A 115,343-nucleotide genomic window follows, 5' to 3' on the forward strand; every position below is an offset into this window, starting at 1 on the left:
TGGTACGGGAGAAAAATTTTCATCTCTAGAGCAAGTCGGGTATGGGCTTGATGGTGCGGTAGAATCGACAACTTCAGGATCTACAGGTCTTTGTGGATATGATGGGATGGATGAAGATAGGAGCAATTCTTCTAAGTCAGGTTTAGGATTAGATGGGTTTAATGCAGGAAAAAAATCACGAAACAAAACTGCAACTTACCGCGGCCCAGGAACTCCTGAGTTTGATGAAATGAAAGCCCAGGAAGCCGCTTTAAAAAATGATGTTTGTGTAGGGGCAGCAATAGGTGCGGCAACTGTCGCAGATAATCTTGTGTCAAAAAATTCTGCGGATGATACCGTGTACAATCAAAAAGAAGATACTAGACCAACTAAGGCTGATCATGATGAAATAGCAAAGCAGGTAGAAGAAGGCCAGGCAAAGAAGGAAAGTAATTATGTGTTTCCTTCATTAGATTTATTAAATAGACCTAAGCCCAACACTAACATGATGAGTGGAAATCAACTTGAAGAACGCGCTCGTTTATTGGAGCAGACCCTAAATGATTTTAATGTAGAAGCAAAAGTTCTCAATGTCACACAAGGAGCATCTGTTACAAGGTATGAGGTTCAACCAGCTACAGGCGTTAAGGTTAGCAAGATAACAGGTCTTGCAGATGATATAGCGCTGAATATGCGGGCTAAGAGCATTCGAATAGAGGCACCAATCCCCGGTAAGGCTGCTGTTGGAATAGAAGTCGAGAATGAAAAGGCTGCGCCAGTACTTATCAGAGAGCTTATTGAATCTAATGAGTTTAAGCATGCAAAGTCAAAGATTAGCTTCGTGGTTGGAAAAGATGTTTCGGGAAGGAATATCATTGCCGATCTTCATAGTATGCCTCACATGCTCATTGCTGGTGCAACTGGTTCTGGTAAGAGTGTGTGTATAAACACCATAATTACAAGTTTCCTTTACAAAGCTTCACCCGATGAAGTTAAACTAGTTCTTATCGACCCTAAGGTAGTTGAACTAGGTAACTATAATGGTATACCACATATGCTAATACCAGTTGTTACTGATCCAAAAAAAGCAGCTGCGGCGCTTAACTGGGCAGTAAACGAGATGCAGCAGCGTTATAATAAATTTGCCGAGCTTGGGGCTAAGGATTTAGCATCATATAATCATTCTGTTTCTAGTTCTGGAGATGAAGATAAAGTTATGCCACAGATTGTTATTGTTATAGATGAGCTTGCCGATTTAATGATGGCAGCGTCATCTCAGGTTGAAGAAGCTATATGTAGACTTGCGCAGAAAGCTAGAGCGGCTGGTATGCATCTCATTGTAGCTACTCAGAGACCATCTGTTGATGTTGTGACTGGTCTAATCAAGGCAAATATTCCTTCAAGAATTGCATTTAGCGTATCATCGCAGTTTGACTCGCGTACAATTATAGATACTGCAGGTGCTGAAAAACTTCTCGGTAAGGGTGACATGCTCTTTTCACCAGTTGAGGCTAATAAGCCTATCAGGATTCAGGGACCTTATATATCAGAGTCAGAGAGTGCTTCTGTAATTAACTTTGTAAAATCGCAGAGTGAGACAGAGTACCGAGAAGATGTGATTCAAAGCATCGAAGTAGCAGACAAGCCAATTGCACAGGATTCGGCAGCAGATGAACTAACTGAAGATGCGATAGAGTTTATTTTAAAGCAAAAGCAAGCATCGGTTTCCATGCTACAGAGAAGATTTAGAATTGGTTATAATCGTGCAGCTCGTATAATCGATGAGATAGAAGATATGGGCATAATTGGTCCGTCTGATGGTTCAAGACCTAGACAAGTCCTAATGACAGAGGAGGAGTATTATGGGCCAACTGACCAGACGACTTTTGAAAGTGGAACCCCAAATGACGATATAGAGCATAAGAACGATGAAGTGGTAAATATAACGGAGATTTTTAATGACAAATACGAATAAGACGTTCTATATTGACACATTGGGGTGTGCAAAGAACGACTACGATTCGCAGGTTTTGGCGGCTGAACTAATGAATAGAGGATGTACGCTTTCAGATTCACCTGAATCGGCGGATATCCTGATTATTAATACTTGTGGTTTTATTGAATCAGCAAAGACTGAGTCAATTGAACATATATTCAGCATGGCTGCTATTAAAGGGGAGACAAAGAAGCTTGTGGTCACTGGCTGTCTTTCAGAGCGCTACCATGAAGAGCTTGTAAAAGAGATTCCTGAAGTTGATATTTTCGCAGGTGTTAATGACTATGATGAACTTCCTGATCTACTGCTATCAGATGACGAAATTATGGCAGATAGTGTTAAGGGAAAAGTTGGTAGAGTTCTTCCGTACAAGGAGAGGGTTCTTCCAAAGAATTCGTATTCTGGTGTTATAAAAATTGCCGAAGGCTGCAATAATACATGTGCGTTTTGCGCTATACCTAAAATTCGCGGACCATATCGAAGTAAAAAAATTGAGGATGTCGTTAGAGAAGCGGAAGTTATGGCTGAGAGAGGCATTAAAGAGATAACCATTATTGCGCAGGATACCTCTTATTACGGTAAAGATCTCTATGGGAAAGCTATGCTGCCAAAACTTTTAGAGGAACTATGCCGTATAGAGGGTATCAATTGGATTAGAATCATGTATGTTTACGATGACGGGATTACGGATGACCTCATCAGTACAATTGCTGCAAATGAAAAAATTTGCAACTATCTCGATATTCCAATCCAGCATATTTCAGACAATGTGCTGAGTAGAATGAGGAGAAACTCAACAGGGGACTCCATTAAGGATACATTCAAAAAATTGCGTGATAATATTCCTGAAGTGCACATTAGAACTACTTTGCTTGTCGGATTTCCGGGAGAGAGTGAAGAAGATTTTGATGAACTTATAGAATTTGTCAAAGAGGCTAAGATCGATAGATTAGGTGTATTTGCTTTTTCAGATGAAGAGGGTACCTTATCACACAGACTAGATGGAAAGTTACCAGAAGACGTAAAAGAAAATCGCAGAAATATCATAATGGAGCTACAGGTTGGGATAAGTGAGGAGCTTAATCAAAATAAAATAGGAAAGATTTTTGAGGTTATGGTTGACGAAGTTCAGTCCGAGAGTGAATACATAGGTAGAACAAGGTATGACGCACAAGAGATAGACAATGAGGTTAACTTTAATGGTAAGCTCGCGCATAAGCCAGGGGATATTGTACAGGTTAAGATTACAGAAGCCTACGAGTATGATCTCGTAGGTGAGGAGGTTTAGATGAATTTACCCAATAAACTTACAGTTGGCAGAATGATTGCGGTTCCGTTTTTTGTCGCCGCATTTATGATGCAATATTACATGGTAGCATTTATTATATTTATTGTTGCCTCATTAACTGACCTATTGGACGGGAAAATTGCTAGAGCAAGAGGACTTGTTACTAACTTTGGTAAGATAATGGATCCTTTAGCGGATAAAATATTGGTATATTCGGCGCTCTGCCTTTTAATAGGTGAAGGAACAATTCCGGCATGGTCACTTATTGTTATATTAGCTAGAGAATTTGCAGTAAGTGGGATGAGAACAGTTGCAGCCTCAGAAGGGAGAGTAGTTGCCGCTGGCATGAGCGGTAAGATTAAGACAGTTCTTCAGATGGTCGCAGTCCCTACACTAATTCTTGCACTTACGTTTGATTCAGTATACTTGCTGATGACGATAGGAATGACGCTTTTCTGGGCATCATTGGTAGCGACAATTTATTCGGGGTGCGAGTATATAATCAAAAATAAAGATGTCTTCTCTATGTAAATTTCGTGCAATACATACTGTAAAATGTTTGGATTTATAATATCAAAATAAAAATTTAATATATTAAACTTGCTCGGGGTACTAAGGTACGCCGAGTAATTGCGTAGTGGGGGAATAAGGGGGATTTAACATGAACGTTTCGATAATAGCGGTTGGAACCGAATTACTTTTTGGCCAGACTGTAAATACAAATGCAACATATATTTCAAATCAATTAAATTTAATGGGATTTAATGTCATGTATCACCATGTAGTAGGTGATAATCCTGGAAGGTTAAAAGCGTTAATTAAGTCTACCTTTGTTGAAAGCAATATGATTATATGCACAGGTGGACTAGGACCAACTCAGGATGATCTTACCAAGGAAATAGTTGCAGAGGCTATAGGTGTAGATCTGTATTTTGATGAGAGGTGCTATAGGGAAGTAAAGTCATATTTTGATGATAGAAATCGTATTATGGCTGAAAATAATCGCAAGCAAGCATATATTCCCGTAGGCGCGGAAGTATTTCATAATGAAGCTGGAACGGCACCCGCTTTTGGCATTGAAAAGAACGGAAAATGTGCAATTTGTCTACCCGGTCCACCACGTGAGATGAAATGGTTATTTGAAAACTGCGTTATAGACTATTTAAAACGATTTTCAAGTAAGCAAATGTATTATAGGGTAATCAGAACTATTGGGATAGGTGAATCTGACCTTGAAACTAAGCTTCTGCCAGTTATTGATAATCAAGACGATCCTACAATTGCGACATATGCAAAAGAAGGTGAGTGCACTCTACGTGTAGCGTCACAGCATGAGTCGATTACAGATGCTAAATTAGCTGTGGATAATATGATACGTGAAATTGATAAAATAATTGGAGAATATATATATAGTTATAATGATGAGGAACTTGCCGAAGTTGTCGTTAGACAGCTTAGAGAGAATAACCTAAAATTATCATCTGCAGAATCATGCACAGGTGGCAAGTTCGCATCTTGTATAACTGATGTGCCAGGCGCATCTAATGTTTTCTCACACGGATTTGTTACATATAGTGAGGATGCAAAAGTTGGAGTTCTAGAGGTGGACAGACAGATTATTGAAAAATGCTCTGTGGTAAGTTCTGAAGTTGCGATTTTAATGGCAAAAGGAGCACAAAAGTCTTCAGATAGTGATATTGCCGTTTCTATAACAGGATATGCTGGACCAGAAGCTGATGCAGGACGTGAAAATGGGAATGCCTTTATTGGATACTCATGTGGTAATAAGCTTGGTAATAAGAGTGGATTTATCGAGATTAATACCAAGAGAAACGACAGAAAATGGAACCGTAATTTTTTCAAACTCAGGATGCTTTTAGTTGTTTATAAAATCATTAATGGTTCAATTTAAGTATTCAATATAACAGAGATATAAAATCATTAAATTAGCAGTAGGCGATACAAAAATCGTATTTAAAATCTAATGCATTTGCAAAATGTATAAAAGTGTGAAAATTTACTGAAAAAGTGGTTTTGTTTTTGATTTATATTCATATTTAATTTGACCGTTATCGTGTACAGAATATATAATCTTGACAAATGAGAGAAGATTTTATACAATGCGAACAGATGTTCGAATATATAGGAGGGGCTATGGCAGTTAAGTCAAGTAAAGACAAGAGTATAATCGGTAATGTTAGTGATAAAGAAAAGGCTCTTGAACATGCTTTAGATGAGATTCAGAAGGCATTCGGCAAAGGTGCAGTCATGAAGCTTGGAGATGAAGGGCTTCATAATAACATTGAAGGAATTTCTACTGGGTCTATATCTCTAGATGTTGCTACTGGTATTGGTGGTGTCCCACGTGGACGTATTGTTGAGATTTACGGACCTGAATCTTCAGGAAAGACCACTCTTACATTGCACTGTATCGCAGAAGCACAGAAGGCTGGCGGTAAGGCAGCTTTTATCGATGCTGAACATGCTCTGGATCCTGTTTATGCAAAGAATTTAGGTGTAGATGTAGATGACCTTCTAGTATCGCAGCCTGATACAGGAGAGCAGGCGCTTGAGATTTGCGATATGCTTGCAAGAAGTGGAGCTATTGATCTTATAGTAATTGATTCTGTAGCTGCACTAGTTCCTAAAGCAGAAATTCAAGGCGATATGGGTGACTCGCATGTTGGTCTTCAGGCAAGACTCATGTCACAAGCTCTGAGGAAGATTGCCGGAACCGTCAACAAGACTAATACATGTGTTATTTTTATCAATCAGCTTCGTGAGAAAATTGGGATTATGTTTGGTAATCCAGAGACAACTACAGGAGGAAGAGCATTAAAGTTCTATGCCAGTATGCGACTTGATGTAAGACGTGCTGATTCTATCAAGCGTGGTGATGAGACAATTGGTAATAGAACCAAAGTTAAAATTGTAAAAAATAAAGTAGCGCCCCCATTCAAAATAGCGGAATTCGATATAATGTATGGAGAAGGAATTTCTATTGCAGGAGATGTACTAGATACTGCGACCGCTATGAAATTTATTGATAAAGCCGGTTCATGGTATAGCTATGAAGGTGAAAGAATAGGTCAAGGTCGTGAAAATGTAAAAGAATTCCTCATATCCCATCCGGAAATCCTTGAAAATCTAAAGGCTAAAATTATGGATGCAATTCATGGGAGTGATGAAGAAGAGGTTAAGGTTGATGAAGATGGAGTTGTGATCTAATAATTATGATATAACATGTTCTAGGATTTGACATAAGTCCTAGAATATGTTATATTCAGACGGTTAGCCGCACAGGATGGGTTTTTAAGCGTAGCACCCGCAATTCTGGCGAGTCTGGTTTGAGGAGGAATTAATATGTACGCAATTATTAAGACAGGCGGTAAGCAGTATAGAGTACAGGAAAATGATGTACTAAAGGTTGAGAAGCTTAGCGCTGCAGTAGGAGAGACAGTTATCTTTGATGAGGTTGTAGCTGTTGGAGGAGACAAACTTCAGGTAGGCACACCACTTGTTGAGGGTTGTGCAGTTCAGGCTGAAGTGCTTGAGCAGGGTAAGAATGAAAAGGTTATTATCTTCAAGTACAAGGCGAAGAAGGACTACAGAAGAAAGAATGGCCATAGACAGCCATACACTCTTGTTAAGGTTACAAGTATTGGCGCAACAGCTAAGAAGGCAGCTCCAGCTAAGGCTACAGAGAAGGCAGAGAAGTCTGAGGTAAAGGCTTCGCTATCTATGAAGAAGGAAGAGCTTCTAGAAATCGCTAAGAATCTCGGAGTTGAAGTTCCTTCAAAGGCTACTAAGGCTGATATTCTTGCAGCAATTGAATCTAAGTAATTAAGAATTTCAATATAGGAGGTGACTAGTCATGTCAAGTAAAAAAGGAGTAGGTAGTTCCAAGAACGGTCGTGATTCCGAGTCCAAACGCTTGGGACTTAAGATAGGTGCGGGACAGTATGTAAGTGCTGGTAGCATTCTCGTTAGACAGAGAGGAACAAAGTTCCACCCTGGTAACAATGTTGGTATCGGTGGAGATGACACTCTATTTGCAAAGATTGATGGAAACGTTAAGTTTGAGAGATTTGACAAGAAGAGAAAGCAGATCAGCGTATATAGCGAAGAAGCTTAAACTTATTGACCCCTTATTTAAGGGGTCATTTTTAATATATTGGAGAAATAAATGTTTGTAGATAGAGCTGAAATAATCATTACATCTGGAAAAGGCGGAGATGGAGCCGTAACATTTAGAAGAGAGCCTTACGTTCCAGAAGGTGGTCCAGATGGTGGTGACGGTGGTGATGGAGGTAGTATCGTATTTATTGCCGACAATAACCTTCGCACACTTATGGATTTTAAGTATAAGCGTAAATATGAAGCTGAAAACGGTCAGAATGGTATGCGACGTAAGAAATACGGTAAGCGTGGAGAGGATTTAGAGATAAGGGTTCCTGTAGGGACGATGATTATTGATAAAGAATCAGGACTTCTGATGAAGGATATGGCGCATAGCGGTGATAAACTTGTAGCAGCAAAAGGTGGAAAAGGTGGAAAAGGCAATGTTCATTTCAAGAACTCCATTAGGCAAGCGCCTAATTTTGCTGAGGCTGGAGGTTTGCCTAAAGTTAGAACCGTAATTCTAGAACTTAAACTAATAGCTGATGTTGGACTCGTTGGTTTTCCTAATGTTGGAAAATCAACGCTGCTTTCTGTTTCTACATGTGCTAAACCTAAGGTTGCTAATTATCACTTCACGACTATAGATCCAAATCTTGGTGTAGTTGACCTATATGACAAAAGCTTTGTAATGGCAGATATTGCTGGTATTATAGAAGGGGCACATGAAGGAATGGGTCTCGGGATTAAATTCCTTAAGCATATTGAGCGTACAAAAGTTCTTATTCATGTAGTGGATGTTTCTGGTAGTGAAGGAAGAGACCCGATAGATGATTATAATAAGATAATTGATGAGCTTAGAAAGTACGATGAGAAGCTACTTAAAAAACCAATGATTGTAGCTGCAAATAAGATAGATGCTGCTTGTGATGAGGAAAAGCTCGCAGAGTTTATTGAATTTATTGAGAGCGAAGGCAAAAAGGTATTTAAGATATCCGCTGCGACCAAACAGGGCGTACAAGAACTTCTCAATGTTACAATTAATGAGCTAGATAACTATGTAGAAAAAGAAGATGATAAAAATATTGAATACTTTGACTTCGAGAAAGATGAACTCGATGAAGACTTTAAGAAACTTAAGGCCTATAGAGCCTTTGATGGCGCTTTTGTGCTAGAAGGTAAGCAGCTTTCTAAGATTTTTAGGTCTACCAATTTTACAGATACTGGTTCCATGCGATATCTGTATAAATTTATTGTGGATAGGGGCGGAATTAAGATGCTTAAGAAGATAGGTTTAAAAGAAGGGGATACAGTTAGAATCGAAGACTATGAGTTTGAATACTATGATGACTAGGGTGTTAAGTAATTAAACTTTTTATATCTGAATTTTCATGTGGTAAAGATTATATACATACACTATATGATGTGGTTAAAAAATTACTAACAATAATAGGTGAATCCATAATTGCATTATTTGCAGTGTGTATTCACCTTTTTTGTGTTTAAAATATATATAAAAAATATATATTTTTGCACGTTGGAACTATAAGAGATTTAATAGCATTGATTTATCTGGCTTCTAACTATATAAAATAATTACAATTGGTATATAATTATAATGAGATGACTTTTTAAAAGACTGTTGCAAAATATTTTTCTAAATTGTATTATCTATGTAGTTGAATCTACCCCCGGAAGGGGTAATATATGAAAAAAACAAATAATATTCTGTTAAATCGTTTTATTGATTGTATTAAATTCCAATTTGCAAATGATAGAAAACTTAAATATAAGGTTGCAATGATTATTATTATCCTTATTGGGGCTATAGGGATACATATGAAATCTAGCAATGCCGATACTATTAGGCTTGATAAGACTGAAAAAGTCAAAGAAAAAGAGCATTCACAAACTTCAGATGAGTTTTACATTGATATAAGTGGTGCGGTTAATTCACCAGGAGTCTATAAGGTAAAGAAAAAAACGAGAGTTTTCGAACTTATTGAAAAAGCTGGTGGATTAAAAACTGATGCAAATCTAGATGCCTTTAATCAAGCAGAGTTTGTTAAAGATGGTCAGAAAATAGTTATACCGAGCAATGAAGGTGGAGATATAAATAGGGAAATTGATGATAAAACGAACAATGATGGTGGAATGATTAATATCAATTTAGCAGATAAGTCAAGGCTAATGAGCCTCCCAGGTGTGGGCGATGCAATCGCACAGAGGATTATTGATTATCGAAAGGACCATAGGTTTTCAAAAGTTGAAGATTTGAAGCAGGTAAAGGGTATTGGAGACGCTACATTTGAAAAATTAAAAAATATGATTACTGTTTAATGCTTAAGTGTGGGTATTAATAATAATGAAAGAAGGAATGATTATTATGAATGACAAGCATAGTCCGATGAAAAATTTTTATTCTATTAAAAATAATGAGTCTATTTTATATAGCGCAGAAGATGCGTTATCAATAGTGTTTGCCACTTGTTTGAATCATGATTGTGAAGTTAGCAGATGCACATCTTATAATTATTTCAGAGATATCAAATTAAGAATTCTATATGCTGAAATTAAAAAGGTAATAAAATATATGGATGAAGGAGATCACGATCTAAGTCAATTAATAGATGATCATGTATTGAGAAGTGCATTTGCCGGTTCTGTTTTTATGAAGGATGGAATGGGAGCAAGCTATTTAATAGAAGCAGTCATAATATGCAAACAGCTGCTTATGCGTCAAAGCATTATTGTTGCCGGAGAAATATATCGACAAGTTGCAGAGAGATTTCATGTATCTCCTGAGGCAGTAGAAAAAGCTATTAGGTGCTTTACAAAAGAATTGTGGATGATTTGTAAAAACAAAACTGGTTGTACAGCTGTCTATAATTTTGTGTTTCCAAGTTTAAATTCGTCGCCTACAAATAAAGAAACCATAGTTTTCATGGCTATTAAAATGCTCGAAATACAGAAACTATTAGAGTCTACAACTATATAAAGTACAATCTTTAGAACCTTTAATTTCGTTGAACGCACTATTGAATCGTGATAAACTATAAACATTATATTAATTGTTCAACTTGCTATTAGTATACGAAAGTAAGGGTATGTAAGTATGAGTAGAGTAAAGAGGGTTAAAAAGACTATGGATGGCAACACGGCTGCGGCGCATGTTGCTTATGCTTTTTCTGAAGTTTCAGCAATTTACCCAATAACACCATCTTCTGTTATGGCTGAGGTAATCGATAAATGGGCTTCTGAAGGGAGAAAAAACTTATTTGGAGAGAAGGTTCGTGTTGTAGAGATGCAATCTGAGGGCGGAGCTGCCGGGGCTGTTCACGGTTCGCTTAATGCGGGATCTTTGACTAGCACCTATACAGCATCTCAGGGACTTCTTCTGATGATTCCTAATATGTATAAAATTGCAGGAGAACGCTTACCTGGGGTTTTCCATGTGGCTGCTAGAGCAGTATCAACACATGCACTTTCTATTTTTGGAGATCATTCTGATGTTATGGCTGCAAGGGCGACTGGTGTAGGTATGATTGCTGCAAATAGTCCACAGGAGGTTATGGATTTGGCTGCAGTATCGCACTTAGCTTCGATTAAGGCTAGCCTGCCTATCGTGCATTTTTTTGATGGTTTTAGGACAAGCCATGAACAGCAAAAGATTGAAGTATGGGACTATGAAACGCTTGATTCGATGCTTGATCACGCTGCTGTAGATAGGTTCAAGAAGCATGCCAATAATCCATGTCATCCACATCTAATGGGTTCTGCAGAACAGCCTGAGACATTTTTCCAGCACAATGAAGCTAGGAATGTATTTTATGCCGAATCTGTAGATATAATTAAAAGTGTAATGGATCAGGTCAATGAGAGTATTGGAACTGATTACAAACCTTTTAACTATTATGGTGCAAAAGATGCAACTGATGTAATTATTGCCATGGGCTCTGTCTGTGAAACTGCAGCTGAGGTAGTTGACTATCTAAATGAAAGTGGCAGAAAAGTTGGCTTAATAAAAGTTAGGCTATTTAGGCCGTTCTCTAGTAAGTATTTGTTACAGGAGATTCCTAGAACTGTGAAAAATATCGCAGTTCTCGATAGGACTAAGGAGCCTGGTTCAAATGGAGAACCACTTTACCTCGATGTTATATCTGCGCTTGCAGATTCGGATGATTTAAATCCCAGATTAACAAGAGGTCGCTATGGACTTGGATCTAAAGATACTCAGCCTGGTGATATTATCGCTGTTTATGACAATATGGCATCTGATAAGCCTAAAAAGGAATTCACTATATCTATCATCGACGATGTTACAAATCTTTCTCTAGAAAGAACTTCCAACCCAATTGTTTCTGCGAAGGGGACAGTCGCATGTAAATTCTGGGGACTTGGTGCAGATGGAACTGTTGGTGCTAATAAGAATAGCGTTAAGATTATCGGAGACCATACTGATAAGTATGTCCAGGCATATTTCCAGTATGATTCAAAGAAATCTGGTGGCGTAACTATCTCCCATCTTAGGTTTGGGGATGAACCTATCAGATCAACTTATTATGTAAATTCAGCAGATTTCATAGCTTGTCACAGTGCAGCATATATGCATAAGTATGACATTGTTCAAGATGTTAATCCGGGTGGTAAATTCCTTCTGAATTGCAGCTGGACAGATGAAGAGCTAGAAACACATCTTCCTGATGTAGCAAAGAAATACATTGCTGAGAATAATATTGAATTTTACACTTGTGATGCAGTTAAACTTGCCAATCAGGTAGGGCTCGGCTCAAGAAGAACTAATACGGTACTACAGGCAGCTTTCTTTAAGATTGCTAATGTAATGCCTATTGAAGCAGCTATTGAATACATGAAATCTGCCATCAAGAAGAGCTACATGAATAAGGGTGAAGATGTTGTAAATATGAACTGTAATGCTGTAGACGCTGGGGTTACGCATGTTCACAAAGTCGTGGTTCCTGAGAGATGGAAGGATGTAAAAGTTTCAGAGAATAAGGAACAGCTTCAGTCAGAAAGACCAGATCTTAAAAAATATCTAAATGATATTTTGACAACTGATGCAGCAATGAAAGGTGATGAAATTTCGACATCTAAATTCTTAGATGTTGCTGATGGAATGATTCCTGCAGGAACCGCAGCATACGAAAAGCGTGGAATCGCCATAGATGTTCCTCTATGGATTGCTGATAATTGTATTCAATGTAACATGTGTGCATATTCTTGCCCTCATGGAGTTATTAGAGCGTTTGCATTAAGTAATGCTGATGCAAATGCATCGCAGGCAAACACGTTAAAATCAAAAGCTAATCCAGAGCATAGGTTTATGATTTCTATATCTACAGTTAACTGTACAGGCTGTGGATCATGTGTTCAGGTCTGCCCAGCTAAGGAGAAAGCCCTTAAAATGATCCCTTATGAAGATGAGAGATCATCGGATCAACAGAGGGTATTCGATTATGCTAATGACCATACAGATGAGGATGTATTAGATGGAAATGTAGATACGCCTCGTAACGTGAACTTTATTAAGCCACTACTTGAATTCTCAGGTGCTTGTCCAGGTTGTGGTGAAACGCCATATGCTAGACTTGTAACACAGCTATTCGGTGATAGAATGTTTATAGCGAATGCGACAGGCTGTTCATCAATTTGGGGTGGTAGTGCACCAAGTACCCCTTACACGATAAACCACGAAGGAAGAGGTCCAGCTTGGTCAAATTCATTATTTGAAGATAATGCTGAGTTTGGTCTTGGAATGGCGGTTTCGATGAATACTCGCCGTAAAGAAATGAAATCTGCTGTTAAGAGACTAGCAGATAAGAATGAATTTTGCGTTGCAGCAATAGACTGGCTCGATGCAATGGAAGATAGTCACAAGGCTGAAATTGCTGCTAAAAAGCTAATAGAAGTTTGCAAAGGCAGTGATGATATTGATGCTAAATTTGTTACAAAAAATGCTGATCTTCTTCCAAAGCCTTCTATATGGATATTTGGTGGTGATGGATGGGCTTATGATATCGGATACGGTGGTCTTGACCATGTAATTGCTTCTGGCGAAAATGTAAATATTCTGGTATTTGATACTGAAGTTTACTCAAACACTGGAGGGCAGGCTTCTAAGTCTACTCCGACGGGAGCTATAGCACAGTTTGCCGCTTCGGGTAAAGCTGTAGGTAAGAAGAATCTTGCGGAATTTGCAATGGCATATGGTTATGTATATGTTGCACAAGTTGCAATGGGTGCTAACCCTACACAGACATTGACTGCTTTGAAAGAAGCTGAAGCATATGACGGTCCTTCCATTGTAATTGCTTACTCTCCTTGTATTAACCATGGTATTAGAGCAGGAATGAACTGTTCGATGAACGAGATGAAAAAAGCTGTTCAGTCTGGATATTGGAACCTCTTCAGATTTGATCCAAGAAAGGCAAACGAAGGTGATGGTAATCCGTTCACGCTTGATAGCAAGAAACCAACTCTTGAGTATAAAGAGTTCTTAGATGGAGAAGTTCGATACAGAGCATTAGAGCAATCAAATCCAGAAAGAGCAAAGAAGCTATTTGAAGAAGCAGCTAAACAAGCTGCAGCAAGATATGAAGAGCTTGTAAAACGAAGCAAGAGATTTAAATAAATAGTTTTAAACAAATGGCATGTCATACTCGCTGTGCGGGTATGGCATGTTTATCTAATTAGAAAAATAGGAGGAAGGTATTATAATGATAAAAGAGAAAATCAATAGAATTAATGAGCTTGCAAGAAAAAGCAAAAGTGAAGGTTTAACAGTCGAGGAAACGTTGGAACAAGCAGAGCTTCGCAAGGAGTTTTTAGCTGATATTAAAAAAGATGTAAAAAGTCAACTCGAAAGCATAGAAATTGTTGATTAATTATAATTCTTAATGCTCTAATTGCTTGTGAATATCGATTTTTCAGTATAAAATATAAGCATTGTATATAAAGGGAGATTTTTTTTAAATGGAAAAACTTGGTCTTAATGAAATAAGAGATTTATTTCGCGATTTTTTTATTAGTAAGGATCACTATGCAGCAGGAAGTGCATCTTTGATTCCCCAAAATGATAAAAGCTTGCTTATTATTAATTCAGGTATGGCGCCATTAAAGGCATATTTTGCAGGAGTGGAGACACCACCATCTAAACGAATGACGACTTGCCAGAAATGTATAAGGACTGGAGATATCGATAATGTAGGGAAGACTTCACGTCATGGTACTTTTTTTGAGATGCTTGGAAACTTCAGCTTTGGAGATTATTTTAAGGAAGAGTCGTTGACGTGGGGATGGGAGTTTATTACCGAACATCTGAATATGCCTAAAGACAAACTTTGGGCGACTATATATCAGGATGATGATGAAGCATATGACATTTGGATAAAACTTGGCATGCCTGCTGAAAGAATAGTAAGGCTTGGGAAAGAAGATAACTTCTGGGAGATCGGACTTGGACCATGTGGACCTTGTTCCGAGATTTACTATGATAGAGGTGAAGCATATGGATGTGGTGCTCCAGATTGTAAACCAGGTTGTGAATGTGACAGATATATAGAATTCTGGAATCACGTATTTTCACAGTTTTCGAAGGAAGAAGATGGATCATATTCAAATTTAGCACACCCAAATATTGATACGGGTATGGGTTTAGAAAGACTGGCTTGTATTATGCAGGATGTCGATTCTATATTTGATATAGACACCATTAGAAAGATTCTTGACTCAGTTGCACAGATGGCAGGAGTTGACTATCAAGCTGGAAATGAACAGAATGATATAAGTTTAAGAATTATTACTGATCATTTGCGCTCTATGGTATTTATGATCGCAGATGGGATTATGCCAAGCAACGAAGGAAGAGGATATGTTTTAAGGCGTCTTATCAGAAGAGCTGCTAGGCATGGGCGACTTCTTGGGATTGAAGAAAAGAATTTTCTCGCCAAACTCATGGATTCTGTAGTAGAGGTTTCAGGCGTAGCCTACCCTGAATTAGTTGATAAGCATGACTACATAAAGAAGCTTATAGCTATAGAGGAAGAACAATTCGCAAAGACCATGGATAATGGTATAGGAATTCTCGAAGAATATATTGCAAAACTTGATAAAACGGATAAGATGGTATTAGACGGTGCAGATGCATTCAAGTTATATGATACATACGGATTTCCTATAGAGATGACTGAGGAAATTTTGGCTGAGCGAGGTATTACAGTTGATATGGAAGGGTTCAAGAATAATATGAACCACCAAAAGGAGCTTGCTCGTCAAGGTCAGAAATCCACAGAAGATGTAGCTTGGAAAGATGCAGCTGATTACGATAAATTGCCGAAAAGTAAATTCCTTGGCTATACGGATTTTGAGTCTGACGCCAAAGTTTTATACGTAAACAGTGATGGGAATAAAAATCTCCTTATTTTCGACAGAACTCCTTTCTATGCTACAGGTGGAGGTCAGCTACATGATACCGGTGTTATTATCGTAGCTAATAGAAAATATCACGTAAACGATGTAACAAAGGAAAATGATATATTTCTACATTTCGTTGATGAATCGGTTGATAATATAAATGTCGGGGATCTTGCGGAGTTAAAGGTTGATGCAGCCAATAGAAATAGAACCGCTAGGGGGCACAGTGCAACACACATCCTCCAGCAAGCTCTTAAGGATATTCTCGGAGAGCATGTATCCCAGGCCGGCTCTTATGTGGATAACCATTATCTTAGATTTGATTTTAATCACTTCGATGCTATGACTCTGGAACAGATTAAAAAGGTCGAAGATATTGTTAATGACAAGATTGATGCATTCCTTCCTGTTGTGATGCAGGAAATGCCAATTGAGGAAGCTCAGAAAATGGGAGCTACAGCTATCTTTGGTGAAAAGTATGGTGAAATTGTCCGCGTTGTAAGCATGGGAGACTACAGTGTTGAATTCTGTGGTGGAACACATATTGATAATACTGGCAAAATTGGTGCATTCAAAATTATTTCTGAAGCAGGTATTGCATCTGGTATTAGAAGAATTGAAGCGATTACTGGAACTCAAGTTATCGGTTACACTGAAGATAAAGAGTCTGTAATTTCAAGTATTTGTGCAACACTTAAGTCTAATGCTAGCGACCTTGAAAAGAAGGCAGCCCAGCTGGTTGCTGATAACAAAGAGCTCGAAAAGACAATTAAGTCCCTTAAGGCTGATGAAATCGCAGGTTCGCTCGATGAAGTTATCTCATCTGGTATTGATATTAATGGCATTAGACTAATAACAAAGAGATTTGATAACACTGATGTTACTCAGCTTAGAGAGATGGCAGACGCTATAAAGTCCAGAGAAAACAAATCTATATTCGTAGCTGCGTCTGTTAATGAAGGTAAGATTGCAATTCTCGTTTCTGTAAGTGATGAGCTTGTAAGCGAAGGTTTCCACGCAGGCAAACTCGTTAAGGAGATTGCTCAGGTTGCTGGCGGTAATGGAGGCGGAAAAGCTGGAATGGCGCAGGCTGGAGCAAAGGATGAACGCAAATTAAAGGAAGCTCTAAAATTAGCAGAGACTCTAGTTGCAAATAAATAAGTTAGATAGCTAATAGGTGAGTTCATTTTTAAAATTACCTATTAGCGCTAAATATATCTCGCTACATTCTATAAAATAGGAGGAAGATATGAGCAAGGATACAATTTTGTTTGAAAGTGCAAAGATCAAACAGATTTCCAACAAAGAAGCGATGCACCAGATTTATTCATCTCTTCAGGAGAGAGGGTACAATGCAATCGATCAGATGGTTGGATACTTAACATCTGGAGATCCATCTTATATAACAAGCCACAATGACGCGAGAAACCTCATTCTCAAGATTGATAGAGATGAGTTACTCGAGGAAATTCTAAAGTCCTATCTAGAGCTTGACAAGTAGGTTTTATCTTAAATGAGAAAAATAGGACTTGATGTCGGTGAAAAGACTATAGGAGTTGCTGTAAGTGATTTACTAGATATTACAGCCCAGGGAGTCACAACGATTGAGCGTGTTGGTATTAGAAAAGATACTACCAAGGTGCTTGATTTAGTGCGCGAATATGAGTGCGATACAGTTGTCGTTGGACTTCCTCTAAGCCTTGATGGTACCGATAGCGTACAGACACAAAAGGTACGTGACTTCCGCACTATGTTTGAAAATAAGTTAAGAAGCTCTGGACTTGCTCATGTAAAAATCGAATGGCAGGACGAGAGATTTACGACGAAGTTGGCGGAAAATATCCTTATTGCAGGTGATGTTAAGAGAAACGACCGCAAGAAGGTTATTGATAAGCAGGCAGCAATTTTAATATTACAGAGTTATTTAGACAAGGTGAGCAATGAATAAGACACACATTTATGAACTTAGTTTTCTCGCTTCTAATGACTATTGGGGCAGGGGCATCCTTATTGGAAGAACATCAAATAAGATTGCCGTTGCCTATTTTATAATGGGAAGAAGCGAAAATAGTTGTAATAGAATCTTTTATCAAGAAGATGATAGAGTAGCAATTGCACCTTATGATAAGGATGCAGAAATTGATCCAACCTTAATTATCTACTATCCAATTAAGACCCACGGTAAGAATTTGATTGTAACTAATGGAGACCAAACGGATACAGTTGAGGAGTTTCTAAGCAAAGGCCTTACATTTGAGGACGCTTTGAGAACTAGATGTTTCGAACCTGACGCCCCTCATTTTACACCGAGAATTAGTGGAATTTTGAACCTGGTTGATGGTTCATATAAGATGAGCATTCTTAAAGACTCTGATGGACAGGGGACAGACTGCCACAGGTATTTTTATGAATATCCTTTGCGTTCTAACCACGCTCACTTTATTCATACATACGAAGGCAACGATTCACCACTTCCAACATTTGAGGGAGAACCTAAGCTTGTAAGAATTCCAGACTGTTTTGAGGAGTTTAGCAAAACAATTTGGAATAGCCTCAACGAAGACAATAAAATTTCTCTATGCACTATGATGATCAATACGGATACTCTAGACAGAGAAGTTAAGATTTTTAACAAGAGAATGGGGGATTAATGGAAAACAATAGATTGCAGTATATGTCGCCACTATCTTCTCGATATGCGAGCAAGGAGATGAAGTATATTTTCTCCGAAAAAAAGAAATTTACTACTTGGCATGAGCTATGGATTGCTTTAGCAAAGGCAGAGAAAGAACTTGGACTTGATATCACTGATGAACAGATCCAGGAAATGATTGATAACAAGGATATAGTTGATTTTGAGACAGCCGAAGCTAGGGAAAAGGAAGTTCGTCATGACGTAATGAGTCATGTATATGCATTTGGAAAGCATTGCCCTAAAGCTGAAGCTATCATTCACTTAGGAGCAACCTCTTGCTATGTCGGTGATAATACAGATGTTATCCTAATGAAAGAGGCTCTCGAGCTTATAATAGAAAAGACTGTTCAGGTTCTAGTAAATTTAAAGAAATTCTCTAGAGAATATAAGGAGATGCCTTGCCTAGGATATACACATTTACAGCCTGCACAGCTTACTACTGTTGGTAAGAGGACTTCTTTATGGATGTATGAACTCTCACTGGACGTGGTTGAGCTTGAAAGAAGGTTGAATGATCTCAAGATGCTTGGTTCAAAGGGTACAACAGGTACTCAGGCAAGCTTTATGGACCTCTTCAACAACGATGAGTCTAAGGTAAAGAGGCTTGATGAGATTATTGCAAAAGAATTCGGAGTATCTGGTTGTGTTCCGGTATCTGGACAGACGTATTCTCGTAAAGTAGACGCTAATATATTATCGTCGCTTTCTGGAGTTGCACAGAGTGCTTCTAAGTTCTCAAACGACCTTAGAATACTTCAGTCATTTGGAGAGATGGAAGAGCCTTTTGAAAAGAATCAAATCGGGTCTTCTGCTATGCCATACAAGAGAAATCCAATGAGATCAGAGCGTATTACATCTCTTGCTAGATATGTAATCGTTGACTCACTAAACCCCGCAATTACTGCTGCAACGCAGTGGTTTGAGAGAACATTAGATGACTCTGCAAATAAGAGAATTTCCGTTCCTGAAGCTTTTTTAGCACTAGATGGTATTCTTAACCTGTATATCAATATAACAAGTGATATGGTGGTATATCCTAAGGTTATAAACGCCCGCACTATGGAAAAGCTTCCATTCATAGCAACTGAGAATATAATGATGGAAGCTGTTAAGAAGGGTGGAAATAGGCAAGAGTTACATGAACAGATAAGAGTTCATTCTCATGAGGCTACGCTAAGAGTTAAGAGAGATGGACTTAATAATGATCTCGTCGATAGAATTGCTGCCGATAAGACATTTGGACTTTCTAAAGAAGAGATTCTATCAGCTATGGATCCAATTCTATATGTTGGAAGAAGCCCATCTCAGGTTGAAGAATTGATTACTGAGGTTATTGATCCAATTATCGAACGTCATCCTCAGAAAAATATCGAGACAGAAATTAATCTTTAAGATTACTTTGTAAATATTTATAAATAATATGAAAAATGATTAGAGGCTAATTTATGGCCTCTTATCTAGCTTATGTGAGAAAGAAATTTTGCACAATTGCAAGTGGGAAAAGAAATGAACAAAATCGAATTAAAATACGGATGTAACCCAAATCAAAAGCCAGCTTCTGTTTATATGGAGGACGGGTCAGAATTGCCTTTTGAGGTTTTAAATGGCAAACCTGGATATATTAACCTTCTAGATGCTTTAAATGGATGGCAGCTAGTAAGTGAGATAAAGGAGGCGACTGGTAAAGCTGCAGCAGCTTCTTTTAAGCATGTAAGTCCTTCGTCTGCTGCTGTTGGAAGAGTTATGAGCGATAAGCTTAAAAAAACTTGTTTTGTAGATGATATCGCTGGCCTAGATGAATCTCCGATTGCAACAGCATATGCGAGGGCTCGTGGGACCGACCGTATGTCATCATTTGGTGATTTCATTTCTTTGAGTGATACATGCGACGAAACATGTGCGAAGCTAATTAAGAGAGAAGTTTCCGATGGTGTAATTGCTCCAGATTTTACTGACGCAGCACTAGAGGTATTGAAGCAGAAGAAAAATGGAAATTATCTGATTCTCAAAGTGAATGAGAATTTCAGAGCACCTGAAGTTGAGACAAAGCAGGTATTTGGAGTTACTTTTGAACAGAAGCACAATGATATAAAGATAGACAAGACTTGTCTTAATGAAGTAGTGACTGAAATCAAGGATATTCCAGAAGATGCTAAGGATGATTTGGTAATTGCTCTAATAACACTTAAGTATACACAGTCAAATTCTGTTGCATATGCAGCAGATGGTCAGACAGTTGGAGTAGGAGCTGGTCAGCAGTCGAGAGTTCACTGCACTCGTCTTGCTGGCTCAAAGGCTGATAATTGGCATCTCAGACAGTCTGAAAAGGTACTCAATCTACCTTTTAAGGAAGGGACAAAGAGACCAAACAAGGATAACTTTATAGATAGATATATAGCTATGGAGGATACGCCTGAAGCTAGAGGGGATTTTGACTGGAAGGAATTATTCTCGGAGAAGCCTGAAGTTTTTACAGTTGAAGAAAAAAGACAGATTCTTGATGCGATTACAGGCGTATCAGTAGCATCAGATGCATTCTTTCCATTTAGCGATAATATCGACAGAGCTCATGTAAGTGGTGTTTCGTATATTGCTCAGCCTGGAGGCTCGACCCGCGATGATCTAGTTATTGATTCTTGTAACAAGTATGGGATAGCAATGGTATTTACAGGCTTCAGACTGTTCCATCACTAAGTTTCCTCGTTTTAATACTAAATTTGTTGATTTGAATGATTAAAGAAAAAGCACTTGTTACGCTAAAGAATGATATAGAGGTAGAATATCCGTTTTCAGATGATTTACCCACGATCTTTTACCGTATAAATTGAATATTATAGAAATAAAGAGAAAGTGCTTCGTAAAACGTAATATAATGAAATAGAATCACCGAGAAGTCTCGGAGAAAGGAAAATCCAGATTTTTATCAGGTAACTGGAATATACGCGTGTTATGAACGACCTTCAAATAGATTATTTTATGGCCGTAGCTACTAATTCGAGCTTTACCAAGACATCGGAAGAACTCTTTGTATCTCAGCCTGCAATTTCCAAGCAAATTGCACTTCTAGAAAGAGAGCTAGGGGTTAAGCTATTCATTAGAAATAACAGGAGAACAGAACTTACAGAGGCTGGAAAGAGATATTTTGATTTTTTTAGTCGATATAAGACTGAAATGGGCAATATTAAGCACGAAGTATCCGAATTAGATGGCATTACTGCTCAGACAATAACCATCGGAATACTTGAAGGGTGGGATTTTGCATCATGGCTTACGAATGTTATAAAAAAGTATAGAGATTCACATGGTTATGTAGATATATTGATTAATTATGTCGGTGCCAAGGAAGTATCAACGCTGCTCCTTACAGATGAGATTGACATTGCAATCTCTCTGAAAAACACTTTTGATACTTTTGCAGAGATTGAATCACATAATATACTCGAAGCCAGAAAGAAACTCGTATACAACAAGCAAAATACGTTGGCTATGAAAGAAAATCTCAGTCCAGCAGATTTTGCTAATGAAAAATTTTTTGCTCCCTGGAGTATCATGGATGATACAGTTACAAAGAGCATTAACATGTATATGCAGCCGTATGGTATCAGGCCAAATATTCAGTTCGTAAATAATTTCGAATCGATGATTAACTGTGTAAGATATAACCTTGGTGTTGCAATTTGCGATGGATTTACAGGATATCTCAATGATAAAAATTTACAATCAATTGATTTACAGGAAAAAGAATTTATCTGTGCTGGAATGATTAAGAATAGCACTAATGACGAGGTTAGGGAATTATATGACCTGATTCTATCTTGTTCAGTTGATTCATAACAACGCGGTTATGCAGAGCATACCTAATATTCAATTATACAAAGAGACCTTGTTTGTTTAAAATATAGACAAACAAGGTCGTTTTGATTTTAACGATTTTGAGCTATGGATTGTTTTTATTATGGATGGAGGGTATTACAATGCCAAAGAGTAAGAAACTAACTGCAGTATATGCACTCATTATGGATTTACCACTCAGCATCGTTGTTACTATGGTAGCACTTGCACTAGGTGGTAATCTGACAATGGAAAGATTTATTCCGAGCTTCTGCTTAGCTTATGTACTTACATTTTTTATTAATTTTCTGCCTGTTGGTATGATAGGTTTTAAATTCGCAAGTAAGTATGCAGAAGATAATACATTCAAGTTTGGACTTCTTGCAAATGTTGCTGGCTTTATACCATGTTATATTCCAACACTAATTATAGCGATGATATGGTATCCCGTAGCAGACAAGGCTTCAAGAGCAATTTGTCATGAATAAATAGGAGGTGTTAGTATGAATAGACCAGAATTCTATCCAGTCAGAAGTCTAATATACGTCGATCTTGCCCATGAGGATTATAGGATAAAGCTTGAGAATTGGTTATACAGATACCATATTCCAGATAGTATTTCGCAATTTGGACCGTATGTGTCAAAGTATGCATTTTATCAGGCTCTTCCAACACCTCCAGGTGGTGAAAGATTTGGTACTGTAAGAATGCAGATGACAGAGCACTACTGGCTAGCAAATCCAAATGATATTAGAAATTTCGTACATCATAAGGCACTGACAGAGTATTTTCCTAAGGATGTACTAATATGGCAAAATAATATGCCTGATGAGGGGAACTCTCATAAAATTAATAAATCCGAAGAGGTTAATTTTGAAGGTGATGATGCGAGAGCTACAAAAGGGAGCGAAGAATTAGGTACAGTTCCATTTATATTTGCATTTATTCCGGTATGGTGGGAAGAAGACTTTAAGGGTGAAGGCAGAACTGTTGAAGATGGACCAAACTATAGATGGCAGTTTATGGTTCATTACCCTGAGGGGGTTACTCTTGAAGAAGGAGATAAGTGGCTTAAGGAAGAATTCTTACCAGCCTATACAGAACAGGATGAAGTAATAAGATGTTTATCTAGCAAGATAATAAAAGAAATAAATGGCTGTGATTTTGATCGTGTTGTTGAAATGTGGTTCCCATGTCAGTCCGCGTGGGTAGCAGCGACAGAAAAGGCTGCTAAAATAGTAAGAAAGCCATCTTGGGGAGAAACTACGGATTTCCCATATCTCAAAAAGTCATATGGAATCTCGGGAATTTTCTTATCAGATATAGCAAGATCAGATAATATGACTGGTTATCATGGTTATATTACAATGAGGTAAGAACGGAAATAATATGAGTAAAAGGGAAAACCTAAATCGCGACAGTGGCAAGGGTAAGTATAAAGAGGTGCTTACCCTTGCTCTCTTAGTTGGAATTCTTCCTCCAACATGGGCTTTAATAAGCCCATATATAGGAGTGCACGTTGGACCAATAGCTCTTATTGCTGCTGGCATATATGGTGCAAATGGGAATAAATTCGAAGACTCTTTTAAAATAGCAGCTGGATATATCGCTGGAGAAATATGGTCATTAATTACCACAGTCCTGATGCAAAAAACGTCTTTTAATGCGAATCTTACACTTTGGTTTACTTTATTTATACTAGGATTTATTGCAGTAATAATATCTGCAAAATTTCCCAGGTATGTATATCTGCCAAGTTTCCTAGCAGGATGGGCGATAGCGATGCTATCGATGAATCTAGATGAAACAACTTCATTAATTAGGATGACAATTGAAATCGGAGTAGCGATGATTGTGGGTGTATATTACGTTGGAGCTTTGATAGATAAGATACACAAGATAGTAAATAATAGATAGAGATACCAAGTGTAATTTTTAGTCCATGATGACTATGAGATGCTTCGAAATATATTAAATGTTTCTGTAATTGATATGTTGCGAATGATAAGGAAACTACCTGAACAATTTAGTTTAGGTAGTTTTTTATAAACAAAATAATTAAAAAAGATAGAAATATATGTAAAGAAAATAAATGCATTATCATAGTGAAGCAAATAAGTATCGATGGGGAAATGAATCTAATGAGATATAACTATTCCTAAAATCATAATTTTGGGAATAGTTATGAAACAAGAAATATGGCTGCCTTGATGGCAGCCTCGTAAATGGAGCTTTATGTATTTGACAACAAGTGATATAACACTGTACCAATACCTATGTAATAATAAGGGATATATACTCTGTATTCGAATACCTTCCATAACATGGAGGTGTCATATATCCTTATCTCATAAAAAAACGTCTCTAAGGCGAAATTTCGGTCTCACTTTTTTTATGACTCTACTGGAATTAAAATAGTATCTCCTGGCTTTACATCAGAAGCAGATATACCGTTAAGTTCGCATATCTTATTAACTGTGGTGCGAGGATCAACATATTTACCACTATACTTATTAGCAATAGACCAAAGTGTATCGTTCTGTTGAACTTCAACTTGTCTATATGTATCTGAAGTACCAGCTTCAGTTGTAGCGAAACCTAGTAAACTGTACACGAGCATAGTCATGCTTAATACTGTTACTAGGACAAATATAAAAAATCTAACTGGTGAAACAATTTTGTATTTCTTTTTCATAATGATTACCTCCGTATATATGATACTAGCAGCTTATAGCTATGGTATTAATTATCTCTGAATTAAAAAGAACAGATGTTCTGTTTGTGATGTTCATAGTATAACCCCTTCTATATTCAAAGTCAATAAGAAAAAGAACAAATGTTTGAAAAAATAAAAAAAGATGCTGAAAGTTAGTCTTTACAACATCTTAAGGATGATAAGTTATTCGAAATAATAATAGATTTTACTTGCTTTATTGCTTGGAAAGATATGTATGTTAGATATTATGTGAGCATTAGACTTTTATGCTGTTATATCTGCAAAAGACGCATTGATAAACTTAGCTAGTTTTTCTCCATTAATTATTATCTGTGCGCCCCTCTTTCCTGCCGATATATATATCTGATCATACAGTATTGCAGTTTCATCAATGAAGGTCGGGAAAAGTTTTTTCATGCCTATTGGAGAGCAGCCACCTCTAACATAGCCTGTTAGCGGAAGTAGCTCTTTTACATGAATCATCTCTATTTTCTTGACACCTGCTGCAGATGCTGCTTTTTTAAGATTTAACTCAGATGCAACCGGAATTACAAATACGAAATATTCTCCAGTATTTGAATGGGTTACCAATGTTTTGAAAATTTCTTCCTCAGATATTCCTAGTGCTGCAGCAACGTGTTCTCCAGAGAGATCAGATTCATCATAATCATACTCACTGATATCATGGTAAATACCAGCGCTATCTAGCTGCCTCATCGCATTAGTTTTTTCAATCTTTTCTTTTTTAGCCATAATCGAAACCTCTTAATTATCTTCCGAATCTTCATATGAGTCAATAAATTTAAGTAATACGTCACGTTTTATATAGCATACCAGCAAAATAATGATGCTAGCAATAATCAGCAAAGCAATACCAAGATAATTTCTATGTGCTAAAAATGTTCCGAATAGCAAGCTTTCAAGAACTCCCGGAGATCTTCCAAGTATCGATAGAAATATAAATGGTCTTAGTTTAATATTTGAAATACCAGCAATATAGCTGGTGAAGTCTTTTGGAACACCAGGTATTAAATACAGGAGAAATATTATCACATAAGCACGTCTACTATTTAGTTTTCTCACATATGATTTAACTTTTTCTTCGCCAAATATAATATGAAGAGCGTCTCTACCAAGAAATTTTGCAAGGTAGTAAGTGATAACTGTTCCAATGAAAGCTCCTACTAGTGAAATTAAGAAACCACCTAGTATCCCGTATAAGTAACTTGATGCGAACTGTATTGGTTGACCTGGTATGATACAGATGACGATTTGGATAACTTGCAGGAATATTAGAGGTATAAATGCAAACCCTTTAAAATCATCAAGTTTATTTTGTATATTTGACAAATAAGCCTTATTAAACAACGTATCTTTATATAAGAGATATAGCACGAGTGGAACAATAATTAATATAGCAAAAAGCAAAAATAGCTTACCAAAGGCGATTAACCGTTTAGAAATAGAGATATTACATGTATTAGCATGTGCCTCTTGTTTTAAATCAGTTATTGCAGCTTTCGCTGTACATTCAATCTTATATTCTGTTTTCTCCTTGTGCTTTGTTGACATCTATTAAGCCTCTGTTCACTAGCTCCTGCAAGCTTTTTATGATACCGAATCTAGCATGTTCATAAGTAAGACCGCCTTGATAGTAAGCAATATAAGGCTCTCTGAGTGGAGCATCAGCACTTAATTCAATGGAAGAACCTTGTACAAAGGCACCAGCTGCCATAATCACTTGGTCATCATAACCAGGCATATCCCATGGAATTGGGGTAACGTATGCATCGATTGGTGCAGCAGACTGAATTGCCTGAATAAAGGCTATCGCTAAGTCAGGATCCCTGAATTTAATTGCCTCGACTATGTCGCTTCTCTCTGAAGAAACTGGCGGGCAAACCTCATATCCCAGCATATCGTAAACAGTACCGCATAACATAGCTCCTTTTAGCGCTGCATTTACAATCTTAGGAGCAAGGAAAATTCCTTGAAGAACAGAACGATTTTGTCCAAAGGTTAATCCGCATTCTGAACCAATGCCTGGACACGTGAGGCGATATGAGATTATCTCTATTAGATCTTTTCTTCCGCAGATATATCCACCAGAAAGCGCTAGCCCACCACCTGGATTCTTGATAAGAGAACCTGCAATTACATCCACACCAAAATCAGTCGGCTCCTCTGCACTTACGAATTCACCATAGCAATTATCTACCATAACTATGATATCTGGGCGAATTTTGTGTATAAGATCAGTGACTTTGCGGATACTGTCCAAGGTTATCGCTGGTCGCCAGTCGTACCCTGTTGAACGCTGCATTGCAACTACACGTGTATTCTCGTGGAGTGAATTTTTTATTGCTTCTAAATTAACATCCAAGTTATCATTTAACTCAACTTCGCTGTACTCTATGCCATAATCCGTCAAAGTTCCCATATAATCATGGTCATTAATACCGATGACTGTCTGTAAGGTATCATATGGTCGACCTGTCACGTAAATTAGTTCTTCACCTGGTTTTAGTATGCCAAAAAGCGTCGTAGAGAGCGCATGTGTTCCGTTGACGATATTTGGTCTTACAAGAGCTGCCTCTGTATTGAAGATGCTAGCATACACTTTTTCAACGGCTTCACGACCTACATCGTCATATCCATATCCGGTGTTCCATGCAAAGTGTGAATCGCTGATTTTATTATCTTGAAATGCACCTAGAACTTTGAGCTGGTTAATAGCACATATATCCTCTAGTTCAGTAAATTGTTTTTTCAGCTGTTCCTCTGCCCTATTTACTAAGTCTAGAACAGCGGGCTTTATACCAAAATTCTTTATGAGATGCTCATTATAGCTAGTCATTAATCGTTGTCCTTTCTCTCTATCTCCCACTCCATATCTTTCACCAAATCTCGCTTTACATTCATCTTATGTGAAGCATAAAGCTGAGTCGTTGTTACTTGCTCGTGATCAAGCAGAGCCTGTACATCATAGATGGAGTTTCCGCGCCCTATGAGACTAGTTGCCGCTGTTGCACGTAGCTTGTGCGGGCTATAACCGTTGTGTTTTGTCGTGTTTAGCGCGATTGCAGTATATTTTTTTACCAGCTCTCTTATCGACCTTGAGGTCATACGTCTTCCTTGCAAAGATAGAAATAACGCATCCTCGTCAGCTTCCGTTTCTTCAGCAATCGATGAACGTTCGTTGTTGATATAACCCTGAACAGTCATTTGTACTGACTGATTAATCGGCATGCTTGATTCTTTACCTCTTTTGCGATAAATGATAAATTCGCCACGAGAGAAGTTAAATGAAGAAATGTTGAGCTGCTGAAGCTCTGAAAGTCTAAGCCCATACGTTAAGAAAAGCATCAGAATCGCTTTGTCACGAAGCTTCGTCTTCTCCCAGTACTTGCGCTCATGTGGAGTCATGTTTGAACCAGTGCTTACTGCGTCAAGCATAATCATTACCTCATCGTCCTGAAGTGCCTTTATCTCGCGTTCACCAGGTTTCGGAACTTTTATTGGATCAAATCCATCAGTTATGTTGTTTTCAATGAATCCATCGCGATAAAGATGTTTAAACATGACTGATAGAGATGATTTCTTACGTGCGAGCGTCTTGTTGTTGTTCTCATAAACGATTATCTTATCACCATCATCTACAGTGTACTTGCGGCAGAAATCGATAAAGAGATTTACATCCATAGATGTTATCTCGCGGATTTCTTCAAGCTTTATATCTTTGGCAACTTCAGCATCTGTGAGAGAAGTATTGCTTATAAGATAATCGAAGAAAAATCGAATATCTTGCAGATATGCAAGCCTAGACATAGGAAGAACATTTCCTTTTAGATATACAAAATATGAACGCAAAAAACTAGGTAGTTCGCGTTCAATTGCCTCACATTGCATATATATTTCGTTTTCCTTTTCAATCACATTATCTGGTTTGTCAGATTTATTGTGGATTTTAAGCCGCTTTGCCTCGCTGGTAGCGGCTCCAATCGTTCTTTTGATAGCCATGGTTCCAATTATTTACTAGCCTCTAAAATTTCATCAACTACATTTCCAACCATCTGTCCCTTCTGAATCTCGACCCAGTGGGCGTTTTCGTAGCGCTTAAACCACGTCAACTGACGTTTTGCATAGTGGCGAGTATTCGTTTTAATGTTATTTACAGCTTCTTCTAGTGTAGCTTTACCGTCAAGATATGATAGGAGTTCTTTGTATCCAATACCTTTCATCGCAGGTGTTTCGCTATTATATCCTATAGACAGAAGATGTTTAACCTCTTTGAGTAAGCCCTCTTCCATCAGCTTATCTACACGTCTATTTATACGAGTATAAAGCCATTCACGTTCCATATTAACTATATTAATCTTGAAATCGTACTTATTGTTAGGTTCAAGCTTATCCATTGATTCCAATTTTGAGCCTAGCTCGTAAGCTTCGATTGCCCTGATGATCTTTCTTATGTTATTAGGGTGGATTCTTGCAGCAGCATCAGGATCTACTGCCGATAGAAGTTCAAATAGATATTCCTTACCTCTTATCTCTGCAAGGTGCTCTAGCTCTTCTCGACGCTTTAGGTTAATAGGCTTAGCTGCAAATGACATCTTGTATATAAGCGAATTTAGATATAGTCCCGTTCCACCGACAACTATTGGGGTGTTACCGCGTACTAATATTTCATCTATCTTCTCAAATGCGAGTTCCTGATACTGCGCCACTGTTATATCGTCGGCTGGATCAACGAAACCATAGAGATGATGTGGAATAGCTTTCATATCTTTTTGAGAAGGCTTAGCACTTCCTATATCCATGTACTTATAAAGCTGGACAGAATCGCAGTTTACAATTTCCCCCTTAACTCTCTTAGCGAGATAAAGTGCAACAATGCTCTTTCCAGCGGCAGTCGGACCGCCTATTATATAAACTTTCTTATTACCTATGGTCATAACAATTTCCCTTCTGTATATAGTTAGCGCTTAAATGCGCGTGAAATTTCGGATAGAGTAAACCTGATGAATGTAGGTCTTCCATGAGGACAGCTGAATGGATTGACGCAGTTCTTCAATTGCTCGAGTAGTTCCTCAATCTCCATAATGCTGAGCTTATTATTTCCCTTTACAGCAGCTTTGCACGAACGCATGATAAGTTTATCGACAACGGTCGTATTTCCTCTATCGGATCTTGATTCTGGATCTTCTATGTATGTGTGAAGAAAAAGCTCTGCTTCACCTCTGTCCATGTAGGTTGGAATCCCTCTAACGATAAAAGTGTTATTTCCAAAATCATCGATATCGAAACCAAGCTTGATAAGATCATCCATCCAGAATCTTTCAGCACCGTATATATCACTCGATGTCTCAAGAGAAAAAGGCATAAGCATCGGTTGCGATACGTGTTCTGAGTCATTGTACATATTGATAAAACGCTCATACATTATACGCTCATGTGCAGCATGTTGATCAACTAGATATGCCACATCATTTGACTGCATGATAATATAGGTGTCAAATAGGTATCCCTTATATACTAATGATTCAAAATCAAATGCTTTTGCGGCAGGCGCTTTAAGTTGAATTTGCTTTTTTATTATAACATTATCTTTGTCAATATCATTGATTTTTAATTTTTGATTTACAATATCAAAACTATCTTTCTGCTGTGTATCATCTAAAAAAATCTCTTTAGAATCATAGTTATCTCCAGAGGAAGTATGTTTATTAGAATCATAGGATTCATCATTATCTGATACTCGTGTTTTCGATTCCAAATAAGTCTTGATATCAAGCTGAGCGCTTGTATCTTCATTCTTATCGGTAAAAGAAGTATGAGTGTCTGATGCTCCAGATGTGTTTGTCCCTGAAGAGGCTTTGTCATTCACGGCCGAAGATGAAAATATATCAGAACTACATTCGGATCTAAGGCCCATTGCTGAAGGAATTGTATTCTCTGAATTAATTACACGTTTAATAGCATTTTCAATATCTTTGACTATATCATTTTCCTGCAGGAATTTTATTTCTTTCTTGTTGGGATGTATATTAACATCTATAGTTTCTGGGTTAACTTCGAGAAACAAGATGCAAATCGGATAACCGGAGAATACTCTATCTCCATATCCTTTTGTAATACCCTTTTCGATAGTAGAGCTGCTGATATATCTGCCATTAACGAAGAAAATCTGTCCTCTTTTATTACTCTTTGTACTTCCTGGATCTGAGATAAATCCATGAACATAATCACCATTAATTTCTATTAATTCGCGGTAAGATGGATATATAGACTGAATAGTAGTTAGTATATCTCCAGTACCAGGTGTTGCAATAACTGTCTGTTTGTTGTTGATAAGTCTGAAAGCAATGTTCGAATAATAGATGGCCAACTTCTGAATCATATCAATGATTACAGTAGCTTCAGCAGCATCGCTCTTCATGAATTTTCGCCTAGCCGGAGTATTGTAAAATACGTCCTCAACCACCATGGTGGTTCCGGTATTCATGCCTGTTTTCTCTAAGCCTACAGTGGTTCCACCCTGCATTTTAAGCTTAGTGCCAAGTTCGGAATCTGCTGTCTTTGTATAAACTGTAAGTCTTGAGATAGCAGTAATGCTAGCTAATGCTTCACCTCTGAAGCCAAGGGTATTTATGTGATCTAGATCACTTAGTTTTGAAATCTTACCTGTTGCGTGTCTTTCAAATGCTAGCTCAACTTCATCGGTAGCTATTCCTGAACCATTATCGGTTACTCTGATGTATGATTTACCACCATTCTTGATTTCGATTACTATCTGTGAGGAGTCGGCGTCAATAGAGTTCTCGATTAGCTCTTTGACAATTGAAAGCGGGCGTTCAATAACCTCACCTGCAGCTATTTTATCAGCGATAAACTCATCAAGGATTCTTATCATCGTTACTCCTACCTAATCTAATTTTTCCTGAATTTCTTTTAGTATTAACATAGCTTCCATCGGTGTGATGTTATCAAGATTTATATCTTTGATTTCATCTATAACTTCGTCGTACTCTTTCTCTTCTTCTGCAATGACGTTCTGACCGAAGAATGATATTTGATCACTCGATAATGGCGATGTATTAGATCCAGCCTCAAGTTCCCTAAGCTTTGAAGCAGCTTTTTTGCGAATTTCAGATGGGATTCCGGCAATCTTTGCAACATGAATACCATAACTCTTACTAGCTGGTTGCTCCGTTATCTTATGTAAAAATACTATATCGCTGCCCTGCTCACTTACGGAGACAGAGAGATTCTTTACGTTTGCGTACTTGCTTTCGAGCACCGTTAACTCGTGATAGTGAGTAGCGAACATGGTCCGAATACAGTTTCCTGGTTTTGACAAATATTCTATAGTAGCCCATGCAATTGAAAGACCATCGAAAGTACTCGTACCCCTGCCAATTTCATCGAGTATGATAAGACTACGCTCTGTTGCATTTCTAAGGATATTCGCAAGCTCGCTCATCTCTATGTAGAAAGTAGATTGCCCATGAGATAAATTATCGGATGCACCTATTCGGGTGAACACTCTATCTACTGCACCAATATGTGCATGTTCACAAGGAACAAACGATCCGATTTGTGCCATCAGCACTATTATTGCAGTTTGGCGCATATAAGTAGATTTACCAGACATATTAGGACCTGTAATAATCAGCATGCTGCGTGATACCGTATCAAGTAGCGTGCTATTTGATACGAATAGTCCTTCTCCTATCATCTGTTCTACTGCCGGGTGACGACCTTCCTTAATATCTATGACATTTGAATTATCGACAATAGGCTTTACGTAACCATATCTTGAGGCCACATCGGCAAGAGAAGTTAACACATCGAGAAGTGCTACGGAAGCAGATGCCATTTGAAGTCTCGCAAAATAAGGCTCAATAGAAGATCTAATCTCTTTAAAAATCTCATATTCTATATTATTAATTTTAGCCTCCGCTGATAAGACAAGACTCTCCTTCTCCTTTAGCTCAGGTGTTATATATCTTTCGTTATTAACTAGTGTTTGTTTTCTTATATAGTCATCCGGAACAAGCGGAAGATTAGATTTACTAATATCAATATAGTATCCAAATACTTTATTGAATCCAACTTTCAGGTTCTTAATACCTGTACGCTCTTTTTCTCTAGTTTCAAGACCTGTAATCCACTCCTTTGCATCTTTGATTGATAATTTTAGATTATCAAGTTCTTCAGAGTAACCAGGTTTAATTAGTTCTCCATCCGTGATCGTAAATGGTGGCTCTTCAACGATAGAACTCTCGATAAGATTCTCTAGTTCGGAAAAATCATCAAGAGATGAATAGATCTCATTTAGTAGAGACGTATTGATATTAAGGAGCTCTTCCTTTATTGACGGGAGCTCTCTGAGAGTAGTCTTAAGTGCTATTAGATCTTTGCCATTAGCTCTCATGCTAGCTATTCTAGCTGTTAGACGCTCAAAATCATATACATGCTTGAGTGATGATACTATATTCGCCCTATTAAGTGGCAAATCAACTAGTGCTTCAACAGCATCTAACCTTTTATTGATTGAATCGCTATCCTTGAGAGGTTCTTTAATAAATCTTCTGATAAGTCTCCCACCCATCGCGGTATGAGTCTTATCTAAAACGTCAAGTAAAGATCCCTTTTGGCTCTGATTATATTGTGTTTCTAGCAGCTCAAGATTTCGCATAGTTGCTCTATCTAGAATCATGCTTAGACCAGGTTCCTTTAAAATTAAATGGTTAATCTGTGGAGACGCATGCTTTTCAGTTTCCATCAGATACAGGAGAAGCGCTCCGGAAGCAATCGTAACCTCTCTTTTATCCTGTATGTCAAGAGGTATGAGTGAAGTTACTTCAAATTGTGACATCAGCATATCTTCACAAGATGAATATTTGAAATAAGATTCATCTATAGAGTTTATATAAGTATGAGGTGATGCCTTGGAATATTTATCGATAAAGTCTGAAGAGGTTTCATCAAAGTAAATAATTTCCTTTGGGGCTATTCTTGAAAGTTCTGAGATTAACTGCTCGTTTTCATGATTTTCGCGGACTTCAAGTGCTGTAAACTCTCCGGTGGTAATATCGGTGTATGCTATTCCACTTGTTTTTTTAGTAATGTATACAGAGGCTAAGTATAAGTTGTCCTTAGCATTTGTAGACTCATCTATATCAATTGTTCCGGGGGTAATTATTCTGATTACTTCTCTCTTTACAATGCCTTTTGCCTCTTTTGGGTCTTCTACCTGTTCACAAATTGCAACTTTGTATCCTTTCGCTACGAGTTTAGAGATATATGAATTTGCAGCATGGAAAGGGACACCACACATAGGTGCCCTCTCTTCAAGACCGCAATTCCTGCCAGTTAACGTTAGTTCCAATTCACGTGATGTTGTCAGAGCATCGTCAAAGAAAAGCTCGTAAAAGTCTCCTAGTCTATACATTAGTAGGCAGTCTTTGTACTGTTCTTTTATGTCGAAATATTGTTTCATCATCGGTGAAAGACCCATGATTTCCCCCTTTTTCATGTTAACAATCGAGCTCCCTGTGAGCTATATTTACAATCTCCTGAGGTAAGACTTTCTCGGACGGTTCAGTCTTCTTAAGATATAGTAGATATTCAATATTACCTTTAGTCCCCTTGACAGGAGAATAATCTAATCCATGTGGATATAGACCATTGACTGCAGCATATCCGATGACCTTATCTATAACCTCGACGTGAACTTTCTTATCACGCACGATACCTTTCTTTCCTACCTGTGCCCTACCTGCTTCAAACTGAGGCTTAATGAGACACATAATTGATCCAGTATCTTTGAGAAGTTCAGCTGCTACTGGAAACATATGCCTCAAAGAAATAAATGAAACATCGATGGAGATAAAATCTATTGGCTCTTCGATAAGACTTGTATCGAGATAACGAATATTTGTTTTCTCCATGTTGATTACTCGTGGATTAACACGAAGCTTATAGTCGAGCTGACCATAACCTACATCTAGGGCATAGACCTTCAATGCACCGTTCATGAGCATACAGTCTGTAAATCCACCTGTTGAAGCCCCCATATCGACAGTGTAAAATCCTTCGAGATTAATATCAAACGATTCTATAGCCTTCTCTAGTTTAAGACCACCACGGCTAACATATTTAAGGAGCTTATCCTTTACGTTAAATTCGCTATTTACATCGAATTTCTGACCAGACTTAGTCTCAACAACACCATCAACGGTAACAAGTCCAGCCATGATTGTACGTTTTGCATTATCACGTGATGAAGCAAGCCCCATATTTACAAGTATGACATCAAGCCTTTCTTTCAAAGTATTCAGTTGCTCCTTTCACTATGTCATTAGACGTGATTCCGCATTCGATTCGAAGCTGATCCACAGAACCTTGTTCGATGAACTTGTTTGGAACACCCAACGTAATTAACCCATAATTATTTCCTGCCTCAATTGCTTTAGCAGCAAATAATTCTCCAAATCCTCCGCGAATAACGTTATCCTCTATGGTAATTACAAGCTTAGTATCTATTTTAGCAAGGTCTTCTTCAAATGGACTAACGACACATACGTTTGTAACACCAACATTGTAACCCATTACCATTAGTTCCCGTGCAGCTTCAAGTGTGGTATCAAGCATATTTCCAACTGCAAATATTGTAATATCAGAGCCTTCGGAAAGCTTAATATTTTTACCCACAAAGGCTTTTAGCTTGAGATGATCGAATTTGGATGTACCACGAGGATACCGGATAGCAACTGGAGAACTCATGTCATTTATAGCATACTCAAGCATCTCTTCTAACTGGGTTCCATCTGCTGGTGCGAACACGGTCATATTAGGGATACTTGAAAGGTAACTAAGGTCGAAAATACCATGATGAGTTTCACCGTCTGCACCGACAAGTCCAGCTCTATCAACGCCAAATACAACATGCTGATTCTGGATACAGACATCTTCAATAATTTGGTCATAAGCTCTCTGTAAAAATGATGAATATATAGGTACAACTGGAATCATGCCTGCTTTTGCAAGTCCTGCGGCAAATAGTACAGCATGTTGTTCAGCTATACCGACATCAAAGAAACGATTTGGAAGCTCATCATAAAATGGACCTAGCCCTGTAGCAGTTCCCATAGCTGCTGTAATAGCAACTATTCGTTTATCTTCTTTTGCTAACTCTAGTAACTTATTACCAAATACTTCTGAGAATGAAACCTCACCCGACGGGCTATTCGACGATAATAAATTACCGTCATCAATACTGAATGGGCCGACTCCGTGGAATTTTCTAGGAAATTTTTCAGACCATGAATAGCCCTTTCCTTTTGTTGTAATTACATGAACAAGAGTTGGTCCATCGACTGCGTTTGCTGCATTAAATGCTTCTATGAGCTTAGGGATGTCATATCCATCAATAGGACCAATATACTTAATTCCCAGTTCCTCGAAAAGTATTCCTTGTTGATCGAGCACAGAAAGCTTAATCCGCGATTTTGTACGGCTTATTCCGTTAGAAATAGATTTTCCTATAAGCGGAACTCTATCTAATGATGTTCGAACGGATTTTTTTACATTTATGTAACTAGAAGAACTACGAAGCCGTTGCAAATGCTTTGATATAGCTCCCACGTTGTGTGCGATAGACATACCGTTATCATTCAGTATTATTCGTACCCTAAGCCTGTTAGAACCGATGTTATTTAAAGCTTCATAAACCAATCCACCGGTCATGGCGCCATCTCCTATTAGAGCAACTACTTCGTTGTCATCTCCTCTTAAGTTACGAGCCACAGCATAGCCAGCTGCCGCACCAAGTGAAGTACTGCTGTGACCAGTATCGTAAGCGTCATGCACGCTTTCATATGCCTTTGGAAAACCGCTTAGCCCTTTAAACTTACGCAGTTTATCAAATTGATCAGCTCTACCGGTAAGTATTTTATGGACATAAGTTTGATGACCGACATCATAGATCATTTTGTCATTTGGGCTGTTATAAACTCTATGCATGGCAACAGTAAGCTCAACTACACCGAGATTTGATGCAAGATGTCCACCTGTCTTAGAGACTTTCTGAATCAAAAATTCCCTAATGTCATTACATAATTGCTCGAGTTGATTCTCGTCAGCTGATTTTATAATAGATATCAGATCTTCATGTTCAAGATCGTATTTCATTATGCTCTCCTCTGTTCCAGCTTAAGAGCTAGATCCGTAAAGAATTTTTTATCTGGTGCTTCAAATCTTTCGATTGATTCGATAGCTGTGACTGTAAGCCTGTGAAGCTCTTGGCGAGCTTGCTCTATACCATTAACTATGGCAAAGTTTGCTTTCTCCTGTTGAGAGTCCTTTCCAGGTGTCTTACCGAGGTCTTCTGCGGAACCTATCATATCTAGAATATCATCTGATATCTGGAAAGCTTTACCGATGCATCTAGCATAAACGGTGAATGCATCAACGATTTCCTTTTCAGCTCCGCCGATGCCTAGTCCGGCGATGATGGGTGCGCTGATAAGAGCCCCTGTCTTATTCTCCTCAATAAAGTCAACGAACTCATGTGAGCAGTCTTTATTGTTATTTTTCACATCAACAACTTGGCCGGTAATCATTCCATTGACACCTGCGGCCTTTGCAATTGCAAGTCCTGCGTAACAGTGCCTCTTAAGCTTGGAAGGATTATCAAAGTGATAAGTAAAATCCTTGAACATGAGTTCCATAGCAGTATTTAAAAGTGCATCACCGCCTAGGATCGCGATATCTTCGCCAAATACTTTATGGTTAGTTGGATTACCACGACGTAAGTCATCATCATCCATCGCAGGTAAATCATCGTGAATGAGTGAATACGTATGAATATATTCAATAGCACATGCATATGGAAGAGCTTCATATATATCCCCTCCTGCAAAATCACATGCGGCCAATAGCATCACTGGACGTAGTCGTTTACCTCCGCCCATAACACTATATTTCATAGAATCAAAAAGAATTTTAGCTTTAGTATCAATCTTAGGAATGTAATCGAGCAAATGCTTTTCGATAATCGCTTTATATTCGTCGTAACTATACATGTTGGTCTCTAATTTTCTTCCTTAGTGTACACTTCGATTTTTTGTTCTGCCTCATCGAGCATCTTGTTGCATAGTTTCGCATCCTTCATTCCTTCATCGAATAATTTCAAAGACTCATCAATCGAAGTTGTCTGTTTTGTAATATTAGATGCAGCATCTACCAAGCCTTGGTATGCTTCCATAAAGGTTTTATCTATATTCTTTTTCATATCACACCTCTTTATTTTGCGTTTTAGACGTAGTTTTAGCTTCAAATGATCCATCGGCCATAACTACTCTATAAGTCTCATCTAAATCGATATTTGATACCTCTGAAACTATATAATTGTCTTTAATAACTAGCGCGTAACCCTTGCTGAGAATATTAGTCGGATTATTCTCTCTAAGTGTTATAACCGCTTTGTCGACATTAAGTTTCATCTCGCGAATTTTACTGCTCATAACGTGATTGAGATGATCTCTTTGAATTTTGATGTTGTTACGTTCCATCTTAATTTTATATGCGATGGATTGTTTTAACTCCTGCTCACTTTTATCGATTTGTTCTCTAAGTTCGAATGTATTGATAGCCGCCATATTAGCTGCTGCCGTTGGTGTCTCAGCTCTAGCATCGGCAACCCAGTCAGATATTGATACATCTGATTCATGACCAACTGCACTTATGATTGGAATCTCTGACGCGAATATCGCTCTTGCAACGCCTTCATCGTTAAATGCTGCTAAATCCTCCGCTGATCCACCGCCACGACCTACAATGAGTACATCTATATGCTTTCCTGATTCATTAACTAAATTTGCAGATTCAATGCTTTTTATAATGCTTGCAGGTGATCCTATTCCTTGAACGAGCGTCGGAAAGATAATTATATCAGCATAATTATTCTTAGTTGTGATTATCTTCTTAATATCTTCAATAGCTGCACCAGTATCTGACGTGACAACGCCTATTCTTCTAGCAAGTCTTGGAATTGGCTTCTTGTGTTCTCTGGCGAATAAGCCTTCTGACTCGAGTAACTTTTTTACGCGATTATACTCCTTCGCAAGATCCCCTTCACCAAAACTCTCAACCATGCGGATAGAAAAAGAATAGTTACCACCACGAGCATATGCGCTTATATCACCTAGCACTACTATTTTACTACCATTCTGAATAAGAGTTGTGTCGATTCTCGAAATATTATTCCTCCATATTACTGCACGAAGTACACTGTTTTCGTCTTTCAGAGAGAAGTACATATGACCACCACTCATGGATATGCCTGAGACTTCACCTATTAAGGGTAAATTCTTGAGGTTAAGGTCGCTATTGAGTTTTTTCGACACATATTCATTAAATTGTGTTATTGAAAATGGATTCATTTAATGCTTTTCCTCCGAGAAGAGCTATGCCTACTGCGTTATCGCCAGATAGCTCTGGGTTACCAAAATTTATCGTGAAAGAACTATTCTCGTGCATGAGTTCTCTTATCTTTATTCTAAAATACGTGCTCGATGCAACGCCTCCAGCCATATAAATTTTTTTGACGTCATACTTATCTGCTAGGTATTTTGATACATCAAAGAGAAGTGTTGATACTCTTTCCATAAGCTCGACAGCAACTTCTGTTCCAGATAATTCTATAGCCTTTAAAACCTGATACTCAGTACCCGACAAGTTAAACCAACCATCATCATTCTTAATCTTTGTTAGATGTTTTGAACCGTTATATCCAGAGTTTAAGGCGAGTTGATCAATGTATTTACCTGCTGGAAAATCGTAACCTAGTTTTACTCCTGTTCTATCTAGTAGTTTACCGACACTTATGTCCTTTGTTCCGCCAACTATTTCAAACTCATAATGAATGCCATCAATAGATGCAAGAAGGGCTTCTGTTGTACCTCCACTGAGATGAATGAATATTGCTTTTTCATCTGATGAGCCTGTATAAAAAGATTTTAGAACTGCAGCAACGTGCCCCTCCTGGTGAGAAAATGTATAAAGTGGTACAGCCAGACTGCTGCTTAGAATTTTAGCAGCATTATATCCTGCCATAAATACGGGCATGTATGAACCTTCAACTCGTCTTGGGGCATCAGAAACGGAAATGCAACAAATATTCCTTATATCAACTGCAGAAAGCGCCTCCTCAATAAATGAAGGCAGAACATTTACTTGCTTAAAGAAAGCAATAGACTGTCTCAGTCCAAGCGTACCGTGTTCAACCTCCAAGAATTCAGATTTTTCAAATATTATATTGTTATGCTCATCGGTAATCGCTACCGACGTTTTATAATTAGATGTATCTATGCCTAGACAATACCTATTGCTCATTTAACTCCCTGTTAATCTTACCAAGCACTGAATTTATAAATGCGTAAGATCTTTCATCTCCATAAGTCTTACCTAGTTCAACAGCTTCATTGATAGATACATTAGCTGGAATTGAATCTACATATAGAATCTCAGCAAGTGCAGTTCTTAATATAGCGAGATCAGCTTTAGGAAGTCTGTTTATATCCCAGTTATCGATATTCTTAGAAATAAGCTTATCTATTTCACCGATATGATCTCTAATAGAGCTTAGTGTTTCTAATGCCTGCTTTTGTTTTAGCGCTTTCTCTGCCTCTTCGACACAGGTGAGTTGCTCGTAATCGAAATTATCAGTTAAATCCATTTGATAAACGAACTGCATTATGTTTTCTCTAATTGTTCTTCTATCCATTAATCATTCTCCTGGTCGATTCCTTCTACACTTATATTTACAGCATCTACTTTTAGTCCAGTAAATTCTTCAATTGCAGTTTTAACTGCACTTTGAATTTCATAAGATAACTGAGGAATGTTGTAACCATAATACACTATAATATGCAGGTTGATAGAGATATTGTCGCCATTCCGACTGATTCGTACACCGTTCATGCCACTATCGCGGCCAAATATATTTTTTGAAAAACTATCAGAAATACTTGAAATCATTTTGCTTACGCCCTTGATCTTGTGTATTTCATCTGTAATATATCCAACAATAACCTGATCATCTATCGTGATATTACCATTGCTAGTATTGAAGTTACTCATCTAAATTATCGTCCTTCTTGGTATTATTATCATTCTCATCTATTGTAATGCGAATCTTTTCGATACGTCTATCCTTAACCTCCAAAATCTGGAAAGTAACATTACCATATTTTATAGGCTTATAAGTGGAGTTCTCTTTAGGAATCTCACCGATATAATCAATTATAAATCCTCCCACAGTTTCACTGTTTTCAGATTCAAGATTAATACCTATCTCTTCATCAAGATCATCAAGATATACGTTCCCATCAACGATGTACTCTGATTCTGAAACCTTTTCTATGATTCTATCCTCATCGTCAAATTCGTCATCGATATCTCCAACTATCTGTTCGATAATATCTTCAATCGATACGATTCCGCTAAAACCCCCATACTCGTCGATTAATATAGCAATATGTTGTTTTGTCTTTTGCAGTTCTACAAAAAGGGAGTCGATATTCTTGGTTTCTGGTACCAAATAAGGTTCTCGCATTATCTCTCTAATATTAATATTGTCAAAACCCGAAGAAGCACCTTTTAGCAAATAATCCTTAACTAAGAGAAGCCCTATTATGTTGTCAGTATCGCCATCACATATTGGTATGCGTGAGTGACGAAGTTCCATAAGTTCTTCGAAATACTCTTCTTTGTCATCCTGTAGGTCAATCATAAAAACATCGGTTCTTGGCGTCATAATCTCATATGCAAGCAAATCATCGAATTCGAATATACTATCAATCATTCGACGACCTTCCTCTTTGAGATCACCGCTTTCCTGACCCTTATCGAGCATTGACCTTACATGATCCTCAGAAAACTGCGCATCATCAACATCAATATCTTTTCTCATCACGAGAAGAAGTAAATTGGCAACGCCTAAACATAGCTTTGTGATAGGAAATAGCGCAATACATATAAATCGCTGCATTTTAATTAATCTTAGAGCATATGAATCAGAAGATTGTGCGGCGAGTTTCTTTGGGAGAATATCAGCTATCGCAAAATAAATAGTTGCAAAGATGATATTTGCTATAAGTGGAAGAAACCTATACGTACTGAGTCTACTGTAAAAGCCAAAATTAAAAATAATTATGACAATTATTGCCATCGAATACATAAAAATCCTGTCTGGATATTGGTATTTTGATGGTTTCTTTATGAAATTGTGGATGAGCTCCACACTCTTGTTGTTGGGTTCATCTTCTAAAATTTCGTTTAGTTTATTTCTATCTACACAATCAAGTGCATATAACGAAGCAGAAACTAGTCCGTTTAAGATTAGAATTGCGAAAACTATAAGTACATATGTGGTCCAACTAACGGGGTCAGATGACATGATTTTCTCCTTGTAAAATTTAATTAGTATGAATACGCGATATTCTACTTTTAAAACTCTTTTTTCTTTCTAAGTATAAAATCAGAGGAATATACTTTACTAAGTTTAACTTTAATAATCTGCTGAGGATGAGGTGCTGATTCAATAGGATTATTATCTTCATCATACATCTCTCTAACTATTTCATCAGTGTATTCTGTACGAGGTCCAAATACTTCAATGTCATCGCCAACACAGAATTTATTGCGCTGCTCGACAATAGTTAGACCGCTATCAGGCTCATTGCCTCTTACAACACCAATAAACGAGTATTCGCGAGTATAATCGCTACTAGAGTAGTTCTGTCCGCTGCTATCAGGCTTAGAATAATAGAAACCATGATAGAATTCTCTATGACTTGCTTTGCAAAGCTCTTTATACCATTTATCTTGAAATTTATAGTTATCAGGATCCTCAAGGCATGCATCTAGTGCAGCTCTATATGCATAAACAACGGTTGCTACATAAAATGGGCTCTTCATACGTCCTTCGATTTTCAGTGAATAAATTCCAGCATCTATTAAATCAGGGAGTTTATCAAGCATGCATAAATCACGTGAATTCATGATATAGCTGCCACGATCGTCTTCCTCAACTGGATAGTATTCCCCTGGTCTCTTCTCTTCGACTAGTGAGTATTTCCATCTACATGGATGTGTGCATGAACCTCTGTTAGCATCTCTACCAACCATAAAATTGCTAAGCAAACATCTACCTGAGTAAGACATGCACATAGCTCCATGAACGAATGCTTCTATTTCAGTATCAGGGGGAAGAACTTTCCTCATTTCTCTAAGCTCTTCAAGGCTCATCTCTCTGGCAGCAACGATTCTTTTTGCGCCCATCTGGTCAACCCAAAATGCTGCAGTCATATAGTTGGTAGTATTCGCCTGTGTACTGATATGAATCTCTGCATCAGGGATTATACCTTTTACTATGGTCATGACACCCGGATCTGAGACGAGGAATGCATCAATAGGTATGTCCTTTATCTTTTCGAGATATTCCTTCAGTGGAAAAATATCATCATTGTGCGGATAAATATTGATGGTCATATATCCTTTTGCATCGTGTTCATGGATAAAGTCCATCGCCTCTTTAATTTCATTTATAGATAAATTTCCTGCTCCGGCACGAAGACTGAACAGTTCGCCTCCAAAATAAACTGCATCAGCACCGTATATAATAGCTATTTTAAGCTTCTCAATATCGCCAGCTGGAGCAAGTAGCTCAATTTTCTTCTTAGTCATTCAGTTTAATTATAGCAAGACCATCTCCACAGCTTAACAAAGAAATGGTCAAGTCCTTTCTACCCTTTAAATACTCTAAAAACTCTTTCATTCTCTTGACACTTGTCCTGTGTCTACGTCCAGGATCTATTGTTGAACCCGTTAAATAACCATGAATCAATATATTGTCACATATGATTGTTGCACCTGGTTTTGCTAATTTCTCAGCTCTGTCAAAGAACTCACGATAATGACTCTTAGCGGCATCTATAAAAATAAGATCGAATCGGGATTCTAGTGAATCATTTTTAATCAAAGAATCTAGTATGCCGTTTGCATCACCGAATTTCAAGTCAATTAGGCTTTCAAAACCAAGGGATTTTACATTAGAAACCGCATAATCATACATATGAGGGGATCTCTCTATCGTTGTGATATGTGCCCCCTCACAAGCAGTTGCAAAATAACACGCTGAATATCCGTAAGCCGTTCCGAGCTCAAGGATATGATCTGGCTTCGCTATCTTCAAAAAAGTATTTAAATAACTTTCTGTTTCACGTAGTATCAGCGGTACGTTGTCATCCTCACAAAATAATCTAAGCTTTCCTAAATTTTCAGATATTGGTGAGTAAAATGAGTCTAAGAGATTAACGATTTTTTCGTCAGTTATACTCATTATTTGTTCTTCTCCGCTAAAGCTTTTGAATATGCTTCTTTATCTTTTAAGAACTTATTATAGTCCTTACTAAAGTTATGCGTTCCATCTAGCTTCTCACTTACAACATAGTACAAGTAATCGGTGCTCTCAGGATAAAGAGCAGCTTTAATAGAAGCCTTTCCAGGTGAACAGATAGGTCCAGGTGGCAGACCCTGATTAGTATATGTATTGTATGGTGAATCAATCTTAGTATCGGCAATTGAAAGATTCTCTTTAGGTTTCCCTAGTGCGTACTGAATAGTCGCATCAATTTGAAGAGGCATGCCAGCTTTTATTCTGTTATAAATAACACTTGCAATTTTAGCTCTGTCACCATCATATTGGGATTCTCGCTCGATTAGAGAAGCGATAATGATTATTTCATTTTCACTCAGATTAAGTTGTTTGGCACGTTTCTTATACTTCTTGGTAAATACCTTATCATATTGATTTAGCATTGTAGTAATAACCTGAGTTTCATCAGCATCCAAGTCTACCGCATAAGTGTCTGGATAGAGGTAGCCTTCAAGATGATTTTCACCTGACTGAGCTCCCTTAAGAAAAGAAAATTTGCTAAAATCACCATGCTTAGCTACTTCAAGGAACTTGTCTTTATTGACAATTCCCTCTTTGTCTAATTTAGTAGCGGTCTGCTCAATAGTATATCCCTCAGGGATTGTAAAAGTCTTTGTACTTGAAACGCCCTTAACGATAGTCTGTGCTATATCACTAGACCTCATGCTAGGAGAAATAGAAAAGCTTCCAGCCTTGTATTTGCCATCATAGCGCCAAATCTTTGATACCAGCTTATATTTAGATACGCTACTGATGACCCCTTTTTTGTAAAGCTCTTTCGCAATATCGTCAGTTGATGAACCTTCTTTAATCTTAACGACTACAAATGTGTTATCAGCTCTATCTTTTGGCTTGTTAATTATAAGAAGTGATGCACTTAAAGCGATAAGGATAAGCAATAGAGCGATAAGAATGCCTAAAGCTTTCTTTACTGATTTCTTCATATTACCTCCTACAACTAGGAATATTGTTAGCCAATATCGATTCAAATTGAAATTAGCTAACAATCTTGTTACACAATATTTAAATAAATAATTAAGATAAAAGTTATACTACTTAGCTCTTCCTAAGTATTCTCCACCATCTCTTGTATCTATCTGTATAACCTCTCCCTCTTCGATGAAGATTGGAACCTGAATTACAGCACCTGTTTCAACGGTAGCAGCCTTAGTAACATTTGTTGCTGTATCTCCCTTAATGCCAGGCTCAGTTTCGATAACTTTGAGATCTACGAAGTTTGGAGCTTCAACAGCAAAAGCATTTCCCTGATAGAACTTAATAGTAGCAGTATCATTTTCTCTAATAAACTTTACAGCATCTTCAACGAGATCTGCACTTAGAGGGACCTGATCGAATGTTTCCTGATCCATGAAGTAATAGAGCTCTCCGTCGTTATATAGATACTGCATGGTCTTTGTTTCGATGTGTGCCTTTGGGAACTTATCGTTAGGGTTAAACGCTTCTTCTCTAGTAGCACCTGTAAGGATATTTCTATACTTAGTCCTTACGAAAGCTGCGCCCTTACCGGGCTTTACATGCTGAAAGTCAAGAACAACATGCGGTTCTCCGTTCATCTCAAAAGTTACACCTTTTCTGAAATCTCCTGCACTAATCATACTTATTCTCTCTTTCTGTGATATTAAATTAAAAATTATTATCTTATCATTACAAACGTATATTAACTATATTATATCAAATATCAAAATTAAATATTAATTTTAATAACATCTGAAAGAATTTCATATACGTCTTTCATCATTATAGCAAATCTCGCCTCTGCTTGCATATATTCAGCTGCTTTAGGGTTAGAGGACATCATTGCATACATAGATTGCATCTGTGCCATAGATTCCTGTCCTACTTCTTCTCCACTTAGCTGTTTTGCTTGAATTTCAATCTGACGCTTTTGAATGTCGTTAATCATCTGATTAAGAGTTGGATCTTGTTCAACCTCTTTGCGAAGCTTATCATAATCTATAAATTCATTGCTTGCTTTAATAGCAGAAGCAAGTTCATGAGCACTAGAATAAACATTCATTTGAAATACCTCCTCAAAATTAAGCAAATGTTTATATGTCTAAAATCACTGGCAGAATAACTGGACTTCTGCGAGTTTTCTTGTAGATGAATCCCCTCATATCGTCTTTGATGATACTCTTAAGGGCATTTACATCATCTAATCCGATGTTATTCCATTTGTCAATAGACTCATACACAATTTCAGTTGCTTCGTTGATGAGAGGCATATTCTCTTTTACGTAGATAAATCCACGAGTTATAAGCTCTGGCCTGGAGGCAAGCAGACCTGAATTGCTGTCAATTGAAACGGCAATAACTATAAGGCCCGACTCGGATAACTGTTTCCTGTCGCGCAATACTACATTGCCAACGTCACCAACTCCATAACCATCAACGAGTACATCTTCTGCTGGTGCTGCCTCTGGTTCAACTTTTGCCTGCTTACCAGTTATGCGAAGCGCATCTCCATTGTTCATGACGAAGATATTGCCTCTATCCATTCCAAGCGATTCAGCAAGCCGCGCATGTTCGCGTAGGTGACGGTACTCACCATGTGCAGGAATAAAGAATCTAGGTCTAACAAGTGAATGTATAAGTTTTAATTCCTCTTTGCAGGCATGTCCTGAAACATGTATATCGACAAAGTCTGATAAGAATACATTAACTTTTTTCTCGTAAAGCTTATTAACTATATTGGTTACTGCCTTTGCATTGCCAGGAATTGGCGATGACGAGAAGACGACAGTATCTCCGGCTTTTAATTTAACTGCTCTATGCGAGTCATTTGCCATTCTTGTCAGTGCGGACATAGGTTCCCCCTGACTTCCAGTGGTAATAATTGTGATATTTGCATCTGGAATATTTCCAATTTTCCTTATATCTACAAAAGCAGATTCTGGAAGGTTGAGATATCCAAGTTCTCTTGCAAGAGTTACTACATTTTCCATCGAACGACCAGATATTGCAATCTTACGCCCATACTTTATCGAAGCCTCCATGAAGTACTTGATTCTATATATGTTAGAGGAAAATGTTGCTATAATTAAACGCTTCTCCGTCTTTGCAAAAATCTCGTTCATAGAATCCACAACAACTCGCTCTGATGGAGTATATCCTGGTCTTAAAACATTTGTACTATCGCAGAGAAGAACATCTACGCCTTCTTGTCCAAGTTGGGCAAACTTTGCAAGATCGATTCTCTTGCCATCTAGTGGAGAGTAGTCAATCTTAAAGTCACCAGTGTGAACAAGATGACCTCCGGGACACTTTATCGAATAAGCCATTGAATCTGCAATACTATGATTAGTATGAATCGCTTCAACTCTAAAAGCACCAATATTGAAGATATCACCAGCTTCAATAACGTGTTCTTCCATTGATAAGCCATGTTCTTTGAGCTTATTTCGTATAAGACCCATAGAGAGTGGAGGTGCGTATACAGGAACATTTATCACCTTAAGAAGGAATGGTACGCCACCGATATGATCTTCGTGACCATGCGTTATGATAAGTCCCTTAATTTTTTCCTTATTTTCCTTAAGATATGTGAAATCAGGAATCACGACGTCTATACCAAACATCTCATCTTCAGGAAACGAAAATCCACAGTCGATTATAAGAATATCATTTTTATATTCAATGAGAGTAATATTCTTCCCAATTTCCTTGAGACCACCTAAAGGCATAATCCTCATAGTTTCAAGCGGTGCTTTAGGTCGCTTCCTTTGATTATTATTTTGGTTATTCGAAGAATGATTTTTACCTTGCAAATTTTTGCTACTCTTTCCAAGATTTTTATTTTGGCTAGTATTTATCTTTGTGTCAGTGTTCTTCGTATTATTGTTTCTTGAGGTAATATTATCGTTGCTAAACCTATTGTTTCTTTTTTGAGTTCTATTTGTAGAGTGTTTATTTTGCCTATTGTTAATAGATGTTTTTACCCCTTTAGCTCTAGAACGAGAATTATCACTTACCTTAAATTTGCTATTACGTGGCGATGATTCACCGCCACGATTATTATCAATCTTATTTCTTGTTCCTGATAAATTTGAACTATCTGATTTCTGGAACTTTTTACTATTTCTGTTTTCTATTCCCATATTCATACCCGAAGATTACTTAACAACGAAGTTTACTAGTTTGCCTGGAATTACAATAGCTTTTACGATATTTAAATCGCCTATAGATTCCTGAACCTTCTCACTGTTTTTTGCAGCTTCTTCGAGCATTTCCTTTGATGAATCCTTTGACATTGTGAGCTTATCCTTCAATTTACCATTCACTTGAACGATAATCTCTACATCATCAAGAACCAATGCTGACTCATCAAATTCTGGCCATAGTGCACTATATATACGCGATCCCTCGCCTAATTCCGACCAAAGCTCTTCGCATATATGAGGAGTGAATGGACTTAGAACTAAAATCGTACTCTTAATAGCCTTGTTGAGAAGAGGCATATTAACATTTTTAAGCTGCTTATACTTGTAAAGTTCATTAACTAGTTCCATTATCGAGCTAATTGCAGTATTGAAGCTGAATCTACCGCCAACATCATCTGATACTTTCTTAATAGTTTTATTTAATTGATAGTTGAGAGCTTTGTCTTCAGGAGTAACTGCAACTACATCACCAGAAACTGCATCAATATCTCTGATATCTGTTACATAATCATATACAAGTCTGTAAACTCTATTAAGGAATCTATAGCTTCCTTCTACGCCGGCGTCTGACCAATCGAGCTCCTTTTCTGGTGGTGCAGCAAATAGTATGAATAATCTAGCAGTATCTGCCCCATATTTCTTCTGAATTTCCTCAGGGCTAACTACGTTGCCGAGTGACTTACTCATTTTAGCTCCATCCTTAATAACCATACCTTGAGTAAGAAGATTCTGGAATGGCTCTCTAGCTGAAACAAAGCCAAGATCTGCTAGTACCTTCTGGAAAAATCTTGAGTAGAGAAGATGAAGAATTGCGTGTTCAACTCCTCCGATATACTGGTCAACATTCATCCAATAGTCGACTTTATCTCGGTCAAATGGCTTTTTGCCATTGTGAGGATCGCAGTACCTTAAAAAATACCACGATGAATCCACAAACGTATCCATAGTATCAATCTCTCGTCTAGCTGGCTTTCCACAGCAAGGACAAGTTGTATCAATAAAAGTTGAACTAGTAGCTATTGGTGATTCGCCCTTACCTGTAAATTCGATATCAGTAGGAAGCTTTACTGGAAGATTCTCTTCTTTTTCAGGTATCCAGCCACATTCATCACAATAAACCATCGGTATAGGGCATCCCCAGTACCTCTGCCTTGAAATTAGCCAGTCCCTTAGCTTAAAGTTAATTGACTTCTTTCCGATTCCTTTTTGTTCAATATAATCAATAACCTTAGGAATTGATTTAAGATTATCTAGACCATTGAATTCACCTGAATTGATTAATTTACCTTCTGCAGGAGCAGCCTCTTTGAGGTCGTATAAATCAACTTCAGGGTCATTGACGTCTACTACTGGAACAATTTCTAGGCCAAATTTCTTTGCAAACTCAAAGTCCCTCTGATCATGGGCAGGAACCGCCATTACAGCTCCAGTTCCGTAGTCCATAAGTACGTAATCTGAAATGTAAATAGGAATCTTCTTGCCAGTAAACGGATTTATACAGTAACGCCCTATGAACACACCGGTTTTCTCCTTTGTAAGTGAAACTCTCTCAATTTCGCTCTTATGTGCACATTCTGCAATGTATTCATTTGTTGCTTTTTCGTATTCGGTTCCTAGAGTTAACTCCTTAACATAAGGATGCTCTGGAGCCATGACCATAAATGTTACACCGTAAACAGTATCACATCTCGTCGTATATACATTTAGAGCATTATCTGTTCCATCTATCTGAAATCTGATTTCAGCTCCTGTCGATTTACCAATCCAATTCTTTTGCATAAGCTTAACTTTATTTGGCCAACCATCAAGCTTGTCAAGATCTTCAAGCAATGCATCAGCATAATCAGTAATCTTTAAATACCATTGAGATAGATGCTTTTTTGTTACTGGTGTATGACAACGCTCACAAGCCCCTTCAACTACCTGCTCATTAGCGAGAACTGTCTTGCATGAAGGACACCAATTTACAGGATTCTCCTTCTTATAAGCGAGTCCTTTCTTCTGAAATTGAATAAATAACCACTGCATCCAGCGATAATAATCCTCTTTGCAGGTTGCAACTTCTCTATCCCAGTCATAGCTAAATCCAAGTGCAGATAGCTGTTTACGCATCTCGGCAATGTTGTTATCAGTCCAAATCGCAGGATGAATACCGTTCTTTATAGCTGCATTTTCCGCAGGAAGCCCAAACGAATCCCAGCCCATTGGATGAAGTACATTAAAGCCCTTCATTTTCTTAAATCTTGCAATAGCATCTCCAATAGAATAGTTACGCACATGTCCCATATGGAGCTTACCCGATGGATATGGGAACATCTCGAGTGTATAGTATTTTTCTTTGGTATTGTCATCACTTGTTTTAAAAGCCTGTTCATCAGACCAAATTTTTTGCCACTTTGATTCTATTTCGCCGAAATTGTATTTTTCGTTCATAATCGTGCCCTTTCTTTTATTTTTCAATGAATACTATTTCGCAATCACTCCAAATCTTATCAAGAGTGTATTTGTCTCTAGTCTCTGCCGTAAATAGATTTATAATTATATCCCCGTAGTCTGCGAGAATCCATCCGGAACCTTGAATCCCTTCAACGTTTTTCTGCTCAAGTCCTAGCTCTGCTGCCTTCCCTTCTGTGAAGTCAAGAAGTGCACTAAGCTGCCTGTCAGAACCTGCGGTTGCATTGATGAAAAAATCTGCAAATGAGGATTTTTCAGCAATATTAATAACTGTAATATCACGAGCTTTTTTCTCGGATAAAACCTTAGCTATTTCAATTGCGTTACTTTGCATTGTCATAATTAACCCTTCCTTTCGGTAATTTTATCAAGAATGAAACGTTTCGCTTCGTATGTATCATCGTCTACTGAAATTCCTCGTCTACCTAGCAATTCGATGCTGTAATCGATTATCTCAAGACAAGCCGTATCTAGATCTTTTTTTGCAAGCTCCCTAAGCTCCGCTACCTCTGGATATGTCCTATTAACCTCAATAGCATCAGCTACATATACAATTTCTTCAAGCATACTCATCCCATAACGACCTGCGGTATGAGATGAAACGGCCATCAAAATATCGGGGTCGTCGACACCAAAATCTTTTCTAAGCATTGAAGCACCGACCTTCGAATGAGCAAGTTCAGGCTTGTTGTAATATTTTAAGTCGACACCGTATGTCCTTATCAAGCGGTTCATAGCCTCGCATGAGTAGCATTTTGCTATATCGTGAACTAATCCTGCAAATCTAGCTTTTTTTACATCAGCTCCATATATAGATGCTAACTCACCAGCCATATCTACCACCCCTAATGAGTGAATATATCTTCGAGGTTTAAGTACATGCTTCAGATAATCATCAATCTCTCTAGTCTTTGTATAATCCATTTTTAATTATATATTCCTCAACATTAGCGTCTACTAGACCTGCAATCGATTCACCTTTTTTACACAGCGCACGTATCTGAGATGAAGAGCAGTCAATTGGAGGCATGTGCAGAATATGTATTGCAGCATCGTATGCTTCACGATATTCAGCTATTTTCTGTGTACCCCAAGTATCATCAATTCCTGGTCTTACAGCAGTAATAAGGGCGAACTCACTTAATATATCCGTTCCTCTATACCATGAATCAACAGCAACTACAGAATCGTATCCTAATACGAAGTATAGGTGTGCATCATATATAGCTGAGAGCTCACTTAGCGTATCATATGTATATGAAATCCCTTTTTTTTCGATTTCATATCGAGTCATATCTAGACGCTCATCAGATGCTATGGCTAGTTCAATCATGTTGCATCGATGTTCAGCTGAAGATATTTTTGCATCTAGCTTGAATGGTGAAACTGAATTGGGCATGAATACTAACTTATCTAAACCTAATTCATTTAAAGCCGTCTTTGCCAGTGTAATATGTGCAATATGAATAGGATCGAATGTACCGCCAAATATCGCTATTTTTTTCATCAAGATTATTTCCTATAACTAAAATTTATTGGCGTATAATTATTTTTGTTCGTACTTGGTCACAACAGCTAGTCCTAATTCTTCAAGCTGAACAGAATCTGCCTTTCCAGGAGCTTCTGAAACAGGGCATTCTGCATTCGCATTCTTAGGAAATGCAATTACTTCTCTGATGCTACTCTCACCAAGTAAAAGCATTACCATTCTATCAAGTCCATATGCGAGCCCTGCATGAGGGGGTACACCATACTTAAACGCCTCGATAAAGAATCCGAACTTTTCCATCCTTTCATCTTCTCCGAGACCAAGAACCTGAAACATCTTATCCTGAAGTTCTCTATCGTGAATTCTGATTGACCCACCACCTAGTTCAACTCCGTTTAAAACAATGTCATATGCATCTGCATTTAAAGATAGTATATCTCCATCGAGCTTATCTAATTCATCGAGCTTTGGTTGCGTAAAAGGATGGTGCATAGCTTTAAGATTTCCCTCATCGTCCTTTTCAAACATCGGAAAATCTACTACCCACAGGAAGTTAAACTTGGCGTCGTCAAGAAGCCCGAGGATTCCTGCAATCTTCCTTCTCAACCACCCCAAAGTGTCAAATACTACCTTTGGCTGTGCAGATACGATAAATATTATATCACCTATTTTAGAGCCGCAACGTTCAGCTACTTTAGTTAATTCTTCATCTTTAAGAAACTTACTTGCCGAAGAAGAAAATCCATCTTCTTCAACTTTTATCCAGAGAAGCCCCCTTGCCCCATAGTGCTTTGCCTCATCTGTCAGCTTGTCAATTTTCTTTCTTGAGAATTCTGTAGCACCGCCAGGTACTGAAATACCGCGTATGTCTCCACCAGTTTCAAGAGCATCCTTAAATACTTTAAATTCGCTATCTTCAAATATATCGTTTAATTTGTTTAATTCTATATTAAATCGCGTATCTGGCTTGTCGGAACCGTATCTTTCCATAGCCTCTTTATATGTTAATCTTGGGAACGGAGTATCAATGTCGATACCTTTTAGGTCTCTCATGATGCACTTCAGTAAACCTTCCTGCATACTTATTACATCATCAGAATCTGCAAAAGACATCTCAAGATCTATTTGCGTAAACTCTGGCTGTCTATCAGCTCGAAGATCTTCATCTCTGAAGCACTTTACGATTTGAAAATACCTATCTGTTCCTGACACCATAAGAAGCTGCTTGAACATCTGAGGTGACTGAGGTAGTGCATAAAATGAACCTTGATTAACCCTACTAGGAACCAGATAGTCTCTCGCTCCTTCTGGTGTTGGTTTAATCAGCATTGGCGTTTCAACTTCAGTAAACCCATTTTCGTCAAAGTAGTCACGCACGAGTTTCGTAAGTCTGTGACGGAATGTGAGATTTCTTTGCATCTTACTCTTCCTCAGATCGAGATAACGGTATTTAAGTCTGAGGTTTTCATCTACGTTATCGTCATCCTTGACGTATATTGGCGGAGTATCGGCTTCAGAATATATAACAAGGTCATTTGCAAAAACTTCTATTGATCCGGTTGGGATACTATCGTTTTTCGAAGATCTTTCCTTTACCGTACCGGTAACCCCTATAACATACTCGGATCTGAGGGATTTTGCTTTCTCTAGAAGTTCTTCTGGGATATCCTCGTTAAATGTAATCTGCGTAATTCCAGATTTATCTCTGATGTCGACAAACACAAGACCTCCAAGGCTTCTTGCCTTAGCAACCCAACCGTTTAGGACAACCCTTTTACCTACGTCATCTTGTCTTAGCTCACCACACATGTGTGTTCTTTTAAGTAATTTAGACATCTTATTTTTCAATCTCCTTAGTTATATCTATGGCTTTAATTTCTTTTTGCTCACCGCTCTGCATGTTTTTAAGTATCACTATACCTTTTTCAATCTCGTTTTCACCAATAACGACGGAGTATCGTGCATTTAGCTTATTAGCGTATTTCATCTGACCTTTGAGATTTCTGTTTAGAGTGTCTATAATTGCAACAACTCCGCGCTCTCTTAACTTATGTACTAGATTTAACGCATAAAGTCTAGCATTATCACCTATGAAAGAAACGGATATATCTGGGATACTTGGATCATCTACGATAATATCGTTCTGTTCCATAAGAATAAGTAATCTTTCTTTACCTAACCCAAATCCAACGCCTGGAATTGAAGGTCCACCAATTTCTTCTACCAGATGGTCATATCTACCACCACCACAAATAGTTCCTTGAGCGCCTATCTTCGTTGTTACAAATTCGAATGAAGTCTTTGTGTAATAGTCAAGACCACGCACGATTCTTGGATCAACAATATAGTCAATACCCATAGCATCAAGATTAGACTTTAATGATTCAAACGCGGATTTACAATCATCACATAGGTAATCGAGTATGTATGGTGCATCTTTAGCAATTTGCTGATCTGTGTGATCCTTGCTATCGATGATGCGCATAGGATTTGCTTCAAATCGATCTTTACTTATATCTGACAACTCTTCATAATACGGTCTTAGATAATCCTGAAGAGCCTTTCTGTATACCGGCCTACATTCACGGCATCCAACACTGTTTATTCTTAGTTCAACATCTTCAATTCCAATTTTTTTTATAAAATCAGATGCAAGCGCTATAACCTCAGCATCGGCCATCATATCTGGAGTTCCAAAATTCTCCACGCCGAATTGGTGAAATTCACGAAGTCTACCCGCCTGCGGTCTCTCATATCTGAAACAAGGCGTATCATAATAATACTTAGTTGGCTGCATCTCCGCATAGTCATGACTTTCTATAAATGCTCTAACAGCAGGAGATGTCCCCTCAGGCTTCAAGGTGATGCTGCGATGTCCAAGATCCTCAAATGTATACATTTCTTTCTGTACTATATCTGTAGTCTCACCAACACCTCTGTTGAAAAGCTCTGTGCTTTCAAACATAGGTGTTCTCACTTCTCCAAACCCATAAAGGCGACAAAGTTCCGAAAATTCCTTTTCTATATATTGCACTTTGTATGAATCCCTAGGCATCGTATCCTTGGTTCCTTTTGGTGCTTTTATTGCCATAATCTCCTCCTAAATAGTGATTTCAATCAAAATATTTATGCTTTCTAGCAATTATGTTATCAATCCGTTCTACGTACATTCTATAGTCGTTTATATTAGGTATTCGTTCTAACCGGTTTTCTGATGGAAAATATCGTTTTCCAATCGCCCCTGCACCAAGCCCGATAATTGTCTGCATTTCCTCCATAATTCTTATGTTATACAAAGAATGCAGACCAGGGATACACCAACCTGTATTTTCAAACGCTCCCATCTGATGCTTCTGTCTATATACATAATAAGGTACAAAGCCAGCACCATGAAGCATGCGAGATGCTGTATCTAGCATCATCTCCACTTCTTTCACCCCTCTCAAATAGTAATCAGGGTTTTCTTGCTTAAGTTTAGAGCCACGTTTTACAGATAATGTATGCACAGTGATATTATTAGCACCTATATCTATTAATTTTTGAATAGTACTTGCTATATCATTAGTAGTTTCACCAGGAAGACCTACTATAACATCAGAATTTATGACTTCAAATTCATAATCATGAGCTAGCTTAAACGCGTTCCTTATATCATTACTTGAATGAGATCTACCGATTTTCCTTAACGTCTCATCGTTCATAGATTGGGGATTGATACTAATACGCCTTACACCGTATTTTTTTATTGCATTTAATCTGTCTTTATCTATAGTATCTGGTCTACCAGCTTCAACCGTAGTTTCTATATCTCTAAGTTTAATGTCAAAAGATTGTTCAATTGAATCAAAAAGTGCAACTAGTTCACTAAAGTTTAAAGATGTCGGTGTGCCACCACCAAAATATACACTTTCAATACTCTTGCTACTTTTTTTAAAGAGCCGTCCACATTCAGATATCTCCCTTTGAAGTTTGGGAAGATATCTGAGAATTGATTTCACTCTAGCAAGTTCTGAACCAAATGAACAATAAGAACAGATACTGGGACAAAATGGAATACTAGTATATATGGACCAATTGTTGTCATCAGCCACTGGCACGTTTTCAATCTGATATCTGAGAATCTCATCTATAAGCTTTCGCTTACTATCCGATACGATATATATATCAGATAAGCCTTTGTCAACTTCGTTTAAATCAGATACAGCTAGATAGAGATTCATCGCTGGTTTAAGAGGTTTTACACCTGTCAAAGTTCCCCATTCGGGAGTTTTACCAGTTATAATTGATAATCTTTTAAATATATCACGCTTTATTTGATCTCTATCCTGTTTGAGATCAGCATTGAAAACAAGGCTATTATGACCGAGAGCTAAACCATCAGCATTTTCAATATTAATTGGTATAACTTCATATTCATTATCGGCAAAAAACTCACGAGCTAACTCAGAATAATGGTGTTCATTATGTATTCCATTAACATACAATCTATACAAAAGGATTTTCCCTCATCTCTAGGTCAATAGTAGTAGATGGTCCGTGCCCTGGGTATACAATCGTATTGCCATCTAGTTTAAATAGTTTATTTTGAATTGAATCTTTGAGATCTCCCCAGTTCCCACCATACAAATCTGTTCTTCCGACACTCCTGAAAAACAATGTATCACCACTGAATAAATTGCCATCAGCTAGTATGCACATACCGCCCTTAGTATGACCAGGTGTTGTGATGAACTTCAGTGTTGTGTCACCAAGCTTAAGCTCTTCGTTATCAGCAATGTAAATATCAGCCTCTAAAGCAACATTTTCACTAGTGTACTGTGCAGTTCCGTTAATTGATGAATCTGTTATCATCTCATGCTCGTCAAAATTAACAACGAGCTTTGCACTAGGATATTTTTTCTTATATTCATTAAGAGCAATAATATGATCCCAATGTGCGTGAGTAAGGATAATATAAAATAAATTATTCTCTCCTCCGATAAAATTATCAATTAAATCGTTATGACAGCCGGGATCAATTACTGCACAAGATTCCGTTGAATCATCTTTTATTATGTAGGTGTTTTCCCCTATTGGAGCACACTCAATTCGTTTAATGTTTATACTCATTATGATCTAGCCCTATATACCTCTGAAATACCGGGAACATTTCTAAGTGCGATTAGAAGTCGCTGCATCTGATGTGTGTCCGATATAGATACTGTTAATGTACATGTAACATTGTTATCTTCAGCTGGTCTCATATTAACTCCAGATAGTTTTATATCTAGATCTTCGCACACCTTAGATATATCACTAAACAGTCCTTTCCTATCCTGTCCGGAAACAAGAACGTCTGCATAGTATGTCTGTCCGAGTTTAGGTGTTTCCCATTCTACTTGGATAAGTCGTCCTTTCTCATCATTCGGCAAACTCAATATATTGGTGCAGTCTTTTCTGTGGACTGTGATACCTCTACCTTTTGTAATAAAGCCAATTATATCGTCACCAGGCACTGGATTGCAGCATCGAGCAACTTTAATAAGAAGATTATCAGAACCTTTAACCGTAATTCCGGGCGTACATGAATTAGATTCACGTTTTATAGATTTCTTTTTAATTATCTCTTCGGCCCTTTTTTCTTCTTTATGAGTATCTTCGATATAATAATCGATAAGCCTCTGACCAAGTCTAACCTGAGCAGCTCCACCACCTGAGATAGAAGAATATAATTCATTTATATTATTCATACCTAAATCTTTAACAGCCTTTAGCAAGTATGAATTTTTTGCAACAAGTGCGGGATCATATCCCTTTTTTCTAATATAGTTAGTGATATTATTTTTACCTTTTTCAACTACATTAGTTTTATCAGCTTTTCGTAACCAATTTCTTATCTTGTTTTTAGCTTGGGAACTCTTTGCAATATTGAGCCAATCCATACTAGGACCAGTAGAATTTGCTGAAGTAATAATTTCAACGATATCACCAGTGTTAAGTTTGTGGTCAATTGTGACCATTTTTCCGTTTACTTTCGCTCCTACGCATCTTACTCCTACATCTGTATGAATTTTAAACGCAAAATCAATAGGTGTAGATTCAGCAGGAAGCTCAACAACATCACCATGTGGTGTAAAAACGAACACCTGATGGTCGAATAAATCAACCTTTAATGTTTCAAGGAATTCGAGAGAGTCATCAGTCTCCTTTTGCCACTCAAGAGCTTGTCTTAGCCACGCTAACTTCTTTTCATCTTCATCTTCAGCACCAACAGTTTTACCTTCTTTGTACTTCCAATGAGCGGCAATACCATATTCAGCAATACGGTGCATCTCCTTAGTCCTAATCTGAATCTCGAAAGGATTACCATTATCATCTAATACAGTTGTATGTATCGATTGATACATATTTGGTTTCGGCATTGCAATATAATCTTTAAATCTGCCAGGAATAGGAGTCCATTTGGTATGGACAAGTCCAAGCGCAGCATAGCAATCTTTCACACTATCCACGATAATTCTAATGGCTGTTAAATCAAAAATTTCATCTAACTGCTTTTTTTGTATTACCATTTTCTTGTAAATGCTGTAAAGGTGTTTAGAGCGACCCATTACTTCGCATTCAATATGTGCATTATTCAGCCCTTCTTTTATTTCAGAAATTAATCGCTGAACAACACTTTCTCTACTCTCTCTTCTTTGGCTTACTTTACTAGATAGTTCCTTGTATTCGTTTGGATGAAGATACATAAGCGCTAAATCTTCCAACTCAAACTTTATGCTATAAATACCAAGTCTTCCCGCAAGCGGAGCATAAATTTCAAGTGTTTCTAAAGCTTTTTCTTCACGTTTTTTTGTTGGCATATACTCTAAAGTTCTCATGTTATGAAGCCTATCTGCGAGCTTAATAATGAGAATTCTAATGTCTTTTGACATTGCTAAGAACATCTTACGAAAATTCTCAGCTTGAAGTTCTTCTTTTGAATCGTATTTGATATTTCCTAACTTTGTAACACCATCAACAAGAAGTGCTATTTCTTCACCAAAATCTTCAACTAATTGTTCGCGAGTATATGGAGTATCTTCGACAACATCATGCATTAGTCCAGCAACAATTGTTTCTGTGTCCATGCCGAAATTTGCCAATATAAAACTGACAGCAATAGGATGGATTATGTACGGTTCCCCACTTTTCCTTAGCTGACCTTTATGTAGGCTATTAGCTATTTCATATGCCTTAACCACAAGTGGCGAATTATACTTGTGGTTAAGACTTTCAAGCTTAGCTATAAATTCTTCAGTTGTCATAACTACAGCTTTTGACTGCAAATTAATGCCTCCAATAGATTTATCTATAAATAATTATTTTATTATACCGTCATTCTCGCGTTTAGCTCGTTCTATTCTCTTGCGCTGCTTTTCGTTTTGCTCTATCCGTTTAGCATATTTTGACATGTTCTGTTTACGCATGGACTCATAAAGGAGTGGGCTGCATAAGAAGATAGATGAATAGGTTCCTACCGATACACCGATGATTAGTGGTATCAAGAACTGCCTAATTTCAGATGAAACTAGGAAGAACAGAGGAATCATAACAACAATAGTTGTAAGTGATGTCATAAGCGATCTTGATAGAGTCTGGTTGATACTGTCGTTGATGAGTCCTAAAACTTCTTTACGCTTATAGAACTTTGTGTTCTCTCGTATTCTATCAAAAACTACGATAGTGTCATTTATGGAATAACCTACAACTGTTAATATACCAGCTATAAACGGATTATTTATTGTAAATCCAAATATTGCATAAATCGCAAGTGTAACTAATACGTCATGAGCAAGTCCGCTTACAGCAGCAAGTCCATAGTTCCAGTTCTTAAATCTAAATCTTATATAGATAAGCATACAGAACGTCGCTATGAGCACCGATTTAACAGCATTGTGTCTAAGCTCTTTTCCTACTGTTGGTCCAAACTCTTCAGAGGAAAGAACTGCACCCTTCTTCAAACCGTACTTTGAATCAATAGTATTGATTACTTCCTGTCGTTTATCAGCCTTAAGTGCTTTTATAGTTCTAATTACAATTTGATTGTTTTTATCACCAGCATATACAATCTGAGGATCTAGCTTATGTTTTGCAATCGTTTTCTTAACTTCTTCAATATTGACCTTCTTACCCATGTCAAGCTGAATAGTTGTACCACCAGTAAAGTCAATACCGTAATTAAAGCCCTTAAATCCTGCGCATGCAATTCCAATAATGATTACACAGAGTGAAAGCGCGTAGAATTTCTTGCGATTTCCAATAAAGTCGAATTGATGTTTTAGCTTGAACCTAGGTGAACCATCTTCATTTACACCGAAATACTTATTATGACCGAATTTCTTGCTATCAGCAAGCAGTGTAACGTATAACTGAGTAATGATTACAGCTGTAAAAATACTAAAAACAGTACCGAGCATAAGGGTAAGCGCAAACCCCTTTACGGCTGTTGTACCAATCAGATACAGAACGATTGAAGCAATCAAGGTAGTAGTCTGAGAGTCAACAACCGTCGATAATGCAGATTTAAATCCTGCGTCAACCGCTGCTCTAATCGATTTGCCTTTTGATATCTCTTCCCTGATTCTAGTAAAGATAATTACATTTGAATCAACTGCCATACCTATTGATAAAATTATACCAGCGATACCAGGAAGGGTCAGTACTGCTCCAAGTGCCGCCATAGCTACTAATACTATGAGAACATATAGTGAAAGTGCAAGGTCGGCAATTAATCCTAGTAGTCCATAAGCTACAAGCATAATCAGGAAAACAATAGCAAGACCTATGATACCTGCCTTAACTGATTTTACCAGCGCATTCGCTCCAATCGTCGCAGTCTCAACAGAGGAGTTAACTTCAGTTAGCGATGCAGGGAGCGCACCTCCTCTAATGAGAGATGATGTCTGCGAAGCTTCTTCCTTTGAGAAACCACCTGGTCTAGTAATCTCACAACTCCTGCCATTTATCACACTTTTAGCTGTAGGTGCAGATATAACCTTGTCATCAAGCATGATGATGATTGACTGTGCATCGAACGTTCTTCCATCAGAATTTTTTAAAGTAGCTGTTACAGCACCTTGAGACGTTTTTTCGGTCGCTTTTGCAAATTTTTGTGATCCTGCAGAGGTAAAGTCGATAGTAATCTTATACCCACCACCATTTGAATCTGTGCTAAACGATGCATCCTTAATATCATTACCGTTCATAATCTGTGTGCCATCAGCAAGTAGAAATCTGAGCTGAGCAGTTTTGCCTATTTGCTTAATAGCGGTGTCGGCATCATCTACTCCCGGCATCTCAACACGAACTTTATTAGTACCTTCTACAGAAACTGTAGCTTCAGAAATACCCATCGCGTTAACACGATTTTCGAGCACTGATTTAGTCTGATCCATTAGCTTGCTAAGATCAGATCCAGTTGCTTTTGTATCTGCCTGAAGTAATACATACACACCACCGTTAATATCAAGACCGTATTTGAGCTGTTTGTTAATGCTCTTAATAGGGCCAGCTCCATTAATAGCTATAGCCCATCCAATAATGATAATAACTGTCACTAATACTGCTAAAAACTTTTTTGTTCCAGTTTTCATAATTATGAATTGCCCTTCCTCCGTCATTTGATGAGGACATATGCCCCAGATTATTAAATAATACTTCAAAACATTTTACATTATATAGGTGATTTCTTCAAGTGATAAATCCGTTGATAAATAGCGATTTTGAGCATTATATAAAATAAAATTATATATGTTTTATTATGTCGTTAATTTTAATAAAATTTCAGTAAAAACAAATAAAAAAATTTAAGGTGTGCAGCATGCACACCTTAAATTTTAACTATTCAGCATCGTTTTCAGCTTCTCCCTCACTCGCAGCTTTTTTTGTTCCGAGTTTCTTTGGAGTAACCTTCTTAGATCTGTTAACATGTGTCTCTTCTGCAGGTTCAGCCTTTCCTTCAGGTTGTTTATCTTCCTTTTTGTCAGTTTCCTGCTTACCAACAACGCTGCCTACAGCAGATTTAATAATCTCCATCTTAGTCTTACCTGAACCAGTTTCGATAAGAATTCTATCATCCTTAATTCTAACAATTTTACCGACGATACCACCAATTGTGACGATATTATCACCAGGTTTAAGAGCGGCTCTCATGCTAGTAACTTCTTTGTCACGTTTTCTCTGTGGTCTAATCAACATAAAGTAGATAAGTGGTATAAATACCAGTATTAAAACGATATTGTATAAACCTGTCTTCATCTCTGACCTCCAATATTTTCGTTATAGTGAAAATGAAAAATTAGTTGGTGCCGGCGATGGGGGTCGAACCCATACGGTATTACTACCACGGGATTTTGAATCCCGCGTGTCTGCCAATTCCACCACGCCGGCAAAATTTTTATTTTTTTGTAAAAAAAATGGTGTGGCTGACTGGACTCGAACCAGCACGGTCTCCCACATGCCCCTCAAGCATGCGCGTCTGCCATTCCGCCACAGCCACACGACTATTTAAATATACAGAATAATCAATTTGATTGCAAGTAAAATATAAAAAAACTTAAAAATTAATCTATAATATAAATCAATATACCAAGAAAGAATTAAATAAATTACTTACTTTTATCAAATTAAATTTTTATATACTATGCTAATAATAAAAACCTGTCTTTTCATCAGTATACTGCTTAAGTCTTAATTCATAAGCAGCCTTAGCCGTTTCGTAATAGGCTGGTATAAATTTAGACAAACCAATTTCATTCGCATAAACAATTGTAAAATCTGGATTAAGAACCAATAAAGGTCCTAGCAAATATGTGCCCATAAAATTTTTATAATGAACACCCTCACGTGTTTCTTCTATGTTAAAACCGGGACCTCTGATTGTATTGAAAAGCGGCTCAATGTCGCTATCGTAGAAACTATGACCAAATTGGCTTTTAAATCCAACTATCTTAATATCTTTATATATACCAACATAAAGAGAGTTAAAACGTTTGGCAAGGATATCTCTCTCTGTATGGAAGTTAAAAACTTCAAGACAGTCTATCTTCTCTCCAGACTTATCAATTATATAATTGCCAAAAACTTCAACAGCATTACCAGTCACTAAGAAACGTTGCCCTTGTTCTATTGATTCCTTTAATTCGTTAATATATATTGATAAATTATCTATAAAAAGCCTTTGACCGCGTTCGGTCATAGTCCCCCTGTACACAAGATCAACTTCACCCTTATTAAGAAATGCGGGACGTTCACCGATATTCGTTTCTATAATTTCTATTCCAGGATAAGAATCCATAAGATACTTAATATTTGCTGAATCACCATACAGGTTGCTGAGCTCTGGATAGAGCATTTCGATAATCATTTATTCTACCTTCTCGTTATTATCAATACTATTTAGATATCCTTCTAGGAGTTTTCTGACCTTTCGTGCTGGAGAAAACGGATCAGTGCCATAGAGCAAAAATATGGTCTCCCCTTTTATAAACTTTAACTCTTTAATGCAATCAAAAGGTTCAATAACATATTTAATCTTATCTTCTTTAACTCCAGCTGAAAGTAGTCTGAGTTTAAAATCCAGCCCTCTAGATCCGGTCGTTACTATAGTTTTAATTCTATCATCTGCAAGCAGTTCAAAATCCGCATCGTAAAGCCAGCACATATTCTCTGACCATGTAGTATCATCCTGAAAGTTGTTATTGAACAATAATAGCTCTTTTTCTCCAGGTTGTGCTTCAATATATTCAAATACTCTCGAACTCGCATAAGCGTTTCTATCTTTGCATAGAACAGAACTTAACTTAATCCCTCCAGCTTCGAATTCATTTAATCTTTCTTTTGTTATATTAACATTGTCTACTGCTGCTTTTATCTCATCAACTGAATATTCTAATTCACTAAGAGTTGCTATTAAAGTTAATTCATTATAAATATTGAAAGTTCCATTATTGAATAACTTAAATCTGCACTTCTCACCTTCAAGAGACACATTCATTGTCATGGAATCAAGATTAACATCTGTGGCTAAGTAATCAGCAGCATATGATTTAAAATTACAATTAGGACAGTATGCCCTACCTATATTGCTATATCTATTTTTTGTATACTTCAATTTGGAATTACAAATTGGACAAATTGGACAATCGTCAATCAGATTTGTGCAGGACTCTTTGTCAATAGCAAGTGAAGCGATGCCAAAAAAAGCTCTTTTATTGTCGGGACACATCAGTGAAGATATAAGATCATCTGCATTTAAAATCAGTCTGGTTGATTTATCGATATACGATTCTAGAATAGATCTCATATATTCTGGATGTCCGTTTCTCATAATTGAGTCACGAGATAAATTAGTGACCACTAAATAATCAATATGAACATAGGGAAATATTCTTCTTGAAGAAAGCTCGTCTATTTCAAATACCGCCGTACCGTATTTATGTTTTCCAGTCAAACTTACACTTCTTATAAGAGATGTTGTAATACCGGTGATTGTATTAGAACCGGCAGAATTATTAAGCACCTTCTCCCCTAAAAAAGTAAGAGAATCATTTAGTAAATTGGAGCATGTAGTTTTGCCGTTAGTCCCAGTTATCCCAATTATTCTATTAGGTAATTCAATGTACCTGAGAAAATTTGGACATATTCTAATAGCAACTATACCGGGAAAGTTAGTGCCATTATGCCTAGTAATCTTAAGCGCGATAATAGATAGCTTTGCGACTAAGAGAGCGCAAAAAAAGCGCAATTTACCCATTGATACGTGTCAACCTTTCTTTGTTATCAGTTAAGCATAAATATAAATTATTTTCGGAGCTCATCCTTGAAGCTAGGTACAAGCTTTAGAATATCAGGGATAACTCCAATTCTACTAGGATTCTGATATGGAAGCTGCATGTAGTCATAAGCAGTATAATCATTTCCTTCAACAATCTTAGGTCCCTTATTAGTTACAGCGACGTCCCATCCTACATACCTCATCTCAGGAACCTTCATTGCTGCACGAAGAATCATGTCTTTTGCTTCTTTGAACATTGGTACCTCATAATTTGTTAAATCGTATCCAGTATCAGGATGTTTTGTATATATCAAATCTGTATCGGTATTTCCGCTATGAAAAGGAAAATGAACAACGCCTTTTTCTAAATCAATTGGAGCATGGATTCCATGAACATCGATAAATCGACCATCTACACCAAATTTTTGCGCGGCAAAGAACAAATGTGGTTCTTTATCATCTCCGATAATCGTAATCATACGCATAGTATTGAGCGCTGGTTCATACACTTCACGAATCTTATCATGATTTATAAGATACTCTTCAACAACTCCAAATCCCTTTTCTTTTATATAGTCATAAAATTTTCGTGCATCTTCGAAGTCTGAAATTCTGATGATTTCAGCACCCTTCCCACATGAAAGATCAAGCATTTTACCAAATCCGACTTCATTTTCATTATAAAACCGCGTTGCCTCATCAAGATTGCAGTTAAGTGCATCAAGAAAATCTCTATCGATGAACTCTTTAAAAACTTCATCGAATTTATTCTTATTATCGAAAATCTTTGCCTTTTCTGGGTTATTTAGGAAAGTGATTAATTTTTTACTTCGCATACGTGTCATATACGTATCACGTGTTTTGTCGTCTAGCTCATAAAAATGATAAGTTATATAATCATAGTAACCGCTGCCGAATAATCTGTAGCAGTGGTAAATATCTCTTATAATGCTAGACCTACTTTTTCCACATCTTCGGTTAATCTCGGTAGCTACCTCATTTAATTTTGAGAATTTAGCTCCTGAAAGTACTCTAAGTTTATAACGTAAATTTACACTCATAACTCTACCTCACGTAAATCGAGACATATAATTTTATCACAAATATTACTCGCTCTCAATTAAGTCTTGAGTTTGTATTTGTCTAGAAGTATGTTAACTGCGATCTTCAAATCATCAACTGCGGAATTATTCTCAATAATATCAGTTGCAAGTACACATTTTTCTTCATCACTTAACTGCGAATCGATAATTCTTGTAATCATTTCATTATCAAGTCCATCTCGTTCAGCTACTCTAGTTATCCTTTTATCTTCATCTGACACAACTAACCATACTGCATCAAATTCATCTTCCATATCATATTCAAACAGGAGAGGTGCTGCGACGAAAACTACATTTTTCCCTGATAGTTCATAGACTTTTAAAATACGATTAATGGTATCGATAACTGATTTTGTAACTATATCCTCAAATTTACGTTTCATCTCATTGTTACTAAATATAAGCTGGCGAATATATTCACGTGATAGGCCTTTTTCGATTGAAGCAACATCGGGACCAAATACCTCGATTATTCGTTCAACCGCACACCCTTCTGGACCAGTCATTTCACGAGATATAACATCTGCATCGATAATAGTATATCCTAAATATTCAAGATAATTTGTGATGACCGTTTTTCCTGAGCCGATTCCACCAGTAATAGCAATCCTTAACATATGATGCAACCCTTATTTTAAATCATACCAAGTACTACCAGTATGCATATCACACACAAGCTTAACCTTAAGTGCGAAAGCATTTTCCATATTACGTCTTAACAATTCCTTGACAACCTCAAGCTCGTCATTATCCGCTTCAATGATCAATTCATCGTGAATTTGAAGCACTAGTTTAGATTTTAAGTTCCTATCCTTAAGCTCGCGATACACTTTGTTCATGGCCAATTTAATTATGTCAGCAGCACTTCCCTGAATAGGAGTATTCATAGCCAATCTATTTGCTAATTGACGATCCATATATTTGCGCGATGCAAATTCAGGAATTTGTCTTATGCGGCCCATTATCGTCTTAACAGCGTAATCACGCTCCCCTATTTTGATCTGTTCATCGAGGTAGGCTTTGACTGCCGCGTGCTTTGAAAAGTAATCATCGATATATCTTTGAGCTTCAGCCCTTGAAATCATTAGTTCTTCACTTAACCCGAACCCGCTCATTCCGTAGATGACTCCGAAATTTACGGCCTTTGCTCTAGATCTATCAAGCGGTGTTACTTGATCTAGTGGCATATTAAACACTCTTGAAGCGGTTATTCGGTGAATATCTTCATTGTTGTTGAACGCATTTATCAGAGATTCATCGCCACTCAGCGCTGCTAAAATTCTAAGTTCAATCTGTGAATAGTCTGCCCCTATGAATGTATGATCATCATCACTAGTAACGAAAGCTTTTCTAATGTTACGACCATATTCATCACGAATTGGAATATTTTGTAGATTTGGTTCAGTACAACTGATTCTACCAGTCGCAGCGACTGTCTGGTTGAAATGCGGATGGATTCTATTGTCGTCAGCTATAAGAGCAATGAGTCCATCTATATATGTGCTTTTTAGCTTAGTAGCTTTTCTATATTCCAGAATATCATTAACGATGGGCTGTTCATCTTTAAGCTTCTCTAATACATCTACTGATGTAGAATATCCAGTCTTCTTTTTGCTACGAACTGGATAAGGAATACCCATATTTTCGAATAATATCACTCCAAGTTGTTTAGGTGACTTAATGTTAAATGACTGTCCAGCTTTTTCATAAATTGAAGTTTCTAAATCTGTTATTCTCGAATCGAGTTCGTTCCCAACCGACTCTAGAACAAATCTATCTACCTTCATACCGACAGCTTCCATAGCTGCCATAGTTTCAATAAGCGGAAGTTCACATTCCTCGTAAACTGTGACAAGTCCATTCGAATCTATTTCTTCCTTCTGACCTTCATAGACTTTTAAAATATAAAGCAAACGAACGAAATCCTCAGTTGATTCGTCATAAGTAAAATCAGTGTATTTAACGAGCATTTTATCTAATGAATACTTGCTTCTATTGGGATCTAAAAGGTATTCCGCAACAAAAGCATCATGTTTGATTCGCATACTGTTTATATTATATTTAAGTAATGTGTATATAAATGGTTTTATGTCATAACAGATATACTCGTATCCTTGACTCATAAGCATTTCGATAGCAGAAGAAACATTAAGCGGTGATAGCTCAACTTTAGTAATTATCTTTTCTTCAGCTGATAATAGCGAAACATTATCAAGCAATGGCATACTGGTGTGGTTATCAATACCTTTAAATGTTATAACAACTTCACTTCCTGGACTCACTCTGTCATAGAATTTTGAAGGATCTACAGCCTTATATCTAGAGTATTCGTTATAAATATTAGCACCTTTGCTCTCAGACTCTGTTACTGCGTCGATTTCACTTAAATCCAATTTTTTAATAAGACTATTAAATTCAAGACTCCTATATATGTTGAGGAGTTTTTCATAGTTAGGTTTTACGAATTTTAAATCGTCGAACTTATAGTCTAGCGGTACATCACGCTTGATGGTAGCAAGCGATTTAGATAGCTTAGCCATCTCTTTATTATCCCTGATATTTTCACCAAGCTTACCTTTAATCTTATCTGCATTCTCTAGAACACCTTCAACTGATTCGTATTGCTTAAGAAGAGCAATTCCTTTCTTCTCACCAACTCCCGGAACACCAGGAATATTATCAGATTTATCACCCATGAGTCCTTTGAGATCTATAAACTGCTTTGGAGTTAAAGAGTATCGGTTTATCATTGCAGCTTCATCATACATGTCAAATTCGGTCATACCCCTCTTATTGATTATGACCTTAGTATTCTTATCAACAAGCTGAAGTTCATCTTTGTCACCCGTAATTATAATTGACTCTATACCTCTATTCGAAGCTTTTGCTGTAATTGTACCTATTAAGTCATCTGCCTCGAATGCTTCCTTTTCAAATACAGATATATTCATAGCATCTAGGACATCGTGCATGAGAGGGATCTGTGACAGAAGTTCAATTGGAGTCTGTTGTCTACCTGCCTTATACTCCTCATATTGTTTATGCCTAAAAGTCTTAGCTTTCATATCAAAGCAAACAGCAACATAGTCAGGTACATAATCACCTAAGATTTTATTTAGCATATTGATAAAGGCGTACACACCATGTGTGTACACCCCTTCTTTAGTCATCATTGGTCTCATAGCAAAATAAGCCCTAAAAAGCAAACTGTTACCATCTATTATCACAAGTTTCATCAACTATTTTCCTCTCGTTAATCACGCTTATTTGCCAATAACTGAACGTGATGCTTTAAGTCCATAAGCATCAGTTGCAGCGAGCGCACCGTCAATTACACTATACTGAATAATATCGGTGGCAAGTGCTGCAAAAGCATCAAAATTAACTTCTACTTGATTCGTTGTCATTACAAAAATTGCATCTCCGTCAAGAGTTCCGTGAACTGGCTTTATTGCTCTTGCATAACCGTCGTGCAATATTGAAGCTAGCTTATTCGCTTGAGTTTTAGTCAGCTTTGCATTAGTAATCAAGCATGATAATGTCGTATTGAAAGGAACATCATATCCCATTTCTTCAACAGGAATAGATTCATGCTCTGGTTCATCGTGTACACTATTTGCGTTATGCAAAGAGTCATGGTGTTCATCTGCTCTTTTGTCCGGATATACGTCCGTTGAATTTTGCTGTTCGCCCTCATCACGCTTAATAGTTAGTTCTTCAGTCGCAATACTATTAACTGTATCATCGTCAAATTCATTTGTAACAACAATTTCATCATTTTTAAATGGATCACGAATATCAGGTGCCTCTGGACCAGCTTCACCATGAACATGATTTTTAATTACAGAAATAGAACCTTTAATGTATTCTTTATCTTTGCTCAAAAGTCCTGCAATTATATTGTTATTACCGTTAGATACGTCTCCAAAAGCATTAACAGCAGTTATTGCACCAACTTCAAGAACTTCATCAGAACAAGCAAAGGTACCAAGGGAGGATTTCATAGCTCTATCCATCCCATAAAATTTACCTACAGATGCTCCTGTTCCTGCGCCATGATTACCATGATCAAAAATTCCTTCGTATGCATTCATGCATGCCTGTATCCCCATATTTAAGTCAGGTCGAATATCACTCGAACCGACATCCAAGTCGTAAAGCGAAGCTTGTGTAACTATAGGAATATTGCGCTCACCGACTTTAAAGCCAATGCCTTTATCTTCGAGATATTTCATAACACCTGAACCAGCCTCGAGACCAAAAGCACTTCCACCGCTCAAAACAACTGCATTAACAGCTTGAACAGTATTTTCTGACTTTAGAAGGTCTGTCTCGCGAGTGGCTGGACCACCACCCTTTACATCAACTCCAGCTACAGCACCTTTCTCAGATATAATGACAGTACAACCAGTGCCAGCACTTTGATTTTCAGCATTGCCCAGTTTAAAGCCATTAATTTCCCTTACGTCAATTCTCTTAAAGCCCATTCTCTGATACCTTTCGCTTATATTCTTACCTTCATACACGACAAAACAACATTAACTATTTAGTTTGTATCAATTCAACATATTATAGCATGTAACAGAGTTTAATTAAACAAAATAAAAGCCTCACCATGCGATGGGGCTTATCATTTTTAAGAAAAGATCCGAAATACCGTCATGCTCTTAATTGACGCCCTATCGATTGATAAGGTGGGTACTTCCTGTCGCTATTCAGTAATTTCTAAGTTACTGGTATACCAGCTTAGCATATCGCTTAGCAGCGAACTAGGAATCCCGTGCAAGAAGTGTAGGTTCAATTAGTGATACACAACGCATATCCCAGAACTTATATTTAAATTATATTCTCATTAAAACTAAATTCAATACTTGAAATTAAAAACGAATAGTGATTTAAGCACTATCCGTTTTTGATTTTATTCGATATCAGGTAGGTCGCAGTTGTAGGACACTCTCTGTACATCATCATTATCATCAAGCGTATCAATTAGCTTATGAAGTGCCTTGATAGCTGACTCATCATCAACCTTTGATTCCATTGATGGTATAAATTCAACTTCAGACTCAGCAATTTCATATCCTGCAGCTTTGAGTGCTTCGAGAACATTGTGATAATCAGTAGCTTCTGTTCTCACCTCGAAGTTATCATGATTAACAATCATATCCTCAGCTCCTGCCTCAAGTGCTTCCATCATCACTGTATCCTCATCAAGGCTATCAGTCTTCTCGATAAATATAACACCCTTTCTAGAAAACATATAAGATACACATCCCGGAGTGCCTAGATTTCCACCATTCTTATCAAATGTAGATCTTACAAAAGCAGCTGTTCTATTTTTATTATCAGTTAAAGCCTCGACAATTACAGCAACTCCTGATGGACCATAACCTTCAAACAGCAGCTCCTCATACGATTCACCCGCTAACTCTCCAGTTCCTTTTTTGATAGCTCTATTTATATTATCATTAGGCATGCCTATAGCTTTTGCCTTATCTATCGCAACTCTAAGTGATGAGTTAAACTCAGGGTCACCACCATCCTTAGCTGCGACAATAATCTGCCTTGTATACTTTGTGAACATCGCTGCTCTTCTTGCATCCTGTGCAGATTTTCTACCTGCAATTGTACCATGTCTACCCACAGGTGGACCTCCTTTTATTTATTTTTTAATAAATTTGACGTTATATGATAGCATATCAGACTAGTTCTTTTCAAGATTTTTGAAAGCCGTCGACATCATCATCTTGATTCTATTTAACTGATTTACATGGCTTGCACCAGGGTCATAGTCTATAGCTACGATATTTACGTCTTCATCGTAGCTACGAAGAACCTTAATCATTCCTTTGCCAGTGACATGATTTGGCAGGCACGCGAACGGCTGCAGGCAAAGAATATTTTTTACCCCAGAATTGATTAAATCTACCATTTCTCCGGTTAAAAGCCATCCTTCACCGCATTGATTACCGACAGAAAGTATATTCTCGGCATTAAGCGCCGTATCCTCTATATAGTGATCTGGTTCAAACCTCTTACTAGCTTTACAAGCTTTTCTTACATACTCTCTATAGTGTTCAATAGCCTTTAATGCTGCACTATTAAAGATCATCTCCTTGCGAGAACCCGAAAGATTCTTGAAGTTAAATTGTTTATTTAGCATACCATATTCAAAGAAATCAATAAAGCTAGGTACAACAGCCTCTCCACCCTCTTTTTCGATAATCTCGACAAGGTTATTGTTTGCATTAGGATGGTACTTAACTAATATCTCTCCTACGACACCAACTCTAGGTTTTTTAACATCTTCATAGATTGGAAGCGTATCATAATCTTTAACTATCATTCTGATATTTTTCTTAAAAGTACTTGCTTTACAATTTAAAACATTCTCAACAATTCTATCATGCCACTTGTGCATAATTTTCTCTGCACTACCCTTAATCTTTTCATATGGTCTTGTGCGATATAAGCATTTCATAATCAAATCACCATAGTTAACAGCAAACACAAGACTTAATCCCATTTTAGGGGTGATTTTAAAACCTGGATTTTTTTCAAGTCCAGCTGTATTGAAAGATATTACAGGGACCTGCTCCATTCCGAGATCCTTGAGAGCCTTACGCAGCAGAGCAACGTAATTACTAGCTCTGCATCCACCACCAGTTTGCGACATGAATACACCAACTTTATTTAGGTCGTATTTACCAGATTTTAAAGCGGAAATAATCTGACCTAATGTAACTATAGTTGGATAGCATGCATCGTTATTGATATACCTTAGTCCCTCTTCCTCGGAGTTTTTAGTTGCTTCCGGTAATAGCTCTGCCTTGTAGCCAGCTGCGCGTAAAATTGGCGTGAAGTACTGGAAGTGAAGCGGAGACATCTGAGGGACGAGTAGCGTATATTCTTCTCTCATCTCTGGTGTAAATATCACCCTCTTATATGGCTCATTTAGCCCTTCAGAGTGAGTTCCAGTTTTATCTCTCTCATCAAGAGCAGCTTTTAATGATCTAACTCTAATCTTTGCTGCACCTAAATTCGATCCTTCGTCAATCTTAAGAACTGTATGTAGTTTGTTGTTCTGACCCAGTAGCTCATCTACTTCATCAGTAGTAACGGCATCTAGTCCGCAGCCAAATGAGTTGAGTTGAACTAGTTCAAGATCATCTCTCTGACCGGCAAATACAGCGGCTTTATAAAGTCTCGAATGATATGTCCACTGATCAAGCACTCTAACATCACGAGCAATGTCAATCTTATTAGAAATTGAATCTTCTGTGAGAACAACCATATCCTGCTGATTAATTACGTTGTTAATTCCATGATTTATTTCAGGATCTAAGTGATATGGTCTACCAGAAAGAATAATACCTTTCTTATTATTCTCCTCCATGAACTTAAGTGCATCATCGCCAAGCTTATTCATACTTTCCTTAAATTCTCTGTAGGCTTTTCGACCAGCTCTGATAGCTTCTCTAAGTTCAGTTCGAGAGAGATTTAATCCAAACAGGCTGTAAGTTCTCGTATCATTTTCAAATCGATTTATCGCATCAGTGTGATTTGCTCTATCAACGTCAATTTTTCTCTTTCCAGAGAAGAATTTATACAGCTCTTCAACCATTCTATCGTCATTATCATATGGCAGGAATGGATGATAAAACTCAACATTATTCTCATAGAATAAATCCGCCATATTCTTATCTATAACTTCAGGATAAGTGGCCACTATTGGACAATTATAGTGGTTTGCAGAAGTCTTATCCTCAATAACCTCAAAGTTAACACATGGATAAAATATTCTTTTTACCCCCTTGTTTACGAGCCATTTTATATGACCGTGTGTAATCTTTGCAGGGTAACAAGCTGTATCTGATGATATGCTATCCATCCCAGATTCATATAGTTTCTTAGAACTCTGTGGACTTAACACTATGCTAAATCCTAGTGTTGTAAAGAAACTATGCCAGAAAGGATAATCCTCATACATATTAAGTACACGAGGAATACCTATTATTCCACGTTTTGCTTCTTCTTGTTTTAAATTTCTTCTACCGAATAATAGCTTTTGTTTTTCTTTATATAAATCAGGGTTATTATGTGGCTCGACTGTCTCTCCAGCTCCTCTTTCACATCGATTTCCTGAAACATACTTATTACCGTCAGAGAATGTTGAAATCGTCAGAAGACAGTGGTTACCACATTTCTGACATCTGTCATTACTAGTTTCAACTGAAAATCCGTCTAGTTCATCCTTAGTTAGGACGTTCGACTTTTCACCATCCGTATATTCATTTGATCCTATAATAGCTGCACCATAGGCCCCCATGAGTCCCGAAGCATCTGGTCTTACTACATTCTTGCCTAACACAAGCTCAATACTTCTTAAAACAGCCTCATTTAAGAACGTACCACCCTGCACTACAACCTTGTCACCTGTCTCACTAGGATTTCTGAGCTTCATAACTTTGTATAGCGCATTTTTAATAACTGAATAAGACAGTCCAGCTGAAATATCAGCAACTGTAGCCCCTTCTTTCTGTGCCTGCTTAACTTTTGAATTCATGAATACAGTGCATCTAGTACCGAGGTCTACTGGCATCCTTGATTCAAGTGCATCCTCAGCAAACTCCTCAACGCTTGTGTTTACAGACTTAGCAAAAGTCTCGATAAATGATCCGCATCCAGCTGAGCAAGCCTCATTAAGCATAATGTTATTGATGGCGCCGTCTTTAATCTTCATGCATTTCATATCCTGTCCACCGATATCGAGGATAAATGTAACGCCTGGAAGAAATTCTTCAGCTGCTTTATAGTGAGCCATAGTCTCAATCTCACCACTATCAAGCCTATAAGCTGCTTTTATCAAACCTTCTCCGTAACCAGTAACAACGGATTTCCCGATAAAAGCACTTTCGGGCATCTTATCGTAAATCTCTGTCATGATGTTACGAACAACGTTAAGCGGATCACCTTCATTGCTCTGATAGTACTCGAAAACGAGCTCCTTATCCTTATTGATAAGTACCGCTTTAGTTGTAGTTGATCCAGCATCGATTCCAAGGAACAACGGGCCAGATTGTTCTGATATATCAGCTCTTCTTACTTTAGCTTTGGCATGTCGAGCTCTAAACTCTGCAAGTTCTTCTTTATTCCTAAATAATGGATCGAGATAAACCGTTCCACCAGCGGAAGCGGGATCTGCTTTTTTCACTAAGTCAATTAACTTGCTGAGTTCTACCTGCTTGGTTTCTTTTTCAGCAAGAATGGCTGCTCCAATGGCAACGAAGTATTTTGCATTTTCAGGAAAAATAACCTCATCCTCGCTAAGTCCAAGAGTCTCAACAAATCTTTTTCTAAGTTCAGATAAATACTGAAGAGGACCGCCAAGAAATGCAACATGCCCTCTAATCGGATGACCACATGCTAGTCCGCTGATCATCTGGTTTACAACTGCCTGAAAAATTGAGGCTGCGATATCCGAGGTTTTTGCACCATCATTAATAAGCGGCTGAATATCAGTTTTTGCAAATACTCCGCACCTTGATGCAATCGGATAAATCATCGTATGCTCTTTCGCAGCTTCATTGAGGCCCTGTGCGTCAGTATGAAGAAGTACGGCCATTTGGTCAATAAATGCACCGGTTCCACCTGCACATGCACCATTCATTCTCTGCTCAATAGTTGACTCGAAGAAAGTAATCTTAGCATCCTCTCCACCAAGCTCAATAGCTACGTCTGTCTTAGGAATTATTGTTTCGATGGCTTTGCTACATGCAATTACTTCCTGTTCAAATTTTATTCCCAAAATCTGTGCTAATGCCATACCACCTGAACCGGTGATAACTGCATTAGCTTCAATATCGCCAAGCTCCTTCGTCATATCAGTAATAAGCTCAGCAACTTTGTCGAAAACATTCGACATATGACGTTCATATCTAGAATACACAATACTATTTGAATCATCTAAAACGATAAGTTTTACCGTCGTAGATCCAACATCAATACCTAATCTCATATGGTCACCTAAACCTCGATAGAGATATCGAGGTCCTTTCACTCATATCCCTAAATTAAAATGGGCAAACTATAAGCCGGGTTCTGTATACGATGATCATCCATCTAGAACAGCTATCGCTAGCTGCTTCAAGCGACTTACCTACCGGCTGCGACGGGCCGCCGCATTTTATGCCTATCTTAGTCTTGCTCCGGATGGGGTTTACACGGCCACCATGTCTCCATGATGCCGGTGAGCTCTTACCTCACCATTTCAACCTTACCACGGCATTATCCGTTTCGGCGGAATGTTTCTGTTGCACTTTCCCTATAGTTACCTACGCCAGACGTTATCTGGCATCCTCGCCCTATGGAGCCCGGACTTTCCTCGTGATTGTTACATCACGCGATCATCCAGTTTACCCATTTCAGGATATAATGATACCACAAATGCATTGTGCAAAATATATATTGGATACATTTTTATCCACAATTAAAATTTTTTAAATTAATATTAATTATTTTAATAAAGTTTACTGCCACTAAAATTAAAATGATACACCCAATATATCCTTGTGTTGGATACAATATCGCTACTATTTTTTTAAAATCCGTTAATCCAGCAATAAAAGCAACTATCGCTCCAATTGAAAGGATTGTTTTCTTCATAGGTGTATTATTTATTGTGATACTGAATCCATAATAAGTACTAGTTGCAGTCTGATATATAGCACCCATTAAAACAAACGCATAAAGAAGTCCGAACTTTGTGTTAATAGCTTCTGACCATCCAACCATTGGAAGGCTTAATTTACTTGAAAATCCAGGGTTTATAAGCAGAACAGTTAGAAGCATCAATGTAATAACAGTTAATAGAATTACTCCCATTATTGCTCCACTAATCGCATGCTTGGTACTCCTAGCAGAAACTGCACATGATCCAGCGACAGTCATCATACCCATACAGTTATATGAGAGAAAAAGCATCGATGATCTTTGCCATGAAATACATGGGCTATGACTTGTCAATAAATTACTTTCACTCACTCTGTTCTGTGTAAGCAGTACTATTATTATTGCTAAAATACAAATGCTAAATAAAACTGGTACAAACTTTTTGAAAATGCTCGACATACGAGAGAAGCTTCCCAAAACGGTGTGTAGTGTTAGAGCAGTAATAATAGCACCTCCGACCCATTGGGGTAATCCCAAAATCTGATTTAAAAGCGAGCCACCTGCTGAAGCCATAGCGATTAACATTGTATAATATATAATTGCAAGTATATTCTCAATGAGTTTATAAATTAATTTTGACTCAACAGGTGATATAAGCGCACCTAATTGAATTGTATGTGTGGAAATAGCTATGTAGCTTATCATCACAGATACAACTAGGAAACCTATACCTGTTATCAGAATCCCCTTGTATCCATTATCGCCAAATATACCAAAAAACTGCCAGCATTCTCTTCCTGAAGCGAAACCAGCACCCATTATGACGCCTATGTACATCGTCGCTACAGTAAGGAAATTTAATTTTTTATCCATTTATTCTCCTAGTAATGTGTACAGATAATTAAGCTCCTTTTTAAGCATAGCTATTCTATCACTTTGGTCGTGTTTAGCGCGTCTAAGGTTTTCAATTTCCCTTTTGTGATTCTCTATAGCATGACCAAGTCTTTTACTAACCACTGATGCATCATTGTTTATAATGCCCTCTGGATATCGCCATCTTATATCAGTATCTTTATAAGGTAGCTCCCTTGCAGAGCTTGAACCATTTTCGCTGTTAATATTTGATGTTCTAACAGCTACAATAACTTCACATGAAAATTTACCCTCTTTTACGAGCTTGTTATCGGTAATATCGAACCCATATCTATATAAGAAACTTCTTAATGAACCACTATTATTACGAGGCTGTAAAATTAGCTTTTTAAAGCTCTGCAATTTATCGATATCATTCGAAAGAATATCTACAATAGTCACCCCGCCAAGTCCAGCAATGATAAGGGCATCGACTTCCCCTTTTTCGATTACATCAATCCCATCACCCACTCTAAACGATGATTCAGGCATATCAATTTCGGCATCGGTAAAACTTTTTTTGGCTTTTGATAGAGAGTCAGCACTAATATCGCACATAATCACATGTGGAGAAACATTATTTTTATATAGAATTAATGGGACATAGGCATGATCTGTGCCTATGTCCGCAATAGTTTCTCCAGATGTAACAGCATCGCATATTGCTTTTATTCTGTCACTAATCTTCATATTTACTCCAGATAATCTCTAAGCTTCTTGCTTCTGCTAGGATGACGAAGCTTTCTGAGAGCCTTCGCTTCTATCTGTCTAATTCGTTCTCTTGTAACGTTAAATTCCTTACCAACCTCTTCAAGAGTACGAGGTCTTCCATCTTCTAGACCAAATCTAAGCATAAGAACTTTCTTTTCTCTATCAGATAGCGTGTCAAGAACCTCCATCAGTTGTTCCTTAAGCATTGAGTATGCAGCTGCTTCAACTGGTGCAGGTACATCATCGTCAGGGATAAAGTCACCAAGATGGCTGTCTTCCTCTTCGCCAATTGGTGTCTCAAGCGAAACTGGATCCTGAGAGATTTTCTTTATTTCTCTAACCTTTTCAACTGTAATTCCCATCTCTTTAGCGATTTCTTCAGAAGTAGGTTCACGCCCAAGCTCCTGAAGCAACTGTCTAGAAATCCTGATTAATTTATTGATAGTTTCAACCATATGAACAGGAATTCTAATAGTTCTAGCCTGGTCAGCGATTGAACGTGTAATAGCCTGTCTTATCCACCAAGTAGCATAGGTCGAGAACTTATACCCTTTTGTGTAATCAAATTTATCGACAGCCTTAATTAGTCCGAGGTTACCTTCCTGAATAAGGTCGAGAAAACTGAGTCCTCTGTTCAAGTATCTTTTTGCGATGCTTACTACTAGTCTTAGGTTTGATTCACAAAGCTTCTTCTTAGCTTCTTCATCTCCTTGTTCCATACGAATTGCAAGTTCACGCTCCTCAGCCCCTGTAAGTAGAGGTACTTTACCAATCTCCTTGAGATACATTCGAACTGCATCATCAGTAGGTAGTGACTTTGGAACAGTTGCATCCACATCAATTTCACCATTTGTCTTAAGAACTAGACCATCGTCGACATCTACATCATCATCTTCAACATCTTCTAATTCATTTCCATTAGGTTCCCTTGTATCCACTATGCTGATGCCATTTTTCTCGACTAAATCATAGACTTCATCTATCTGATCTTTATTTAGTTTGATCCTAGATAGATGTTCTCCAATCTCAGCTAGCGTAATTTCATTACCTGTGTTTTCAGAGATTCTCATTATCTCTTCTACAGCCTGTTCAACGCGCTCACTTGCCGTTGTTTCGGTTGCTTCTTTCTTTGGCATAATTTACCTAACCTTTCTCCTCTTCTCTTCAATATCCTGTAACTGCATAGCAAGACGTGAAATTTCTTCTTCATTACCCAGCTTCTCAGCGACTGCAATCGCATTTTGTAGCTCTATTATTTTTTCTCCGTAATGCATCTGCACATATTTAACATAACATTCTCTGTAGTATGAACTTTCATCCGCACCAATTCTTATATTTGATAATATATCTTTAAGAGCCTTTTCATCTTCTGTGTCGAGTTCCTTATATATGTCATCAATATTTATTTCGGCCATCCCGTTACGCGAAATCAACTTACTTGCAATATTGTAAAGCTCTCTTCCAAGCACAGTTCTAAACTCTATATCATCTTCTTTAAAATTATCAAGATATCTTGTATCTCTCGTTAATATATAGAGCAAAGAAACCTCAAGCCTCTCATCATTTCCATATCTATCATTCTTAAATTCTCGCGCTTTGCGTGAATTTTCAGGGTACGGAGAACTATGTCTGCTTTCGTCTGACGCTATTTCTGTTAGTATAGAATGTTCTGATATATCAAATTCTGAAGCAAGTTTCTTTACATATAAATCCTGTTCTACAGCTCCAAGTTTCTTTAGTATTGGAACACAACTCCTTATATACTCTATAATCTCAAGGTTATCGCTAAGGTTGTACTTTTTTTTAGTCATTTCTAGCGTAAAATCTGTAGCTGGAGCCGCGCCATTAACAAGCTTTAAAAACTCTTGTTTACCATATTTCTTTACAAATTCATCCGGGTCTTTTCCACCAGTCACCTGTAAAATCCTTACATTTGCATGAGAACTGCGCATTACATCGATTCCCCGAAGCGCTGCTTTTATCCCTGCAGAATCAGAATCATATGATAACACAACATTCTTCGTATACCTAGTAATAAGCTGACATTGATTTTCCGTCAGTGCTGTACCGAGCGAAGCAACCACATTGCAGATACCATTCTGATACAGAGAGATTGCATCCATGTACCCTTCAACCATAATAACTTGATTCTCGTCGCTTACATTTTTTTTAGTAAAGTTTAGAGCATATAAATTATTCTTCTTGAGAAAAACTTCACTCTCAGGTGAATTGAGATACTTAGGCATCTCGTCACCAAGAGCTCTTCCTCCAAAACCTATTACTTTTCCCCGAGTATTGAAAATTGGAAACATTAGCCTTCCGCGGAATTTATCATAAACGCCTTTTTTCCCTTGTGTTACAAGTCCAAGCTTAAGCATATCATCATCTGAAACGCCTTTACTCTGTAGATATTTATACAAACTGTTCCAAGAATTAGGAGAATATCCGAGCCCAAAGTGCTTAATAGTTTCATCGCTAATACCCCTTTTGCGAATATATGTATATCCGGGGTTAGCACATCTAGTGAGGTTATCAAAGAAAAATCTTGCTGCTACAGAGTTTATCTCATAATAGCGAGACAAATCCTCTTTCCTTCGTGTTCCGTACTTTGGTATCTCGATATTATATTCTTCAGCTAGCTTTTCACAAGCCTCCATGAACTCCATATTATTAAAACGCTGCACAAAGTGAATTACATCACCTTTTTCACCGCAACCGAAGCAATTAAATATCTGTTTTTGTTCATTAACCATAAACGACGGGGTCTTTTCATTGTGAAATGGGCAAAGTCCCTTGAAATTACTACCACTTTGTTTGAGAGGAACTTCACGACCAATGACATCCACAATATTAACTTTTGACTTTATCTCGTCGATAAAGCTATTGCCAATCGCCATGTAACCCTCCCACTAAAAAATTCATTTACTTAAAATCAGTCCATCCACGTGGAACAAATAAATCAGAGTAAAGCGAAATTGCATATCTGTCCGTCATACCTGAGACATAATCTTTTACTGCAGTTGCATTTCCGTCCTCTAAAGCAACTCCTCTGTATAGTTCAGGCATTTTATCAGGATGTTTAATAAAATAATCATAAAGTGCAGTAATAACTACTTCTACTTTATTCATATCTTCTTCACGTTTTACGAGCTCACTACAATAAACATGTTCGAACATGTATTTTCGTAAATGAAGAAGTGCTTTATTAAAATCAGGACTTAAGCTAATCTTGTCTTTTCCATCACTAAATGTCACTAGATCGGCAATTAAATTGTTTATCCTCTCGCTGTGAGAATGTCCCAGAACATCAAGATCTTCAGGTGGAAGCACGTCAATCGTTATGACATTACTCCTTATTGCATCATCAATATCATGGTTGATGTAGGCGATGCGATCACTTATCTTTACAATCTGGCCCTCAAGGGTTATAGGAACACCTTCGCCCCTATGGTTAAGGATACCGTCTCTAACTTCTTTTGTAAGGTTAAGACCAACTCTTTTGGACGTGCATTCAAGACGTTCTACAATTCTTAGACTCTGCTCATTATGTCTAAATCCACCTTCGTGGATTCTGTTAAGAACATCCTCCCCATTATGACCAAATGGTGTATGTCCGAGATCATGCCCGAGTGCAATTGCCTCTGTCAGATTTTCATTATAATTAAGTGTTTTTGCAATTGTACGGGCAACTTGGGATACTTCAAGTGTGTGAGTCAATCTGGTTCTGTAATGGTCACCTTCTGGTGCAAGAAAAACTTGCGTTTTGTGCATCAGCCTACGGAAAGCTTTTGAGTGTATAATTCTGTCTCTATCACGCTGATAGTCCGTACGAAATCCACACTTTTCCTCATATTTATCACGACCCAAAGAATCTCTAGCCTTTGAAGCCCTCTCATCAAGAAATTCATATTCTCGACGCTCAAGATCCTCTCTTAATATCATCTATCCCTTAACTCCTGTATGTCCAAAGCCACCTTCACCTCGATCTGTATCATCTAATTTGGAAACAATTATAGGTTCAACTCTCTCATAAGCTGCAATTACGAGCTGTGCTACACGATCACCATTACTAATTGTAAAAGACTCGTTTCCAAAATTAATCATCGGAATTTTAAGCTCACCACGATAATCTGAGTCGATTGTTCCGATACTATTAACTAGTCCAATTCCATGTTTGATTGCAAGTCCAGACCTTGCCCTAATCTGACCTTCATAACCTTCTGGAATTTGAACGAAAAGCCCCGTAGGAATAAGTCTTCTCTCCATCGGTGCCAAAGTGATTGGTTCATCAATGAATGCACGAAGGTCCAATCCTGATGCTCCATCAGTTGCGTATGTCGGTAAAATGCCGCTTTCTGAGATGAATTTTAACTCCATTTGCATATATCCTTTCAGCTAATTAAAGGCAGAGCCTTGAATATTAACGATTTAAATCTGTTTTGAACAGTTATGAAACTCGTTTTGATCATGACTGTACCGATAAATATTACCTGTAACATTTATTATATTGAAATTGTTATAGTCACAAATTTCTTTTTTTACATCATTTATGTCGTCTAAGGTGATATCATCTATCATATTTAGAATTTCAGAAGGAGTAATGCACCTTCCGTAAGTGAGAAGATTTCTTGCGTTATTTATCATTAGATTCTGAACACTCTCTTGTCCAAATATAAAGCTTGATTTTAGCTGCTCCTTTGAGCTTTGGAATTCCTCAGTGCTGATGTCATTCCCTTTAAGTCTATCCAGCTCTTCTTTGATTGCCCCTAAAGCCTCATCTACCTTATCCTTGGCAACACCGGCACATATAACGAAAAGTCCTGTATGACTATAAAATCCAGTCATAGAGTATACAGAGTAAGCAAGCCCTTTCTTGACGCGAACATTCTGCATCAATCTCGAAGACATACCTCCTCCAAGAAGGTTGCAAAGTAGCATCATAGGATATCTTCTTGGGTCTTCCGCTGGAAAAAGCCTGATACCCATTGCAATATGGGCTTGCTCAATATCCTTAGTTACTTCAATATATCCACCGGCAGCAGTAGCAGAGACATTTTTATCGGTAGCGCATTCCCTATGTTCTTTGAGATTATAGAACTTTTCTTCAAAGTACTCGATTACCTCATTTCTATCAAACGAACCTGCAATCGAAACTATAATTTCATCTCTCGTATAATGGTCAAAGTAATATTCATCTAGTTTATCGTGTGTAAATGATGAAACTGTATCTTTAGTTCCAAGAACAGGATGAGCCATTCCCATGCCATGGTACACATTGTCCTCGAGAATATCGAATGCAACATCATCAGGATCATCGGAATTCATATTAATCTCTTCAATAACTACTCCCTTTTCCTTTTCAAGCTCATCCGCTGGGAAAGTAGGATTACAAATCATATCTGTAAGAACCTCAGCCGTCGCATAAAAATGCTCATCAAGGCACTTTACATAGAAGCATGTACACTCTTTGCTAGTAAATGCATTCATCTGACCGCCAAGTTTATCTATCTCATTAACTATTTGAAAGTGATCCCTGTTCTTAGTTCCTTTAAATAGCATATGTTCAATAAAGTGTGAAATCCCCTGTTCATCATCATTTTCATTTACCGAACCATTATTGCACCATATACCTATCGATAAGGATCTCACTGAATCCATAGAATTTAAAACTAGTCTTATTCCTGAATCAAGCGTTATAACCTCTAGCATATATCCCCCTTAGTTATATTCAGCTTCTATAATATCTGACAGCCTCATGGAGTACGAGTCTCCTTCATACTTATAAGCTTCATTAAAATTATAATTACAGATTTCTCCTGTATATCTAGATGCACTAAGATTATACCTGGCATCTCTCACGTTTAGTTCTTCACCGGTATCATTATCTACCACATGAGGTGTAGTAACGTACCATCGTCTAAAATCATATATAGCGTTAGCCAGAGATGAATAATCTTCATCAGTCATATCTTCATTAAAATGTCCCATAATGCTGCGTTTTGCAGTATCGACAGTCACGTAAAGCTCTGCCAAATCATCAGGGATTGACTTATTCCACTCTTCAAAATACGAATCAAACATATCTACTAAAGATTCTATATCGAGCTTTTTTATTAGTTCTAGGATAAGCTGAGCGTCTATTATCTCATCGGCTTCTAGAAGTGCCGCCAGATTTTCGTAATACTCAAACTCCTCTGGCGCAACAATATCAAGGATTTGATAGAGTTCATCTTTATTCATTAATTCACCTTTAAATCAATTTATGCTATAATAATACATTGTCAATTATAGCATAAGGAGCTAGTTAAATGAATAAATACGAGTTAAAAAAACGTTCCGAGATAGCGGACAAGGATAAATGGAATTTAGAGGCGATGTATCCAGATGAAGCCAAATGGGAAGAGGATTTGTCCACTGCACTTAAGGAGAGTGAAGAGTTTGCTTCGCTTAAAGGTCAGCTTACAGATTCAGCTAAAAATCTTCTTAATGCACTACGCTTATACGCTGATACGATGCGCAAAGCTGAGAATGCTTTTGTGTATTCAAGAATGCGTCATGATGAAGATAATACGAATACAAAATATACAGATATGAACAACAAGTCACTCTCTACACTCGCTCAAATTTCAGCTAATGTCTCATTCTTTACACCAGAGCTACTGGAAGCTGATAAAGATGCAATAAAAGGATTTATCCAAGAATTACCTGCTTTAAATGAATTTTCGTTCATGCTCGATTCAATCATGCTTAGTAAGCCTCACGTTCTCTCTTCTGATGAAGAACGTATCATTGCTCAGCTTAATGAATCTGCCAGCGCTCCAGACGAAATATTTACCATGTTTAACGATGCGGATCTTTCTTTCGGCAAAGTTACTAATGAAGACGGGATAGAGCTGGAGCTCACTCATGGCAATTATATCCAGTTCATGGAGTCGGAAAATCGCGAGGTAAGAAAGAATGCTTTTGAAGCAATGTACCGAAGATATAAGGAGTTTAACAACTCAATTTCTGTAATGTACAACTACAATGTAAAGCATGACACAATCATGTCCAAACTTCGTAGATACAAATCCACACTCGATAGTGAGTTGTCTGGTGAACGCATTCCACTTTCAGTTTATGACAATCTTATAAATGCTGTACATAAGAACCTATCATCAATGCATAAGTATATGGAGATTAGAAAGCGTGCTCTTGGACTTGATGAACTTAAAATGTATGACGTTTACCGCCCTATCGTAAAACCAAAAGGATTAGAATGTAGCTATGAAGAGGCTGTTGATATCGCCTGCAAAGCATTAGCTCCTTTAGGCGATGAATATGTTCAAACTTTACGAAAGGGACTATCTGAAGATAGATGGGTTGATATATACGAAAATAAAGGTAAAACATCTGGAGCATATAGCTTTGGTTCCTACGATAGCAACCCTTATATTTTGATGAATTTTAGTGGTGAACTGCGTGACGTGTTTACACTCGTCCACGAAGCCGGTCATTCAATGCATTCTTACTATACTAGACGCACACAGCCATTTATTTACGGAGGACACTCTATATTTACTGCAGAGGTTGCTAGCACTGTTAATGAAACCCTATTGATTCATCACCTTCTCAACAATGCAGAATCACACGATATGAAAAAATATCTAATAAATTTCTACATTGATGAGTTTAAATCGACCCTATTTAGGCAGACAATGTTTGCTGAATTTGAAAAAATTGCCCACGAAACTGTCGAAAATGGCGGTTCGCTCACCGCGCAGCTTTTAAACGAGGAATACGATAAGCTAAACACAGTTTATCATGGAACAGCAATTGAACATGATGATTTTATCCAGTATGAATGGTCTAGAATTCCTCACTTCTACCGTGCTTACTACGTATATCAGTATGCTACGGGATACTCTGCTGCAAATGCTATTGCAAATAGAATATTAATCGGCGGAGAAGCTGAACGAAATGATTATTTAAAATTCCTAGCTACCGGAGAATCTGACTATCCAATAGAATTACTTAAAATCGCTGGAGTAGATATGAGCACAGAACAGCCAGTTCTCTCAGCACTATCTATTTTTGGCAATCTAGTCGATGAACTAGATCAGATGATATAATGTATTTATACATGAGGAAATACTATGAAACCAACCAAAGTATTCATCTATAGCAACGATACGGGCCTGTCAAAGGATACAGCAAGTGCATTAGTTAGCGTTTTGAACGGCAGAGGATTCGAGATTGTTAACACTTACGATGAAGACGTTGATTTAATAGCATGCATCGGAGGAGATGGCACTTTTCTAAACTGTGTACACGAATGCAGACTTCCACAGACACCCATAATTGGAATAAACACAGGACATCTGGGGTTCTTCCAAGAACTAATTCCTTCCGAGCTAGAAATGTTCGTTAATCATTATAATGATGGGAATTATACAGTTGAAAGAATCCATCCAATACGTGCCCTCATCACAGACCGCGATGGCATTCATGAGATAACGGGAATTAACGAAATACTCGTTATGGGGATGTATACAAAACTGGCTCATCTTTCGATAATTATGGACGATACTCCAATTCAAGAGTTTATCGGCGATGGAATTCTCGTATCTACACCTGTCGGTTCTACTGCATATAACTACTCGCTCGGAGGATCTCTCGTTGCGCCCGAGTTAGATGCTCTACAGCTAACTCCGATGGCACCTATGAACACTAGCGCTTATAGATGCTTTAGGTCGAGTATTCTCTACCCTGCGTCAAAAAAAGTTAGACTAGTAACTCGTAAGAGCACCGTTGGAGACAAGCTTTTATTGGCATACGATGGACTTACTCGGGAATTTATCAATGTATCTAAAATTGACGTAATGCAGGCAGAAGACGAAATTCACCTTTTAAGACTGCCTGGTTACGATTACTGGAACAAGCTTACTAACAAGCTTTTATAGAATAAATTTGAGGAATTAATGGGAAAATATAATCATACAGTTACTGATTCAGATATCGGTTTGAGCATCAATCAGATTATAAAAGCAAATTTTAAATTCTCATCACGGTTTAAGACTAAGATGAAATTCCAGAAACTTGTAGATCTTAACGGCACGCCTACTCCTGGATTTATTATACCAGAAGTAGGCGATGAGATATCAATAAGACTTCCAGAAGAAACTAGCAATTTTCCAGCTGAAGATATTCCTATAGATGTGCTATATGAAGATGATGATCTTATGTTTATAAATAAGCAGCCAGGATTAATAGTTCATCCAACCAAAGGCCATCCCTTTCACACTATTGCCAATGGTCTTATGAAATATATGTTGAATAATGGACAAAAATACAAGATTCGTTTCGCTAATAGAATCGATATGGACACTTCTGGAATAGTAATCGTTGCAAAGAACGCAAATTCACAAAATGATATTTCTCTGCAGATGCGTGAAAATTTAGTACACAAGCAGTATATGGCTATAGTAAATGGAGTTATCAGAGATGATGAATTTACAATAGATAAACCTATCGGAAGACCTAACGAGGAGTCAATTCAGAGAAAAGTGCTTTCCGAAGGCGGTAAAGATGCAATAACAGATGTTAAAGTCCTCGAGAGATTTTATAACAACACTTTAGTTGAAGTAACATTACATACTGGCAGAACGCATCAAATAAGAGTTCATCTCACTCATATAGGTCATCCAATTACTGGTGATCATCTATACGAGGGCGACGCTCCAGCACTAATTGATAGACAGGCTTTGCATGCTGCAAAAATGATTGTAAATCATCCTATGACAGGAGAGAAACTTGAGATTGAAGCTCCACTACCAAACGATATGAAAAAATGCCTAGCCATTCTACGCAAGTAGAATGCTAGGCATCAGCTTCAATTTGAAGTTTTAGCATAATTTCTCTATAAATTTTATGCATCAACCTGTTTGATTTTCATTATAGCTTCAGCTCTGTCTTCATGTTTGAAAACTGCAGAACCAGCCACAAGAATATCTGCTCCATTTGAAGTAAGAAGTTTTGCATTCTCATCAGAAACACCACCATCAACCTCAATTTCGAAGCCATACCCTTTTGTATTTCTCAGCTTGTTCAGTTCTGCAATTTTATCGGCAGTTTCAGGAATGAATTTCTGTCCACCAAAACCTGGATTCACAGACATCACGAGGACCATATCGACAAATGGAAGTACAGCCTCAAGACAAGATACCGGCGTACCTGGATTTATCGATACCCCTGCTTTTACCCCCTGTTCCTTAATGTGTGATACTGTCCTACAAATATGAGGGCATGCCTCATAATGAACAGTAATATATTCTGTATTCTCTGTCACAAAATCTTCAAGATATTGGTCTGGATTCTCAATCATCAAGTGAACATCATATGGAACAGTAGCATAAGCATTAAGACTTTTCATAACCGCACTTCCAAAGCTGATGTTGGGTACGAATGCCCCATCCATAACATCAACGTGTATATAGTCACATCCACCGTTACAAATATCAACGACTTCTGAACCTAGCTTTGCAAAATCTGCTGCCAAAATCGAAGGTGCTATCTTTGCCATTTTTTTACCTCTTCCAAAATCGCAAGATACGATTCATATCTACTTTTGCTAATTTGTCCTTCAGCCAAAGCCTTTTTTACTGCACACCCAGGCTCATCGACATGAATGCAATCAAGATATTTGCAATATCCTTTATATCCTGATACTTCAGGAAAATAATGCTTCACATTATACTTGTCAAGCTTAGGAAAATCCAACGATGTGAAGCCAGGTGTATCATAAAAATGAGTATCCTTGTCTATGCTAAAAATCTCTACATGCCTCGTTGTATGTCGACCTCTAGAGGTCTTACTACTAATATCTCCTGTTTCAATATCGCTTCTACCTGTAAGATGATTCATAATTGTTGATTTGCCAACACCAGATGGCCCTGCAAGGGCGACATTATATCCCTTTATTAGATTATATAACTCATCGATACCATCACTATTTTTACCATTGACAGTAACCACCGGAAAGGGCTTTTTATAAGTAGAAACTAGTTCTTGTAAATCGCTCTCTGATACAAGATCAGGCTTCGTAATACATATAATGACGTCAATATTGTTATATAGCGTAGCAGCTGTAAATTTATCGATAATAATTCTATTGGGATTTGGTGATGCCGCTGCAAATACAACTACTAGTTTATCGAGGTTAGAAACAGGTGGGCGCGAAAGAAAGTTCTTCCTTTCACGCACCTTTGTTATGATACAGTCGCCATCTTCATGTCTTAGGTCAAACTCAACGACATCACCTACATAAATAATAGATTTACCTCTTTTGAGGTTTTTACGAGCATTGCCCATGTAAACATGTGTTCCATCATCTACATAGTAGAAACCGCCAATTCCTTTAACGACTCTTCCTAGCATATTACAACCTTGTTCCACTGTTATTTGAGCTGTCAGAAGAGCTTCCTGATGAAGGTGCTCCCTTACTTACCTCAATATCAATGGTTTCACCCTTTTCGAGTGATGTATTAGCAGCATACTGCTGCCACATTACGTAGCCATTACCATAAACATTACTTTCATCGTAAGAAATATTTCCTACTTTAAATCCAGCATTTGTGATAGCTGATTTTGCTTCCTCAAGTGACTTTCCGGTTACAGAAGGTACAGTTCCCTTTTCTTTTCCTTTTCCATCACTGATTGTAATGTTAATTTTTGTGCCCTTATCAGCATTTGTTCCAGCTGCAGGATCTTGAGTTAGAATTGTTCCCTCTGGCTTGTTTGAAGTTTCGGACTTAACTATTCCAAGTTTGTAGCCTGCCTTTTTTAGTTTCTTTTCAACTTTCTTATAGTCCTGTCCAACGACGTTAGGTACGGTCCCTTCCTTGGATCCCTTGCTTATGTGAAGTGTTATCGTTGAACCTTTCTTAGCCTCTTCTCCGCCAGAAGGATTCTGTTCTACAACATGTCCTTCAGAAATTTCTGATGAATATACACTCTTTCCCTTTTTAATCTTAAATCCACTTTTTTCAGCCGTTTTTTTCGCTTCCTTATACGTCATATCTGACATATCAGGAACCTTAGCCTTACTCGAGAAAACACCTGTTGCAAATGCAACACCCAAAACAAGAAATAGTACAAGAGCTCCTGCAATTCCAAATTTGATAAGTTTTTTCTTGCGGCTAGAAGAATTAGATTTTTTCTTTTTCTTCTTCTTTTTTGAATTCTCAGAAACTATATCGTCGTTATCATCGTCCTCATTATCAGATCGCTTACGCGCAACCTCGTTAGATGCTTCTGCAAAAATCGAATTTCCAACAACTTTAGTTACAAACTCAATGTTGTCAAGCTCCTCAATAAGTTCATCTGCACTGTTGAATCTATTAGTCTGAAACTTATTAGTAGCTTTTAAAACAGCTCTCTCAAGTGCAGGTGGAATACCGTCTACATACTCGTGTGGTGGTACAATTTCTTCATTTATATGTTTAAGTGCAATAGAAACAGGATTATCTCCGTCAAAAGGAACTCTTCCTGTAAGCATCTCGTACATTACTATACCTAATGAGTATATATCAGATCTCTCATCCACATAGTTACCTCTAGCCTGCTCTGGCGAGAAGTAGTGGACGGAGCCTATTACCTTACTATTAGTTGAAAGCGTTGCATCATTAACAGCCTTCGCAATACCAAAGTCAGCAAGTTTTGCAACTCCATCAGACGTAACCATGATATTATGCGGTTTTACGTCTCTATGAATAATTTTATTTTTGTGTGCTATTCTTAACGCAGATGCAACTTGCTTAGTTAAATCGATAACAGTTCGATAATCTAGCGGCGCATCTTCGGCTATAATCGTACTTAAATTACGACCTTCAACTAACTCCATTACTATGTAGTTTATATTTCCTTCTTTACCTACATCGTAAACACTCACGATATTAGGATGAGAAAGTCCAGCCGCAGCTTGTGATTCTCTTTTAAAATTCTCAACAAATGAAGCGTCTTTTGTGAACTCTGGTCTGAGAATCTTGATAGCTATGAATCTATTTAACAGTCTGTCCTTACCCTTGTAAACGACTGCCATGCCGCCATCACCGATTTTCTCAAGGAGCTCGTAACGGCCAGATAGAAGTCTACTGCTCATTTGATTCCTCCAACATATCAATACAAATTACTGAAACGTTATCGTTTCCACCGTTTAGGTTTGCTTTTTCAACCATACGTTCAGCACAATCTTGCATATCAGAACTTTCATTAAAAATTTCAAGAATTTCATCATCTGATACTTCCTCATAAAGCCCATCACTGCATATTAGAACTCTATCGCTAGGCTCCATGTATATGTTGAAACAGTCTGGATTATTATATGCATTTCCACCAATAGCTCTGGTTATTACATTCTTTTTATAATGATGATCAGCCTCACTTCTAGTGATAGCACCCATCTTAACTAAATCATTTACATAGGTATGGTCATCAGTAATCTGATGTACTTCATCTTTATGAATAAAGTACACCCTGCTATCTCCGACGTTACCGACATAGAGAATCTTGTGATCAACGTACGCGAATACAAGCGTGGTTGCCATACCCACGTATTCTGGTTTAGTATTGGAAAGCTGTAGAATGCTTTCGTTTACGAAGTTAACAGCATTTTCGAAGTATAGAAAAATTGCTTCACTTCCCTCTACAAGTTCTATTGGGTTGTTATACACGTAATCAGCTAAGAAATCTACTGCCGCAGTGCTTGCTATCTCCCCTGACTTATTTCCACCAACACCGTCTGCCAGCATGAAAAATCTGCTATCCTTTAATACTTTTACAGCATCTTCATTCTTAGGGCGCTTCATGCCCTTATCAGTTAAATATCCTACTCTCATTAAAGTCTTACCACCTGAGTAAATTATAAATTACTACATTTTTTTATTTTACAATAGTAAAATCCTACTTGTTTATTATACGGTAAAATTGAATTGTATTCAACAATACTTGAATTTTCAAAGGAGTCACAGAGCCTAGAAACTATATGTTCATTTTCTCGCTTGTTTATTGTACAAGTGGAATATAATAGTTCCCCTCCAGTTTTTAAATAATAAAAAGCATTTTTCAAAATGCTGTACTGAATTTCATATAAACTCGGAAGCTCATTAAGATCAACATGCAGTTTAAGCTCAGGTTTTCCTGCTATAATTCCGAGCCCTGAGCACGGAACATCGGCAAGCACCTTATCAAACCGTTCACATAAACTCTCATTATACAGAGTTGCATCCATTACCTTTGTCTTAATGGACGAAAGACCGAGTCGCTTTGAAAGTTCTTTAATAAGCCTCACACGATGATCATGAATATCGCAGGCCAAAATAAATCCCGTATCATTCATCATTTCAGCCATGGCGGTGCTCTTTCCACCAGGAGCGGCACACATATCGAGTACATTATCACCAGGTTTTGGATTAAGTACTTCCACACTTCTGAGCGAAGAAGTACTCTGAACAGTAAACATACCGCTTTTAAACTCTGGAATATTAACTACTGAACCATTTTCTATGATAATTCCATTACGAGCAAGGGGATTATCCCTAACCGTTATTCCTCTATCAACTAGATATTTTTTTAAATCATCGCGATTGCTAGTAAATGAGTTCACTCTTATATTAAGTTCAGGTATATCATATAACCCCTTGATAATTCCCTCAATTGCCTCTTTGCCATATTGTTTAAAAATAAATCTGACAAGATGATATGGGAAGGAATATCTGTATGATAATAACCTTAGCTCATCATCGGTGTCAGGAACTAATATAATTGAACCTTCCCTTTCAAAAGCTCTAAGCATACCGTTGATAAACCCTTTTATTGTTGGCGAAATTTTTTCAGCAAGAGAAACAGCTTCATTAACCGCAGCATATGCAGGAACTGAATCCATTTTTGCCATTGCGTACATACCCATGCGTAAAATAATTAAGTGTTTTTTCTTAATTCCCTTAATACCATTCTTTGCCAATCTATCAATATTGTAATCTAAAAGAATTGTATCGCGTATTACACCCTTAGACATAACACGAACGAAGCCCTGCGAGGATACTTTGTATTCCTTAAGTGCTTCGTTAATCGCAAGATTTGAGTATGAATTATCGCAATATACATTACGAAGTGCAACGTATACAGCATACCAGTCACTATTCATCAGTCTCTATTTCCCCTTATAAGAAGAACCCTGATTAGTGCTGCCGCTGCAGTCGCTAATGCAGCAACATATGTCATTGCCGCAGCACTTAGAACTCTCCTGCTTCCAGCATAATCCGAATCATCAACTAGATTTAATGCTTTCATCTGCTGTAGCGCTCTACTACTTGCATTTAATTCAACAGGAAGTGTAACAAGATGGAATAGAACAACAGCTACAAAACAAAAGATTCCTATATTGAAGAACATAGTTCCATACTGCGTTGTAGATGACAGGATAATTCCTAATAAAATTAAAGGCCATGATGCATTTTGAGCGAAGTTAGTTACAGGTACAAGAGCGTTCCTCATCTTTACTGGAGCATAATTAGTAGCATGTTGTATTGCATGACCAACTTCATGGCAAGCTATACAAACGGATGCAACGGAATCTTGATTATATATTTCTGAACTAAGATTAACTGTATTAGTTCTTGGATCATAATAATTAGTAAGCGCATCTCCATTTAAAACATTGATTGAAACCTGCTGAAGTCCGTTAGCATCAAGCATACTACGAGCAGCCTCAAAGCCCGAAATTCTTTTACTATTTTCAATATCAATATACGTTGAAAAGGCACGTTTTATACGAGCCTGTACAATCATCGTAAAAATCATTGCTGGAATTAACACAATCATAGACGAATAATATCCACCAAACATATCTCAATACCTCCAATATAATTACCTATTTAAGACGCATCCCAACCTCTAATTTGTTTCCTCTAATGAAGTCTGAAACGCTCATCCTCTTCTTCCCCTGTAATTGAACTTCTCTGATTTCAAGGGTTCCATTAGCACACTTTACAGTAAATTTATCTTTTTCGACACTAGTAATCGTCCCCACTTCAGCACATTCATCAACATCATCAATTGGCAAAACGTCAAAAATCTTCAGAACTTTGTCACCAATATTGGTAAATGTACCTGGCCAAATTTTAAAAGCACGTACTTTATTATCGATTTCAGTAGCTGACGAATTGAAATCAGTATATCCATCTTCTTTGCGAATCATGTGAGCGTATGATGAAGCTGAGTCATCTTGTTTTGTGTAAGTTGCTTGACCGCTAGCTATCAGATCGATAGTTTTTACAACCAATTTAGCTCCAGTCTCAGCAAGCTCCTCAGATAGAGCAATTATATCTTTCCTACCTACCTCTACCTCAGCTACACTAATGATATCACCTGTATCAAGCCCACGTCCCATCTGCATAATAGTAACACCAGTCTCTTTTTTCCCATCTAGGATGGCATATTGCATTGGCGCGGCACCTCTGTACTCAGGGAGAATAGAACCATGGATATTAATACAGCCGTGAGCAGGTATATCTAATACAGCCTGCGGAAGTATCTGTCCAAAAGCTGCAACTACAATCATATCCGGTCTTAATGCTTTAAGCGTCTCAATAAATTCTGGTTCGTCTTTGATATTATTAGGCTGTGAAACCTTAATTCCATGCTGAGTCGCACATTCCTTGACGGGTGAAAAAACCACTTTTCCTCTATTTCCTCGTCTATCAGGCTGCGTTACAACCATTTCTACAACATGACCAGCATCTATTATGCTATTTAATGCAGGTACTGCAAAGTCAGGAGTTCCCATGTATATAATCCGCATTTAATTCTCTTCCTCTGCATTCTCTGCTGCTCTTTCCGCCATCATTTCGTTGTATTCTTCTGTGGTGTATAGATCTTCCGCAATATCTGTATATACAATTCCATTTAAATGGTCGTTCTCGTGCATTATACAGGTTGCTGCAAATCCAGAAAATTCGTATTCTTTAATTTCGCCATACAAATTCATAGCTTTAACCCTAACTCGTTCTGGTCTCTTAATCATTCCAATATAACCTGGTACACTTAAACAACCTTCCGCTGATTCCTGTTCACCATCTGTTTCTATTATTTCAGGATTAATCATCACATATTCTTGATCAAAATTTTCAAGCTCTGGCCGGCAAACGAAAATCCTTTTCATAACACCTACCTGAGGCGCTGCAAGTCCAACACCATCTGCATCTCTCATAGTCTCGAGCATATCATTACATAAAACTTTAATCCTATCTGTAATCTTTGAAACAGGCTTACAATGCTTTGTGAGAATCTCATCACCTCTAATTACTATTTTCCTTAGCGCCATAATACTCCTTTCAATATATCAATCAATCTAAATTATTCCATATGGATTTATATCCAATTCAATATGACAGGTACTTCTATGCCTAATCATAAGTTCTCTGTAGTTCATATACGCACTCACGAATCCACCTCTAGTTCCTCTAGGTGCTTTAATCATAAAAAATACACGATTTCTATCAGCTCCACCTCTCTGAAGGTCAACCTTAGGCTGATAAATTGTTGTGTTTGTCGGTAAATTTTTCATTGATATAAGATAATTCCTAAAATCATTAGCATAATCTATTGTAGAACTATATTCTTCTTTTAAACCTTTTTTATCAACGAATGCCACAGAGATAATATCAGAAAAAGGAGGATAGTTCATGTTTTTTCTGTGAGATAGTTCTTGCTCATAAAACCCAAAATAATCTCCCTTAGCAGCTTTTTTTATTGTATCGTCTTCAGGTTGATATGTCTGAAGGATTACTTTACTCTTTCCACCTTCTCGACCTGCTCGTCCAGATACCTGAGTTATAAGCTGAAATGTTCGTTCAGGAGAACGATAATCTGGTATATTGAGTGATGAATCCGCCAAAACTATCCCGACAAGCCCGACATTTTTAAAATCTAATCCTTTTGCCAGAATCTGTGTACCTACTAAAATGTTTGTCTTACCTGAATTAAATCGTCTAAGAGTCTTTTTTATCTCTGAACTATTTTTTGCTGTATCAAGGTCAAATCTCTCAACCTTAGCAGTTGGTACGAGATCCTCTATTGTTTCTTCTAATCGCTCCGTTCCTGTTCCTATAAACGACAGGTTATCATTTCCACATTTAGGACATGTCTCGGGAACCTTGAACTTACGTCCACAGTAGTGACATATCGCAGCATCATCCTTTTTGTGATAAGTAAGCGTTATATCACAGTCTGGGCACATCATTATATAACCGCACTCAGGGCATAATACCTGAGTAGAAAATCCTCTCCTATTAAGAAACAGTATTACTTGATCTCCGTTATTTACAGTTTGTTCTATCGATGATAGTAGCTTTGTACTTATAATACCTGAGTTTCCTGATCTTAGTTCATCTCTCATATCCACTATCTGAACTTCAGGCATAATGCTCTTACCAATCCTATTTTTCATCTCGATAAGCTGATAAATTCCCTCCATAGCACGATTATACGAAACTATGCTAGGGGTTGCGCTACCTAAGACCAAAGTAGCATTATGATACTGCGCTCTTTTAAAAGCAACATCGACTGTTTCATATTTTGGATTATGATCTGATTTGTAAGTAGATTCATGTTCTTCATCAATAATAATTACACCGATATCTGATGCTGGCACAAAAACTGCGGTTCTAGCCCCTATAACTATCTTTGCTTCGCCAGATTTTATCCGTATCCATTCAGCAAGTCGTTCGCTGGTCTTAAGTTTACTATGCATTATGGCAACTTGACCTTTACCAAAACGTTTAGAAAAACGTTCTGAAATCTGCGATGAAAGCGCTATTTCTGGAACTAGTATGATTGCCGTTTTACCTCTCTCTAAGGCACTTTTCACAGCTCTCATATAAACTTCAGTCTTGCCCGAATTTGTAACTCCATGTATTAGAAATGATTTACCGAGTGCATTATATATTGAATCACTTATCTGTGTAACCGCATAATTCTGTTCATCAGATAACATAGGTTCAGTTTCGAGCTTTGTTTCACTATATTCCCTACTCTGCTTAGGAATACGCTTACCTGTAACATCAAACATTTTAATAGCATCGATATACTTAACACCATATCTAGATTTCATCCAGATAGCGGTATCAATTATCTCAGGTGTAAGAGATCTATCTTTTTCAATACCAGTAATACCCTTGATCTTATCTAACTCAACGCTTGGTACGGTATCAATTGATACCACATATCCATCTACATCTTTTGATTTTCTTGCGAGAGGTATAGTAACTTTATCTCCAACATTAATATCATCAGGTGCTGAATAAGTAAAAAAAGAATCCATATATTCACTTTTATTATCAATTACCACATCGACGTATTTCATGAATATGAATCCTTTCTTTATATTATTAAAAATTCTAGTACATTAAGTTTAAGTTAGGCCTATAGTAAAAATATGTTGTCCTCCGCACAAGCTTTTATCATATTATCTGACCATACTGAAGCCTGAACTTCTCCTATATGAGCCTTTTGAAGGAAGAACATACAGATTCTACTCTGACCGATTCCACCGCCTATGGATAGAGGAACCTCATTATTAAGAACACTCTGATGAAATGACTGACTAAGCCTATCTTCTTTGCCATCAATTTTGCACTGACGCTCCATTGCTTCCTTATCAACACGAATTCCCATTGACGAAAGCTCTAAAGCATCACCAAGGACATCATTCCAAACTATAATATCTCCGTTTAACTCCCAGTCATCGTAATCAGGAGCTCTTCCGTCATGCTTCTTACCGGATGCTAGAACACCTCCGATTTTCTTTATAAATACTGCACCAAACTCCTTAGCTGCAAGCTTTTCTCGCTCTTTTGGTGTGTTTTCCGGATACCTATCCTCAAGCTCCTGTGTGGTTATAAATGTTATTTCATTTGGTAACTCAATCTGAATATCTCTATATAGACGATTTACGTAATCTCCGAGATTCTTCATTGCATTATAAATAGTGGTAACTGTCTCTTCTAAAAATTCATCAGTGCGCTGATCTTTAGTTATTACTTTCTCCCAATCCCATTGATCGACGTAGATTGAATGAATGTTATCAAGCTCTTCATCTCTTCTAATTGCGTTCATATCCGTATATATACCATGTCCAGGTTCCACTTCATACTTAGCGAGCGCCATTCTTTTCCACTTAGCAAGAGATTGAACAACTTCAACCTGCTTTTCATCAATATCCTTTATTGTAAAATTTACCCTGCGTTCATATCCATTCAGATTGTCATTAAGACCAGTCTCTGGAAATACAAACAGTGGTGCTGAAACTCTTCGAAGCTGTAGACCATATGCAAGCTCCTGCTGGAAATAATCCTTAATCTTCTTAATTGCTCTCTGCGTCTCAACGTGATCAATAATTGGTTTGTAATTTTTCGGTAGTACTAATTTCCCCATATCCTAAAGCCTTTCTATATAAATTTATTTGTTTATAATCTAAAATAAAGTTATCTGTTTTCCATCATAGCTCGTGCATACTCACAACCACAAAATCGCTGTCTATATAAACCATATTTCTTAGATAGCTCTACACTTCTACCAAATCCATTCTTCTTCTTAAAATCCATATCTAAAAACTTGACATTATTTGCTGTTCCTATACTCTCGCCAATTCTTAGTATAGAAGCATAGTCTTTATGAGGGCTTACGGCCATTGCAGTAGCAAAATAATCCATACATAACGTACTTGCAATACGGCCTGTCTCTTCTAGCCTTATTTCAAAGCAAACATCACACCTCTTCCCCCCTTCAGGCTCATTACATAACGACTGTGCGACTTTTATAAAATCTTCGACTTTATATTCACCTTCAATGTAATTAACATGAGTTCTATCTTTGAATTCATCATTAAAAGTGTCGATGAACTTAATTAGATTATCCCTACGTAAAAGATACTCTTCCTGATCTGTAATGTTTGGATTATAATAAAAAACAGTAACATCATAGTCAAAAGCTAGCCTTTCGACACAAGAAGTTGAGCAAGGTCCACAGCATGCATGCAGAAGAATTCTTGGCTTTCTCCCGCTTAAATCAGTAGGTATGTACACGGGCAAAACCTTATTTTGAAATTCATTTGTACGAAAGCCCATATAGGCGTCGCATTTTTCTTTCATTAGATGTACCTCTGAATTTTAAAATTATCTATTTATTATACAAAATATTGTTGTATTTTTCTATAGCAACTATAACAATATCAATATTTAGGCGTTATTTTACCAATATATTTTAAAGAGGTTTTCATTTGAAATTTACAGATAGTCAAAGATTTTATTCAGTTAACAATTTCCTAAAAGAGCAATTCGGTAAGAAGATGATTAAGCTTTCAATAGAAGCTGGTTTTACTTGCCCAAACCGTGACGGAAAATTGGGTTATGGTGGCTGTAAGTTCTGTTCATCGGGCGGGTCAGGAGAACTAGCGTCAGATATACCAAGTCAGATTAATTTGTTAAGTGATAAATGGCCAAATGCCGGTCACTTAGCTTATTTTCAAAGTCACACTAACACTTATGCTCCTATTGATGTTCTTCGTAGCAAATATTATGCAGCTCTATCTCATCCATGTATAGAAGGAATAGTGATAGCGACAAGACCTGATTGCCTTGATGATCAGATTTTAGATTTACTTGCTGAAATGAACAAAGATTATTTCATGTGGATAGAGCTTGGACTTCAAACTATTCACGAGAACACGCTTACCAAGATGAATATCGGATATCACCTAGCTGATTATGATAAGGCAATCTTCGAACTGTCAAGACGTAATATCAGAACTGTAACACACTTGATACTAGGACTTCCTGAGGAAACTGAACGTGACATGTTTGATTCACTTCATTACGTAACAAATAGTGGAATATTTGGTATAAAACTTCATCTTATGAATATAGTAAGTACATCTCCACTTTATAAAGAAATGCCAAACTACGTGTCTTTTGACAGTCTTGATAGTTATGTTGATCTGGTAGTAGCGATGCTTGAAGAAATACCACCAGATATTACTATACATCGTTTGACCGGGGATGTGCCTAGGAATATTTTAATCAGTCCAGAATGGAGTTATAAAAAAAGAACAATCTTAAATGCCATTAATAAAGAACTTCGTACACGTAATACTTATCAAGGCGCAAAACTAGATATATGAATATGATTTTATTTCTATCAAGAGATTAAGCGGATAGTACCTATTTTGGTAATATCCGCTTTGTAATTTTTTAAATTATTATTTAAAGATTAGTGTGGCAGTGATGTTGACACCGGCATATTGCTATATACAGGAATTACAAACACTAATGACTCATTTGTTATACCATAAGCGCTATAGCTATTTTTTGTTGAAATAGATTCAGTATAGCAGGCTGATATATTTGTCATATACTGGTGTGTTCCAACTTTAGCAGCGCCATTTGCAACATTAAATCTTTGGAAGTATACCGAGTTTTGGCCCTGCTTGATATATCCACTAGCTATAAACTTAGCCCCTCCAAATACAGCTTTCTGTTTAGTATCCCATCCTTGTTTCTTTGCATATTCAAGCCCTCTCATAACAGGGTTTGCATTAGAATAAGCTCCGATATTATATGGATTATATGCATACTTACCGTCTGGAAATGCATAACCTGATATCGCAATACTTCCGCCACCAGTTTCTTGGCGAGCTCTAGCAGCGAGAGCAATTGGACTTATGCCATTTTCTCGACCAGCATTGACAAACCAACTAGCCATAAACCCATTTCTCTCAAGAGCCGTACCTGAAATTATTTTAGATACGGCAGCCTGAGACTGATATGACTGATATGATAAATCTTCAAACATGTAAATATTGTTTTCATTCAAGAAATTGCGTGGATCCATGTAATATCCAACAACTTGTGAATTAGCATTAAACCACGTTGAGCCATCTTTAGGGATATAAGTTCCTGATGCAGTAAATCTACCAATACCTTTTAGCGATTCTATCTCTCCTGACGAAGTCTCATCAGATTGTGCATCACTTACTGGAACTGCTTCTTGTCCATCGTACTTCTGATCTGATACTGTTATCCAATTTGAGGCTGCGTAGTAGGTATTGCCCTTATATTGAACTCTATACCAATTGTAGTTACCCGAATTTATAGCACCTGTAATAACTAATTCCGTGTTCTTTGGAAAAGTTCCTGCAGGCTTATTTGTAATGTTATATGATGATCTATAGTTTAAATAATCATGAACCTTGCCACTTACACTAGTTTCTCCAGACTTAACTTGTCCTGAAGCAGTTACAGAACTTGAAGGGACATAATAAACTTTTCCATTGACCGCTATTTTATACCAATTACTGCTATCAATATTTTTTACTGAATTAATTATTGTAACATTCTGACCAGAATTTAAACTTCCAGCTTCTTTAAAGATATTAGACGGCCCCATTCTATACGAGGTGTTTTGATTTACAGTCCCATAAACAGCACCACCTTTATTACTATTTGTTTCTTTCTGCGATGCAGTCTGTTTATGATTAGAAGTTTGAGTTTTGGATTCATCTATACTAACAAACTTACTACATATGTATCTAAATCCGTTCCCCCGCTTAATCTTATACCAAACAACCCCATCAGAAGATTTTGCCGTCAAAACAATTGATACCTTATCTCCGGTATTGGCCCCGCCAACTTTTCCGTAACCTGTACCGGCACCTTTTCTGATGTTAGTGTATCCTCCCTTTACAGTGCCATTAATCGCATAAGAATAGTTCTCATTAGTTACACTACCTTGTATGTATCCAGTCTGTCCAGAAGAAGTTTTGATGTGTATAAATTTTGCATTATCGCTTCCATCATTAGCGCTAAACACTTCATCTAATAATGAAATATCAGTATTAGCACTCGCAGTCCCAATTGAACCAGATGAAACGCTCGCTCCACCATATAAAGTTCTAGTCTGATCCTTAGCCTTGAAACTATATGGATTCACATCTCTATATGACAATGGGTAAACTCCATTAATGAGTGAAACCCCATCACGACTTTGCTTCGATAGTGCCGTATTCCAATCTATTCCCGTATCTTTAGCTACAAATCGCCAATTTGGATGTTCGGCATGAATTTTTCTTAAATAAACTTTATAGTCATCTGGAAAAGATACAATTAATTTTTCAAATTCATTTTGTGACTGATTGACATTAGTATTCGCACTGCTATTGGTATTGCCAGAATCACTTGTACTATTTGAATTATTAGGTGATGTCGCTCCATTGTTAGGTAGAGCATTATTATCTGATGTGCTAGGAGCAGAATTAGTATCTGTATTAGGCGTTGTCGTGCCTGTATTGTTAGAAGTTCCACCGCTGTTATCTGAAAAAATACTTCCAGTAATATCTACCCATGTAGCACAAACATAGTTATAACCGCCGTTATATTTAATCATGTACCAACCTACATTGGACTTATTAGCTCTAGCTTTCAAAAGAACCGTAAGATTAACATTTTTTCCAAATGTAGCAACACTAGTAAATCCAGTTCCTGCACCCAGTCTACTATTGAGTGACGAGGAGGTTCGTCCAGCAACTGCCGAGTACTCTACTCTATTAACTAAATCAGATCTGATATAACCAGATTTACCGCCATAATTTACGCGATACCATTTATCCCTAGCAGTTGCATTTGAGTTTGATGAAAAAACAATCTCAGTAATAATAACTTTCTTGTTATTAGAGATTGACATCACTTTCTTGGAAAATACGGAAGTACTCGCTCTAACATTTACCCCGGACTTTGAATTGATATAACCCGTTGCATTCTGAACTGATTGAGCATTGACAGACACATTAGAAAACAAAATTAGCAACAAGATAAAAATCAAAACAGCTAATATTGATTTAAATCTTATAGATAAATTATTATTCATTAGGTCCTCTTTCTTAACAAATAATTTTCGTATTGTTAAATCATAAATCTAACTAATATTAATATATTTTAACAAATCAAACAATAAATTTGAACAAAATAGTAATAAGAAACGTTGGAATTTCAATATGAAGCAGGAAATTAATTGCTTAAAAGTGAAAAATATTTAAAATAACACAATATATAAATATTGTAATAGGAATGAGAGCAATATGTAGATAAAAAAAAAGAAGCACCGCAGCTTCTTTGATGGTGCCCAGACTCGGAATCGAACCAAGGACACAGGGATTTTCAGTCCCTTGCTCTACCAACTGAGCTATCTGGGCAAATAAACTAAATAAATAATGGTGGGCCATCGGGGACTTGAACCCAGGACCTGCCGGTTATGAGCCGGACGCTCTGACCAACTGAGCTAATGGCCCTAAAGTGGTCGGGGTGGCAGGATTTGAACCCGCGGCCCACTGGTCCCAAACCAGTTGCGCTACCAAGCTGCGCTACACCCCGGCGCATTTGATTTTAACACTCAAGGACTTATTTGTAAACATTAATATATTCAGTTTAAAAATGGTCGGGGTGGCAGGATTTGAACCCGCGGCCCACTGGTCCCAAACCAGTTGCGCTACCAAGCTGCGCTACACCCCGTAATATTGGCAGGGGCAGAAGGACTCGAACCCTCGGCACGTGGTTTTGGAGACCACTGCTCTACCAACTGAGCTATACCCCTATGGTATATATATTAATATGGCGGAGAAGATGGGATTCGAACCCATGCGGCCCTAATACGAACCCTAACGGTTTAGCAAACCGTCCTCTTCAGCCTCTTGAGTACTTCTCCAAAAGCTACAACTAAATGATTCTTGGCGGAGAGGGTGGGATTCGAACCCACGGTCCCTTTCAGAATCACTGGTTTTCAAGACCAGCTCCTTAAACCACTCGGACACCTCTCCGGATGTTGTTAAAAATTGGTGACCCATCGGAGATTCGAACTCCGGACACCTTGATTAAAAGTCAAGTGCTCTACCACCTGAGCTAATGGGTCACAATGGCTGGGGTAGCGGGACTCGAACCTGCGAAATCACGGAGTCAAAGTCCGTTGCCTTAACCACTTGGCTATACCCCAAAAACATGACTTCTAGTTCGTCTACTTAACCAAACAAAATCTAAAAAATGGTGAGCCCACAGGGATTCGAACCCCGGACACACGGCTTAGAAGGCCGTTGCTCTATCCAACTGAGCTATGGACCCTTAAAAAAAATGGAGCGGATGATGAGAATCGAACTCACGCTATCAGCTTGGAAGGCTGAAGTTCTACCATTGAACTACATCCGCAGAATGGAGCGGAAGACGAGATTCGAACTCGCGACCCTCGCCTTGGCAAGGCGATGCTCTACCCCTGAGCCACTTCCGCATATTTATTGGTCGAGGGAGATGGATTCGAACCATCGAAAGCACAGCTAACGGATTTACAGTCCGCCCCCTTTGGCCACTCGGGAATCCCTCGAAATATTGGAGCTGATGGAGGGAATCGAACCCCCAACCTGCTGATTACAAATCAGCTGCTCTACCGTTGAGCCACATCAGCATAACCGTTAAAATTGGCGACCGGGAACGGGTTCGAACCGTCGACCTCCAGCGTGACAGGCTGGCATTCTAACCAACTGAACTACCCGGCCAAAACATGGTGGACGCTATAGGGCTCGAACCTATGACCCTCTGCTTGTAAGGCAGATGCTCTCCCAGCTGAGCTAAGCGTCCAAAGATATTTGTCGCACTAGATAACTTAACCTCAAGCGTCAATTCGTGCTGCAGTCTTCACTCAACTGCGTTATTCATACTAACACAGCATCTAATCACTGTCAATCAGAAATTTATTTTTTCTCGAATTCTCACTTATCAGCTTACATTTACCTGCAGTAACCTCTGTTATTGTATCGATTATCACTTGCTTATGATTTATGTCTCCACTAATATCCAATGTGATTTTATCAGTGTACTCTATTTTTGCGATCTTGAAAACCCCTGTTTTTGAAATGTTTTCAATTTGTGCCAAATGAGAATATGAAATTTCATATGTTAAAACTATAGCTTCTCTAACTTCGCAAAGCAAGGCTTTATCTATCACAAGCCTCGCTGAAGCTGTATATGCGCGAACAAGACCTCCAGTTCCAAGCTTTATACCTCCAAAATAGCGAGTTACAACAATCGCTAAGTTAGTAAGACCCCTTTCAACAATCATCCGAAGAATTGGTGCGCCAGCAGTCCCCTGTGGCTCACCGTCTTCATTTGACCATTGTGTCTCCTGTTTCTCCCCAACTACTAGTACTGGTACATTGTGTGTAGCGTGCTTATATTCATCCTTTATAGAAGAGATAAATGCTTTCGCCTCTTCATATGAGTCTACCGGTGAAATATGCGCTATAAAACGGGATTTCTGGATTATATATTCAGAATTAGCCTCTTGGTATACAGTGTAATAGAGTTTCATTTACAAAATGTACTTGTCAACATCTACTTCCTTGACAGTCTCCTTGAATTTATTTTTTACAAAATCTCTATCAATAACAATCTTTTCAACAGAATCATCTGGAAGCATAAATGATACATCTTCGAGCAGCTTTTCAAGTATTGTATATAACCTTCTTGCACCAATATTTTCAGTCTGTTCGTTCATGAGATAAGCCATTTCGGCAATTTCATCCGTTGAATCGTCTGTAAATTCAACATCTACTCCTTCAGTTTCAAGTAACGCTTTCTGCTGTTTTGTGACAGCATTCTCAGTTGCAGTAAGAATTTTTTTAAAATCCTCTTTATCAAGATTCTTTAACTCTACATTTATAGGAAATCTTCCCTGTAATTCTGGAATTAAATCTGAAGGCTTAGAAACATGAAATGCTCCAGCTCCAATAAATAGCATATGGTCAGTTTTTACTGGACCATGCTTGGTATTAACTACACTTCCTTCAACTATTGGAAGAATATCTCTTTGTACACCTTCACGAGAAACATCTGCACCTGACGCCATTGAATTTCCTGAGGCAATTTTATCTATTTCATCAATAAAAATAATACCGTTCTGCTCTGCATTTTCGATAGCATCATCAATCACCTGATCCATGTCTATTAGGTTTTGCGCCTCTTGCTCTCGAAGAATTTTTCTTGCCTCTCTAACTGTAACTTTTTTGTGTTTAGTCTTCTTAGGCATCATATCGCCAAATATATTTCCTATCGCTATTCCAATCCCCTCATTTTGTAAATCTAACTGATTAGTATTTACAGAATCCTCAACTTCAATGTCTATAAGCTGATCTTCTAATTTACCTTCTCTTAAATGAATTTTAACTTGTTCTTTTGCCATAGCAATATCTTCTGGAACGCTTTGCTTTTCCAGATTCTGCTGTTCTTCATACTGTTTTTTTTGACTTGGATAATTGGAATTTTTAAGGAAAAAATCAAATGGATTTGGTCCATTTACATTTTTCACATTATCTGATGCCGCACCTGGAACAAGCGCATCAATGATCTTCTCTTCAACCAGCTCATCAGCAATTCCGTACTTTTCATTGATACGTTGCTGCTTCGTAATCCTAACAGATGCTTCAACTAAATCTCTAATCATCGAATCAACATCTCGTCCAACGTATCCCACCTCAGTAAACTTAGTAGCTTCGACTTTAACAAAAGGTGCCTCCATTATCTTTGCTAGCCTTCTAGCAATCTCAGTTTTTCCCACTCCGGTAGGACCCATCATGAGGATATTCTTTGGGGTGATTTCTTCTCTCATCTCTTCACTAAGCTGACTGCGCCTATATCTATTTCTGAGAGCAATTGCAACAGATTTTTTTGCATCGTCTTGACCTATTATGTATTTATCAAGCTCAGCAACTATCTGTTTAGGAGTCATCGTCTTTATATTATTTTTCATTATTACCTCCTATAACTTTTCAACAGAAATATTGTCATTTGTGTATACGCAAATAGAAGAAGCAATCTCTAAGGATTTACGAACAATACTCTCAGCATCTAGTTCAGTATTATCAAATAGAGCGGTTGCAGCTGAATATGCGTAATTACCACCTGAACCTATCGCAACAACATTTTTATCAGGCTCAATAACTTCTCCATTTCCAGAAATCACTAATAAATCTTCTTCATTAACAACTATCATAAGTGCTTCTAGACTACGAGTAGCTTTGTCACTCCTCCAAAACTGAGCCAAATCAACAGCTGCACGCTTAAGATTCCCATCATGCTCCTGTAACTTATTTTCAAACTTATCGGTAAGTGAAAATGCATCGGCAACAGAACCTGCAAACCCAGTTAAAACTTTTCCTCTAAAAATCTTCTTAACCTTTTTTGCACCATTCTTCATGATGGTAGTCTCGCCCATCGTAACTTGGCCATCTCCACCAATACATATATCTCCATTAGGCCTCTTAACTGCACAAATGGTTGTAGCATGAAATTGAACCATCATACACCTCCAAATAATAATAAACCTTTACTTATTCTCTATTATTTCATAGTTGCATTTTTCATTAGAACATTTAATTTTAGCCTTTTTTCCTTTGCCTTCAAGAAGCATCGATCCGCATTTAGGGCAAAATTCCCCTGTTGGCTTATCCCAGAATGATACATCACAGTCTGGATAGCCACTACAGCCATAGAATATTTTCCCTCCGCGTCTAGTTCTCTTTTCAATTATTGGTTTGCCACATTTTGGACAACTTACACCAATTTCCTTTACTATTGGTTTTGTATTTTTGCATTCAGGATAACCAGTACAGGCCAAGAATTTACCAAAACGGCTCTCCTTAATTGCCATAGGCTTTCCACATAATTCACAAACCTCATCACTTAGAACTACTTCTTGTTCTATCTTCTCTACTTCGTTTTTTGCAACTTCTAACTCTTTGCTAAATGGAACGTAGAAGTCCTCTATTACGTGCTTCCAAGCCTCTTTTTTTAGTTCAACTTGGTCAAGCTGATTCTCTAATTCGCCTGTAAATTCTACATCTACAATATCGCCAAAATATTCTGAAAGAATACCTGTGACATCAAAACCAAGTTGTGTTGGAACGAGATTTTTCTTCTCCCTAGTAACATAACGTCTACCCGTAAGAGTCGTTATTATTGCAGAATACGTACTAGGACGTCCTATATTCTTTTCCTCCATCTCTTTAACGAGACCAGCTTCTGTATACCTAGCAGGTGGTTGTGTAAATTTCTGCTCCTTAATGAGCTCTTTACACTTAAGTTCATCACCCTTTTGAAGTTCTGGCACATATGAATCCTTCTCATTAGCTATAGGATATACCCTTCTCCATCCATCAAATACTAATCTTGATCCTGATGCTCTAAATTCATATCCATTATTTTCTATGGTTACAGTCACAGTATCAAACTCAGCAGCTGGCATCTGTGATGCAACAAATCGGTTCCAAACAAGTGTATATAGTTTAAACTGGTCTGCGGTTAAAGAATCACGTATTGTCTCCGGTTCAAGCTTAATATCTGTAGGTCTAATTGCTTCATGGGCATCCTGTATATCCTTGTTCTTGTTTGAAAATGAGTTGTTGGAACTATATTCTTTGCCAAACTTTTTAGTAATAAATTCCGATGCAGCTTCCTTTGCAGCAGACGAAACTCTAACTGAATCAGTACGTAGATACGTAATTAAACCTCTTGTTCCAATTCCTTTAACGTCAATTCCTTCATATAACTGCTGAGCAACTTGCATTGTCTTCTTGGTTTGGAAATTTAACTTTATAGAAGCATCCTGTTGCATGCTACTTGTAGTAAATGGCGCATTAGGTTTTGGCTTTCTCTTTCCTGTCTTTACGCTTTTCACTACAAATTTACCTGATTTGAGCTTTTTCTCAACACTATCAGCTTCTTCAGCTGTCGTAATACGAAGATCTTTGCCATCATACTTACTGAGGGCTGCATTAAAATTATCTCCATAATCAGCTGTTATAGTCCAATACTCTTCAGGTATAAAAGATTTTATTTCATTCTCTCTATCACAAATCATCTTGAGAGCTGCAGATTGTACTCTGCCAGCAGAGAGCCCTCGTCTTACCTTCTGCCATAGAAGCGGGCTGATCTGATAACCAACTAGCCTATCTAGCACTCTTCTAGCTTGCTGTGCGTCGACTAACCCCATATCAATTGAGCGAGGATGCTTAATAGCTTCTTTTACAGCTTCTTTGTTGATTTCATTAAAAACTATTCTACATTCGCTATTTGGATCTATATCAAGTAGATATGCGAGATGCCATGATATAGCCTCTCCCTCACGGTCTGGGTCAGTTGCCAAAAGAACACGCGACGCCGACGACGCAGCCTTCTTTAGTTCCTTAATTTTGTCACCCTTACCTCTTATATTTATATATCCTGGTTCAAATTGATCTTCTATATCTATTCCTAATCTACTCTTAGGTAAATCCCTTACATGCCCTACCGAAGCGAGCACATTATAAGAAGGACCTAAGTATTTACCAATAACTTTAGCTTTTGAAGGCGACTCAACAATTAAAAGTGTACGCTTTCTCGCCGTCTTCTTGGACTTTGCTGTATTTTTCTTATTAGTTGACGTTTTAACTGTTGTACTAGGCATCAATTAACCCCTTAATAATTAATTCATAAATATAACTTCTCTATAATATTAGAGTTCATCATAAACCTTGAGATTTTATTTTGCAAGAAATACTTTACCACCGTAGGTTGTAATGATACCTTTAATCTCGAGCACTGTAAGTATAGCACTGACTTTCCCAGCGTTTTTGTTGAGATTGTGTGCAATGCTATCAATAGTACAACAAGTGGATTTCTGAATTTCTTTATAAATCTCAAGTTCATCGTTTCCAAGCTCTTGTGTGATTTCGTGTGGAGTATATTCCACTCCTTTGATATCTGATGTGACGTCGCAAATACTTATCATTGGAATAGCGCCATCCTTAATTAATTTATTTGTTCCAACACTGAATTGGCTATTGATATTTCCCGGCACAGCGTAGATGCTCTTCCCTTGTTCATTTGCAAAATCAGCAGTTATCAGTGAACCACTATTAAGACCCGCTTCCACAACCACGACTGCTTCAGATAATGCGCTTATAATCCTATTTCTCTGAGGGAATGTATACTTTGCACCAGGCGTTCCAGGGGCATATTCAGATATAATCAAACCGCTTGAGGCTATTTTGTCATATAGCCATGCATTTCTCACTGGATGAATGATGTCGATTCCAGTTCCTAGTACAGCTATGGCTTTCCCTCCCATACTTACTGTACCTTCATGAGCAAAACTATCTATCCCATATGCCAGCCCTGAAATTACAGGTATGTTAGCCTTAGCAAGTTCTTTACCTATCATTTGAGCTACTATTTTCCCATAAAGTGTGTATTTCCTTGAACCAACCACTGCAACGGATTTGATATTAAGTAAATTTAAGTCTCCTATACAATAAATACGCTCAGGTGGATTATTTATTATTCTTAAATTTTCTGGATAATGAGGCGAGTTAATATTAATTTCTTTTATTTTATTTTGATAATTATAATTCATGTTTAAACTTTTCCTTTATCAAATTCACCACATCTATATCCGAGTGCTTCTGCCAAATGTACAACACTAACTTTCCGCTCTTGCTCTACATCCGCAATTGTTCTTGCTACCTTAAGAGTGCGTATATAACTTCTCGGTGATAAATTTAATCTATCATATGCACTTTCTATAAATTCATTTTCCAGACTTCCTAATAAGCAGGCATCTCTGATACTCTTATCACTTATATTCCCGCATTTTTCATCTCTTCCTTCGGTTTTAGAGAACTTTATGGCATCACTTACCATAAAACTCATCGTTTTACTATCTAACACTATATTTTTACCTCTTTTATCTGATTTCAGATCCTCATATTTCACTTCTTGCATGTTAAGCTGTAAGTCTATCCGATCCAAAATTGGTCCACTCATACGCCTTCTGTATCTAGCAATCTCTTGTGCAGTACAAGTGCATTCAGTTGATTCACTTCCAAAAAATCCACATGGGCAAGGGTTTGCCGCCATAACTACAAGTGACTTGCATGGGAATTCATATGTAGTCCCTTGTCTTGAAATAACAATCTTGTGATCCTCCAATGGCTGACGAAGAGCTTCTATTTGCCCCGTATCAAACTCGCAAAATTCATCGAGAAACAGCACCCCATTATGGGCTAAAGAAAGTTCCCCAGGCATTGGATAGAGACCACCACCAAGCAGAGCTGCTCTAGATATAGTGTGATGCGGAGCCCTAAAAGGTCTACTTATTAAATCATTATCCCCCTTATTAAGTTGTCCAGCTACAGAATGTATTATAGTAGATTCTAGTAGTTCATTCTTTGTTATTGGCGGAAGAATAGTAGGCATTCTTTTTACCAGCATTGTTTTACCACATCCTGGAGGGCCAATCATCAGAAGCGGATGCTTACCGGCAGCTGCTATAATAAGGGCTCTTTTTGCATACTCCTGCCCTTTTATATCTGAGTAATCGCAATCTTCCCTTGTCTTACTAGGTTCACTTGTAAAAACATAGCTACACCCTTCACTAACTTCATTATTAATAGCATGTATTGCTTCTTCAAGCTTTCTGACCCCAATTACTGAAATCCCTTCAACCATAGATGCTTCCTTCATATTTCTTGCAGGTAGAATTACTTTTTTAATACCTACTTCACGAAGAGAGATGATAATAGGTAAAACTCCATCTACTGGCATAACCCTTCCAGATAGAGATAGCTCTCCGATGACCGCATATGCTTCTGCTTTTCTACTGTTAACTACTAAGGTGCTTGAAAGCACACCGATAGCAATTGGAAGCTCAAGATGACTTCCATTTTTATTAATGCTTGCTGGCGATAGATTTACTGTTATGTGACCATGTGGAAATTCATAACCTGAATGGACTATTGCTGAACGAATTCTCTCCCTCGATTCAATAACTGATTTTGAGGCTAATCCAACAATATTGAAATTAGGAAGACCATTACTTATACAGGTTTCAATATTTACCTTCTGTCCTTTAATCCCTTTAATAACTCCACTTGTAATCGTTGAAAGCATACACACCTCTAAAAACAGTCCTTACTAACTTTGTATTCAATTTCGACTACGTCAAATCGAGCATTATAATTGCTAAAATCTGTATGGGTAAGCAAGAAATAACTGGCTACATTTTTAATATGGCGGATCTTATTACTTGATATTGCCTCTGCAGGATAACCATATTTATTACTCGTTCTCGTCTTTACTTCAATAAAACTAAGCACTTTATCCTTCGTATCTATAGCAATAATATCTATCTCGCCTAATTTACATGTGTAGTTTCGTGCAATCACCTCATATCCTTGTTTTTCAAGTATATCTGCGGCCATGTTTTCGCCAAGACTACCGATTATCTTGTTGTACTTCATAAATCCTCCATTTCAATATTTTTATAAATATGATTTAAAATTATCATCCAAACTCTTTTTATCACGGAATACTTAAGTATTCATTATTATTGCAAAAAAAATGCATACAGTACCGTAATTAGTGAATTCACAGTACGCATGCATTGATTTTTTATTTTAAGTAGATTTTATACTTATTCGTCAAAGCAGAATCTTAGTATAGCCTTGCCGACGCCTCCATTTACGTTTGTATCAGTTATATAATCAGCGTTTTCCTTGACGATATCCCATGCATTTCCCATAGCAACTCCAATTTCCGCTAACTGCAGCATCGGTATATCATTTGCAGCATCGCCACAGCACATAAGTTCAGATTTATCAATTGATAGTATTTTCATCAGTTCTGAGAGCGCTTTACTTTTGCTTGAGCCAAGACCACCTATTTCTATATTATTAGGCACAGATGATGTAACATTAGCATCATCATAAGTGCTCACAATTTTTCGGATATCTTCAAGCTTATCCATATCTTCAAAAAAGATATTTATATTTTCAATCTCTGCAGAGTTTTCAAGCATAAATCCAAATATATCATCCAATGGATTTCTCGTTCTAAGAACATATTCGCGTCTTCTATGTATACTTCCATTAACATCGATATCATGATAAAGAGCAGCATCTATATATGCTCTTCCATCGTGAAAAGCTTCGAGATACAAATTCTCTTCTTTTGCAAGAGTTACTAATCTCTCGATTACCATGGAATTTATAAAGCTAGAATACACATCATGACCGGACTTCAAATCTCGTACATGAGCTCCATTTGACGAAATTATATATCTTAGCCCTGATATATTCATAATATCTTCCGGAACAGCTGTAATAACACGTCCTGTCGTCACAACAACATTGATATCTGCAGCTATTGCACGTTCAATAGCAATCTTGTTGAGCTCAGGAAGCTTACCGTTAATTCCAAGTGTTGTTCCATCCAAATCTAATCCAATAATCTTAATACTCATATGTGCCTCACAAAGCTTTTTGTTGATTTTTCAGCCTAAAAACGAGAACTCAATTGCAAATGATTCGCGTTTGAATTATAATTCACTATTGAGCTAATAACGAATTACATTATATATTGAATTAGCTATTTAATCTATATTTTAATTTTTTGACAGGATAGAGAAATGAAAATTGCGATAATTGGAGCTGGAAAGCTTGGAATCAGGATTACTGAAGCTCTGCTTGATGGAGATTATGATGTTACAGTTGTAGATAATAATGAAAAAAAATTAGATATACTAGCGCAGCAGTTTGACGTATTCACTGTTCTTGGTGATGCCAAAACTATTGAAACACTAAATAAGATTGATGTAAAGTCATTTGATTTTCTTATCGCTACAACGACATCAGATGATACAAATATCCTAGCTGCTTCGTTTGCAAAAATTCTTGGATGCAAACGTGTAATTGCTAGAGTTAGAGAGCCGGAACATATGAATCAGCTCGACTTTCTAAGGGAGCACTACAATATAGACATGCTCATCAATCCTGATCTTCTCATCACTTCTGAAATTTATAGATATTTAGTCGAGAAATATACCCTTAGTAACGGTATTTTCACATCGAGAAGTATCGCACTGATTGAATTCGAGGCTGATAAGAAACCTCAGCTCATTGGTAAATCACTAGTTGAATTCCGCACCATAATGCCAGATATGCTAATGGTCGGCATTTCTCGCAAAGGTAAAATGATAATTCCGCATGGTAATTCTGTTATCGAAGCGCACGACCTCCTCTATCTTATAGGTGAAAAGGAAAATGTATTTGATTTAGCTAGCCGTGTACACACAAAGATGAAGCATTCCTCTGTACAGAAGGTTATGATAATCGGTGGTGGAAAAACTGGATATTACCTTGCATCACGTCTATCTGAATATGGTGTATTCGTAAAGATTATCGAAAAAGATAAAGATCGTTGTCATTATTTGGCTAATAAACTTGAGAATGTAATGGTTCTTAATGGTGATGGCTCTAATGTTGGACTCTTGACTGAAGAAGATATGGATGAAATGGATGCA

At 37.5% G+C, this 115,343-nt stretch carries 96 protein-coding genes, 18 tRNA genes, 2 other RNA genes and 1 pseudogene (2 of these 117 cut by a window edge); 27 read left to right on the top strand and 90 right to left on the bottom strand.

Translation table 11 applies throughout. The features are described 5' to 3' along the window. The 22 genes and pseudogenes from QU661_RS08320 to QU661_RS04160 form a co-directional block, all read left to right on the top strand. On the top strand, window positions 1–1,954 hold the 3' portion of the coding sequence (locus QU661_RS08320) for an FtsK/SpoIIIE family DNA translocase (protein ID WP_330692481.1). 1,208 nt of this gene lie to the left of the window's left edge; the window shows 1,954 of its 3,162 coding nt (coding positions 1,209–3,162); its start codon lies off the left edge, out of view; the stop codon is at window positions 1,952–1,954. Next, window positions 1,938–3,263, top strand: coding sequence for a 30S ribosomal protein S12 methylthiotransferase RimO (gene rimO, locus QU661_RS04060; RefSeq protein WP_304990439.1), 1,326 nt, complete (start codon window positions 1,938–1,940; stop codon window positions 3,261–3,263). The genes QU661_RS08320 and rimO overlap by 17 nt, the downstream gene beginning before the upstream one ends. After that, window positions 3,264–3,794 carry a CDP-diacylglycerol--glycerol-3-phosphate 3-phosphatidyltransferase gene (pgsA, locus tag QU661_RS04065; protein ID WP_304990440.1) on the top strand — a complete coding sequence of 177 codons (531 nt, stop codon included), beginning with the start codon at window positions 3,264–3,266 and terminating at the stop codon, window positions 3,792–3,794. Between the two features lie 130 nt (window positions 3,795–3,924). Continuing rightward, on the top strand, window positions 3,925–5,175 hold the full coding sequence (locus QU661_RS04070; RefSeq protein ID WP_304989011.1) for a competence/damage-inducible protein A: 1,251 nt from the start codon (window positions 3,925–3,927) through the stop codon (window positions 5,173–5,175). A gap of 242 nt (window positions 5,176–5,417) precedes the next feature. After that, complete coding sequence (gene recA / locus QU661_RS04075) at window positions 5,418–6,491, top strand: recombinase RecA (RefSeq protein WP_304989012.1); 1,074 nt, start codon at window positions 5,418–5,420, stop codon at window positions 6,489–6,491. A gap of 135 nt (window positions 6,492–6,626) precedes the next feature. Continuing rightward, window positions 6,627–6,932 (top strand): annotated as a pseudogene (gene rplU / locus QU661_RS04080) (50S ribosomal protein L21); the annotation flags it as partial. A gap of 205 nt (window positions 6,933–7,137) precedes the next feature. Then, window positions 7,138–7,398 carry a 50S ribosomal protein L27 gene (rpmA, locus tag QU661_RS04085; RefSeq protein WP_106056863.1) on the top strand — a complete coding sequence of 87 codons (261 nt, stop codon included), beginning with the start codon at window positions 7,138–7,140 and terminating at the stop codon, window positions 7,396–7,398. A gap of 51 nt (window positions 7,399–7,449) precedes the next feature. Further along, window positions 7,450–8,736, top strand: a complete 1,287-nt coding sequence (gene obgE / locus QU661_RS04090) for a GTPase ObgE (protein ID WP_304989013.1) — start codon at window positions 7,450–7,452, stop codon at window positions 8,734–8,736. Window positions 8,737–9,089: 353 nt separating this feature from the next. Further along, window positions 9,090–9,722, top strand: coding sequence for a ComEA family DNA-binding protein (locus QU661_RS04095; protein WP_304989014.1), 633 nt, complete (start codon window positions 9,090–9,092; stop codon window positions 9,720–9,722). Between the two features lie 25 nt (window positions 9,723–9,747). Further along, a complete protein-coding gene (locus tag QU661_RS04100) occupies window positions 9,748–10,380 on the top strand; it encodes a sporulation initiation factor Spo0A C-terminal domain-containing protein (protein WP_304989015.1) in 633 nt (210 codons plus the stop codon). 117 nt (window positions 10,381–10,497) lie between these two features. Then, window positions 10,498–14,034 (top strand): pyruvate:ferredoxin (flavodoxin) oxidoreductase, encoded by a 3,537-nt coding sequence (nifJ, locus tag QU661_RS04105; protein ID WP_304989016.1) that lies wholly within the window; start codon window positions 10,498–10,500, stop codon window positions 14,032–14,034. A gap of 85 nt (window positions 14,035–14,119) precedes the next feature. Beyond that, window positions 14,120–14,287, top strand: a complete 168-nt coding sequence (locus QU661_RS04110) for a DUF896 domain-containing protein (RefSeq protein ID WP_304989017.1) — start codon at window positions 14,120–14,122, stop codon at window positions 14,285–14,287. Window positions 14,288–14,375: 88 nt separating this feature from the next. Next, window positions 14,376–16,976 (top strand): alanine--tRNA ligase, encoded by a 2,601-nt coding sequence (gene alaS, locus QU661_RS04115; RefSeq protein WP_304989018.1) that lies wholly within the window; start codon window positions 14,376–14,378, stop codon window positions 16,974–16,976. An 88-nt stretch (window positions 16,977–17,064) separates the two neighbouring features. Then, window positions 17,065–17,316 (top strand): IreB family regulatory phosphoprotein, encoded by a 252-nt coding sequence (locus QU661_RS04120; protein WP_094234230.1) that lies wholly within the window; start codon window positions 17,065–17,067, stop codon window positions 17,314–17,316. A 12-nt stretch (window positions 17,317–17,328) separates the two neighbouring features. Beyond that, the gene (gene ruvX / locus QU661_RS04125) at window positions 17,329–17,763 is read left to right on the top strand and encodes a Holliday junction resolvase RuvX (RefSeq protein WP_304989020.1); all 435 of its coding nucleotides are present in this window, start codon (window positions 17,329–17,331) and stop codon (window positions 17,761–17,763) included. Further along, on the top strand, window positions 17,756–18,466 hold the full coding sequence (locus QU661_RS04130; protein WP_304989021.1) for an IMP cyclohydrolase: 711 nt from the start codon (window positions 17,756–17,758) through the stop codon (window positions 18,464–18,466). The genes ruvX and QU661_RS04130 overlap by 8 nt, the downstream gene beginning before the upstream one ends. Next, window positions 18,466–19,902, top strand: a complete 1,437-nt coding sequence (gene purB / locus QU661_RS04135; RefSeq protein WP_304989022.1) for an adenylosuccinate lyase — start codon at window positions 18,466–18,468, stop codon at window positions 19,900–19,902. Before QU661_RS04130 ends, purB begins: the two co-directional genes overlap by 1 nt. 114 nt (window positions 19,903–20,016) lie before the next feature. Beyond that, window positions 20,017–21,204 carry a phosphoribosylaminoimidazolecarboxamide formyltransferase gene (locus QU661_RS04140; RefSeq protein ID WP_304989023.1) on the top strand — a complete coding sequence of 396 codons (1,188 nt, stop codon included), beginning with the start codon at window positions 20,017–20,019 and terminating at the stop codon, window positions 21,202–21,204. 255 nt (window positions 21,205–21,459) lie between these two features. Next, complete coding sequence (locus QU661_RS04145; RefSeq protein WP_304989024.1) at window positions 21,460–22,344, top strand: LysR family transcriptional regulator; 885 nt, start codon at window positions 21,460–21,462, stop codon at window positions 22,342–22,344. Between the two features lie 140 nt (window positions 22,345–22,484). After that, window positions 22,485–22,829 carry a hypothetical protein gene (locus QU661_RS04150; protein ID WP_304989025.1) on the top strand — a complete coding sequence of 115 codons (345 nt, stop codon included), beginning with the start codon at window positions 22,485–22,487 and terminating at the stop codon, window positions 22,827–22,829. 15 nt (window positions 22,830–22,844) lie between these two features. After that, window positions 22,845–23,717 (top strand): acetyl-CoA hydrolase, encoded by an 873-nt coding sequence (locus QU661_RS04155; protein ID WP_304989026.1) that lies wholly within the window; start codon window positions 22,845–22,847, stop codon window positions 23,715–23,717. Window positions 23,718–23,730: 13 nt separating this feature from the next. Continuing rightward, window positions 23,731–24,258 (top strand): DUF1097 domain-containing protein, encoded by a 528-nt coding sequence (locus QU661_RS04160; protein WP_304989027.1) that lies wholly within the window; start codon window positions 23,731–23,733, stop codon window positions 24,256–24,258. Between the two features lie 475 nt (window positions 24,259–24,733). On the opposite strand, the gene yneA is transcribed toward QU661_RS04160, so the two are convergent. The 54 genes from yneA to QU661_RS04430 form a co-directional block, all read right to left on the bottom strand. After that, window positions 24,734–25,036: a cell division suppressor protein YneA gene (gene yneA / locus QU661_RS04165; protein ID WP_304989028.1), complete on the bottom strand. Its 303-nt coding sequence runs from the start codon at window positions 25,034–25,036 to the stop codon at window positions 24,734–24,736. Between the two features lie 285 nt (window positions 25,037–25,321). Then, a complete protein-coding gene (gene ybaK, locus QU661_RS04170) occupies window positions 25,322–25,810 on the bottom strand; it encodes a Cys-tRNA(Pro) deacylase (RefSeq protein ID WP_304989029.1) in 489 nt (162 codons plus the stop codon). A gap of 12 nt (window positions 25,811–25,822) precedes the next feature. After that, complete coding sequence (locus QU661_RS04175) at window positions 25,823–26,629, bottom strand: TVP38/TMEM64 family protein (protein ID WP_304989030.1); 807 nt, start codon at window positions 26,627–26,629, stop codon at window positions 25,823–25,825. Beyond that, on the bottom strand, window positions 26,595–27,914 hold the full coding sequence (locus QU661_RS04180) for a methionine gamma-lyase family protein (protein ID WP_304989031.1): 1,320 nt from the start codon (window positions 27,912–27,914) through the stop codon (window positions 26,595–26,597). Before QU661_RS04180 ends, QU661_RS04175 begins: the two co-directional genes overlap by 35 nt. Then, a complete protein-coding gene (locus QU661_RS04185; RefSeq protein WP_304989032.1) occupies window positions 27,914–29,077 on the bottom strand; it encodes a tyrosine-type recombinase/integrase in 1,164 nt (387 codons plus the stop codon). Before QU661_RS04185 ends, QU661_RS04180 begins: the two co-directional genes overlap by 1 nt. Before the next feature lie 8 nt (window positions 29,078–29,085). After that, the gene (gene miaA, locus QU661_RS04190) at window positions 29,086–30,012 is read right to left on the bottom strand and encodes a tRNA (adenosine(37)-N6)-dimethylallyltransferase MiaA (RefSeq protein WP_304989033.1); all 927 of its coding nucleotides are present in this window, start codon (window positions 30,010–30,012) and stop codon (window positions 29,086–29,088) included. Between the two features lie 23 nt (window positions 30,013–30,035). Next, window positions 30,036–31,970, bottom strand: coding sequence for a DNA mismatch repair endonuclease MutL (mutL, locus tag QU661_RS04195; RefSeq protein WP_304989034.1), 1,935 nt, complete (start codon window positions 31,968–31,970; stop codon window positions 30,036–30,038). Window positions 31,971–31,982: 12 nt separating this feature from the next. Further along, on the bottom strand, window positions 31,983–34,598 hold the full coding sequence (gene mutS, locus QU661_RS04200; protein ID WP_330692418.1) for a DNA mismatch repair protein MutS: 2,616 nt from the start codon (window positions 34,596–34,598) through the stop codon (window positions 31,983–31,985). Between the two features lies 1 nt (window position 34,599). Continuing rightward, window positions 34,600–35,394 (bottom strand): TlyA family RNA methyltransferase, encoded by a 795-nt coding sequence (locus QU661_RS04205; protein ID WP_304989035.1) that lies wholly within the window; start codon window positions 35,392–35,394, stop codon window positions 34,600–34,602. Beyond that, window positions 35,378–37,255 carry a 1-deoxy-D-xylulose-5-phosphate synthase gene (dxs, locus tag QU661_RS04210; protein WP_304989036.1) on the bottom strand — a complete coding sequence of 626 codons (1,878 nt, stop codon included), beginning with the start codon at window positions 37,253–37,255 and terminating at the stop codon, window positions 35,378–35,380. The genes QU661_RS04205 and dxs overlap by 17 nt, the downstream gene beginning before the upstream one ends. Next, window positions 37,255–38,148 (bottom strand): polyprenyl synthetase family protein, encoded by an 894-nt coding sequence (locus QU661_RS04215; RefSeq protein WP_304989037.1) that lies wholly within the window; start codon window positions 38,146–38,148, stop codon window positions 37,255–37,257. Before QU661_RS04215 ends, dxs begins: the two co-directional genes overlap by 1 nt. 8 nt (window positions 38,149–38,156) lie before the next feature. After that, window positions 38,157–38,357 carry an exodeoxyribonuclease VII small subunit gene (gene xseB / locus QU661_RS04220; protein WP_304989038.1) on the bottom strand — a complete coding sequence of 67 codons (201 nt, stop codon included), beginning with the start codon at window positions 38,355–38,357 and terminating at the stop codon, window positions 38,157–38,159. 1 nt (window position 38,358) lies between these two features. Beyond that, window positions 38,359–39,507 carry an exodeoxyribonuclease VII large subunit gene (xseA, locus tag QU661_RS04225; RefSeq protein WP_304989039.1) on the bottom strand — a complete coding sequence of 383 codons (1,149 nt, stop codon included), beginning with the start codon at window positions 39,505–39,507 and terminating at the stop codon, window positions 38,359–38,361. Continuing rightward, complete coding sequence (locus tag QU661_RS04230; protein WP_304989040.1) at window positions 39,479–40,459, bottom strand: tRNA (adenosine(37)-N6)-threonylcarbamoyltransferase complex transferase subunit TsaD; 981 nt, start codon at window positions 40,457–40,459, stop codon at window positions 39,479–39,481. Before QU661_RS04230 ends, xseA begins: the two co-directional genes overlap by 29 nt. Beyond that, a complete protein-coding gene (gene nusB, locus QU661_RS04235) occupies window positions 40,449–40,850 on the bottom strand; it encodes a transcription antitermination factor NusB (RefSeq protein WP_304989041.1) in 402 nt (133 codons plus the stop codon). Before nusB ends, QU661_RS04230 begins: the two co-directional genes overlap by 11 nt. Then, complete coding sequence (locus QU661_RS04240; RefSeq protein WP_304989042.1) at window positions 40,850–41,206, bottom strand: Asp23/Gls24 family envelope stress response protein; 357 nt, start codon at window positions 41,204–41,206, stop codon at window positions 40,850–40,852. Before QU661_RS04240 ends, nusB begins: the two co-directional genes overlap by 1 nt. Further along, window positions 41,199–42,524, bottom strand: a complete 1,326-nt coding sequence (locus QU661_RS04245; RefSeq protein ID WP_304989043.1) for a hemolysin family protein — start codon at window positions 42,522–42,524, stop codon at window positions 41,199–41,201. The genes QU661_RS04240 and QU661_RS04245 overlap by 8 nt, the downstream gene beginning before the upstream one ends. A 50-nt stretch (window positions 42,525–42,574) precedes the next feature. Further along, window positions 42,575–43,813: a peptidase U32 family protein gene (locus QU661_RS04250; protein ID WP_304989044.1), complete on the bottom strand. Its 1,239-nt coding sequence runs from the start codon at window positions 43,811–43,813 to the stop codon at window positions 42,575–42,577. Then, window positions 43,806–44,468 carry an O-methyltransferase gene (locus QU661_RS04255; protein ID WP_304989045.1) on the bottom strand — a complete coding sequence of 221 codons (663 nt, stop codon included), beginning with the start codon at window positions 44,466–44,468 and terminating at the stop codon, window positions 43,806–43,808. Before QU661_RS04255 ends, QU661_RS04250 begins: the two co-directional genes overlap by 8 nt. Further along, complete coding sequence (gene mltG / locus QU661_RS04260; protein WP_304989046.1) at window positions 44,468–45,508, bottom strand: endolytic transglycosylase MltG; 1,041 nt, start codon at window positions 45,506–45,508, stop codon at window positions 44,468–44,470. Before mltG ends, QU661_RS04255 begins: the two co-directional genes overlap by 1 nt. A 108-nt stretch (window positions 45,509–45,616) precedes the next feature. Further along, window positions 45,617–46,180 (bottom strand): elongation factor P, encoded by a 564-nt coding sequence (efp, locus tag QU661_RS04265; protein WP_304989047.1) that lies wholly within the window; start codon window positions 46,178–46,180, stop codon window positions 45,617–45,619. An 89-nt stretch (window positions 46,181–46,269) separates the two neighbouring features. Next, window positions 46,270–46,602, bottom strand: coding sequence for a YlbF/YmcA family competence regulator (locus QU661_RS04270; RefSeq protein WP_304989048.1), 333 nt, complete (start codon window positions 46,600–46,602; stop codon window positions 46,270–46,272). Window positions 46,603–46,633: 31 nt separating this feature from the next. Continuing rightward, window positions 46,634–48,682 (bottom strand): ribonuclease J, encoded by a 2,049-nt coding sequence (locus QU661_RS04275; RefSeq protein ID WP_304989049.1) that lies wholly within the window; start codon window positions 48,680–48,682, stop codon window positions 46,634–46,636. A gap of 15 nt (window positions 48,683–48,697) precedes the next feature. After that, the gene (gene leuS, locus QU661_RS04280; protein WP_304989050.1) at window positions 48,698–51,178 is read right to left on the bottom strand and encodes a leucine--tRNA ligase; all 2,481 of its coding nucleotides are present in this window, start codon (window positions 51,176–51,178) and stop codon (window positions 48,698–48,700) included. A 16-nt stretch (window positions 51,179–51,194) separates the two neighbouring features. After that, window positions 51,195–51,539 (bottom strand): ribosome silencing factor, encoded by a 345-nt coding sequence (gene rsfS / locus QU661_RS04285; protein ID WP_304989051.1) that lies wholly within the window; start codon window positions 51,537–51,539, stop codon window positions 51,195–51,197. A 2-nt stretch (window positions 51,540–51,541) separates the two neighbouring features. Then, window positions 51,542–52,123: a bis(5'-nucleosyl)-tetraphosphatase (symmetrical) YqeK gene (yqeK, locus tag QU661_RS04290; RefSeq protein ID WP_304989052.1), complete on the bottom strand. Its 582-nt coding sequence runs from the start codon at window positions 52,121–52,123 to the stop codon at window positions 51,542–51,544. Next, on the bottom strand, window positions 52,104–52,706 hold the full coding sequence (nadD, locus tag QU661_RS04295; protein ID WP_304989053.1) for a nicotinate-nucleotide adenylyltransferase: 603 nt from the start codon (window positions 52,704–52,706) through the stop codon (window positions 52,104–52,106). Before nadD ends, yqeK begins: the two co-directional genes overlap by 20 nt. 39 nt (window positions 52,707–52,745) lie before the next feature. After that, window positions 52,746–54,524, bottom strand: a complete 1,779-nt coding sequence (aspS, locus tag QU661_RS04300; RefSeq protein WP_304989054.1) for an aspartate--tRNA ligase — start codon at window positions 54,522–54,524, stop codon at window positions 52,746–52,748. A 1-nt stretch (window position 54,525) separates the two neighbouring features. Continuing rightward, window positions 54,526–55,779 (bottom strand): histidine--tRNA ligase, encoded by a 1,254-nt coding sequence (gene hisS, locus QU661_RS04305; RefSeq protein ID WP_304989055.1) that lies wholly within the window; start codon window positions 55,777–55,779, stop codon window positions 54,526–54,528. A gap of 22 nt (window positions 55,780–55,801) precedes the next feature. Continuing rightward, entirely contained in the window at window positions 55,802–57,181 is a 1,380-nt protein-coding gene (gene hemZ, locus QU661_RS04310; protein WP_304989056.1) for a coproporphyrinogen dehydrogenase HemZ, read from the bottom strand. After that, complete coding sequence (locus QU661_RS04315; RefSeq protein ID WP_304989057.1) at window positions 57,174–57,797, bottom strand: MBL fold metallo-hydrolase; 624 nt, start codon at window positions 57,795–57,797, stop codon at window positions 57,174–57,176. Before QU661_RS04315 ends, hemZ begins: the two co-directional genes overlap by 8 nt. Next, entirely contained in the window at window positions 57,797–59,974 is a 2,178-nt protein-coding gene (locus QU661_RS04320) for a RelA/SpoT family protein (protein WP_304990461.1), read from the bottom strand. The genes QU661_RS04315 and QU661_RS04320 overlap by 1 nt, the downstream gene beginning before the upstream one ends. A 54-nt stretch (window positions 59,975–60,028) precedes the next feature. Continuing rightward, window positions 60,029–62,302 carry a protein translocase subunit SecD gene (gene secD / locus QU661_RS04325; protein WP_304989058.1) on the bottom strand — a complete coding sequence of 758 codons (2,274 nt, stop codon included), beginning with the start codon at window positions 62,300–62,302 and terminating at the stop codon, window positions 60,029–60,031. A gap of 247 nt (window positions 62,303–62,549) precedes the next feature. After that, the gene (yajC, locus tag QU661_RS04330) at window positions 62,550–62,966 is read right to left on the bottom strand and encodes a preprotein translocase subunit YajC (protein WP_304989059.1); all 417 of its coding nucleotides are present in this window, start codon (window positions 62,964–62,966) and stop codon (window positions 62,550–62,552) included. A gap of 45 nt (window positions 62,967–63,011) precedes the next feature. Continuing rightward, a tRNA-Leu gene (locus QU661_RS04335) sits at window positions 63,012–63,098 on the bottom strand. A 27-nt stretch (window positions 63,099–63,125) separates the two neighbouring features. Continuing rightward, window positions 63,126–63,207, bottom strand: a tRNA-Leu gene (locus QU661_RS04340). 147 nt (window positions 63,208–63,354) lie between these two features. Beyond that, window positions 63,355–64,074 (bottom strand): hypothetical protein, encoded by a 720-nt coding sequence (locus QU661_RS04345; protein WP_304989060.1) that lies wholly within the window; start codon window positions 64,072–64,074, stop codon window positions 63,355–63,357. Beyond that, on the bottom strand, window positions 64,075–65,463 hold the full coding sequence (locus QU661_RS04350; protein ID WP_304989061.1) for a Mur ligase family protein: 1,389 nt from the start codon (window positions 65,461–65,463) through the stop codon (window positions 64,075–64,077). Between the two features lie 47 nt (window positions 65,464–65,510). Further along, window positions 65,511–66,545, bottom strand: coding sequence for a sugar-transfer associated ATP-grasp domain-containing protein (locus QU661_RS04355; RefSeq protein WP_304989062.1), 1,035 nt, complete (start codon window positions 66,543–66,545; stop codon window positions 65,511–65,513). Window positions 66,546–66,604: 59 nt separating this feature from the next. After that, entirely contained in the window at window positions 66,605–67,204 is a 600-nt protein-coding gene (gene coaE, locus QU661_RS04360) for a dephospho-CoA kinase (protein WP_304989063.1), read from the bottom strand. Window positions 67,205–67,216: 12 nt separating this feature from the next. Continuing rightward, complete coding sequence (polA, locus tag QU661_RS04365; RefSeq protein ID WP_304989064.1) at window positions 67,217–69,823, bottom strand: DNA polymerase I; 2,607 nt, start codon at window positions 69,821–69,823, stop codon at window positions 67,217–67,219. Between the two features lie 27 nt (window positions 69,824–69,850). Beyond that, on the bottom strand, window positions 69,851–71,074 hold the full coding sequence (locus QU661_RS04370) for a P1 family peptidase (protein ID WP_304989065.1): 1,224 nt from the start codon (window positions 71,072–71,074) through the stop codon (window positions 69,851–69,853). Between the two features lie 154 nt (window positions 71,075–71,228). Next, window positions 71,229–71,420, bottom strand: a non-coding RNA gene (ssrS, locus tag QU661_RS04375) — 6S RNA. An 85-nt stretch (window positions 71,421–71,505) separates the two neighbouring features. Further along, window positions 71,506–72,231, bottom strand: a complete 726-nt coding sequence (locus QU661_RS04380) for a YebC/PmpR family DNA-binding transcriptional regulator (protein ID WP_304989066.1) — start codon at window positions 72,229–72,231, stop codon at window positions 71,506–71,508. A gap of 60 nt (window positions 72,232–72,291) precedes the next feature. Beyond that, window positions 72,292–76,605: a 2-hydroxyacyl-CoA dehydratase gene (locus QU661_RS04385; protein WP_304989067.1), complete on the bottom strand. Its 4,314-nt coding sequence runs from the start codon at window positions 76,603–76,605 to the stop codon at window positions 72,292–72,294. A gap of 57 nt (window positions 76,606–76,662) precedes the next feature. Continuing rightward, an RNA gene (rnpB, locus tag QU661_RS04390) (RNase P RNA component class A) lies at window positions 76,663–77,009 on the bottom strand. A 57-nt stretch (window positions 77,010–77,066) separates the two neighbouring features. Next, complete coding sequence (locus QU661_RS04395; protein ID WP_304989068.1) at window positions 77,067–78,131, bottom strand: YkvI family membrane protein; 1,065 nt, start codon at window positions 78,129–78,131, stop codon at window positions 77,067–77,069. Then, window positions 78,132–78,860, bottom strand: coding sequence for a tRNA (adenine(22)-N(1))-methyltransferase (locus QU661_RS04400; RefSeq protein ID WP_304989069.1), 729 nt, complete (start codon window positions 78,858–78,860; stop codon window positions 78,132–78,134). A 2-nt stretch (window positions 78,861–78,862) separates the two neighbouring features. Then, on the bottom strand, window positions 78,863–80,017 hold the full coding sequence (gene rpoD / locus QU661_RS04405; protein WP_304989070.1) for an RNA polymerase sigma factor RpoD: 1,155 nt from the start codon (window positions 80,015–80,017) through the stop codon (window positions 78,863–78,865). Between the two features lie 3 nt (window positions 80,018–80,020). Continuing rightward, window positions 80,021–81,778: a DNA primase gene (dnaG, locus tag QU661_RS04410; RefSeq protein WP_304989071.1), complete on the bottom strand. Its 1,758-nt coding sequence runs from the start codon at window positions 81,776–81,778 to the stop codon at window positions 80,021–80,023. Between the two features lie 25 nt (window positions 81,779–81,803). Continuing rightward, window positions 81,804–82,823, bottom strand: coding sequence for a deoxyguanosinetriphosphate triphosphohydrolase (locus tag QU661_RS04415; protein WP_304989072.1), 1,020 nt, complete (start codon window positions 82,821–82,823; stop codon window positions 81,804–81,806). Continuing rightward, a complete protein-coding gene (gene dut / locus QU661_RS04420; protein ID WP_304989073.1) occupies window positions 82,824–83,258 on the bottom strand; it encodes a dUTP diphosphatase in 435 nt (144 codons plus the stop codon). Window positions 83,259–83,309: 51 nt separating this feature from the next. Beyond that, window positions 83,310–84,590 (bottom strand): M16 family metallopeptidase, encoded by a 1,281-nt coding sequence (locus QU661_RS04425; protein ID WP_304989074.1) that lies wholly within the window; start codon window positions 84,588–84,590, stop codon window positions 83,310–83,312. Window positions 84,591–84,599: 9 nt separating this feature from the next. After that, window positions 84,600–85,121: a hypothetical protein gene (locus QU661_RS04430; RefSeq protein ID WP_304989075.1), complete on the bottom strand. Its 522-nt coding sequence runs from the start codon at window positions 85,119–85,121 to the stop codon at window positions 84,600–84,602. 68 nt (window positions 85,122–85,189) lie between these two features. Here QU661_RS04430 and pepF point away from each other — a divergent pair, with 68 nt between their 5' ends. Genes pepF through QU661_RS04445 form a run of 3 tightly spaced genes read left to right on the top strand, consistent with a single transcriptional unit; the run spans window position 85,190 to window position 88,735 of the window. Next, window positions 85,190–86,992 carry an oligoendopeptidase F gene (gene pepF / locus QU661_RS04435; protein WP_304989076.1) on the top strand — a complete coding sequence of 601 codons (1,803 nt, stop codon included), beginning with the start codon at window positions 85,190–85,192 and terminating at the stop codon, window positions 86,990–86,992. A 24-nt stretch (window positions 86,993–87,016) separates the two neighbouring features. Beyond that, window positions 87,017–87,823 carry an NAD(+)/NADH kinase gene (locus QU661_RS04440; protein ID WP_304989077.1) on the top strand — a complete coding sequence of 269 codons (807 nt, stop codon included), beginning with the start codon at window positions 87,017–87,019 and terminating at the stop codon, window positions 87,821–87,823. A gap of 18 nt (window positions 87,824–87,841) precedes the next feature. Further along, window positions 87,842–88,735, top strand: coding sequence for an RluA family pseudouridine synthase (locus QU661_RS04445; RefSeq protein ID WP_304989078.1), 894 nt, complete (start codon window positions 87,842–87,844; stop codon window positions 88,733–88,735). Between the two features lie 53 nt (window positions 88,736–88,788). Here QU661_RS04445 and rpe read toward each other — a convergent pair whose 3' ends face one another. The 11 genes from rpe to QU661_RS04500 are packed head-to-tail and all read right to left on the bottom strand — an operon-like array spanning window position 88,789 to window position 100,066. Next, the gene (gene rpe / locus QU661_RS04450) at window positions 88,789–89,442 is read right to left on the bottom strand and encodes a ribulose-phosphate 3-epimerase (RefSeq protein WP_304989079.1); all 654 of its coding nucleotides are present in this window, start codon (window positions 89,440–89,442) and stop codon (window positions 88,789–88,791) included. Next, a complete protein-coding gene (gene rsgA / locus QU661_RS04455; protein ID WP_304989080.1) occupies window positions 89,430–90,296 on the bottom strand; it encodes a ribosome small subunit-dependent GTPase A in 867 nt (288 codons plus the stop codon). Before rsgA ends, rpe begins: the two co-directional genes overlap by 13 nt. Window position 90,297: 1 nt before the next feature. After that, window positions 90,298–92,019 carry a Stk1 family PASTA domain-containing Ser/Thr kinase gene (gene pknB, locus QU661_RS04460; protein ID WP_304989081.1) on the bottom strand — a complete coding sequence of 574 codons (1,722 nt, stop codon included), beginning with the start codon at window positions 92,017–92,019 and terminating at the stop codon, window positions 90,298–90,300. Continuing rightward, complete coding sequence (locus QU661_RS04465; RefSeq protein ID WP_304989082.1) at window positions 92,009–92,755, bottom strand: Stp1/IreP family PP2C-type Ser/Thr phosphatase; 747 nt, start codon at window positions 92,753–92,755, stop codon at window positions 92,009–92,011. The genes pknB and QU661_RS04465 overlap by 11 nt, the downstream gene beginning before the upstream one ends. A gap of 23 nt (window positions 92,756–92,778) precedes the next feature. Further along, window positions 92,779–94,062 (bottom strand): 16S rRNA (cytosine(967)-C(5))-methyltransferase RsmB, encoded by a 1,284-nt coding sequence (rsmB, locus tag QU661_RS04470; protein ID WP_304989083.1) that lies wholly within the window; start codon window positions 94,060–94,062, stop codon window positions 92,779–92,781. Then, window positions 94,062–94,763, bottom strand: coding sequence for a zinc metallopeptidase (locus tag QU661_RS04475; protein ID WP_304989084.1), 702 nt, complete (start codon window positions 94,761–94,763; stop codon window positions 94,062–94,064). Before QU661_RS04475 ends, rsmB begins: the two co-directional genes overlap by 1 nt. Window positions 94,764–94,788: 25 nt before the next feature. After that, window positions 94,789–95,718: a methionyl-tRNA formyltransferase gene (fmt, locus tag QU661_RS04480; RefSeq protein WP_304989085.1), complete on the bottom strand. Its 930-nt coding sequence runs from the start codon at window positions 95,716–95,718 to the stop codon at window positions 94,789–94,791. Beyond that, window positions 95,719–96,240, bottom strand: a complete 522-nt coding sequence (gene def, locus QU661_RS04485; RefSeq protein WP_304989086.1) for a peptide deformylase — start codon at window positions 96,238–96,240, stop codon at window positions 95,719–95,721. It lies immediately after the preceding gene. 27 nt (window positions 96,241–96,267) lie between these two features. Beyond that, the gene (priA, locus tag QU661_RS04490) at window positions 96,268–98,280 is read right to left on the bottom strand and encodes a replication restart helicase PriA (protein WP_304989087.1); all 2,013 of its coding nucleotides are present in this window, start codon (window positions 98,278–98,280) and stop codon (window positions 96,268–96,270) included. Between the two features lie 59 nt (window positions 98,281–98,339). Next, a complete protein-coding gene (gene asnA / locus QU661_RS04495; protein WP_304989088.1) occupies window positions 98,340–99,350 on the bottom strand; it encodes an aspartate--ammonia ligase in 1,011 nt (336 codons plus the stop codon). A 50-nt stretch (window positions 99,351–99,400) separates the two neighbouring features. Beyond that, a complete protein-coding gene (locus tag QU661_RS04500) occupies window positions 99,401–100,066 on the bottom strand; it encodes an epoxyqueuosine reductase QueH (protein WP_304989089.1) in 666 nt (221 codons plus the stop codon). Window positions 100,067–100,194: 128 nt separating this feature from the next. Here QU661_RS04500 and mnmL point away from each other — a divergent pair, with 128 nt between their 5' ends. After that, entirely contained in the window at window positions 100,195–101,094 is a 900-nt protein-coding gene (gene mnmL / locus QU661_RS04505; RefSeq protein ID WP_304989090.1) for a tRNA modification radical SAM protein MnmL/YtqA, read from the top strand. Window positions 101,095–101,183: 89 nt separating this feature from the next. Here the strand turns inward: mnmL and QU661_RS04510 are convergent, their stop codons facing one another. From QU661_RS04510 to QU661_RS04630, 25 genes are all read right to left on the bottom strand, one after another. After that, window positions 101,184–103,835, bottom strand: a complete 2,652-nt coding sequence (locus QU661_RS04510; RefSeq protein ID WP_304989091.1) for an SH3 domain-containing protein — start codon at window positions 103,833–103,835, stop codon at window positions 101,184–101,186. 249 nt (window positions 103,836–104,084) lie between these two features. Beyond that, window positions 104,085–104,160: transfer RNA gene (locus tag QU661_RS04515), tRNA-Phe, on the bottom strand. 19 nt (window positions 104,161–104,179) lie between these two features. Continuing rightward, a tRNA-Ile gene (locus tag QU661_RS04520) sits at window positions 104,180–104,256 on the bottom strand. A gap of 5 nt (window positions 104,257–104,261) precedes the next feature. Beyond that, window positions 104,262–104,338 (bottom strand) — tRNA-Pro (locus tag QU661_RS04525). A 61-nt stretch (window positions 104,339–104,399) separates the two neighbouring features. Next, window positions 104,400–104,476 (bottom strand) — tRNA-Pro (locus QU661_RS04530). 6 nt (window positions 104,477–104,482) lie between these two features. After that, window positions 104,483–104,558: transfer RNA gene (locus tag QU661_RS04535), tRNA-Trp, on the bottom strand. An 18-nt stretch (window positions 104,559–104,576) separates the two neighbouring features. Continuing rightward, window positions 104,577–104,669 (bottom strand) — tRNA-Ser (locus QU661_RS04540). A gap of 23 nt (window positions 104,670–104,692) precedes the next feature. Continuing rightward, window positions 104,693–104,781 (bottom strand) — tRNA-Ser (locus QU661_RS04545). Window positions 104,782–104,797: 16 nt separating this feature from the next. Then, a tRNA-Lys gene (locus QU661_RS04550) sits at window positions 104,798–104,873 on the bottom strand. A 4-nt stretch (window positions 104,874–104,877) separates the two neighbouring features. After that, window positions 104,878–104,954 (bottom strand) — tRNA-Gln (locus QU661_RS04555). A 48-nt stretch (window positions 104,955–105,002) separates the two neighbouring features. Continuing rightward, window positions 105,003–105,079, bottom strand: a tRNA-Arg gene (locus QU661_RS04560). 10 nt (window positions 105,080–105,089) lie between these two features. Then, a tRNA-Gly gene (locus tag QU661_RS04565) sits at window positions 105,090–105,163 on the bottom strand. A gap of 4 nt (window positions 105,164–105,167) precedes the next feature. Then, window positions 105,168–105,242 (bottom strand) — tRNA-Gly (locus tag QU661_RS04570). Window positions 105,243–105,250: 8 nt separating this feature from the next. After that, a tRNA-Tyr gene (locus QU661_RS04575) sits at window positions 105,251–105,335 on the bottom strand. Between the two features lie 6 nt (window positions 105,336–105,341). Continuing rightward, window positions 105,342–105,416 (bottom strand) — tRNA-Thr (locus tag QU661_RS04580). A gap of 14 nt (window positions 105,417–105,430) precedes the next feature. After that, window positions 105,431–105,507: transfer RNA gene (locus tag QU661_RS04585), tRNA-Asp, on the bottom strand. A gap of 6 nt (window positions 105,508–105,513) precedes the next feature. Further along, window positions 105,514–105,589 (bottom strand) — tRNA-Val (locus tag QU661_RS04590). A 91-nt stretch (window positions 105,590–105,680) separates the two neighbouring features. Then, window positions 105,681–106,319, bottom strand: a complete 639-nt coding sequence (locus QU661_RS04595) for a YigZ family protein (RefSeq protein ID WP_304989092.1) — start codon at window positions 106,317–106,319, stop codon at window positions 105,681–105,683. Next, window positions 106,320–107,756, bottom strand: a complete 1,437-nt coding sequence (gene hslU, locus QU661_RS04600) for an ATP-dependent protease ATPase subunit HslU (protein WP_304989093.1) — start codon at window positions 107,754–107,756, stop codon at window positions 106,320–106,322. It abuts the gene before it with no gap. A gap of 9 nt (window positions 107,757–107,765) precedes the next feature. Beyond that, entirely contained in the window at window positions 107,766–108,308 is a 543-nt protein-coding gene (gene hslV, locus QU661_RS04605) for an ATP-dependent protease subunit HslV (protein ID WP_330692420.1), read from the bottom strand. Between the two features lie 24 nt (window positions 108,309–108,332). Beyond that, a complete protein-coding gene (gene topA / locus QU661_RS04610; RefSeq protein ID WP_304989094.1) occupies window positions 108,333–110,450 on the bottom strand; it encodes a type I DNA topoisomerase in 2,118 nt (705 codons plus the stop codon). A 75-nt stretch (window positions 110,451–110,525) separates the two neighbouring features. After that, window positions 110,526–111,398: a DNA-processing protein DprA gene (gene dprA, locus QU661_RS04615; protein ID WP_304989095.1), complete on the bottom strand. Its 873-nt coding sequence runs from the start codon at window positions 111,396–111,398 to the stop codon at window positions 110,526–110,528. Window positions 111,399–111,400: 2 nt separating this feature from the next. Beyond that, window positions 111,401–112,933, bottom strand: coding sequence for a YifB family Mg chelatase-like AAA ATPase (locus QU661_RS04620; protein ID WP_304989096.1), 1,533 nt, complete (start codon window positions 112,931–112,933; stop codon window positions 111,401–111,403). 8 nt (window positions 112,934–112,941) lie between these two features. Further along, window positions 112,942–113,283 carry a YraN family protein gene (locus tag QU661_RS04625; protein ID WP_304989097.1) on the bottom strand — a complete coding sequence of 114 codons (342 nt, stop codon included), beginning with the start codon at window positions 113,281–113,283 and terminating at the stop codon, window positions 112,942–112,944. A gap of 173 nt (window positions 113,284–113,456) precedes the next feature. Beyond that, window positions 113,457–114,284 carry a Cof-type HAD-IIB family hydrolase gene (locus tag QU661_RS04630; RefSeq protein WP_304989098.1) on the bottom strand — a complete coding sequence of 276 codons (828 nt, stop codon included), beginning with the start codon at window positions 114,282–114,284 and terminating at the stop codon, window positions 113,457–113,459. Window positions 114,285–114,449: 165 nt separating this feature from the next. On the opposite strand from QU661_RS04630, the gene trkA reads away from it, so the two are divergent. Next, on the top strand, window positions 114,450–115,343 hold the 5' portion of the coding sequence (gene trkA / locus QU661_RS04635; protein ID WP_304989099.1) for a Trk system potassium transporter TrkA. It continues 474 nt past the right edge of the window; 894 of the gene's 1,368 nt are visible here — the first part of the coding sequence; it begins with the start codon at window positions 114,450–114,452; its stop codon lies beyond the right edge, outside the window.

The organism is Mogibacterium neglectum (genome assembly GCF_030644205.1).
GTDB lineage: Bacteria > Bacillota > Clostridia > Peptostreptococcales > Anaerovoracaceae > Mogibacterium > Mogibacterium neglectum.

Bases quoted from the DNA above. Each gene is read 5' to 3' on its own strand.
- rimO (WP_304990439.1), top strand. From the start codon at position 1,938: ATGACAAATACGAATAAGACGTTCTATATTGACACATTGGGGTGTGCA.
- pgsA (WP_304990440.1), top strand. From the start codon at position 3,264: ATGAATTTACCCAATAAACTTACAGTTGGCAGAATGATTGCGGTTCCG.
- QU661_RS04070 (WP_304989011.1), top strand. From the start codon at position 3,925: ATGAACGTTTCGATAATAGCGGTTGGAACCGAATTACTTTTTGGCCAG.
- recA (WP_304989012.1), top strand. From the start codon at position 5,418: ATGGCAGTTAAGTCAAGTAAAGACAAGAGTATAATCGGTAATGTTAGT.
- rpmA (WP_106056863.1), top strand. From the start codon at position 7,138: ATGTCAAGTAAAAAAGGAGTAGGTAGTTCCAAGAACGGTCGTGATTCC.
- obgE (WP_304989013.1), top strand. From the start codon at position 7,450: ATGTTTGTAGATAGAGCTGAAATAATCATTACATCTGGAAAAGGCGGA.
- QU661_RS04095 (WP_304989014.1), top strand. From the start codon at position 9,090: ATGAAAAAAACAAATAATATTCTGTTAAATCGTTTTATTGATTGTATT.
- QU661_RS04100 (WP_304989015.1), top strand. From the start codon at position 9,748: ATGAAAGAAGGAATGATTATTATGAATGACAAGCATAGTCCGATGAAA.
- nifJ (WP_304989016.1), top strand. From the start codon at position 10,498: ATGAGTAGAGTAAAGAGGGTTAAAAAGACTATGGATGGCAACACGGCT.
- QU661_RS04110 (WP_304989017.1), top strand. From the start codon at position 14,120: ATGATAAAAGAGAAAATCAATAGAATTAATGAGCTTGCAAGAAAAAGC.
- alaS (WP_304989018.1), top strand. From the start codon at position 14,376: ATGGAAAAACTTGGTCTTAATGAAATAAGAGATTTATTTCGCGATTTT.
- QU661_RS04120 (WP_094234230.1), top strand. From the start codon at position 17,065: ATGAGCAAGGATACAATTTTGTTTGAAAGTGCAAAGATCAAACAGATT.
- ruvX (WP_304989020.1), top strand. From the start codon at position 17,329: ATGAGAAAAATAGGACTTGATGTCGGTGAAAAGACTATAGGAGTTGCT.
- QU661_RS04130 (WP_304989021.1), top strand. From the start codon at position 17,756: ATGAATAAGACACACATTTATGAACTTAGTTTTCTCGCTTCTAATGAC.
- purB (WP_304989022.1), top strand. From the start codon at position 18,466: ATGGAAAACAATAGATTGCAGTATATGTCGCCACTATCTTCTCGATAT.
- QU661_RS04140 (WP_304989023.1), top strand. From the start codon at position 20,017: ATGAACAAAATCGAATTAAAATACGGATGTAACCCAAATCAAAAGCCA.
- QU661_RS04145 (WP_304989024.1), top strand. From the start codon at position 21,460: ATGAACGACCTTCAAATAGATTATTTTATGGCCGTAGCTACTAATTCG.
- QU661_RS04150 (WP_304989025.1), top strand. From the start codon at position 22,485: ATGCCAAAGAGTAAGAAACTAACTGCAGTATATGCACTCATTATGGAT.
- QU661_RS04155 (WP_304989026.1), top strand. From the start codon at position 22,845: ATGAATAGACCAGAATTCTATCCAGTCAGAAGTCTAATATACGTCGAT.
- QU661_RS04160 (WP_304989027.1), top strand. From the start codon at position 23,731: ATGAGTAAAAGGGAAAACCTAAATCGCGACAGTGGCAAGGGTAAGTAT.
- yneA (WP_304989028.1), bottom strand. From the start codon at position 25,036: ATGAAAAAGAAATACAAAATTGTTTCACCAGTTAGATTTTTTATATTT.
- ybaK (WP_304989029.1), bottom strand. From the start codon at position 25,810: ATGGCTAAAAAAGAAAAGATTGAAAAAACTAATGCGATGAGGCAGCTA.
- QU661_RS04175 (WP_304989030.1), bottom strand. From the start codon at position 26,629: ATGTCAACAAAGCACAAGGAGAAAACAGAATATAAGATTGAATGTACA.
- QU661_RS04180 (WP_304989031.1), bottom strand. From the start codon at position 27,914: ATGACTAGCTATAATGAGCATCTCATAAAGAATTTTGGTATAAAGCCC.
- QU661_RS04185 (WP_304989032.1), bottom strand. From the start codon at position 29,077: ATGGCTATCAAAAGAACGATTGGAGCCGCTACCAGCGAGGCAAAGCGG.
- miaA (WP_304989033.1), bottom strand. From the start codon at position 30,012: ATGACCATAGGTAATAAGAAAGTTTATATAATAGGCGGTCCGACTGCC.
- mutL (WP_304989034.1), bottom strand. From the start codon at position 31,970: ATGATAAGAATCCTTGATGAGTTTATCGCTGATAAAATAGCTGCAGGT.
- mutS (WP_330692418.1), bottom strand. From the start codon at position 34,598: ATGAAAAAGGGGGAAATCATGGGTCTTTCACCGATGATGAAACAATAT.
- dxs (WP_304989036.1), bottom strand. From the start codon at position 37,255: ATGAAATACGATCTTGAACATGAAGATCTGATATCTATTATAAAATCA.
- QU661_RS04215 (WP_304989037.1), bottom strand. From the start codon at position 38,148: ATGTATAGTTACGACGAATATAAAGCGATTATCGAAAAGCATTTGCTC.
- xseB (WP_304989038.1), bottom strand. From the start codon at position 38,357: ATGAAAAAGAATATAGATAAAACCTTTATGGAAGCATACCAAGGCTTG.
- xseA (WP_304989039.1), bottom strand. From the start codon at position 39,507: ATGAATCCATTTTCAATAACACAATTTAATGAATATGTGTCGAAAAAA.
- QU661_RS04230 (WP_304989040.1), bottom strand. From the start codon at position 40,459: ATGAGCAATAGGTATTGTCTAGGCATAGATACATCTAATTATAAAACG.
- nusB (WP_304989041.1), bottom strand. From the start codon at position 40,850: ATGGATAGAAGAACAATTAGAGAAAACATAATGCAGTTCGTTTATCAA.
- QU661_RS04240 (WP_304989042.1), bottom strand. From the start codon at position 41,206: ATGAGTAACTTCAATACTAGCAATGGTAATATCACGATAGATGATCAG.
- QU661_RS04245 (WP_304989043.1), bottom strand. From the start codon at position 42,524: ATGTCATCTGACCCCGTTAGTTGGACCACATATGTACTTATAGTTTTC.
- QU661_RS04250 (WP_304989044.1), bottom strand. From the start codon at position 43,813: ATGACTAAGAAGAAAATTGAGCTACTTGCTCCAGCTGGCGATATTGAG.
- QU661_RS04255 (WP_304989045.1), bottom strand. From the start codon at position 44,468: ATGAGTATAACTGACGAAAAAATCGTTAATCTCTTAGACTCATTTTAC.
- mltG (WP_304989046.1), bottom strand. From the start codon at position 45,508: ATGAAGAAATCAGTAAAGAAAGCTTTAGGCATTCTTATCGCTCTATTG.
- efp (WP_304989047.1), bottom strand. From the start codon at position 46,180: ATGATTAGTGCAGGAGATTTCAGAAAAGGTGTAACTTTTGAGATGAAC.
- QU661_RS04270 (WP_304989048.1), bottom strand. From the start codon at position 46,602: ATGAATGTTTATTCTAGTGCTCATGAACTTGCTTCTGCTATTAAAGCA.
- QU661_RS04275 (WP_304989049.1), bottom strand. From the start codon at position 48,682: ATGGGAATAGAAAACAGAAATAGTAAAAAGTTCCAGAAATCAGATAGT.
- leuS (WP_304989050.1), bottom strand. From the start codon at position 51,178: ATGAACGAAAAATACAATTTCGGCGAAATAGAATCAAAGTGGCAAAAA.
- rsfS (WP_304989051.1), bottom strand. From the start codon at position 51,539: ATGACAATGCAAAGTAACGCAATTGAAATAGCTAAGGTTTTATCCGAG.
- yqeK (WP_304989052.1), bottom strand. From the start codon at position 52,123: ATGGATTATACAAAGACTAGAGAGATTGATGATTATCTGAAGCATGTA.
- nadD (WP_304989053.1), bottom strand. From the start codon at position 52,706: ATGAAAAAAATAGCGATATTTGGCGGTACATTCGATCCTATTCATATT.
- aspS (WP_304989054.1), bottom strand. From the start codon at position 54,524: ATGTCTAAATTACTTAAAAGAACACACATGTGTGGTGAGCTAAGACAA.
- hisS (WP_304989055.1), bottom strand. From the start codon at position 55,779: ATGGCAATAAAAGCACCAAAAGGAACCAAGGATACGATGCCTAGGGAT.
- QU661_RS04315 (WP_304989057.1), bottom strand. From the start codon at position 57,797: ATGAGTATAAACATTAAACGAATTGAGTGTGCTCCAATAGGGGAAAAC.
- QU661_RS04320 (WP_304990461.1), bottom strand. From the start codon at position 59,974: ATGACAACTGAAGAATTTATAGCTAAGCTTGAAAGTCTTAACCACAAG.
- secD (WP_304989058.1), bottom strand. From the start codon at position 62,302: ATGAAAACTGGAACAAAAAAGTTTTTAGCAGTATTAGTGACAGTTATT.
- yajC (WP_304989059.1), bottom strand. From the start codon at position 62,966: ATGAAGACAGGTTTATACAATATCGTTTTAATACTGGTATTTATACCA.
- QU661_RS04345 (WP_304989060.1), bottom strand. From the start codon at position 64,074: ATGATTATCGAAATGCTCTATCCAGAGCTCAGCAACCTGTATGGTGAT.
- QU661_RS04350 (WP_304989061.1), bottom strand. From the start codon at position 65,463: ATGGGTAAATTGCGCTTTTTTTGCGCTCTCTTAGTCGCAAAGCTATCT.
- QU661_RS04355 (WP_304989062.1), bottom strand. From the start codon at position 66,545: ATGAGTGTAAATTTACGTTATAAACTTAGAGTACTTTCAGGAGCTAAA.
- coaE (WP_304989063.1), bottom strand. From the start codon at position 67,204: ATGTTAAGGATTGCTATTACTGGTGGAATCGGCTCAGGAAAAACGGTC.
- polA (WP_304989064.1), bottom strand. From the start codon at position 69,823: ATGAAACTTGTGATAATAGATGGTAACAGTTTGCTTTTTAGGGCTTAT.
- QU661_RS04370 (WP_304989065.1), bottom strand. From the start codon at position 71,074: ATGGGCTTTAAGAGAATTGACGTAAGGGAAATTAATGGCTTTAAACTG.
- QU661_RS04385 (WP_304989067.1), bottom strand. From the start codon at position 76,605: ATGAGATTAGGTATTGATGTTGGATCTACGACGGTAAAACTTATCGTT.
- QU661_RS04395 (WP_304989068.1), bottom strand. From the start codon at position 78,131: ATGGATAAAAAATTAAATTTCCTTACTGTAGCGACGATGTACATAGGC.
- QU661_RS04400 (WP_304989069.1), bottom strand. From the start codon at position 78,860: ATGAAGATTAGTGACAGAATAAAAGCAATATGCGATGCTGTTACATCT.
- rpoD (WP_304989070.1), bottom strand. From the start codon at position 80,017: ATGCCAAAGAAAGAAGCAACCGAAACAACGGCAAGTGAGCGCGTTGAA.
- dnaG (WP_304989071.1), bottom strand. From the start codon at position 81,778: ATGGCGATTGGCAATAGCTTTATCGACGAGATAAAGTCAAAAGTTAAT.
- QU661_RS04415 (WP_304989072.1), bottom strand. From the start codon at position 82,823: ATGATATTAAGAGAGGATCTTGAGCGTCGAGAATATGAATTTCTTGAT.
- dut (WP_304989073.1), bottom strand. From the start codon at position 83,258: ATGGAGTTAAAATTCATCTCAGAAAGCGGCATTTTACCGACATACGCA.
- QU661_RS04425 (WP_304989074.1), bottom strand. From the start codon at position 84,590: ATGCTAGAGGTTATAACGCTTGATTCAGGAATAAGACTAGTTTTAAAT.
- QU661_RS04430 (WP_304989075.1), bottom strand. From the start codon at position 85,121: ATGAATAAAGATGAACTCTATCAAATCCTTGATATTGTTGCGCCAGAG.
- pepF (WP_304989076.1), top strand. From the start codon at position 85,190: ATGAATAAATACGAGTTAAAAAAACGTTCCGAGATAGCGGACAAGGAT.
- QU661_RS04440 (WP_304989077.1), top strand. From the start codon at position 87,017: ATGAAACCAACCAAAGTATTCATCTATAGCAACGATACGGGCCTGTCA.
- QU661_RS04445 (WP_304989078.1), top strand. From the start codon at position 87,842: ATGGGAAAATATAATCATACAGTTACTGATTCAGATATCGGTTTGAGC.
- rpe (WP_304989079.1), bottom strand. From the start codon at position 89,442: ATGGCAAAGATAGCACCTTCGATTTTGGCAGCAGATTTTGCAAAGCTA.
- rsgA (WP_304989080.1), bottom strand. From the start codon at position 90,296: ATGCTAGGAAGAGTCGTTAAAGGAATTGGCGGTTTCTACTATGTAGAT.
- pknB (WP_304989081.1), bottom strand. From the start codon at position 92,019: ATGAGCAGTAGACTTCTATCTGGCCGTTACGAGCTCCTTGAGAAAATC.
- QU661_RS04465 (WP_304989082.1), bottom strand. From the start codon at position 92,755: ATGAGAGTAGGATATTTAACTGATAAGGGCATGAAGCGCCCTAAGAAT.
- rsmB (WP_304989083.1), bottom strand. From the start codon at position 94,062: ATGAATAGTGACTGGTATGCTGTATACGTTGCACTTCGTAATGTATAT.
- QU661_RS04475 (WP_304989084.1), bottom strand. From the start codon at position 94,763: ATGTTTGGTGGATATTATTCGTCTATGATTGTGTTAATTCCAGCAATG.
- fmt (WP_304989085.1), bottom strand. From the start codon at position 95,718: ATGCGGATTATATACATGGGAACTCCTGACTTTGCAGTACCTGCATTA.
- def (WP_304989086.1), bottom strand. From the start codon at position 96,240: ATGGCGCTAAGGAAAATAGTAATTAGAGGTGATGAGATTCTCACAAAG.
- priA (WP_304989087.1), bottom strand. From the start codon at position 98,280: ATGAAATACGTCGATGTGGTAATTGATAATAAAAGTGAATATATGGAT.
- asnA (WP_304989088.1), bottom strand. From the start codon at position 99,350: ATGGGGAAATTAGTACTACCGAAAAATTACAAACCAATTATTGATCAC.
- QU661_RS04500 (WP_304989089.1), bottom strand. From the start codon at position 100,066: ATGAAAGAAAAATGCGACGCCTATATGGGCTTTCGTACAAATGAATTT.
- QU661_RS04510 (WP_304989091.1), bottom strand. From the start codon at position 103,835: ATGAATAATAATTTATCTATAAGATTTAAATCAATATTAGCTGTTTTG.
- QU661_RS04595 (WP_304989092.1), bottom strand. From the start codon at position 106,319: ATGAAACTCTATTACACTGTATACCAAGAGGCTAATTCTGAATATATA.
- hslU (WP_304989093.1), bottom strand. From the start codon at position 107,756: ATGAAAAATAATATAAAGACGATGACTCCTAAACAGATAGTTGCTGAG.
- hslV (WP_330692420.1), bottom strand. From the start codon at position 108,308: ATGATGGTTCAATTTCATGCTACAACCATTTGTGCAGTTAAGAGGCCT.
- topA (WP_304989094.1), bottom strand. From the start codon at position 110,450: ATGCCTAGTACAACAGTTAAAACGTCAACTAATAAGAAAAATACAGCA.
- dprA (WP_304989095.1), bottom strand. From the start codon at position 111,398: ATGAATTATAATTATCAAAATAAAATAAAAGAAATTAATATTAACTCG.
- QU661_RS04620 (WP_304989096.1), bottom strand. From the start codon at position 112,933: ATGCTTTCAACGATTACAAGTGGAGTTATTAAAGGGATTAAAGGACAG.
- QU661_RS04625 (WP_304989097.1), bottom strand. From the start codon at position 113,283: ATGAAGTACAACAAGATAATCGGTAGTCTTGGCGAAAACATGGCCGCA.
- QU661_RS04630 (WP_304989098.1), bottom strand. From the start codon at position 114,284: ATGAGTATTAAGATTATTGGATTAGATTTGGATGGAACAACACTTGGA.